The 115,343-nt window shown below is 71.3% G+C and carries 65 protein-coding genes (1 of these 65 running past the window's edge); 37 read left to right on the top strand and 28 right to left on the bottom strand.

Annotated features, from left to right (window positions below; all coding sequences use genetic code 11):
- On the bottom strand, nucleotides 1-1,998 hold the 5' portion of the coding sequence (locus tag FHS34_RS42735; RefSeq protein ID WP_225817625.1) for a 4-hydroxy-3-methylbut-2-enyl diphosphate reductase. It extends 186 nt beyond the left edge of the window; 1,998 of the gene's 2,184 nt are visible here — the first part of the coding sequence; its start codon is at nucleotides 1,996-1,998; the stop codon falls past the left edge of the window.
- Between the two features lie 480 nt (nucleotides 1,999-2,478).
- On the opposite strand from FHS34_RS42735, the gene FHS34_RS26395 reads away from it, so the two are divergent.
- The 6 genes from FHS34_RS26395 to FHS34_RS26370 all read left to right on the top strand — a co-directional run bounded on the left by FHS34_RS26395 (nucleotide 2,479) and on the right by FHS34_RS26370 (nucleotide 10,005).
- On the top strand, nucleotides 2,479-3,027 hold the full coding sequence (locus FHS34_RS26395) for a cupin domain-containing protein (protein WP_184969775.1): 549 nt from the start codon (nucleotides 2,479-2,481) through the stop codon (nucleotides 3,025-3,027).
- 46 nt (nucleotides 3,028-3,073) lie between these two features.
- Complete coding sequence (locus tag FHS34_RS26390; protein ID WP_184969773.1) at nucleotides 3,074-4,225, top strand: DegT/DnrJ/EryC1/StrS family aminotransferase; 1,152 nt, start codon at nucleotides 3,074-3,076, stop codon at nucleotides 4,223-4,225.
- Nucleotides 4,226-4,325: 100 nt separating this feature from the next.
- Complete coding sequence (locus FHS34_RS26385; protein WP_184969771.1) at nucleotides 4,326-6,320, top strand: FAD/NAD(P)-binding protein; 1,995 nt, start codon at nucleotides 4,326-4,328, stop codon at nucleotides 6,318-6,320.
- Nucleotides 6,317-7,783 (top strand): nitrosuccinate lyase, encoded by a 1,467-nt coding sequence (locus FHS34_RS26380; RefSeq protein WP_184969769.1) that lies wholly within the window; start codon nucleotides 6,317-6,319, stop codon nucleotides 7,781-7,783. Before FHS34_RS26385 ends, FHS34_RS26380 begins: the two co-directional genes overlap by 4 nt.
- Before the next feature lie 63 nt (nucleotides 7,784-7,846).
- Nucleotides 7,847-8,974, top strand: a complete 1,128-nt coding sequence (locus tag FHS34_RS26375) for a type III polyketide synthase (protein ID WP_184969766.1) — start codon at nucleotides 7,847-7,849, stop codon at nucleotides 8,972-8,974.
- Complete coding sequence (locus FHS34_RS26370; protein WP_184969765.1) at nucleotides 8,971-10,005, top strand: class I SAM-dependent methyltransferase; 1,035 nt, start codon at nucleotides 8,971-8,973, stop codon at nucleotides 10,003-10,005. The genes FHS34_RS26375 and FHS34_RS26370 overlap by 4 nt, the downstream gene beginning before the upstream one ends.
- Before the next feature lie 154 nt (nucleotides 10,006-10,159).
- Here FHS34_RS26370 and FHS34_RS26365 read toward each other — a convergent pair whose 3' ends face one another.
- From FHS34_RS26365 to FHS34_RS26335, 7 genes are all read right to left on the bottom strand, one after another.
- Nucleotides 10,160-11,254, bottom strand: coding sequence for an AfsR/SARP family transcriptional regulator (locus FHS34_RS26365; RefSeq protein WP_225817626.1), 1,095 nt, complete (start codon nucleotides 11,252-11,254; stop codon nucleotides 10,160-10,162).
- A 204-nt stretch (nucleotides 11,255-11,458) separates the two neighbouring features.
- Nucleotides 11,459-13,570 (bottom strand): MMPL family transporter, encoded by a 2,112-nt coding sequence (locus tag FHS34_RS26360; protein WP_184969763.1) that lies wholly within the window; start codon nucleotides 13,568-13,570, stop codon nucleotides 11,459-11,461.
- A gap of 94 nt (nucleotides 13,571-13,664) precedes the next feature.
- Entirely contained in the window at nucleotides 13,665-15,302 is a 1,638-nt protein-coding gene (locus FHS34_RS26355) for a prenyltransferase/squalene oxidase repeat-containing protein (protein WP_184969761.1), read from the bottom strand.
- Between the two features lie 160 nt (nucleotides 15,303-15,462).
- A complete protein-coding gene (locus FHS34_RS26350; protein ID WP_184969759.1) occupies nucleotides 15,463-16,980 on the bottom strand; it encodes an FAD-binding oxidoreductase in 1,518 nt (505 codons plus the stop codon).
- A gap of 49 nt (nucleotides 16,981-17,029) precedes the next feature.
- Nucleotides 17,030-18,811 (bottom strand): FAD-dependent monooxygenase, encoded by a 1,782-nt coding sequence (locus FHS34_RS26345; RefSeq protein ID WP_184969757.1) that lies wholly within the window; start codon nucleotides 18,809-18,811, stop codon nucleotides 17,030-17,032.
- A 97-nt stretch (nucleotides 18,812-18,908) separates the two neighbouring features.
- Nucleotides 18,909-19,841 carry an aromatic prenyltransferase gene (locus FHS34_RS26340; protein WP_184969755.1) on the bottom strand — a complete coding sequence of 311 codons (933 nt, stop codon included), beginning with the start codon at nucleotides 19,839-19,841 and terminating at the stop codon, nucleotides 18,909-18,911.
- A 93-nt stretch (nucleotides 19,842-19,934) separates the two neighbouring features.
- The gene (locus tag FHS34_RS26335; RefSeq protein ID WP_184969753.1) at nucleotides 19,935-21,776 is read right to left on the bottom strand and encodes an AfsR/SARP family transcriptional regulator; all 1,842 of its coding nucleotides are present in this window, start codon (nucleotides 21,774-21,776) and stop codon (nucleotides 19,935-19,937) included.
- Nucleotides 21,777-21,999: 223 nt separating this feature from the next.
- Here FHS34_RS26335 and FHS34_RS26330 point away from each other — a divergent pair, with 223 nt between their 5' ends.
- Nucleotides 22,000-22,176, top strand: coding sequence for a hypothetical protein (locus FHS34_RS26330; RefSeq protein WP_184969751.1), 177 nt, complete (start codon nucleotides 22,000-22,002; stop codon nucleotides 22,174-22,176).
- 68 nt (nucleotides 22,177-22,244) lie between these two features.
- Here the strand turns inward: FHS34_RS26330 and FHS34_RS26325 are convergent, their stop codons facing one another.
- A complete protein-coding gene (locus FHS34_RS26325; RefSeq protein ID WP_225817627.1) occupies nucleotides 22,245-25,280 on the bottom strand; it encodes an AfsR/SARP family transcriptional regulator in 3,036 nt (1,011 codons plus the stop codon).
- Nucleotides 25,281-25,387: 107 nt separating this feature from the next.
- Nucleotides 25,388-28,072, bottom strand: a complete 2,685-nt coding sequence (locus tag FHS34_RS26320) for an AMP-binding protein (protein ID WP_184969749.1) — start codon at nucleotides 28,070-28,072, stop codon at nucleotides 25,388-25,390.
- A 297-nt stretch (nucleotides 28,073-28,369) separates the two neighbouring features.
- Here FHS34_RS26320 and FHS34_RS26315 point away from each other — a divergent pair, with 297 nt between their 5' ends.
- The 4 genes from FHS34_RS26315 to FHS34_RS26300 all read left to right on the top strand — a co-directional run bounded on the left by FHS34_RS26315 (nucleotide 28,370) and on the right by FHS34_RS26300 (nucleotide 36,628).
- Nucleotides 28,370-28,903 (top strand): hypothetical protein, encoded by a 534-nt coding sequence (locus tag FHS34_RS26315; protein WP_184969747.1) that lies wholly within the window; start codon nucleotides 28,370-28,372, stop codon nucleotides 28,901-28,903.
- Between the two features lie 180 nt (nucleotides 28,904-29,083).
- The gene (locus FHS34_RS26310; RefSeq protein ID WP_184969745.1) at nucleotides 29,084-30,082 is read left to right on the top strand and encodes an asparaginase; all 999 of its coding nucleotides are present in this window, start codon (nucleotides 29,084-29,086) and stop codon (nucleotides 30,080-30,082) included.
- A 717-nt stretch (nucleotides 30,083-30,799) separates the two neighbouring features.
- Nucleotides 30,800-35,164, top strand: a complete 4,365-nt coding sequence (pglW, locus tag FHS34_RS26305) for a BREX system serine/threonine kinase PglW (RefSeq protein ID WP_184969743.1) — start codon at nucleotides 30,800-30,802, stop codon at nucleotides 35,162-35,164.
- Nucleotides 35,165-35,212: 48 nt separating this feature from the next.
- Nucleotides 35,213-36,628 carry a hypothetical protein gene (locus tag FHS34_RS26300; protein ID WP_184969741.1) on the top strand — a complete coding sequence of 472 codons (1,416 nt, stop codon included), beginning with the start codon at nucleotides 35,213-35,215 and terminating at the stop codon, nucleotides 36,626-36,628.
- 36 nt (nucleotides 36,629-36,664) lie between these two features.
- On the opposite strand, the gene FHS34_RS26295 is transcribed toward FHS34_RS26300, so the two are convergent.
- Genes FHS34_RS26295 through FHS34_RS26285 form a run of 3 tightly spaced genes read right to left on the bottom strand, consistent with a single transcriptional unit; the run spans nucleotide 36,665 to nucleotide 40,025 of the window.
- The gene (locus FHS34_RS26295) at nucleotides 36,665-38,110 is read right to left on the bottom strand and encodes a hypothetical protein (protein WP_184969739.1); all 1,446 of its coding nucleotides are present in this window, start codon (nucleotides 38,108-38,110) and stop codon (nucleotides 36,665-36,667) included.
- Nucleotides 38,107-39,498, bottom strand: a complete 1,392-nt coding sequence (locus tag FHS34_RS26290) for a KGGVGR-motif variant AAA ATPase (protein WP_184969737.1) — start codon at nucleotides 39,496-39,498, stop codon at nucleotides 38,107-38,109. The genes FHS34_RS26295 and FHS34_RS26290 overlap by 4 nt, the downstream gene beginning before the upstream one ends.
- Nucleotides 39,495-40,025, bottom strand: coding sequence for a hypothetical protein (locus FHS34_RS26285; protein WP_184969735.1), 531 nt, complete (start codon nucleotides 40,023-40,025; stop codon nucleotides 39,495-39,497). The genes FHS34_RS26290 and FHS34_RS26285 overlap by 4 nt, the downstream gene beginning before the upstream one ends.
- Nucleotides 40,026-40,181: 156 nt before the next feature.
- Here FHS34_RS26285 and pglX point away from each other — a divergent pair, with 156 nt between their 5' ends.
- Nucleotides 40,182-43,898: a BREX-2 system adenine-specific DNA-methyltransferase PglX gene (gene pglX / locus FHS34_RS26280; protein WP_225817628.1), complete on the top strand. Its 3,717-nt coding sequence runs from the start codon at nucleotides 40,182-40,184 to the stop codon at nucleotides 43,896-43,898.
- Between the two features lie 46 nt (nucleotides 43,899-43,944).
- Here the strand turns inward: pglX and FHS34_RS26275 are convergent, their stop codons facing one another.
- Both FHS34_RS26275 and FHS34_RS26270 read right to left on the bottom strand, forming a co-directional pair.
- Nucleotides 43,945-44,136 carry a DUF397 domain-containing protein gene (locus FHS34_RS26275; protein ID WP_184969731.1) on the bottom strand — a complete coding sequence of 64 codons (192 nt, stop codon included), beginning with the start codon at nucleotides 44,134-44,136 and terminating at the stop codon, nucleotides 43,945-43,947.
- The gene (locus FHS34_RS26270) at nucleotides 44,133-45,011 is read right to left on the bottom strand and encodes a helix-turn-helix domain-containing protein (protein WP_184969729.1); all 879 of its coding nucleotides are present in this window, start codon (nucleotides 45,009-45,011) and stop codon (nucleotides 44,133-44,135) included. Before FHS34_RS26270 ends, FHS34_RS26275 begins: the two co-directional genes overlap by 4 nt.
- A 217-nt stretch (nucleotides 45,012-45,228) precedes the next feature.
- Here FHS34_RS26270 and FHS34_RS26265 point away from each other — a divergent pair, with 217 nt between their 5' ends.
- Nucleotides 45,229-45,681, top strand: a complete 453-nt coding sequence (locus tag FHS34_RS26265) for an ATP-binding protein (protein WP_184969727.1) — start codon at nucleotides 45,229-45,231, stop codon at nucleotides 45,679-45,681.
- A gap of 81 nt (nucleotides 45,682-45,762) precedes the next feature.
- Here FHS34_RS26265 and FHS34_RS26260 read toward each other — a convergent pair whose 3' ends face one another.
- Nucleotides 45,763-46,743 carry a hypothetical protein gene (locus FHS34_RS26260; protein WP_184969725.1) on the bottom strand — a complete coding sequence of 327 codons (981 nt, stop codon included), beginning with the start codon at nucleotides 46,741-46,743 and terminating at the stop codon, nucleotides 45,763-45,765.
- A gap of 266 nt (nucleotides 46,744-47,009) precedes the next feature.
- On the bottom strand, nucleotides 47,010-50,270 hold the full coding sequence (locus FHS34_RS26255) for an AAA domain-containing protein (protein ID WP_221509482.1): 3,261 nt from the start codon (nucleotides 50,268-50,270) through the stop codon (nucleotides 47,010-47,012).
- Nucleotides 50,271-50,511: 241 nt separating this feature from the next.
- Between FHS34_RS26255 and FHS34_RS26250 the strand changes: the two genes are divergently transcribed.
- The 8 genes from FHS34_RS26250 to FHS34_RS26215 all read left to right on the top strand — a co-directional run bounded on the left by FHS34_RS26250 (nucleotide 50,512) and on the right by FHS34_RS26215 (nucleotide 69,395).
- Nucleotides 50,512-54,471: a DUF6079 family protein gene (locus FHS34_RS26250; protein ID WP_184969721.1), complete on the top strand. Its 3,960-nt coding sequence runs from the start codon at nucleotides 50,512-50,514 to the stop codon at nucleotides 54,469-54,471.
- Nucleotides 54,471-57,272: a BREX-2 system phosphatase PglZ gene (gene pglZ / locus FHS34_RS26245; protein ID WP_184969719.1), complete on the top strand. Its 2,802-nt coding sequence runs from the start codon at nucleotides 54,471-54,473 to the stop codon at nucleotides 57,270-57,272. The genes FHS34_RS26250 and pglZ overlap by 1 nt, the downstream gene beginning before the upstream one ends.
- On the top strand, nucleotides 57,269-58,603 hold the full coding sequence (gene brxD / locus FHS34_RS26240) for a BREX system ATP-binding protein BrxD (RefSeq protein WP_184969717.1): 1,335 nt from the start codon (nucleotides 57,269-57,271) through the stop codon (nucleotides 58,601-58,603). Before pglZ ends, brxD begins: the two co-directional genes overlap by 4 nt.
- Nucleotides 58,600-60,762 (top strand): DEAD/DEAH box helicase, encoded by a 2,163-nt coding sequence (locus tag FHS34_RS26235; RefSeq protein WP_184969715.1) that lies wholly within the window; start codon nucleotides 58,600-58,602, stop codon nucleotides 60,760-60,762. Before brxD ends, FHS34_RS26235 begins: the two co-directional genes overlap by 4 nt.
- A 107-nt stretch (nucleotides 60,763-60,869) precedes the next feature.
- Nucleotides 60,870-62,525, top strand: a complete 1,656-nt coding sequence (locus FHS34_RS26230; protein WP_184969713.1) for a TIGR02677 family protein — start codon at nucleotides 60,870-60,872, stop codon at nucleotides 62,523-62,525.
- On the top strand, nucleotides 62,522-63,802 hold the full coding sequence (locus tag FHS34_RS26225; protein ID WP_184969710.1) for a TIGR02678 family protein: 1,281 nt from the start codon (nucleotides 62,522-62,524) through the stop codon (nucleotides 63,800-63,802). The genes FHS34_RS26230 and FHS34_RS26225 overlap by 4 nt, the downstream gene beginning before the upstream one ends.
- A gap of 8 nt (nucleotides 63,803-63,810) precedes the next feature.
- Nucleotides 63,811-68,046: a TIGR02680 family protein gene (locus FHS34_RS26220; RefSeq protein WP_184969708.1), complete on the top strand. Its 4,236-nt coding sequence runs from the start codon at nucleotides 63,811-63,813 to the stop codon at nucleotides 68,044-68,046.
- Complete coding sequence (locus tag FHS34_RS26215; RefSeq protein ID WP_225817629.1) at nucleotides 68,043-69,395, top strand: TIGR02679 family protein; 1,353 nt, start codon at nucleotides 68,043-68,045, stop codon at nucleotides 69,393-69,395. The genes FHS34_RS26220 and FHS34_RS26215 overlap by 4 nt, the downstream gene beginning before the upstream one ends.
- Nucleotides 69,396-69,619: 224 nt before the next feature.
- Here the strand turns inward: FHS34_RS26215 and FHS34_RS26210 are convergent, their stop codons facing one another.
- Complete coding sequence (locus FHS34_RS26210; RefSeq protein WP_184969706.1) at nucleotides 69,620-71,149, bottom strand: helix-turn-helix domain-containing protein; 1,530 nt, start codon at nucleotides 71,147-71,149, stop codon at nucleotides 69,620-69,622.
- Between the two features lie 207 nt (nucleotides 71,150-71,356).
- Here FHS34_RS26210 and FHS34_RS26205 point away from each other — a divergent pair, with 207 nt between their 5' ends.
- Entirely contained in the window at nucleotides 71,357-72,094 is a 738-nt protein-coding gene (locus FHS34_RS26205; RefSeq protein WP_184969704.1) for a hypothetical protein, read from the top strand.
- 222 nt (nucleotides 72,095-72,316) lie between these two features.
- Complete coding sequence (locus FHS34_RS26200) at nucleotides 72,317-75,127, top strand: aconitate hydratase (protein ID WP_308288315.1); 2,811 nt, start codon at nucleotides 72,317-72,319, stop codon at nucleotides 75,125-75,127.
- A 266-nt stretch (nucleotides 75,128-75,393) separates the two neighbouring features.
- On the opposite strand, the gene FHS34_RS26195 is transcribed toward FHS34_RS26200, so the two are convergent.
- Nucleotides 75,394-78,087 carry a SpoIIE family protein phosphatase gene (locus tag FHS34_RS26195; protein WP_184969700.1) on the bottom strand — a complete coding sequence of 898 codons (2,694 nt, stop codon included), beginning with the start codon at nucleotides 78,085-78,087 and terminating at the stop codon, nucleotides 75,394-75,396.
- Between the two features lie 636 nt (nucleotides 78,088-78,723).
- Here FHS34_RS26195 and FHS34_RS26190 point away from each other — a divergent pair.
- Complete coding sequence (locus FHS34_RS26190) at nucleotides 78,724-81,993, top strand: GH92 family glycosyl hydrolase (protein ID WP_184969698.1); 3,270 nt, start codon at nucleotides 78,724-78,726, stop codon at nucleotides 81,991-81,993.
- Nucleotides 81,994-82,092: 99 nt separating this feature from the next.
- Here FHS34_RS26190 and FHS34_RS26185 read toward each other — a convergent pair whose 3' ends face one another.
- Nucleotides 82,093-85,893, bottom strand: a complete 3,801-nt coding sequence (locus FHS34_RS26185; protein WP_184969696.1) for a GH92 family glycosyl hydrolase — start codon at nucleotides 85,891-85,893, stop codon at nucleotides 82,093-82,095.
- A gap of 352 nt (nucleotides 85,894-86,245) precedes the next feature.
- Here FHS34_RS26185 and ngcE point away from each other — a divergent pair, with 352 nt between their 5' ends.
- From ngcE to FHS34_RS26135, 10 genes are all read left to right on the top strand, one after another.
- Nucleotides 86,246-87,688, top strand: a complete 1,443-nt coding sequence (gene ngcE, locus FHS34_RS26180; protein WP_184969694.1) for an N-acetylglucosamine/diacetylchitobiose ABC transporter substrate-binding protein — start codon at nucleotides 86,246-86,248, stop codon at nucleotides 87,686-87,688.
- Nucleotides 87,689-87,808: 120 nt separating this feature from the next.
- Nucleotides 87,809-88,744, top strand: coding sequence for a carbohydrate ABC transporter permease (locus FHS34_RS26175; protein WP_184969692.1), 936 nt, complete (start codon nucleotides 87,809-87,811; stop codon nucleotides 88,742-88,744).
- A 15-nt stretch (nucleotides 88,745-88,759) separates the two neighbouring features.
- The gene (locus FHS34_RS26170; protein WP_184969690.1) at nucleotides 88,760-89,683 is read left to right on the top strand and encodes a carbohydrate ABC transporter permease; all 924 of its coding nucleotides are present in this window, start codon (nucleotides 88,760-88,762) and stop codon (nucleotides 89,681-89,683) included.
- 187 nt (nucleotides 89,684-89,870) lie between these two features.
- Nucleotides 89,871-91,070 carry an ROK family transcriptional regulator gene (gene rok7B7 / locus FHS34_RS26165; protein WP_184969688.1) on the top strand — a complete coding sequence of 400 codons (1,200 nt, stop codon included), beginning with the start codon at nucleotides 89,871-89,873 and terminating at the stop codon, nucleotides 91,068-91,070.
- Nucleotides 91,071-91,203: 133 nt separating this feature from the next.
- On the top strand, nucleotides 91,204-92,310 hold the full coding sequence (locus tag FHS34_RS26160; protein WP_184970114.1) for a sugar ABC transporter substrate-binding protein: 1,107 nt from the start codon (nucleotides 91,204-91,206) through the stop codon (nucleotides 92,308-92,310).
- 191 nt (nucleotides 92,311-92,501) lie between these two features.
- Nucleotides 92,502-93,302: an ATP-binding cassette domain-containing protein gene (locus FHS34_RS26155; RefSeq protein WP_184969687.1), complete on the top strand. Its 801-nt coding sequence runs from the start codon at nucleotides 92,502-92,504 to the stop codon at nucleotides 93,300-93,302.
- Nucleotides 93,299-94,609, top strand: a complete 1,311-nt coding sequence (locus FHS34_RS26150; RefSeq protein ID WP_184969685.1) for a sugar ABC transporter permease — start codon at nucleotides 93,299-93,301, stop codon at nucleotides 94,607-94,609. Before FHS34_RS26155 ends, FHS34_RS26150 begins: the two co-directional genes overlap by 4 nt.
- Nucleotides 94,610-94,752: 143 nt before the next feature.
- A complete protein-coding gene (gene dxs / locus FHS34_RS26145; RefSeq protein ID WP_184969683.1) occupies nucleotides 94,753-96,681 on the top strand; it encodes a 1-deoxy-D-xylulose-5-phosphate synthase in 1,929 nt (642 codons plus the stop codon).
- A 138-nt stretch (nucleotides 96,682-96,819) separates the two neighbouring features.
- Nucleotides 96,820-98,343 (top strand): amino acid permease, encoded by a 1,524-nt coding sequence (locus FHS34_RS26140; protein WP_184970112.1) that lies wholly within the window; start codon nucleotides 96,820-96,822, stop codon nucleotides 98,341-98,343.
- 72 nt (nucleotides 98,344-98,415) lie between these two features.
- Nucleotides 98,416-99,864, top strand: a complete 1,449-nt coding sequence (locus FHS34_RS26135) for a glycosyltransferase family 39 protein (protein ID WP_184969681.1) — start codon at nucleotides 98,416-98,418, stop codon at nucleotides 99,862-99,864.
- A gap of 10 nt (nucleotides 99,865-99,874) precedes the next feature.
- On the opposite strand, the gene FHS34_RS26130 is transcribed toward FHS34_RS26135, so the two are convergent.
- A complete protein-coding gene (locus FHS34_RS26130; RefSeq protein WP_184969679.1) occupies nucleotides 99,875-100,267 on the bottom strand; it encodes a PIN domain-containing protein in 393 nt (130 codons plus the stop codon).
- A gap of 72 nt (nucleotides 100,268-100,339) precedes the next feature.
- Between FHS34_RS26130 and FHS34_RS26125 the strand changes: the two genes are divergently transcribed.
- Together FHS34_RS26125 and FHS34_RS26120 are read left to right on the top strand one after the other, a co-directional pair.
- Nucleotides 100,340-101,356, top strand: coding sequence for a PLL family lectin (locus FHS34_RS26125; RefSeq protein WP_184969676.1), 1,017 nt, complete (start codon nucleotides 100,340-100,342; stop codon nucleotides 101,354-101,356).
- 46 nt (nucleotides 101,357-101,402) lie between these two features.
- Complete coding sequence (locus FHS34_RS26120; RefSeq protein ID WP_184969674.1) at nucleotides 101,403-101,759, top strand: hypothetical protein; 357 nt, start codon at nucleotides 101,403-101,405, stop codon at nucleotides 101,757-101,759.
- Between the two features lie 85 nt (nucleotides 101,760-101,844).
- On the opposite strand, the gene FHS34_RS26115 is transcribed toward FHS34_RS26120, so the two are convergent.
- Entirely contained in the window at nucleotides 101,845-103,974 is a 2,130-nt protein-coding gene (locus FHS34_RS26115) for a 3-hydroxyacyl-CoA dehydrogenase NAD-binding domain-containing protein (protein WP_184969673.1), read from the bottom strand.
- The gene (locus tag FHS34_RS26110) at nucleotides 103,971-105,188 is read right to left on the bottom strand and encodes a thiolase family protein (protein ID WP_184969671.1); all 1,218 of its coding nucleotides are present in this window, start codon (nucleotides 105,186-105,188) and stop codon (nucleotides 103,971-103,973) included. The genes FHS34_RS26115 and FHS34_RS26110 overlap by 4 nt, the downstream gene beginning before the upstream one ends.
- A gap of 458 nt (nucleotides 105,189-105,646) precedes the next feature.
- Here FHS34_RS26110 and FHS34_RS26105 point away from each other — a divergent pair, with 458 nt between their 5' ends.
- Nucleotides 105,647-107,197, top strand: a complete 1,551-nt coding sequence (locus FHS34_RS26105) for an MFS transporter (protein WP_225817630.1) — start codon at nucleotides 105,647-105,649, stop codon at nucleotides 107,195-107,197.
- Nucleotides 107,198-107,272: 75 nt separating this feature from the next.
- Here the strand turns inward: FHS34_RS26105 and FHS34_RS26100 are convergent, their stop codons facing one another.
- From FHS34_RS26100 to FHS34_RS26080, 5 genes are all read right to left on the bottom strand, one after another.
- The gene (locus FHS34_RS26100) at nucleotides 107,273-108,808 is read right to left on the bottom strand and encodes a long-chain-fatty-acid--CoA ligase (RefSeq protein WP_184969669.1); all 1,536 of its coding nucleotides are present in this window, start codon (nucleotides 108,806-108,808) and stop codon (nucleotides 107,273-107,275) included.
- A 220-nt stretch (nucleotides 108,809-109,028) separates the two neighbouring features.
- Entirely contained in the window at nucleotides 109,029-110,258 is a 1,230-nt protein-coding gene (gene hemA, locus FHS34_RS26095; RefSeq protein WP_184969667.1) for a 5-aminolevulinate synthase, read from the bottom strand.
- A 169-nt stretch (nucleotides 110,259-110,427) separates the two neighbouring features.
- On the bottom strand, nucleotides 110,428-112,086 hold the full coding sequence (locus FHS34_RS26090) for a class I adenylate-forming enzyme family protein (protein WP_184969665.1): 1,659 nt from the start codon (nucleotides 112,084-112,086) through the stop codon (nucleotides 110,428-110,430).
- Nucleotides 112,083-112,316, bottom strand: coding sequence for an MbtH family protein (locus FHS34_RS42730; protein ID WP_184969663.1), 234 nt, complete (start codon nucleotides 112,314-112,316; stop codon nucleotides 112,083-112,085). The genes FHS34_RS26090 and FHS34_RS42730 overlap by 4 nt, the downstream gene beginning before the upstream one ends.
- 109 nt (nucleotides 112,317-112,425) lie before the next feature.
- A partial coding sequence (locus FHS34_RS26080; protein ID WP_184969660.1) for a non-ribosomal peptide synthetase occupies nucleotides 112,426-115,343 on the bottom strand: 2,918 nt, incomplete at its 5' end.

Here is a 115,343-nt window from a genome sequence, read left to right as displayed (position 1 = left end):
GTGGCGGCTGTCCTCGAGCAGCCGGGCGACCCGCGGATCCCGGGCCGCAGCCAGCGCGATCAGCAGGGTCATCTTGTGCTCGCTGAGGTCCAGGCCGGTCGGCTTGCCGGTCACCGTCGCGTCACCGAACGCGTCGAGCAGGTCGTCCCGCAACTGGAACGCCTCGCCGGCCGCGACCCCGTACGCCTCGAAGACCGCGTGCAGCCCGGGCCGTCCGGCGATGGCCGCGCCCAGGGCGAGGGGGCGGTGAATGGTGTAGCGGCCGGACTTGCAGACGGCGACCCAGCGGGCCAGGTCCGGGTCCGGTTCCACCTCGGCGGCCAGGGCGATGTCCAGCTGCTGACCGATGATCATCTCCGTGACCAGCTCGTGCCACACCTGCGCCGCCGGGCCGGTCAGCCGGTCCGCCAGCCGGTTCGCGTAGCTGAGCGCCAGGTCCCCGGCGAGGATGGCGACCCCCTCGCCGTACCGGCGGGACTCCCCGGCCCAGCCGCGCCGCGCGTGCAGGTCCGCGTACGCGGCGTGGGCGGTCGGGACGCCGCGCCGGGTGGGCGAGTTGTCCATGATGTCGTCGTGGATGAGCGCGAACGCGTGCAGCAGTTCGAGCGCCGCCGCCGCGTCGACGACCGTGTCCTCGTCCACGCCGGCGCCGGCCGCCAGATAGCCGGTGACGCAGAACAGCGGACGCAGCCGCTTGCCCCCCGCCGCGACCAGTTCCGCGACGACCGCCACCGGCACCGCCACCCGGGCGTCCACGGCGCTCCAGCGCGCCTCCTCGGCACCCAGCAACTCCTCGATCCGCCGGTCGACGCGGTCCAGCAGCTTGCCGCAGATCTCCTCGTCCACGCCGCTTCCCACGGCCGCGGCCGCACCGTCCCCCGCGTCCACCACCGGTCCCGGCCGCCCCGGCCGTTCCGACGGGACCGGCTTCCCCGGCCGTTCCGCATGTGCCAGCTGCTCCAGCACTCCCAACCCCCCTGTCTCGTCCGACGTTTCGAGTCCGGCGGGACCCCCGGTCCCCCCGGTCCGCCCCGGCCGTACCGCTTCCTCCGGCGCCGCCGCCTCCTCCAGCTCCGGCGGCAGTCTGAACGCCACGTTCTCGGTGGCCGTCACCTCCGTCTCGACGTCCTGGAAGCCCAGTTCCGCCAGCCGTCGCAGCGCCCGTTCCACCAGCACCTCGGGCACGCTCGCGCCCGCCGTGAGGCCGACCGTGCGGACGCCCTCCAGCCAGGAGGAGTCGAGCAGGTCCGGGTCGGGCAGCAGCCGGGCGCCGGCGCCGGCGGCCCGGGCGACCTCGACCAGACGCACCGAGTTGCTGGAGTTGGCCGAGCCGACGACCAGGACCAGGTCGCTGCGGCCCGCGATCGCCTTCACCGCGTTCTGCCGGTTCTGGCTGGCGTAGCAGATGTCGGCACTGGGCGGACCGGTCAGCCCCGGGAACCGCTCGCGCAGCACGGCCACGATCTCGGCCGTGTCGTCGACCGACAGCGTGGTCTGGGTGAGGTACGCGGCGGTCGTGCCCGGCGCGAGGTCGAGCCGCCTGGCCTCCTCCACGCTGCCGACGACGACGGTGCGCTCCGGGGCCTCGCCGTACGTGCCCTCGATCTCCTCGTGCCCGACGTGCCCGATCAGGATCAGCGTGTCCTTGTCACGGGCGAACCGGACGGCCTCCTGGTGGACCTTGGCCACGAGCGGGCACGTCGCGTCGATGACGGTGAGCCCGCGGAGCCGGGCGTTGTCACGGACCTGCGGGGACACCCCGTGCGCGGAGAAGACGCACACACCCCCGACCGGCACCTCCGCCTCCGAGTCGACGAACCGGGCGCCCTTGCCCTGCAGTTCCCGCACGACATGCTCGTTGTGCACGATCTGCTTGCGCACGTACACGGGCGCGCCGTGCACCTGGAGCGCGCGTTCGACCGTCTCGATGGCCCGGTGCACTCCGGCGCAGGCCCCCCGGGGTTCGGCGAGCAGAACTCGGTGCAGGGCGGACGGCATGGTTTCCCCCTCGGGGTGGTCGGAACGGGATCGACGACGTGCGGTTCGGGCCGGCCGACGCCGCGAGGAGAACGCCGGTCTCCCGGCGGATCACGCGAGGAACGCACCTGCCCGAACGTGCCGTCCCGCCGGATTCCGAATCCCGTACGGGTGAGGCCGTCCCGACGGTGATCGGCGGACCGCGAAATGCATCCTCGGCCGCGCTCCTTGCCGGGAAATACGCGCCGAATTGGCCCTGGCTTGGCGGCAAGCGGGCGCCAATCTCGGACCCAGTGGGCCCCAAGTCGCGGCTGGCATTCTCACTCGGGAGGCCGGAAGCCCCGGCCGGGGGTACGGATTTCACGGCGTGCCGGTGAACGCCCGCCGCCCTCCGCATTCCGCCGGTTCCCCGGGTTTTCCCCGGTTTCCCCTTCTCCAGAATTCCATCGCCGCGCGGGCGTCCGGTCCGCGCCCGCGGTCCATCCGAGAGAGCGACACCACATGAGCGGTCTCATCGTCCCGCCCGGCCAGGGCCGGAAACTCGTCACGAAGGCGCAGGACGTGACCTTCAAGGTCACGGCCGCGGACGGTTCCTCCTCCTCCGTGTTCGAGGTGGTCGTGCCGCCGGGCTTCGACGTCGGCGCGCACACCCACAGCCATTCCCAGGAGTTCTTCTACGTCCTGGAAGGGGAGCTGGAGCTCTTCGCGTTCGAGCCCACCGAGCGGACCCAGGACACCTGGCACGGCTGGGAGTCCCCGGGCGGCGACCGCGCCGTCCGGGCGGTCACGGGCAGCTGCATGTTCGTTCCGCCGGGCTGCCCGCACGCCTTCCGCAACCCCACGGACGAACCGGCCCGCATGCTCTTCCAGAGCTCCCCCTCGCCGGACCACGAGCGCTACTTCGAGGAGATCGTCGAGATCTTCGCCGCCGGCCGGACGGTGGACTCCGAAGCCGTGGAGCGGATGCGCCGGCGCTACGACGTCCAGCAGATCACCCCGCTCCGCTTCACCCCGCCGGCCCCGGACCCGGCCGGCCGGCCCGCGGCGTGACCGGCGACGACCCGACCAGATACCGAGAGTTGAGGGGACACCCCTGATGACCGTGACGACCACGGACAGCGTTCCGCTCGTGCACGCGAGCCTGGGCGAGCAGGAACTCGCCGCCGTCGCCGAGGTGTTCGCCTCGGGCTGGCCGGCCGGTCAGGGCCCGAGGGGCAAGGCACTCGAAGCCCTCCTGAAGCAGCGCTACGGCGTCGGCGACGCGGTCACGCTGAGCAACTGCGGCGCGGCGCTCCACCTGGCCATGCTGGCGCTCGGCGTCGAGCCCGGCGACGAGGTGATCGTCGCCGACTACACCTTCCCCGCCCCGGCCCACGCCGTGCGCTACGTCGGCGCGACCCCGGTCTTCGCCGATGTGCGCCGCGACACCGGCACCGTCGACCCGCAGGCGGTGGCGGACCTGATCGGCCCGCGCACGGTGGGCGTGATCGCGGTGGACACCGTCGGGCTGCCCGCCGACTACACCGAACTGATGGCCGTCGCCGAACGCCACGGCCTGTTCGTCGTCGAGGACGCCGCCTGCGCGGTCGGCGCCAGCTACCAGGGGCGCCCGGCCGGCGCGCTGGCCCCGGTGGCCTGCCTCTCCTTCCACGGCCGCAAAGGCGCCAGCAGCGGTGAGGGCGGGGCACTGCTCGCCGCCGACCCGGTGATCGGGGCGGACGCCCGGCTGCGGTCGTCGTTCGGCATCGGGAGCATCTACGACCAGGCGCAGGTGGTCGGCCTGCCGATCCCCACGTTCACCGACATCGGCTACAACTACAAGCTCTCCGACATCGCCGCCGCGATCCTCCAGGTACAGCTGGAACGGGTCGACGAACTCCTGGACCGCCGCAGCGCGATCGCGGCCCTCTACGGGGAACTGCTCGCCGACGAGGAACTGCTCACGGTGCCGTACGTGCCCGGGGACCGCACCCACGCCTGGCAGTCCTACCTGGTGACCCTCGACCCGCGCGTGGACCGCGCCGGCCTCGCCGCCGCACTGCGCGCCCAGGGCATCGGCTGCGGCCACGGCACCTGGGCCAGCCACCTGCAGCCGGTGTACGACACCCCGCAGCGCTGCCCGGTCTCGGCGGATCTCTTCCAGCGCAACCTGGCCATCCCCATGCACGCCGAACTCCGCCCGGACCAGGTCGAACGCGTCGTGGACGTGCTGCGGGCCGAGCTGAAGAACAACCTGCGCCCGAACTGACCGAGCCGACCGGGCCGGCCGTGCTCCCCACGCGCCCGCCGCCGCACCCGCGCCCGCCGTACCCGCCCGCCGCGTTCCCGCGTCCCATCGAGGAGAGTCCGTGCTTGTCGTCTGTCTTGTCGGAGCGGGGCCGCGCGGTCTGTCGGTCCTCGAGCGGCTGTGCGCCAACGAGCGCAAGTCCCCCGCGCACCCCGCACTGACCGTGCACATCGTGGAGCCGTACCCGCCGGGCCCGGGGAAGGTGTGGCGCACCGGTCAGTCGCGGCGGCTGCTGATGAACACCGTCGCCTCGCAGGTCACCGTGTTCACCGACCACACCGTGACGATGGACGGCCCCGTGGAGGAGGGGCCGAGCCTGCACGCGTGGGCCGCGGACCTCGCCCTGCGGTCGGCCGATCCCCGGGTCCGCGCCTCGTTCCCGCCCGAGGTACTGGCCGAGGCGGCCCGGCTCGGCCCCGACGACTACCCCACCCGCGCCTTCTACGGGGCGTACCTGGACGCCGCCTTCCGGGCCGTGCGGGACGCGGCACCCGCCCATGTCACCGTCGTCGAGCACCGCACCAGCGCGGTGGCGCTCCACGAGGAGACCCGGCCCGGCGGCTCACAGTCGCTGCTCCTGGCCGACGGCACCCGGCTGACCGGCCTGGACGCCGTCGTCCTCAGCCAGGGGCACGTCCCGGCCGTCCCGACGTCCGCCCAGCGGACCCTGGCGGCGGCCGCGGCCCGGCACGGCCTGACCTACTTCGCCCCCGCCAACCCGGCCGACCTGGACCTGTCCGTCATCGCGCCCGGCGAGACGGTCTTCGTACGCGGCCTCGGGCTGAACTTCTTCGACGTGCTCGCCCTGCTGACCCAGGACCGCGGCGGCACCTTCGTCCGCGACGCCGGCGGGCGGCTGCGCTACCGCCCCTCGGGGCGGGAGCCACGCATCGTCGCCGGATCCCGGCGCGGCGTGCCCTACACCGCGCGCGGCGAGAACCAGAAGGGCCCCTACGGCCGTCACGAGCCGCGCCTGCTGACCCTGCACGCCGTCGCCCGGCTGCACCGGCGCGCCCGGGACGGGGAGCGGCTGTCCTTCCGCGCCGACCTGTGGCCGCTGATCGCCCGGGAAGTGGAGAGCGTCTACTACGGCACGCTGCTGTCCGCGCACGGCCGGCAGCACGAACGCGAGCCCTTCGTACGGGACTTCCTGGCGGCTCCCGACCGCGCGGCCGAGGCCCGGCTGCTCGACGCCGCCGGGATCGCGCCGGACGAGCGCTGGGACTGGGAACGGCTGGCCCGCCCCTGGCACGGCCGGCCCCTGCGCGACCGGGCCGCCCACCGGACCTGGCTGCTGCGCCACCTGGCCGACGATGTGCGCGAGGCCAGGGCGGGCAATGTGCACGGACCGCTGAAGGCCGCCCTGGACGTGCTGCGCGACCTGCGCAACGAGATCCGCGCCGCGGTGAACCACGGCCGGCTGGAAGGCGGCTCGTACCGGAACGATCTCCAGGGCTGGTACACCCCGATGAACGCGTTCCTGTCCATCGGTCCGCCCGTGTCCCGGGTGGAGGAGCTGATCGCGCTCATCGAGGCCGGCGTGGCGGAGATCCTCGGCCCCGAGGTGCGGGTCACCGTCCCCGACGACGGCGCACACCGGCCGGAGCGGGCCGCGTTCGGCGTCGTCTCCGACGTCGTGCCGGGGCCGCCGGTGCGGGCCACGGCGATGATCGAGGCACGGCTGCCCGAGCCGGATCTCTCCCGCACCGCGGACCCGCTGCTGCGCGGACTTCTGGCGAGCGGTCAGGCCGCCCGGTTCCGCATCGGCGGCCCCCCCGGCACCGCGTTCACGACGCGGGGGCTGGCCGTCACCGAGCGCCCGTACCGGCTCGTCGACGCGGCCGGGCGGGCCCATCCGCGGCGGTTCGCCCTCGGGGTACCGACCGAGGGCGTGCACTGGGTGACCGCCGCCGGGATCCGCCCCGGCGTCGATTCCATGACCCTCGGCGACGCGGACGCCGTCGCCCGCGCGGTGCTCGCCCTGCCGGCGACGGCGACCGCGCCCCCGGACCCCGCGCCGGCACCGTCCGCCGAGGTCCTGGAGGCGACCGCATGACCGCCGCGACCACCCCCGCCCACCCGGACTCCGGCCAGGACCCGAGCGGGGGCGGCCCGGACAGCGGGCTGCTGTCCCCGGTCCGGGCCGGCACGCCCGCCGAGGCGGCCACCTCCGACACCGCCTGGCTGCAGGCCATGCTCGACGCCGAGGCCGCACTGGCCCGCGCGTCGGCGGCCGTCGGCGCGGTGCCGGCCGAGGCGGCGGCCGTCATCACACGGACCGCCCGCGCCGGCCGGCTCGACGTACGCGCGCTCGCCCGGGGCGCGCGAGAGACGGCCAACCCGGTCGTCGGCCTGGTCCGCGCCCTGACCCGGGCGGTCGCCGAGGAGTCCCCGGACGCCGCCGAGTACGTGCACCACGGCTCCACCAGCCAGGACATCTTCGACACCGGCGCCATGCTGGTCGCCACCCGGGTGCTCCGCCTCGTCCACGCCGACCTGGAGCGCGCTGCGGCCGCACTGGCCGTGCTCGCCGCCCGGCACCGCGACACCGCCATGGCCGGGCGCACCCTCGCCCTGCACGCCGTGCCCACCACCTTCGGCCTGAAGGCGGTCGGCTGGCGCCGCCTCCTGCTGGACGCCCGGGACCGGGTGGCCGCTCTGCTCGACGGCGGCCTGCCGATCTCGCTCGGCGGGGCGGCCGGCACCCTCGCCGGCTATCTGGAGTCGGGCCCGCGAGACCGTACCGGCCATGCCGACCGGCTGCTGGACGCGTACGCCGCCGAGACCGGGCTCGCCCGCCCGCCGCTGCCGTGGCACGCCCTGCGCACCCCGGTCGCGGACCTCGCCGCCGCGCTGGCGCTCACCGCCGGCGCCCTGGGCAAGATCGCCGTCGATGTCCAGTCGCTGGCCAGGACCGAGGTGGGCGAGGTCGCCGAACCCGCGGGGGAGGGGCGCGGGGTGTCCTCCGCGATGCCGCACAAGCGCAACCCCGTGCTGGCCACCCTGCTGCGCAGCGCGGCGCTCCAGGTGCCCGTGCTCGCCGCGGGCGTGACGCAGTGTCTGGTCTGCGAGGACGAACGGTCGGCCGGGGTGTGGCACGCCGAGTGGCAGCTGCTGCGCGAGTGCCTGCGGCTGACCGGTGGCGCCGCGCACACGGCCGTGGAGCTGACCGAGGGCCTGGTGGTCCGGCCCGAACGGATGCGCGCCAACCTCGACCTGACCGGAGACCGCATCGTCTCCGAGCGGGTCTCGGCCGCGCTGGCCCCGCTGCTCGGCAAGGCGCCCGCCCGCCGGCTGCTGACGCACGCCTCCGCCGAGGCCGACCGCACCGGCCGCACCCTGGCCGCCGTCCTGAACGGCCTGCCCGAGGTCACCCGCCATCTGACGGCCCACCACATCGACCGGCTCCTGGATCCCGAGCAGTACACCGGCGCCGCCGCGCTGCTGGTCGACCAGGAACTCGGCGGCAAGCCGGCGCCAAGGAACACGCAATCCCGACGTACGACATTGACACCCTGATAACGGAAGACAGCGGCGGAAGGCAGAGCTATGTCTTCACTTTCTGAGAGGCAGACGCCGGACATGCCCATCCTTTGCAAGCCCGCGGTGCGCGTACCGGAATACACCATCACCATGGAGGAGACCCTGGATTTCGCCAGGAAGGCCCACGCGGGAAAGCCACAGCTTCCCCTCGCGCTCCGGCTGATAGAGAACACCGGAGTGCAGAAGCGGCATCTGGTGCAGTCCATCGAGCAGACCCTGGACCACCCGGGCTTCGAGGAACGCAACCGCATCTACGAGACCGAATCGAAGAAGCGCTGCCCTGAGGCCGTCGAGGAGGCCCTGGCGAACGCGATGCTGCGGGCCGAGGACATCGACGCGATCATCTATGTGTCGTGCACCGGATTCATGATGCCCTCGCTCACCGCCTGGCTGATCAACACCATGGGATTCCGCTACGACACCCGGCAGTTGCCCATCGCCCAGCTCGGCTGCGCGGCGGGCGGAGCGGCGATCAACCGCGCGCACGACTTCTGCGCGGCCCACCCCGACAGCAACGTGCTGATCGTCTCGTGCGAGCTGTGCTCGCTGTGCTACCAGCCCGACGCCGACGACATCGGCTCGCTGCTCTCCGACGGGCTGTTCGGCGACGCCGTGGCCGCGGCCGTGGTGCGCGGCAGCGGCGGACCCGGCGTCACCGGTGTCCGACTCCGGCGCAACGCCTCGTACCTCATCCCGAACACCGAGGAGTGGATCTCGTACGCCGTGCGCGACACCGGGTTCCACTTCCAGCTCGACCGCCGGGTGCCGGGCACCATGGAGCCGCTCGCCCCGGTGCTGCGCGACCTCGCGGCGGACCACGGCTGGGACGCCGCGGACCTCGACTTCTACGTCATCCACGCGGGCGGCCCCCGGATCCTGGACGACCTCGCCAAGTACCTCGGCGTCGACCGCACGGTCTTCCGGCACAGCTGGGCGACGCTGACCGAGTACGGGAACATCGCCAGCGCGGTGGTGCTCGACGCGCTGCGCAGGAGGTTCGAGGAAGGGCCGCTGCCCACGGACGCCACCGGCGTCATCGCCGGCTTCGGCCCCGGCATCACCGCCGAGATGGCCCTGGGCACCTGGGTCGACGGCTCGGCCCGCCACCACAGGGAGCACCCGGCCGCCGAGGCCGCGCCGCGCCCGTACGCAGGGAGGATCGCATGAGCACCACCGGCATCGACACCGACGTCACCGCGCCTACGCAGGCCGGACCCACGTCCGACCGGATCCTGCGGATGATCAACGGCTACTGGGCCACCGGGGTCCTGGGGACGGCGGCGACGTACGACCTGTTCACGCACCTGGAGAACGGCGCCGGCACAGCGGAGGAGCTGGCCGGGCCGGCGGGGATCGCACCGCGCGGCGCGCAGGCCCTGCTGGACGGTCTGGTCGCCCTCGGCCTGGTCGAGGTGGCGCGGGGCCGCTACCGCAACACCCCGGAGGCGTCCGCCTTCCTCGTCGAGGGACGGCCCGCGTCACTGGCCCGGTTCGCCCGCCTGAAGATGGGTCACCTGGGATCGCTGGCGGCGCTGCCCGACGTCGTGCGCGCCGGAGGGCCGGTGACGGACGCGGTGGTGGAGATCGCCGACAACCCGCACTGGGAGAACCTCGTCCAGGCCATCGCCGCGCAGTCCGTGCCCGTGGCGCACATCGCCGCCGAGGCGCTCGGACTGGCCGGCGCCGGAAAGGTCTCGATCCTCGACATCGGCGGCGGTTCCGGGGTCTGCTCGGCCGTCTGGCTCGGGCTCAACCCCGACGCCCGCGCCACCCAGATCGACTGGGCGCCGATCAACGCGATCGCCCGCCGGCTGCTGGCCGAAAAGGGCGTGGGCGACCGGGTCGACCACGTCGACGGCGACTTCCACACCGTCGACTTCGGCGACGGCGCACACGACGTCGTCATGTACTCCAACATCGCCCACCAGGAAGGCCCCGGGGACAACCAGGCCGTCTTCGCCCGGATACGCCGCGCGCTGCGGCCCGGCGGGACGCTCGTCGTCTCCGACTACATCGCCGACGACGACCGCAGCGGCCCGCCCTTCGCCCTGACCTTCGCCGGGGAGATGCTCCTGAAGAGCCGGCACGGCTCCACCTGGCGGCGCCGCGACTACCACGCGTGGCTCACCGCCGCCGGGTTCGAGGACATCCGCTTCCTGGACACCCCGTCCCCGACCACCCTCGTGCTCGCCCGCTGAACCGCCCCGCGCAGCCCCGGCCGCACCCCCCCCGGCCGGGGCTTCGGTCTGCCACGGGGACGCCGACGGAGGGGACGCCGGCGGACGACGAAACCTCCGGCACGGCGGTCCACGAACGGACCGCCGCACCGGAGGCTTCCCGGGCGGGACAGTGCTAGGAGCGCTCGAGCTCCGGGGCCTGGCGGAGTATCTCCAGTTCCAGGTGCTGCAGCGCCGGGCTGGGCGAGATGCCCAGGTCCTCCACCATTCTCTTCTGGTGGGCCCGCAGCACCGACAGCGCGTCGGCCTGCCGCCCCGCCCGGTACAGCGCGAGGCTCAGCAGTTCGCAGCCGTACTCGCGCAGCGGATGGGCCTGGGTGAAGGCCACCAGTTCCGGCACCGCCATCTCGTGGCTGCCCACCGCGATGAGGGTGGCGCAGCGGCCCTCGATCACCGACAGGCGCAGCTCCTCCAGCCGTACGGCCTCGGGTGCCACGTGCGGGGCCGCGGCCATCTCCGCGTACGCCTCCCCGCGCCACAGGGCCAGGCCCGCCTCGAACGCGTACAGCGCCCGCTGCGGATCGCCCCGGTCCAGCGCCTGCCAGCCGGCGGTGGCGCTCTCCCAGAAGCGGTGGGCGTCGACCTCGACGGCCTGACTGTTCAGCAGATAGCCCCGCCCGCGGGTGCACAGCACCGTCGCCGGGGTGCGCGGCGCCCGGTGCGGTTCCAGGGCGCGCCGCAGATTGGCGATGTACGCGTGCAGCGAGGTGATCGCCGACTGCGGCGGCCGGCCGTCCCACAGCGCGTCCACCAGTGTGTCGACCGAGACCGGCTGGCCCACCTGGCTCACCAGCAGCACGAGCGCCGCACGCTGCTTGGGCGCCCCGAGGTCCACCCACCGGCCGCCGACCGCCGCCTCGACCGGGCCGAGTACCCGGAACTCCACGCCGGCGCCCGACGCGGACCGGGGCGGGGGACCGGCCGTGTCCGGGGCGCCGTCGACGGCGGTGTCCGGGACGCGGACGTCCCGGCGCCCGGGGGAGGAGGCGGTGTCCAGGTCCAGCGCCTTGCTGAGGTACTGCTTGAGGGTCTCGTTGGTGCGCTTCAACTCCCGGACCTCGCGCTCGAGTTCCGCTATGCGCTGCGCACCCGTGCCTTGTGTGCCCGCCGTGCTCCCCCCTGGCCGCCGCTCGGCGACGGCCTGTCGTCCGCGCTGTCCGACGCCCACCGGGACGGCGGTCATGGTGCCGTTGCGTATTCCCCTGTCCATCGTCTCTGCACTCATAGGTCCCCCGAAAGTGAAGTGTGTGTCAGGACATGCCCGGACCGCGCGTGCGGTCGCCCCGGCCACGAGGCCCGCCGCGACGTTCACGTCGCACGGCCCGGTCCGCTCACCGCGGTCCCCGGGCCGGCCTCCCGCGCACGGGCCCGGCGCCGCCGCGCGGGGCGGCGCCGGGCCCGTGGCAGGGATGGTTCACCTGCCGCTGTACGCGGGCACCTGGCCGGTCTCGTCCGCCGACGGCAGGGCGTCGTCGCGGTGCCGGAACAGCTTGCTGGGCCACCACATCCAGCGGCCCACGTCCAGGGTGAGCGCGGTGACCAGCACCGAGCGCACCACGATGGTGTCGAGCAGCACGCCGAACGCCACCGCGAAGCCCAGCTCCACCGCGAAGACCAGCGGCAGCGAGGCCATGGCCGCGAAGGTGCCGGCCAGCACCACACCCGCCGAGGTGATCACACCGCCGGTGGACGACAGCCCGGTCAGCGCGGCCCGCCGGGTGCCGTGCCGCAGCGTGTCCTCGCGGACCCGGGTGACCAGGAAGATGTTGTAGTCGATGCCCAGCGCGACCAGGAACACGAACGCCAGCAGCGGGAACGAGGCGTCGGCTCCCGCGAGCCCGAAGACGTGCTCGAACACCAGACTGCTCACGCCGAGGGCCGCGCCGAACGACAGCAGCACCGTCGCCATCAGCAGCAGCGGCGCGACCACCGCGCGTAGCAGCAGCGTCAGGATGAGCAGGACCACGAGCAGCACGATCGGGATGATCACCTTGGAGTCGCGGGACGCCGCGTTCTCCGTGTCGACCATGATCGCGGTGCTGCCGCCGACCTGTGCGTCCGCGCCCTCGATCCGGTGGACCGCGGTCCGCGCCCGGTCCACGGTGCGCATCGCCGCCTCGCTGCTGGGCTCGTCCTTCAACTGCCCGAGCAGCACCGCCTCGTCACCCCTGACCACCGGATCCGCGACGGCGCCGATCCCGGACACCCCGGCCAGCGCCGACCTGACCCGGTCGGCCGCACCGGCCTTGGCCACGACGTAGACGGGATCGCCGGACCCGGCCGGGAAGTGCGCGGCGCGGATCTCCTCACCGACCGCCATCTGCGGCTTGCCGGTGAACTGGTCCTTGTTGGACAGGCCCGAGGCGTCCAGCCCGAGCGTGCCGAGCGCCATCGCCGCGAGCACCAGCACGGTACCCGCCCACACCAGCCGCGGCCGGCCCGAGATGGCGTTGCCGACCCGGCTCCAGACGCTCTCCTTCCGCTCCGCCTCCGCGCCGTACACCGGCTTCACCGGCCAGAAGATCCACCGGCCGCAGGCGACCAGCAGCGCCGGCATCAGCGTCACCATGGCGAGCAGGCCGACCAGGACGCCGATGGCGCAGGCCGGGCCCATGCCCTTGGTGGAGTTCAGGACGGCGAGCGTCAGCAGCATCAGGCTGACCGCGACCGTCGCCGCGCTGGCCACGATCGCCGGGCCGGAGCGGTACAGGGCCTCCGCCATCGCCTCGTGCCGGTCCTCGTGACGCGCCAGTTCCTCCCGGTAGCGGGAGATCAGCAGCAGCGCGTAGTCGGTGGCGGCACCGAAGATCAGTACCACCAGGATGAAGCTGGTCTGTTTGTTGACCACGAGGCCGGCGTGTTCGGCCAGCAGATAGATCAGCGCCTCGGCCGCCATCAGGGCCACGCCGACGGTGATCAGGGGCAGCAGGGGGAGCAGCGGGCTGCGGTAGGTGATCAGCAGGATCGCGACCACGACCAGCGCGGTGATCGTGGTCAGCGCGCCGCCGCCGCCGAACGCCTTGATCGAGTCGGCGCCGTAGCCGGCCGGCCCGGCGACGTGGAAGCCGAGGCCGTTCGCGTCCTTCTCGCCGACGTCGGCCATCGCGTCGACGACCTTGCCGAGCCCTTCCCAGCCGGACTTGTCCTTGTGGACCTGGACGATGGTCTGGATGGCCTTGCCGTCCTGGGACTTGACCGGTCCCTGCGGCCGGCCCACGACGTTGTCGATGCCCTGGAACGCCTCGGCGTCCGCCTGAGCCTTGGCCAGGTCGGCGTCGGTGACCCCGCCGGCCCGGTCGTAGACCACGATCGCGGGCACGGAGTCGGCGGGCATCAGCTTCTGGGCGCGCTCGACGACCGCGGTGGACTCCGCGTTGCCCGGCAGCCAGGCCGAGTTGTCGTTCTCCTCCGCGTCACCTAGCTTCCCGGCCAGCATCAGCGCCGGGACCAGTACGACGACCCAGAGCGCGATGACGACCCACTTGCCCACCCTTCCGCTGGGCAAGGCGGCCAGTTTTCGCAGCATGTCTGTCTCTCCGTGTTCCGTGGGGGTGGATGGTGTTTCTCAGCGGGCAGTGGTGAAAGCGGGCAGGGGCGGAGGCGGGCGGGGGCTCAGGGGTTCACCGCACTCCCTGGAGCGAGCCCCGCAGATCCCGGACCCGCGCGCGGGTGTGCCCGAGGGCGAGCAGCACCGGGATGTCGGTGAGCAGCGGAAAGTGGTAGGCGAAGGGGCGCGGGCCGACCATGTCGGGCGGGCCGCCGTAGCTGCCGTCGGCCTTCTGCCGCTGGAGCAGCCAGGTCAGGGCGGCGCCGACGGGCCGTGGATCGTCGGCGTGGAGAAGCGTGATCAGGCCGTAGGCGGTGCTGATGTCGTCGCTGGGGTCGCCGGGCTGCATGCCCCAGCCGCCGTCGGTGTTCTGCGTCTCGCGCACCGTCCGCTCGATCCGCTCGGCCATGGCGGCGGAGCGGGCGTCGCCCGGGTCCGCCGTGCAGGCGGCGAGCCGCACCCGGAACAGGCTGTGCAGACGGCTGCGGCTCCAGCCCGGCTCGAAGCCGCCGTCGGCGAACTGGTGGTCGGCGAGGAACGCCAGGGCCTTCGCGCGCTGCGGCGCGGTCGCCGGGTGCGGGCCGAGCGCGCAGACCGCGGCGGCCGTCATGCACGGCTCGGAGGAGGCGCCCGCGACATAGGTCGGGAAGCCGCCGTCCGCGCCCTGCACGGCCAGCAGCGCGGCCACCCCGCCGCGCACCGCCCCGGCGTGCGCCACCGGATCGACGGCCTGGAGGAACTCCAGGGCGCAGGAGGTGTCGTCGACGTCGTTCTGCGCGACGACCGGTGACATGGACCAGCCGCCGGTCAGCGCCTCGCCGCGGGAGAGCGAGCGCAGCGGGGCACCGCCCCGCTGGGCACCGAGCGTCGCCGCCATACGGCGCAGCAGCGCCGGGTCGGCGCCCGCGGCGTGCAGGGCGAGACCGCCGGTGGACGTGCACCAGTTGTGCATCTCCAGGACGAACGGGAAGCCGCCGTCGGTGCGCTGGTGACGCAGCAGTGTGGTGAGGCCCCGGCGCACGGTCTCCTCGTGGCCGGGCACACCGGCGAGCGCGTGCAGCACCAGCAGGTGCATCAGCGCGTAGCCCTCCCACACCGTGTCGGCGGGGTCGGTGGCCAGCAGGGTGTCCAGGGCTGCCTCGGTGGCCCGGTTCCGTACGCCGAGGGCGCCGGCCAGGATCAGCGTGATGGACGCCTGCTGCACGGCGGCCCAGGAGTGCAGCGGGTCGGTGGGGACCTGTCCGCCGCCCGGGAGTTCGGCGTCGGCGGGCAGCGGGCAGCCCAGCACCGAGAGCACCGCGTACACCATCAGGCGTCGGCGGGTGGAGATGAAGCCCGGCGCGGCACCCAGGACGCCCGCCGCCAGGGTGTCGACGAGGGTGCTGTCGCCGTCGGCCCGCCGGCCCGCGGCAGCCGCGACGGCGCACGAGGCGAGCACCCGGTCGAGCTTGTCCGGGGACTCCTGGTGGCCGCGCAGATAGGTCAGGAGGCGGTCCCGGGCGGGGGAGTCCGTGCCGGTCCGCGTCATCAGGGAGAGGGCGAGCGCCGACTCCAGCACCCTGCTCTCGCACTGCTCCCGTATCGCACCGTCGTCGTCGGTTCTGCCGCTGATGTACGCGGTCAGCCGGGCCGTCGCCTGGTGCACCTCGTCCGGGGACACCTCCTCGGGCAGCGGCAGCGGGGCCGGGCGTGCTCGTTCGGCGATCTTCATGGAGTGCTCCTGTCTGGACCGGCCGGACCGGCCGGAATGGCCTGGGGCAGGGCCTTTCGTTCGGATCCGGGCGAGCCCGGCGCGATCCGGACGGCAGGCCCCGCGGGAGACGGGCCCGGCCCCGCCGGGGAGGGATCCCCGTGCGGAGCCGGGCGGCGGGTCAGCTGACGCCCTGTGCGAACCGGAAGAACCGGTAGGGGTCGTACTTGTTCTTGATCCGGGCCAGCCGCGCGTAGTTCTCGGCGTAGTAGGAGCGCCGCCAGTCCGGCAGGCGCGGGTCGATGAAGTTCTGGTAGGTCTCGCCGTTGGAGTAGGGGTCGATCACCGCGAAGCCGTCGTCGACGTACTCCCATGCGGCCGCCTTGGCCTCCTCCGAGACCGGTGCGGCGGCGTTCGAGGTGAGGTAGCTGACCGAGAAGAGGCTGTCGCGGTGGACGTAGGCGGTCGCGTCCCGGGCCACGGTGTTGGCCCGGCCGCCGAGGGCGGAGATCTGCAGTTGGCGCATCTGCCCGGCGAACCGGTTCGCGTTGAACGTCTCCAGTGCCTCGGCCCAGCCCTCGCGCGGCATCGTCCGCTCGAACAGGCGGCTGCGCCAGGCGCCGAACGCCGGGCGCTGGATCTTCCCGTCGGGGGAGGTGTCGGCGCGGTGGCACTGCTGCGCCGTGAGGTCGGAGCACTGGTACAGCGACATCAGGACGGACTTGTACGGGGCGGCGAACTTCTGCTGGTACACCGGGGGCCGGCCGACCAGCGAGATCAGCCGGGCGATCTCGCCGTCGAACGCCGCGCCGGTGTCCACCGAGCCGAGGAACACCGAGGCGGTCGGCACGGTGCCGGGGCCGGCGTCGGTGAGCGTGACGTTGACACCGCTGCCTATCGTCCAGGGGGCGTCGGGCAGCCACCGGGTCCAGCCGTCCAGCATGTCCAGGGCCCGGTCGAAGGTCCACACCAGGTTGATGGCGGCCACGTCGGTCAGCGGCGAGGGCGTGACCTCGTACGACGTGACGATCCCGAAGTTGCCGCCGCCACCGCCGCGCAGGGCCCAGAACAGGTCGCTGTGGCAGTCCGGCGAGGCGGTGACGATGCGCCCGTCGGCGAGGACCACGCGCGCCGACGTCAGTTTGTCGGAGGCGATGCCGATGCTGCGGGTGAACAGGCCCATGCCGCCGCCCTGGAAGAACCCGCCGGCCGCGACGGTGGGGCAGTACCCGCCGGAGATGCCGAGGCCGGCCGGGGCGAGGGTGTTCGCGATGTCGACGAGCTGGGCGCCGGGCCCCATCCGCACCGAACCGTCGCCGAGCGCCACGGAGTTGAGGCCGGACACGTCGATGACCAGGCCCTGGGTGGTGGAGTAGCCGCCCGCGCTGTGGCCGCCGCTGCGGGCGGCGACGGGTATGCCGTGGGCGTCGGCGAAGCGGATGCAGGCGGAGACGTCGGCGGCGGAGGCGCAGTAGGCGACCGCCCTGGGGCTGGTGGTGTCGAACTGGACCTGGTAGAGCTGCTTGGCCCGCTGGTAGTCCGCGTCGGACGGGAGCACGAGGCGTCCCTGGAGGCGGTCGGCGAGCCGGCTCCACCGGGGGCCGGGGGAACCGGACCTGGCATGTGCGGCGCCGGACAGCGCCGTCGTGGCCAGCGCGACACCGCTGGCGCCGGCGAGGAAGGACCTTCTGTTGATCACGCTGTTTCTTCCGTGTTCGTAGGGGAGTTCGGGCAGGCGGTGCGGGCGGTCACGGGGCCTGGTGGCCCAGCACGAGAGCGAGCGCCTCGGTCAGGGCTCCCGCCGGGTCCGCCTCGGCGCCCGTGGCGCGCCAGGCCACGTGCTGGTCCGGCCGGACCAGCACGGCACCCGTCGCGCCGGTCTCGCGCAGGCGCTGCCAGGCGCCGTCGGCGTCGGTGTACTGCGCGCCCTCGGCGCCGTCGCCGATCCGGACCACGGTCACGGGGACGGAGAGCTTCTCGGCGGCCCGTTCGGCGGCCTCGGTCCACGCGGCCCCGTCCGCGCCGGTGATCAGCACGAAGCCGGTGCCGGAGCCGACCAGGTCGTGGGTGGACAGGCGCCGGCCGTCCCGCTCGACCCAGGCGTGCGGCAGCAGATGCCCGGGGCGGGTGGTGGCCCGGTACTCGTCGCCCAGCGGCGAGCGGGCCGGCGGGCGGCTGCCGTCCGGGACGACCGCGCCCTGCTCGTAGGCGAAGCCGGTCTCCACGCCGAGGGCCTGGCACTCGCCGCGGTGGGTGGCGAAGATCTCCGCCGCCCGGGCGCGCTGCGCGGCACCGACCGGGGTCGGCGAGAAGTAGGAGAAGAACATCGGCGTGCGGCGCTCCGGCGGCACGTGCCGGCCGAGGCCGACGGCGGCGTCGATGACCACCTGGTGGTGCGAGGCGGCGGACATCGCCCAGCCCAGGTTGAACTGGCCGACGGGCCGGCGCTCGGCCTCGTAGGTGTCGAGCAGGCCGTCGCCGGCGCGGCCCGACAGCACCGCGGCGAGCTTCCAGGCGAGGTTGTGCGCGTCCTGGATGCCGCTGTTGAGGCCGAGGCCGACGGCGGGCGGCTGGCGGTGGGCGGCGTCGCCGACGAGGAACGCCCGGCCGTGGCGGTAGCGCTCGGCGAGCACCGCCTCCACGCTCCAGCTGGTCACGTCGTGCAGGGTCAGCTCGAGGTCGGGCAGGCCGAGCACTTCCCGGATGCGGCCGGTGACCGCCTCCTCGTCGGTGCGGTCGATGCCGGCGAGCGGCAGGTGCAGGCCCCACTCCTCGCAGTGCTTGCCCCAGGTCGGGCCCATCTCGATGAGGGCGCTGGACAATTCGGCGCGGTAGGGGTTGAGGAACCAGGTGATGACCGAGCCCTCGGTCCACCACTGCGACAGGTCCGCGGAGAAGTACGCCGTGGTGGCGTCGAACAGGGCGGGCAGGCCCTCCATGCGTATGCCGAGGGCGGGGCCCACGGTGCGGCCGGCGTCCGCCGCGATCACGTACCGCGCGACGACCGTCGTGGTCTCGCCGGTCTCGGTGGAGCGGATCTCGGCGGTGATGCTCTCGCCCCCGGCGTCCTCCGCCAGCGAGACCAGCTCGTGGCCGAACCGGACGCGTCCGGGATTGCGCTCCTCGGCGTGGCGGCGCAGCACCGGTTCGAGGCGCAGCTGCGGCAGCTTGGCCGGCAGCACGGGGCCCGCCGCCTCGTACGTCTCGCGCAGCGCGCCGCCGCCGAAGCCGTCCATCTCATGGATGACCTGCCCGTCCAGCGGGCCCTGGCCGGTGAGGGTGGTCTGCCAGCGGACCTTGCCGAACTGCTCGGGTCCGGCGGCCTGTTCGGCCACGTCGTCCGCCAGGCCGTACTGGCGGAAGATCTCCATGGTGCGCTGGTTGATGTAGTGCGCCTTCGGCAGGCGCGAGGTGTCCGCGCGGCGCTCCACCAGCAGGTGGCCGACGCCGTGACCGGACAGGAAGACGGAGGCGGCCAGGCCGGAGCCGCCGCCGCCGACGATCAGTACCGGAACCTCTACGGTGCTCATGGTTGGTCCTTCCGGAAGAAGTCGAGAAGAGGGGAAAGAGGCGCAGAAGCGAGCGGAGCGGGGAGTGAGGAAAGGGGAGCGGTGAGGCGGCGCGAAGTCACACCGGGTCCGCGAGGGCCCCGTCGGGGAGCTGCATGATCTCCGGCACGCCGGAGCCCCACCGGTAGTAGGACTGGAGCTTGTAGTACTCACCGTCGGGCTGGGAGGCGACGGCGTAGACGAACTTCGTGTCCGGGTCGGCGCGCCGCACGTGCCGCACGAACATCCCGATGCGCTCGTCGAGTTCGACCGGCAGGGACGCCGGGTCCGTCGTCGCCACGGCGAAGCAGATCCGTTCGACGGCCGGGGAGTCCCAGTTGAGGGTCACGTAGACGCCGAAGGCCTGACGGCCGAGCCGGAGCATCTGCTCGCTGGGTTCTGCCTGGTCGATCTCGCGGAGCATGGACCGCACGGACTCCGGGGCGATGCCCCCGGCCGGCGGCTCGCCGAAGTAGATGTTGACGGTGCGGTGGCGGTAGTCGATGCCGAGCAGGCCCACCGTGTCGCCGAGGCCGTGCCGGGCGATGAAGTCGAGGCTCTCACCGAGGCTGCGCGGCATCGACGGGAGCCCGGCGAGCTTCGTGACCTCCTGGAGGGCGGTGCGGGGCAGCACCACCCAGATCTTCTTGAACCCGCCCACGACGCCGAAGTCGATGCCGTAGCCGTCGACGGGGCAGTTGTCGCGCAGGTCCGCGAGCAGCCGGGAGACGGGGTGGTCCGTCTTCTCCAGCAGCCCGTTGTCCACGGCGAGCTGATACGGGTCGAGGTCGTGCGGCACCGTGAACCGGCAGTCCAGCTCGCCCGAGCGGCGCGCGCCGGTCGCCACCCGGAACGCGACCACGGCCTGGGTGAGATCGCCTCCGTACAGGTTCAGGACGCGCAGCACGTCCTCGCGGGCGTACTCCACCTCCAGCAGTCCGGCCGCCTCCTCGATGGCCGAGTAGAGGGCCTGTACCGCGTCTTGTCGAGTGATCGGGGCCGCCTCACTCATGGCAGTCACCATCCTTACGTTTCCTGGCGGCCGGCCTCGGCCGTCCGTCGTGAACAGGGCTCTCACCGCACCGGCCGCCGGCTCGGCACGGGGTCACCGCGGCAGGTCCCTGCGGGGAGTCGTGGCCGCGTGCAGCAGGACCAGCGGGTGGAAGCGGTAGCGGTCCTCGCCGAGGGCGCCGTCGGGCTCCGCGAAGAGCAGTCCGGCGTCGACGAGTTCCTCCAGGGCGCGGGCCGCCTCGGCCTCGGCCAGGCCGGTCACCTCGCCCGCCAGCCGGGCGGTGAAGGGGCCCGGCCCCACCGGGGCGAGCCAGGGCAGCACGGCCGCGGTGCCCGGGGTCAGCCGGATCAGGGCGCGGCCGAGGGTGCGGGACAGGTCGAGGCTGCCGTAGCTCAGGGCGGCGAGCCGGGTGCGCGGGTCGGCGAGCTGGGCGGCGAACCGGGCCACCGTCCGCTGCGGGCGGGCGGCGAGCCGGGCGCCCGCGATCCGCAGCGCGAGGGGCAGCCCGGCGCAGTAGCGCACCAGGTCCCGGACCGCCGCGGGTTCGGCGCGGACACGGTCGGCGCCGGCGGTCTCGGCGAGCAGCGCCACGGCGTCCTCGTCGTCCAGCGGCCCGAGGCTGACGGTGTGGGCGGCGGGCAGGGCCGCCGGCCGCGCCCGGCTGGTGACGAGCAGCGCGTTGTCCGGACCGACGGGCAGCAGCCCGGCCAGCTGCGCGTCGCCCGACGCGTCGTCGAGTACGACGAGCAGCCGGGAGTCCGCGATCCGGGCCCGGTAGCGGCGCACCAGCTCGCTCGGGCCGAGCCGGGCGGTCCGTGCGGGATCCTCGGTCTCGCCCAGTGCGGTGAGCAGCTCCGCGAGCACGGCCGAGGGCGGGCGTGCGGCCCCGTCGGCGTCCTGGAGGTCGGCGTGCACCACGCCGTCCGGGAACGCCTCGGCACAGCCGTGGGCCACCTCGGCGGCCAGGGCCGTCTTGCCGCTGCCGGGCATCCCCGTGACCAGCGCCGCCCTGAGCCGTGCGCCGGGGCCCGAGGGGCGGCGCAGCAGCAGCGACCTGAGCCGGGCCGCCTCGCCGGCGCGGCCGGTGAACGCGGCGGCCCGGGCGGGCAGCAGCATGAGCGGCCGGCGTGGCGGGACGGCGCCCTCGCCGCGCAGCATCCGCAGGTAGGCCTCGCTGAGCTGCTGCCCGGGCACGACGCCGAGCTGCTCGTCGAGGATCCGGCGGCCCTCGCCGTAGACCTGGACGGCCTCGGCCTGCCGGTCGGAGCGGTGCAGTGCGGTGATCAGGTGGGCGCGCAGGTTCTCGTCCATGGGGAAACGGGCCACCAGGGAAAGCAGCTCGGGCACCAGTGAGCGGTGCCGGCCGAGCGACAGGTCGGCCTCGATCCGGCGCTCCAGCGCCTGTGCCCGCAGGAATTCCAGGCGCGGCCGCTCGAACCGCAGAAGGTGCTCGGTCACGTTCTCCAGGGCCTGGCCGCTCCAGCAGTCGAGCGCGTCGCCGAGCAGCCTGCCCGCTTCCTCGAAACGGTTCTCCTCAAGGGCCTGGCGGCCCAGCCGGTCGAGTCGTTCGAAGGAGAAGAGATCGACCTCGGCATCGCGGGCGTCGAGAACATATCCCGGCCCCTTCCGGGTGATGCGCACGCAGTTCCCGAGTGTTTTCCTGAGCCGGGACACATAGGTGTAGATCTGCGCGTTCGACGTGGGCGGCGGTGCGTCTCCCCACAGCGCGGTGCTCAGCCGGCTGTCGGCGACCAGAGCGCCGCGGGCGAGCAGCAGCACCGCGAGCACGGTGTGGATCTTCGCTCCGGACAGCGGGACCGCCACGCCGGCCCGGGCCGCGGAGACCGGGCCGAGCAGCCGGAATTCGAGCGCCCGTGACGCGTCCGCTCCCGGACCATCCTGTCCGGCGGCCCCCTCGGCGGGCCGGAAAGCCACACCAGCAGAGTTCAGCACAGCGCAATCTCCATCCCGCGAAACCTCCGGCGAATTACACTCCAGAACCTTATCCGCGGGCGATTTCCATGCGTTATCGAAGCGATTTCGAGTGCACGAAATAGCAGCGAAATCACATCAATAGCGTGCGCCCCTAGGATGCTTCCAGAAAATCCACCGAGGCGTTTCTGCAGGCTTTTCCGGAAAACGATGAGGAGATTCCTTCATGCGTAAGCCCCGTATGGTCGCAAGTGCGCTCGCCGGTACCGCGCTGCTCTTTCTTCCGCTGCTTCTCGCCGTGGGCGCGGGACAGGGCGCGGGCGATGCGCCCAACGGCGATCTGCCGTGGACGTCGGTCAGCGCGCACGGCAGCGCCGCGGAGAACGATCTGCCCTGGACCTGAGGCGTACCCGGGACACGCGGACAGCGTCAGGGGGAGGGGGAGGGGGAGGGGCGAGGGGGGCGCGCCGGTCAGCGGTCGGCGAGCAGACAGGCCAGCATCGAACCCTCGATGGGCCGGGCCGAGTCGTGCGACTCCAGGACCTCGCGCAGCCGGCCGGCGCGCCGCTCCCACACCGGCGCGTTGAGCGTCTGGAACTCCTCCCGGGCCCAGTCCAGCGGCTCACCCGTACCGGCGCCGCCGCCGATCGCCTCGGCGCAGGCGAGGTGGGTGACGATCCGGGCCTGCAGGAACCGGTCGCCCACCTCTTCGGCGAGGCGCAGTGCCCGCCGCAGGCTGGCGCGGGCCTTGTGCGGCTCGTTCTGCCGCCACTGCGCCTCGCCGAGGGCGCACAGGCCGTGGGCCTCGCCGAGCCGGTCGCCCTGGCCGCGGGTCAGGCCCACCACGTCGTGGCAGATCCGCTCCGCCTGCGCCGACCGGCCCGCCACGAGCAGCGCCTCGGCGAGCCGGTACAGGTTCTGGGTGCGGCTGCGCAGCGAGCCCGCCTCGTAACTGACCTCGATCGCCTGGTTGCTCAGCTCCACGCCGCGCTCGGGGTTGCCCTGCTCGATCTCGATCTGGGCGAGCAGCCCCAGCGCGTGGGAGAGCCCCGAGTTGTCCCCGGCCCGCCTGAACAGCACCAGGGACTCCTCGCAGTAACGGGCCGCTCCGGCCAGGTCCCCGAAGAAGCGGGCGCACACCGCGAGGTTGCGCCGCACGATGGCCCGGCCCTGGGTGTCGTCGCCGCGCTCCAGCTGGGTCAGGGCGGTGAGCAGCAGCTCCCGCGCCTCCTCGTAGCGGCGCTGGTAGATGGCGAGCGTGCCCAGGGAGCGGAGCATGGTGCCCGCCCCGCGGGCGTCACCGGCGCGCCGGGCGCCTTCCAGGGCGCACTCGGCGGTGCGCCGCCAGTCCTCCAGGTAGTTGCGGGTCTCGTAGAACGGAACCGTCCCCACCGCGAGGAGCCAGGCGCGTTCCGCCTGGCCGTCCCGCACCGCCTGCGCCACCAGGGCGCCGAGGGCCTCCCGTTCGCCCTCGAACCACTCGATGGGGTCGGCGACGAGTTCGCTCACCGTCTCGCCCGGGACCGGCCTGGAGTGCGCCGGGCCGCCGTGCGGGGCCTCGCCCTTGCCGTACAGCTGCTCCTGCGCCGCGTACACCAGTGTGAGCACGGTGGTCAGGACCCGTTCCAGGGCCTGCTCACGCTCCTGCGCGCTGTCCTCGGCCAGGCACCGCTCCTGGGCGAACTGCCGCATCAGGTTCTGGAACCGGAAGCGGGTGGCGCCGCCCCGCGCGGGGCCGATCTCCAGGAGCTGCGCGCCGACGAGCTGGTGGAGCAGCTCCTCGGACGCGTCCGGGCCGATGTCGAGGACGGGGGCGCCGATCCAGGCCGGGAAGTCGGGCACCTCCAGCATGCTCAGCTGCCGGTAGAGCCGCGCGGCCTGTACCGACAGGGCCCGGTAGCCGAGCCAGGCGCCCGAGCGCACCCCGCTCTCGCCCGGGCTGAGCACGCTCACGCGCTCGCGGCGGTCCTCCATCTGCGCCGCCATCCGGCGCAGCGACCAGCGGTGGTCGGACAGCAGCCGGGTGGCGACGACCCGCAGGGCCAGCGGCAGCCGGTCGCACAGCTCCACCAGGCGCGTCGCCGCCGCCGGTTCGGCCGCCACCCGGTGTTCGCCGATCGTGGCGGCGAGCAGCTTGAGGGACTCGGCCGGGCTCATGGCACCCAGTTCCAGGCGGGTCACGGCGGACGTCCCGGCGAGCTCGTTCAACGGGTCCCGGCTGGTGACCAGGACCCGGGCGGAGCCGCGGCCGGGCATCAGCGGGCGGATCTGTTCCACCGAGCGGGCGTCGTCGAGGACGACGAGCAGCCGTCTGCCGTCGAGCGTGCTGCGATACAGCGCGGCCCGGTCCTCGAGGCCCGCGGGGATCGAGGTGCCGGGCACGCCGAGCGCTCGCAGCGCCCGCTCCAGAGCGGCCTCGGGTCTGCCGAGGCCGCCGTGCCCGTGCGGGTCCCGGAGGTCCAGGTAGAGCTGGCCGTCGGGGAAGCGCCCCGTGACGCGGTCGGCCCAGTGCAGCGCGAGCGCGCTCTTGCCGACTCCGGCCGGGCCACAGATCGCCGCGATGCGGGCCGAGGTGCCACCGGTGTACCCCGGCGCCGGCGGCACGAGTCGCTGCAGCAGCCCGAGTTCCTCCTCACGGCCCACGAACGGCTCGTGGGACAGGGGGAGTTGCCGGGGCACGGTGACGGGAGCCGGGTCGGGGGCGGCCTCGGGAACCACGGTGTCCGGTGCGGCGGCCGCCTTCGAGGAGGCCCGTCCGTCGCCCTCCAGCACCGTGCGGTGGATGTCCCGCAGTTCCCCGCCCGGCTCGACGCCCAGCTCGGCGACGAGGATGCGGCGCCCCTCGCGGTAGAGGTCCAGCGCCTCGGACCGGCGGCCCGAGAGATGGTAGGCCCGCATGAGGACGGCTCGGGCGTGCTCGCGCAGCGGGTGCTCGGCGACGACCGGGCCCAGGCTCTCCATCACCGACACATAGCGGCCCTGCTGGAGCTGGACGGCGGCGTACTCCTCGATCAGGTTGGTCCTCAGCTCGGAGATCCGGCCCACCGCGCCGCTCAGCGCGCTGCCGTCCATGCCGTCGAGCACCGGTCCCGACCACAGCGCGAGCGCGTCCTCGAAGTGGGCCGCCGCCTCGTTCGCCTCCCCGGCCTCGGCGGCGGCGCGGGCGGCCGCGGCCGACTCGTACAGGTCGGCCACGTCGACGTAGTGGCCCTCCCGGTGCAGCACATAGCCGGGCAGCATCGTCTCGATGAGGCCGTCCACGCCCGCCTCGTCGCGGAACGTCTTGCGCAGCGCGGAGACGCAGATGGCGATCTGGTTGCGGGCGGTGGCGGGCGGACCGCTGTGCCAGACGGCGTCCGCGAGCGCGTCCACGGAGACCGCGCGTCCGGGAGTGAGCAGCAGCACCGCCAGCACCGTGCGCTGCCGTGCGCTGCGCAGCAGCAGTGGCCGTCCGTCCACACTCACCTTGAGCGGGCCCAGCACCTGGAACGACAATCGGGGCGCCACACCGCCTCCTCCCAGGACTGCGCACGCCCCGCCCCCCGCGAAGACATTGCGCAAACATTGTGTGGAGTACTTCTGGGCCTGACAACACAGTTCCGCACCAACTCACTCTACGTATCGGTAACTTCGCCGCCTTCCTGCGGATCCCGGGGATGACGCCACGTTCCGTCACCGGCCGTCCGCTGGCTGTCCGTCATCTGGCGTAGGCTCCTCAGCCGGTCCTCGATCTCCCTGCCCACCCGGTCACCTGCCCGGCCGTTGGCCAGCACGACCAGGCCGCGGCCCGCGCGCAGCCGGAGCACCGACGCGGCGTAATGGCCGGGCGGGGCCGCCTCGTGCCGGAACTCCGTGTCGGAACCGAGGACACCGGCCGCCGTGGCCGGGCCGAGAGCACCGTCCGGACCCGCGGCCAGCAGACGGGCCGCGGTGTCCCGGCCGAGCAGAGCCAGCGGGGCGCCGAGCACGCAGCGCCGGAGCTCCAGCGCCACCTCGGCCAGGTCGGCGGCGGTGGTCCACAGCTCGGCCGGATCCGCGGCCCGGCGGGCGCCGTCGAGCGCGCGACCGCCGGCGTCATGGCCCACCCGGGCCGCCGGGGCGCCGGTCCGTCCGCCGGTACGGGACGGGGGCCCGCCGAAACAGCTGTCGTCCAGGCCGAGCGGCCCGAGCACCAGACGCCGCATCAGCGGGCCGAACGCCTCGCCCGTGGCGTCCTCCAGCAGCGCGGGCAGCAGCCCGGCATCCGCGTCGGCACGGCGGGGGCCCAGCAGATCCGCCAGGGTGACCGGCGGGCCCCCGGCGCGGCCGACCCCGGCGTCCGGCGCCAGCAGCCCCTCGTCCACCAGGCGCAGCGCGCCCAGGGCCGCGACGTGCCGGCTCAGCCTCCCCACCGGGAAGGCGGTGCGCGGGGTGATCGACCGGCCCGCGCCGTCGCTGCCCGCGGCCTCGACCGCCACTAAACCGCCGTCCTCCAGTACGGCGACACAGGCGCCCGGCACCCGGTGCGCCGCGAGCAGTTCCGCGAGATCGCGACCGCCCGGAAACGTGCGGGGCCCCGGCGCGGCCCGCGCGCCGGAGCCGTCCGGTCCGCCCCGCGCGCCGGAGCCGTCCGGTCCGCCCCGCGCGTGCGGCCCGGGCAGCGCCGCCCGCTCCACCCGTCCGTCGGCGTCACGCGGCACCTCGTCGAGGAGGGTGAGGCTCGCGGGGACCAGGTGTCCGGGCAGCCGCCGCCCGCAATGGGCCGCCAGCGCCGTCGCGTCCAGGCCCTGCGCGCCGGGGCGCGGTACCACATAGGCGGCCAGCCGGACATCGCCCGGCGCGGACTGCACGCCGATGACGACGGCCTCCCCGACGCTCGGGTGGTCGTGGAGCGCCTCCTCGGTCTCCGCCGGGTCGGCCCGGTGGCCGCGCACCCACAGCTGCCGGTCGGTACGGCCGAGCAGCCGCACCTCTCCCGACGCCGTCCGGCGCGCGAGCTGCCCGGTGCGGTGCATCCGCGTCCCCGCCGGACCGTAGGGGTCGGGCACGAACCGCTGCGCCGTCAGCGCCGCCCGGTCCACATAGCCGCGGGCGACGCCCGCACCGGCCACGTACAGCTCGCCCACCGCACCGTCCGGGACCGGCAGACAGGCGTCGTCGAGCACCCGCAGCCGCGCGTCCGCGCCGGGGGCGGGGAAGGTGCCGTACGACGTCTCGGCCGTCCCGCACACGGTGCGCAGCCGGCCGGGGCCGAGCAGTCCGGCGAGCCGCGCCGCGGCCGGCCCGGGCGCCCCGCCCGCGACCACGAACGTCCCGGCCAGCGCCGCGCTCCCCGCCTCCCCCAACTGACGTACGAGCAACTCCAGCTGGCCCGGCGTCAGGACCAGGAACGCGAACGGGCCGGCGGCCGCGAGCCGCTCTCCCAGCTCCGCCAGATCCAGGCTCCGCGGCGCGAGCAGCACCCGCTGTCCGGCCCACAGCGGCGCCCACATGCCCGCCGCCGCCAGCTCGGAGGCGACCGACGCGAACACCGCCGTACCACCACCGGCACCGGTCAACTCCCCGGCCGCCGACGACACATGGTCCGCCAGGCCACGATGCGTGACCGCCACGGCGAGCGGCCGGCCGGCCGCCGCGGGCACCTGCGTCACATACGCCACGTCCTCCGGATCCGGGGCCCCGCCGAGCGCCTCCTGCGAGTGCCGGGCGAGCGCGCCGCACACCTCGGGATCGTCCACGTACCGGACCTTCCCCGCGAACCCGTCGAGGCCATGGGCGACTTCGGTGACCAGGACCCGCGCCCCCGAGGCGGCGAGCAGCGCGCGCAGCCGGGCCGGCGGGAACTCCGGATCCAGCGGCAGACACCCGGCCCCCGCCTTCCACGCGCCGAGCGTCACCGCGTGCAGCTCGGCCCTTCGCCCGAGCAGCACCCCCACCAGCGCACCGCGCCCCACCCCCAGCGACCGCAGATACCGGGCCCAGCGGTTCGACAACGCGTCGAGCCCCGCGAAGGACAGCGCGAACCCCTCACCCTGCACGGCCGCCGCCCCCGGCACCCGGCGCGCCTGCCGCCCCACGACCCCCGCGACGCAGACACCCCCCGCGCTCACCCCCTCCGCCGTACGACGGCGCAGCCCCGCCGGACGCAGATCGGACCACACCTCCTGCACCCGGGCCAGGCACCGCTCCCGCGTCCCGCTGGTCCCCTCGGAGCGCCAGCCGGCGGGCAGTTCACGACCGGTCCACCAGATCGAGTACTGCCCCTCGCCGTTGAGCACGACGCGCCACTGAGCGCGGCCGGCGGACTGTGGTTCGGACAAGGCTGCTCCTGTCGGGTCCATGGGGCGTGCCCTGGGTCAAAAGGGTCGGGTCCACCGTGCCCGCACGTGCCATACGCGACCTATGCGCGCACTGCAGCCCCCGCCGGCGACGCTCCGCCGGGCACCGGCCGTGCCTACCTCCGCCGCTCCGCGCAGCTCATCGACGGCAGCCAAGAGATCACCAACCACCGGAAGAGGATCACGGGCTCTACTGCATTCGTGACGCCGGGCCCGGCCTTCACACGCATCCCAGTTCTGTCAGGAATACGGCACCTGCCAAGAAGAAGGAGCATCCTCATGCACGGCTTCTCGACGCGACGGTTCACCCTGACCGCGATCGCCGCCTCGGGCGCGCTCGCGGCCTCCCTGGCCCTGGCCGGCTCGGCCTCGGCCGTCTCTCCGTCGACGGCGACAGCCTCGTACGACTGTGGTTTCGCGGGCAGCGGCACCGTCACGCTCACGGCGGCCGACTCCGGCAGCGGCAAGACGGTACGGGTCGACTCCACCGACATCCGCACCCAGTTCCCGCTCGCCGCCAACTCCGTGACCACGACGCTGAAGCTGAACAAGACGTCCGGTGGTGTGACGAGCGAGGTGCAGTTCTCCGGCACCGTGCACGAGGCCGCGACCACGGGCGACCCGCTCTCGTTCGGCCCGCTCCCGCTCACCGACGGGACCCTGGCGACCGGTGACACCACCGACTCGGCCGCCCTCGCGGGCGCCCCGAGCGAGACCAACTGGTCCCTGAAGTTCACCGTGCACAACGCCGCCGGCGACTTCACCTCCTACTGCACCGCCACCGGCAACCAGTCGACCGCCCTCACCTGGTAGCACCCGGCCCCACCGCGTCCCCCGGCAGCGAACGCTGCCGGGGGACGCGGCGCACCTGCGTCCCGCCGGTCGCCGGGCGGCTGGTGATCACTCCGCGTACCCGGCCGGCGCCGACCCGCTAGCCTGCGTGAACCACGCGTGATGCCGCGCTCGACGAGATCCGGACAGGGGAACAGGGATATGGCGACGTCGGTCAGGACCGTGGCGGTCTTCTCCCTCGGCGGCACGATCGCCATGACCACGGATCCCACCACCGGAGGCGTCGTACCCGCGCTGTCGGCCCACGAACTGCTGGCCGCGGTGCCCGCCCTGGCCACGAGCGGAGTCAGCCTGAAGGTGCGGGACTTCCGGCGTCTGCCCGGTGCCTCTCTGACGTTCGACGACCTCACCGCTCTGTCGGCCGCGATCACCGCGGAGCTGGAAGCCGGTGACGTCGACGGCGTCGTCGTCATCCAGGGCACCGACAGCATCGAGGAGACGGCCTTCCTCCTCGACCTCCACCACGGTCACCGGCAGCCGGTCGTCGTCACCGGCGCGATGCGCAACCCCACCCTTCCCGGCGCCGACGGCCCGGCCAACATCCACGCCGCCGTCCTGGCCGCCGCCGATCCCGGTCTCGGGGACGCCGGCTGTCTCGTCGTACTCGGCGACGAGGTCCACTCGGCCCGGACCGTCCGCAAGTCCCACACCACCAGCCCCGCCGCCTTCACCTCACCGGCGTGCGGCCCGATCGCCAGGATCGCGGAGAAACGGGTGCGGATGGTGGGCGGCCTGCCGCGCCGCGGGCCGCTCGTCGGTGCCCCGGCCCGCGAGGCACGTGTCGGGCTCTACACCGTCGCCCTCGGCGACGACGGCGCCCTGCTCGCGCTGTGGGACGGCAACTGCGACGGACTCGTGGTCGCGGCCTTCGGCGTCGGCCACGTCCCGGAACGTCTCGTCGAAGGACTCACCGGGCTCGCGTCACGCATGCCCGTGGTCCTCGCCTCCCGCATCGGCAACGGCCCTGTCCTGTCCGACACGTACGGCTACCCCGGCTCCGAGAAGGACCTCCTCGGCCGAGGGCTCATCGGCGCCGGAGACCTCAGCCCTTACCAGGCGCGGCTGCTGCTGCGCGCCCTGCTCGCCCAGGGCGCCGACGGGGCGGCGGTCCGCGAGACCTTCACCGCCTTCGCCCGCTGATCGCGCCCGCGAGTCGGCCGTCCCGGTCCCGGAGAGGCCGCACAGGCGCCGCCGCACCCCTTCCGGACCCGCGCTCTTGCAGGTCACTCGGGGTGCGGCGGCAGCCGTTACTCAGATGTCCCGGAAGAGAACCGCGGATGCGGTGACCTGGGCGATGCCCGGTTGTGGGCCATTGACCTGTACGAATGGTCTTTCGTATGTTTCACGCTCTTATTCGTTGATGCAGTCGGAAGTCCCAGAAAAGTCCCAGAGAAATCCCACCACCTGCAGCCACTCCTTCGGCTCCATGCAGGGCGCGTGGGCGGGGTATGGGCTGGTGTTCGTGCATCGGTGGCTCGCCCTGAACCAACGATTCGCGACCGGTGAAGATCCCGCGGCTCGGGACTGGGTGATGGCGGGCGCACTGATGGAGCGGCCTCAAGCCGTGATGGTGGTGCGCAGTCCTGTGTGTATGGGGGAAGCCGCCTGGACACTTCCCGTCGAGCATTCCCAGGGGGCTGCCAGCGTCTGCAGTGTGCCGACGGAAGCAGACCCCGTGTTCGAACAGCGCCCGGTGGGACGTCACCATTGCGTGGTCAACCTCACGAGACACCGCGTTGTCAGTCCACGCCGGTAGGCTCCACCAGGGATTTGTCCGATCTTGAGGAACGAAGCGGCGAGGAGGCCGACGCAGTGGCAGCAACGGGAGGGGACCCGCGGCGGACACCTGGTCCAGCCGTGCCCAAGCCGGGGCCGGTCAAGCCCGCTCAGCAGTGGTTCCAGGAGCGTCCTTCTCCTTACTCCTGGGAGCAGGACGCACTGGACCACGTCAGGCGTCTCATGCCCGCGGCCGAGCCGTACCGTGCTTGGGCGACCTTCTCCTTCACCGCCCAGTCGGGCCGGGTCAACGAGTGTGATCTGCTGATCGCCGTTCCCGCCGGCCTTTTCCTCGTCGAGATCAAAAGTCACCCCGGTGAGCTCCGCAACACCGGTTCGACCTGGAACTTCCGGGGCAAGGACCGCACCCGCACCATCAACAACCCGCTGCACTTCAACGACCTCAAGTCAAAGGAACTGCGCAGCCAGCTCCAGTGGGCCGCCCGCAAGCTCTACCGGAGCGACCGGATGGTTCCGCGTATCGAACCGGCCGTCTTCCTGTCGGCCCCTGACCTGGTCAGCCACCTCGACGAGGTCCAGCGCATTCGCGTGTACGGACGCGACGACGGCGCGAGCGGTCTGAATCGTATCTGGCAGGACTTCCTCAATCTGCCGCCCGACCGGCCCGAGCGGCGCATCACCGAGGAGTTCTCCCGGCACCGGCTGCCTCAGCTGCTCAAGGCCATCGGCATCCGGCAGTCGACCGGTCATCTGCGTTTCGGCGACGCCTGGAAGATGGAGCCGCACCCCCTTGACGCGGGTGCGGCGTGGGAGGACCGCCTGGCCAAGCGGGACGACGGTCTCGCCCAGGAGGAGGGCCGGGTGCGCATCTACCTGGTCAGCCAGGGCGCGACGGAAGCGGACCGCAAGAAGACGGAGCGCGCGGCCCGCCGCGAGTACCAGGTTCTCCAGGGGATCACACACCGGGGCATCGCCGACGCCATGGAGTTGCGTGACCACGAGGGCGGGCCGGCGATCCTCTTCCGGCACCGTCACACCGACCTGCGTCTGGACCAGTACCTGGACACCTACGGCAGCAAGGTCACCCCCGAGATCCGCCTGGACCTCGTACGCCAGCTCGCCGAGGCCGTCCGGTACGCCCACAGCCGCTCGTTGTACCACCGCGCGCTGGCGGCCCGTTCTGTCTACGTGTCCTTCCGGGGCGAGGGCGCGCACCCCGAGCTGCGCATCACCGACTGGCAGACCGCGGCCCGCGACTTCGACAGCAACGCCACCTTCTTCCGGTCCATCGGCGGCTCCGCACTGGACGCGGCGCTGATCGAGGACGCGGCCCACGTCTACCTCGCCCCCGAGACGGACCAGCCCTTCCCTGACCCGGGTGACCTGGACATCTTCGGTCTGGGCGCCGTCTCCTATCTGATCCTCACCGGCAAGCCGCCGGCCCCGCAGCGCAGCGTCCTCAAGGAGCGGCTGCGCACCGAGTCCGGGCTGCATCTGTTCGCGGTCGCCGACGGTGTCTCCGACGCACTCGACGCCTTGGTCTTCAAAGCGACCCGCGCCGACGCCAATGACCGCCTCAGTTCCGCGGAGGAGTTCCTGGACCTCCTCGACGAGGCTGAACGGGCCGGTGCCGCGCCCGACTCCGCAGCGGCGCCGACCGTCGACCCGCTGGAGGCGCTGCCCGGTCAGGCCCTGGACGACGAATGGTCGGTGCGCAGGGTCCTCGGCACGGGGGCCACGGCTCGCGCGCTGCTCGTGGAGCGGGCCGTGGAGGACGACGACGGCACGATCCGCGTCGAGGAACGCGTCTTCAAGGTGGCTCTCGACGAGCAGAAGGCCGGCCGGCTGCGTGCGGAGGAGCGGGCTCTGAAGCTGGTCGGCGGCGGTGCCGTGGTTCAGCTGCGCGGCGACGGGCTCCGCGAGATCGGTTCGCGTACGGTCCTGCAGCTGGAGTACGCCGGTGAGCAGTCCCTCGGCGCCCGGCTGCGTGGCAAGGGACAGCTCAGTTACGACGAACTGGAGCGCTTCGGAGAGGACCTGTTCCTGGCGCTCGACCAGCTCGCCGCGAACGGCGTCCGCCACCGTGACATCAAGCCGGACAACCTCGGCATCCAGCGCCGCAAGGACTTCACCTGGCAGCTGAAGCTGTTCGACTTCTCACTGACGGACGCCTCCGACCGTGATGTGAAGGCCGGTACCCGCGGCTACCTCGACCCGTTCCTCGGGTCCGTGCGCCGTCCGCACTTCGACGACCACGCCGAACGCTATGCCGCAGCCGTCACCCTGCACGAGATGGCGAGCGGCGAACGACCGCTGTGGGGCGACGGCAGCATCGATCCACTCACCAACGAATCCGCAGAACTGTACATCGCCAGCGAGCTCTTCTACCGGCCTCTGCAGCCCGGTCTGACCGCCTTCTTCCGGCGTGCTCTGCACCGCGACATCGAGCACCGCTTCGACACGCTGCGGCAGATGAAGGACGCCTGGCAGAAGGTGTTCCGGGACGCCGACACGGACCGCCCGCCGACCACCCCCTCCACGGTGGGCACCGAGGCGGAGGACACGGAACAGGCGCGGGACCGGGCGGCACTGGCCGCCGACACCGGCACGGAACTGGAGCTAGCCGGTCTGTCGCCGCGCGCGGTCACGGTCGCCGCCGGTCTCGGCGCCACCACGGTGGGCCAGCTGCTGGACATCCAGCCGTCCGCGATCTCCAAGGCCCGTGGCGCCGGCCCGTTGGTGCGCAAGGAGCTGAACCGCCGTCGCAACCAGTGGGTGGCCGGCCTGCGCGGGAAGGCCGCCGCCCCGACCGTGCGCAAGGCCGCCTCTCCACCGAAGGAAGGAGATCCGCAGGCCGGGGTGACCGGCATTCTGTCGGTCGACGACATGGTCGACCTGCTGACGCCGCCGTCCGGCCGCAGGGGCTCGCACCGTGCCGACGTGGTACGCCTCACCCTCGGTCTGCCGCCCGAGGACGGCGGCCTGTCGCCGTTGGGCCCCTGGCCCGTGCAGGCGCGGATAGCAGACCATCTGGGGATCAAGCAGCCGCCGGTCTCCCGTCACCACCGGGCCGAGATCAAGCGGTGGGCCGAGGCCGAGTGGCTGCAGGCGGTGTGCACCGAACTGGTCGAGATCGTCGCCAACTTCGGCCGCGTGATGACCGCTTCGCAGGCCGCCCAGGAACTGCGGGCCCTGCACGGGGCCCAGGACGACACCTCCGAGCGCGTGCTGGCCCGGTCATTGGCGGTCGTCCGTGCCGCCGTGGAGGCGGAGACCCGTGAGGAGGAGGGACACGAGCCCCGTCTCGCCGTGCACCGGCGTGGCGACACGGTGCTGCTGGCGTCCGAGTCCCTGCCCGGCACCGACGACCCGAACCCTCGCGAACTGGCCGACTTTGCGGCGGAGCTGGGCGCGACCGCGGAGAAGCTCGCCGGCCGGGAACCTCTTCCGGGACGTGCCGAGGTGGTGCGGGAGCTGCGCGCGGTGCCCGTCCCGGAGGGCTTTGCGCCGCTCGCCGACACCCGTCTGGTGCCGCTGGCCGCCGCCGTGGCGTCGTCCGTGGTGCGCCACACCCCTCGCCTGGAGCTGTACCGGCGTGACCTGAGCCTGGAACGCGCGCTGCGTATCTCTCAGGCCGGAGCCGGTGTGCGGGCGGACCGGGGAATCACGGCGACCGAACTCGTAGCCCGGGTGCGAGCCCGCTTCCCCGACCTGGACGTCCTGTCGGGTGGCCGCGAGCCGACTCCCGTGGTGCTGGAGGACGCGCTCCAGGCTGCTCGTTTCGATCTGCGGCACGACGACGAGGCGGGCCGGTTCCTCCCTCCGGTGCCGAGGTCGACCGGCCCCTGGTCCTCCACCGGTTCGGTCACCAGCATGTTGCCTCCGGTACGGGCCCACGCGCTCCGCGAGCCCGACGATCCGCAAGGCACGCTGCGCGAACAGCTCTCCGAGAGCGTCCGTCGTGGCGGCTTCCTCGCGCTCACGGTCAAGGCCGCCCGCCTGCAGGGCACGGCCGAGATGATCGCGGCCCGCTTCCCGGTGACCCCCGTCGACCTCTCGGCACTGTTCCTGCGCGAGTTCAGGCAGCTCGTCGAGGAAAAAGGGCAGGAGTGGCGGACGGTCCTGCGTGCCGACGCGGCCTCCGCACCGGGCCGTGTGAAGCCGGGTCTCGCCACGTTCGTCCGTGTCGTGTGGCAGCGTGTCGCCGATGACCTCGCCGCCCGATCCGCCGAGCCGCGCACGGTGCTCTTCCTCCATGACGCGGGCCTGATCGCCCGGTACTGGGACGAGGGCGGCCGTGCGTTCCTGGTCGCTCTCCAGGCAGCCGCCCGTCGACCGTCGGAGGGGCCGCACGGCCTGTGGCTCCTGTGCCCGATGGAGTCCCGTACCCAGGATCCGCATCTGGACGGACAGACGGTCCAGGCGCTGCGCAATGACGGGGAGGTGGCCTACCTGGCCGGGGGGTTCCTCAAACAGCCTGCGTAGATGGCGAGAAGAGGCCCGCTTGTCAGAGGGACCGGCAAGAATACGGTCATGGTGGCGATCATCAAGTGCCGTGAAAACGAGGACGAGTATCTGGAGTTCCTTGAAAAACTGCATCAATCGCGACGGCACGACTGGGAGTGGTCGTTCACGCGCGGGCGTGACCTGTGGTCCAAGGGCCGTCACCTGCTCTTGATCGCATCCTTGGACGCATACGGGCGCTTCGAGGTCACCCGCGTGGGGAAGTCCGTCCGCCGACGTGGGGCCAAGGACCAGGATCAGCAGCTGCGCGTCACTCATGTGCGCCGACTGCGCAGGCCGCTCCCGCTCGCCGAGCTGCTCGACGGACTGACCGCAGCCCAGCGGCGTCATCTGGTCGAGGAGGGTCACCAGAGCAAGGGGACGGGCGAAGCGATACGCGCCCTGCTGCTGGGGCTCCGGCCAGAGCTCACGGAAGCGGTCCAGCTGATCGAGGGAGCCATTGACTCCTGGGACTTCGGCGACTCGCGGGCGGCACAGGAAGTGGCCCTGCAGCGTGACGCGACACTGGGCGTCACACGCATGGCCGGGATGCAGGCCCCACAGCTGGCGGAGTGGGACCCGCCCGCCGAGGAGCTGTACGACGACACGGTGCCCCCGCTGTTCCTCGACATGGTGGGCGCAGCCCGCAATCCTGACGAACTCCTCGACCCACCGGAGCAGCGTCCCCAGGACCCTCCGGCCAGGTCCGACTTGTTGAGTGGTCAGCCCGCCCTCGAGGACCACCTCGTCATGCACGACACCCGTACGATGCACGGGTGGCTCAGCGAGGAGACCAACCACGTGGCCTGGCGCAAGTTCCGCGAACACGGTCGCACGCTGCTGGTCGCGAACGCCAACCGCATCGCGGCCGAGCACGCCCTCGGCTGCGACATCATCTTCTACAACGTCACGCGGCACAGCCTCGTCCTCGTGCAGTACAAGAAGCTCGACGCCGAGCGGGGCGGCTTCTACTACCCGAACAGCGACCGGAAGAACCTCACCAAGGAGCTGCTGCGGATGAGGAGCCTGGACCGGTACGCGGAGATGCACGCCGGTCTGAGCGACGAGCAGCGGCTGGACCCCAGCCCGAGCTGGATCAAGCTCTGTCATCCGCGTTCCGTGCTGCCGCACACGACAGAAATGATCCATGGCATGTACTTCTCCCGCCGGCAGTTCGAATCGTTGCGCGACGACGCCCGTTTGAAGGACGGGCGGGGTGGCGCCGTCCGGTTCGGCTACAAGAACGTCCCGACCTACCTGGACAACACGCTGTTCACGCGCCTGGTCGAGACGGGCCAGATCGGTACCACCGGCACGAGTACCGACCTTGTCCGCCAGCAGGTCATCCGTAGCTTCCGCGGGCAGCGCAACCTCGTGCTCGCCACGCTGAGCGGGGAGGAGCCCCCGCAGGCAGCGCGGAACGCGCAGCGCCGACAGGCACGCTGAGTGAAGGGCGCTCCCCGGATGGGGTTACGGCTCTGCTCACACAGGCATCCGGGGTACGCCGCCCCGGCGGCTGATGTCGAAGGCGAGGCGGTAGATGTCCGGCAGGTCGATGGTGTCCGAGCCGCGCTTGGTCACGACGCCGAGGTCCTTGAGCTCTTCGAGCAGCGCGAGGGGGTTGTCGAGGTCGCGCGGTCCGCTGCCGCCCTTCTCGTTTTCCAGCAGCGCGCGCACCTTTGAAGCGAGCGATCCCACACGCCATGCGTGGTGCATCTGGGAGGCCTCCATCGGGACCTGCGTGCCCTCGAGTTGTTCGAGGGCGAGTGCGGCCCACCCTAGGTCGTCCTTCAGCTCGGCCACGCGAACGGACGAGGCGGTGCTGAGGCTCTCGAAGATGGCGTCGTAGTGCAGGGGCACGTGGTGGCCGGCGTAGCGCTCGCTCGTGAGCCGTGCCGCCTTGCCCAGCGTGGAGAGCCAGGTACGTGGGCTCACCTGGCCTTTACCGTCCTGCAGGTGGTTCGGCACCCAGGTGTAGGTGTGGCCCTTGCGGCGGTCCTTGCCCATGAAGGGGCCCGCCAGGGTGACGAAGACCTCCTCCTGCCGCTCTTGGTCGGCGAGAAGGGCCACCGGGGGCAGATACCGCCCGTCGCCCTCTGCACGCCAGTCCCCGGTCGCCTCGCGGAACTTCTTCGCTTCCGGCCCGTCGTGGTTGCCCAGTTTGTGGAAGAGTAGCCCGTAGAGGTTCTCGCGGCTCCAGCTGAGGTTGGTCGCGTTGGCGCCGAGCTTGGAGGCGTCCGCGAACATCTTGGGTGCGCTGTCGTACATGTCGGGGCGGACGAAGATCTTGGCGCGCAGGGTCCCGGTGGTGAGCCGCAACTCCAGCGCCGTCTGGAAGAGCCCTGACAGCAGGAGGTCTGCCTGCCGACGGTCCGGGTGCAGATGCTCCAGCCCGTCGAAGAGCAGGACCAGGGTCTCCTTCTTCTGGCGTGAATCCCCGTCGGCCCGTTGCAGTGCGTGGCCGTAGGCCTCGAAGTTCTCCCGGGTCCAGCGGACGCGCTCGGTCCAGTTGGGGAGTTGCCGCACCTCGGGGGTGTCGAGGACGTTCAGTACGACGGCGGGCCACAGTTCGTCGGGGCGGACGCCCGCGTCGACGAGACCGCGGAGGGTGCGCGTGTCGGGGAACGCCGGGTCGTTGCTCCGGTCCGTCCCGAATCCCGTCCGTACCTCGGTACGGCGCAGCCGCGGCATCATGTAGGCGTCGGCGGCGATCCCGCGCAGTTCCGGATCGGTGAGCGCCTTGGCCCAGTAGGTCTTGCCGGTGCCGCGGAATCCCCGCACGACGGTGACGTCCGGGTCCAGGGCGAGGCGGTGCGACGAGGGCGTGAACAGGGTGTGGAATTCCGGCGCCTCGGTGTCGGCGTCGGTCGGTGTCCCGAGCGCCTGGGTCAGCAGCGCCCGGTAGTCGTGGACGGTCGGCTCGCTCATGCCGTCTCCTCGTGGTGCGGGGGCGGCAGAAGACGCTCGACGGAGGTCACGAACGTCCGGTACGCGGCTTCCACGAACGGCAGTTCCGGCCATGCCCGGCTGCGCAGCGGGTCGAGCCCCACCAGGTCGTTGCCGAACAGGATCGGGATCGGGGCGTACGGCCTGTCGTCCTCCTGCCAGTCCGGAGCGAGGAAGGGCTCGGCGTCGTCTCCGTCGTCCGGCAGGTTGTACAGCGTCTTCGTGAACATCTCGTGCGCGTGCTTGCGCAGCGTGCTCAACCGCCCTATGTCCCCGGCGGAGTGGAACATCGCGGCCACGATCCGGATACGCTCGCGCAGTTTGCGGGCGCGGTCGGGGCGTCGCTGCCATTCGGACAGCAGCATGCGGTAGCCCTCCCAAGTGGAGGGGTTGTCCACGGCGAAGAGCAGGGCGAGCCCGCTGAGCCGGGTCAGGACGACCGCCGCGATGTCGTGAATGCCGGCGCGGCTGTCGAGCAGCACGACGTCGGGCTTGCGCGACAGTTCGGTGACCTGGTCCTCGCAGGCGGCGATGGCGTCCTCCAGCCGTACGGCGAACGGGCGCGGGGTGCCGCCCGGCGCGGGGGCGGGAAGGTCGCTGTAGATGCGGTTCAGCTTGGCGAGGTAGTCGTACGGCTCGTTCTCCAGAGGCTGTCCTCCGGCGGGAGCCAGCCACACCTCGCCGTTGCCACTGTAGGGGAGGACCGAGGTCCGGGTGACGAGCTCCAGACCCTCGGCGTTGCCGACGGCCGACTCCACGAGGTGGTCGACGATGCCGTGCCGGGGCATGCCCGCCGGGTCGGCGAGCAGGTTGGAGACGCCGGGGGACTCCAGGTCGAGGTCGACGACGAGTACGCAGCGGCCCCGGTCCGCCAGATGCCGGGCCAGCACGGTGGTGGCGGTGGACCGGCCGACGCCGCCCTTGAAGCCGTACAGCGCGACCCGGCGCTCCTGCCGGGGCTCGGCAGTCTGGTCGTCGGCGTCGCCGCCGCTCGCTCCGGTGTCCTGCAGCCAGTCCGTGCCGACGACGGTGCGTTCGAGGACGGCGACCCTGCCGACACCGTCCTTTCGCGGCGTGACCTCGGTCAGCTCCGGCACGTCGAAGAACAACTCCGGCGCGAAGAGGACACTGGCGGTCTGTACCGGGTCGAGGCCGGTGAAGGGACGGGTCGCCGCCGCGAAGTCGTCCCTCAGCGCCGTCAGTTCGTCCGCGTCTGCGGGAAGACGGTCAGCGCGATCGTCGATGAGGAGGGACGCCCGGCCCAGCAGGTCGCGTGCGACCACGACGTCCCGGCCGCCCTTGGCCGCTTCAGCCGCGTGGTCGAGGGCGGTCTGCCAGGCCTCGTCGAAGCGAGTGGGTTCAGCGGTCATGCGAGGGTGCCGGTTCCTAGCGTGCGGGCCTGCTCGTGAGCGGCGATGAGGTCGTATGCGGCTTGCAGATGACGGGCGAGGTCGGCGTCGGTGATGGACATCTCGTCGCAGTACCGTCCCTCGACGGCCCATCCATGGAACGGGTTGGAGGCGATGAGCTGGGTGAACAGGGGACCCGCTTCGCGGCCCCGTCGCCGCCCGGCGATGGCGCACAACTGGCCCCACAGCCAGGGCAGGTGGCCGTGCATGTAGTCCTGCTGCGGGAGGTTGTTGAGCCCCTCCCGCTCCATCCGTTCCCGCGCCTCTTCCTTCAGCTCCGGGTGGAAGGGCCGTCCCTTGTTGGTCAGGGCGGAGCCGAGGTAGTCGAGCAGAATGGCCTTGATGGCGCACTCGGCGGCCAGCCCCGCGAGGTGGTCGGCGGATATCCGTAACCGGTTTCCGGCGGCCAGCTGCGCGGTGTCGTAGTGGTGTCTGCTCGCCGCCCTGAACGCCGGCGGCGGCACACCCGGAGTCGTAGGAGCCGTCACGACGATCACTTTAACGCCGTGATCACGGGAAATGGCGCGGTTTCGGCATGCCGGGTGGCCTCCGTCCGTGCTCCGTCACCTGGCAGGATTGGGGCTCTGGCGCGAGGGACCATGGGGGACCGTAGCGCGCGCAGTGCATCGAGAAGGAAGCGGAACGTGACGGACGTCAAGGCTGGTGTGGACCGGGCGGCCCTGCTCAAGGACCTCAAGCGGCAGGTCACGGCCCTGGAGGACGATCTGCGGGCGCGCACGGAGTCCGTGGACGAGATCCGCGACCGCCTGGAGGCCGAGTACCGGCACGCCCGCGAGGCCCGGCGTACCGCGGCGACGTACGGCGCCTGGCGCGACGAGCGGGTCACCCAGTCCGCGGCAGCCTGGGTGCTGGCCTGCGTCTTCGTCCGCTTCTGCGAGGACAACGGCCTCATCGACGAGCCGTTCATCGCCGGTCCGGGGGAGCGACTGGCGGAGGCTGAGGCCCGGCATGAGGCGTACTTCCGGGAGAACCCGACCGAGAACAACCGCGACTGGCTGTTCGCCGCGTTCGACGCTGTGCGCAAGGCGAACGACACGGCGGCGGGTCTCTTCGACAAGGCCCACAACCCGCTGTGGGACATCGAGCCCAGCTACGAGGCGGCGACCGAGCTGCTGTCCTTCTGGCGGCGGTGGGGCGCCGAGGGCGACATCCGCTACGACTTTACCGACCCCGAGTGGGACACCCGCTTCCTCGGCGACCTGTACCAGGACCTCAGCGAGCACGCCCGCAAGACGTACGCGCTGCTCCAGACCCCGGAATTCGTCGAGGAGTTCATCCTCGACCTCACGCTCGAACCGGCGGTCTCCACGGATGCGTTCGGCCTGAACCCGGTGTGGGAGGGCCCGGACGGGGAGGAGCGGCGGGGCCTGCGCACCATCGACCCGGCCTGCGGCTCCGGCCACTTCCTGCTGGGCATCTTCCACCGCCTGTTGGACAAGTGGCGTGCGGCTGAGCCTGGGACCGATGTGTGGACGCTGGTGCGCCGCTCACTGGAGTCCGTGCACGGCTGCGACAAGAACCCGTACGCGGTGAGCATCGCGCGGTTCCGGTTGCTGGTGGCCGCGATGCGGGCGGCGGGGGCGCGGCGGCTGAAGGACGCGCCGCCGTTCCCGATCAACGTGGCGGTGGGGGACTCGCTGCTGCACGGGCGGGACGCGGCGGGTATCCAGACCGACCTGGACACGCTGTTCGCGGAGGTGCAGATCGGGCGTGAGGAGGGCGCGTTCGCGTACTCGACGGAGGATGTGTGGGAATACGCGAAGCGGGTTGATCTGCTGGGACGAGGGTCTTATCACGTGGTGGTGGGGAATCCACCTTATATTACGGTCAAGGACAAGCAGGAGAAAGAGAACTACAAGAAGGGTTACGACGCCAGCGTCGGCCAGTACGCGCTTTCGGTGCCCTTCGCGCAGCGGCTCTTCGAGTTGGCGATCAAGGGGGCCGGGGGAAGTGCGGGCGGCGGCGGCTTCGTAGGGCAGATTACCGCTAATTCCTTCATGAAGCGTGAGTTCGGCAAGAAGCTGATTGAGGTCGTCTTCTGGGAGCGCGTCGAGCTGTCGCATGTGATTGACACCTCCGGTGCCTATATTCCCGGGCATGGCACTCCGACGGTAATCCTCGTTGGGCGTAACCGAGTGCCGAGTGAGAGGAATTCCGTGCGAGCGGTTCTGGGGCTGCGAGGCGAGACGCAGCAGCCGGAAGTTGCCTCTCAGGGGGCGGTCTGGCAATCCATTGTCGAGCTAGTTCGCCGGCCGGGCGAGGGTTCGGAATGGGTGAGCGTTGACGATCTGCAGCGTGCGCAGCTTGGCGACTTCCCGTGGTCGTTGAGTGGAGGTGGAGCAGGCGCCTTGATGCAACATTTGGACAACGTGCGGAAGTGTAAGCTCGGTGACAGAGTCGAAAATATCGGATTCTGTGCTGTCACCAGGGAAGATGACGCCTATTTGGTCGGCCGTGGCTTCGGGCGGCGCAAGGGGGTGTCGGCCGATAAAGTGCGTCCGATTCTCGGTGGCGGAGATGTTCGGGACTGGGGCCTCGGCCAGGGGACGGAATCGATCTTTCCGTATTCGGATTCCTCGCGCTCGGCAGAAGCTGACATCTCGACTTTGCGGGAGCTCTGGCCAAATCGAACCCTACTGAAGCTGCGTAAAGCTCTTTCTGGCACGCAAGAAGAACAGGGGTTGACTTGGTATGAGTATTCAAGTTTCTCCCCATTGCGGTACTGGGCGAAGTGGCTGCTCAGCTTCCCCTTTGTGTCGACTCATAATCACTTTGCGCTTCGCCGAGGCGCTGAGGTGTTCATCCGGACTGCGCCTGTCATTCGGTTGCCTGGTGATATTGGTGAGGGGGAACACCTTGAGCTGTTGGGGGTGCTGAACTCGTCGACTGCCTGTTTTTGGCTTAAGCAGGTGAGTCAGGGTAAGGGGGGCAGTGGCCTCGGGCGCGGTCTACAGGATGAGGATTGGGAAGAGCGTTACGAGTTCACTGGAACCAAGCTTCAGGAGTTCCCTCTACCGGAGCGGCTGCCCTTGGAGCTCGGGAGAGAGCTAGACCTTCTCGCTCAGGAGATGGCAAAACATGAGCCCTCTGCCGTGAGTGAAGGGAGCCTTCCCGCTCCGGATGTATTGAGTGAGGCGCGTACCGGCTACGTCGCCGCACGGAACAGGATGATCGCCAAGCAGGAGGAGCTGGACTGGGAGGTCTACGGTCAGTACGGCTTGCTTGCACCGTCGGAGGTAGCCCGCACCGTTGCGCCCGATCGCTACGCCGCCCTGCCCGAAGTACGGCTTGGAGAGCGCGCTTTCGAGATCGTGCTTGCGCGAAAGGTAGCCGCAGGCGAGGCGGAGACGGCCTGGTTCACCCGACACGGTTCCACTCCCGTCACCGAGATTCCCGCCCATTGGCCCGACTGGTATCGCGAGATCGTTCAGGCGCGCATCGACATCATCAACTCCCGCAAGGACATCGCCCTCATCGAGCGCCCCGAGTGCAAGCGTCGCTGGGCCGCGGAGCCGTGGGAGAAGAAGGAGCGGGCCGCGCTGCGGAACTGGTTGCTGGACCGGTGCGAGAACCAGGAGCTCTGGTACGAGGTCCGGGACGGGCTCAAGCGGCCCCGTCCGATGACCGTCAACTACCTTGCCGACCAGCTCAGCACGGACGAGGACTTCACTGCCGTCGCCGCGCTCTACGCCTCCGACCACCTCGGCAAGCCCGACCTGCCCCTCGCGCAGATACTGACCGAGGTGATCGCCGACGAGCACGTGCCCTACCTCGCCGCGATGCGCTACAAGGACCCCGGCCTGCGGAAGCGCGCGCAGTGGGAAGAGGTCTGGCGGCAACAGCGCGAGGAGGACAGGACGGGGCAGCGGCTCGACATCCCCGTACCGCCCAAGTACACGTCCGCAGACTTCGTTCGCGCGTCCTACTGGTCGAACCGCGGCAAGCTCGACGTGCCCAAGGAGCGGTTCATCTCGTACCCCGAGGCCGGGCCAGACAGCGACTCCACGCTGATGCTCGGGTGGGCCGGCTGGGACCACAAGGACCAGGCGCAGGCACTCTTCGAGCTGCTGGCCGCCCGCACCACTCGGGACGGTTGGAGTTCCGAACGGATCGTTCCGTTGCTCGCCGGCCTCCACGAGGTCATGCCGTGGGTCAAGCAGTGGCACGGCGAGTACGACGACGAGTGGGGTGACGTACCGGCGGACGAGCTGGAGGCCGAGTACGAGAACCAGCTCCGCAAGCACCAAGTTGGCCTGGAAGAGCTGAAGGCCTGGCGTCCGGTGCGGAAAACGCGTGGCCGCAAGGCGGCGGCGAAGCAGCCCGCGCTGGACGACGAGTAGCCATGGAGGTTGGTGGGGCAGCGACGCACGCTGCCCCATCGGAAGTTCAGAGGCGCGAGCCGGCCGCCAGCGCCGTGAACGCCGACCAGGCATCGCGGGACACGGCCAGCGCCTGCCTGTGCGTGTCCTTCGAGTCCCGGACGAGCACGGCCTCAGTGCGCACGGCGACCTCGACGCAGTTGTCGCCGGAGCTGCCGCTGTAACTGCTCTTGAACCAGGCCAGTTCAGTGGTACTCATAGTGCTCCTCGCATCTGCTCCAGCAGGCTTACTGTGGCTTCACGGCCGAGGGCCTGCGAACGCAGCTTGCCATAGCGCTGGAGCATAGCGCTGACGTCTTTCAGTGCTGTGATCAGAATGCTTGACTGCTGGCCCTCGGAGTAGCCCACCCACTCGTGTTGAGGTGTCTCTGCGAGGTACATCAAGCCGTCGATCCCCGCGTGATCGTACTGACGCAGAGGCATCACCTGGATCTCGACGTTCCTTCGAGCACCTTGCTCCAGTAGATGATCCAGCAGTTGTCGCGCAACCTCCGGCCCACCCATGTGCCGCTCAAGCAGCGCTTGTTCGATGACGAAGCTGAAGGCCGTATTCGGCCTCTCGGTCAGGAGCTGTTGCCGCTCCAGTCGTGCTGTGACCTGGCGTTCGATCTGTTCCTCGGAAAGCGGTGGCAGCCGCCGCTCGAAGATCGCGCGGATGTACGGCTCAGGCTGCAACAACCCCGGAATCGCTCGGCACTCATACGCATAAAGCGAGATCGCCTCCTCCTCGATCCCCGCCCACTGCCGGAACCATGACGCCAGCCCCGCCTTCCGCGTCAGGCTCCGTGCCGCCGCCCCCAGCACCCGCCCCGCAACCGCGCCCAACACCTCCTCCGACCGCTCCAGCAGATCCCGTGGCGGGAACCGCTTGCCCTGTTCGATCTTGGCGACGTACGCGACCGAGTACCGGACCAGCGGCGCGAACTGCTCCTGTGTCAGGCGGGCTTCTTCACGTAAGGCCTTGAGGACCGCGCCGAACGTCTTCAGACAGTCCGAGAGTTCCGGCTCGCAGCTTCCGTTGCCCCCGACCTGTCCAGCACTCCCACCCGAACCAACGCCGTTGTCGGTCACCATCGCAGCCGCCTTCCCCTGTGCCCTCGCGCTGCCGGGCCGTATCCGTGCCGGACCCGAGCACCACCCCGTACCGTCTGCCGAACGCGCTGCGCCACGTCCGACACGGTCATCGTCACGTACTGCGACCGACCCAGTCCAGCGCGTGAACCAGTACAGCGTGATCTGTATCAGTGCCGGACCTGCCGACGGGCCCTCGCCTCCCGACAGGGTGGGCCGCATGCAAGCCCCCCGCATCCAAAGCCCCACGCCCGCCCGCACATTCACGCAACGCTTCTCCGCCACCCGGCGCGGTGCGCGACTCGCCCGGCTGCTCGCCGCGCACCAGCTCACCGAATGGGGCCATCCGCACGGCACCGAAACCCACGACACCGTCGTCCTCGTCGTCGCCGAACTCGTGGCGAACGCGGTCCTCCACGGCCGCGTACCGGGACGGGACCTCGCCCTGTCCCTGTCCCACGACGAGAGCCGGTGCATCGTCCGCGTCGAGGTCACCGACACCCACCCCGCTCTGCCGACACGCAAGGCCCCCGGCTCGATCGAGGACGGGGGCCGTGGCCTGGTCCTCGTCGACGCGCTCGCCGCCGACTGGGGCGTACGCGACCGCCTCGGACCGGGCAAGACGGTCTGGGCCGAGTGCGTCCTGCCTCGCCCTGCACAGCTCGGGCAGTGATGTCGAGCTGTGCCCCTTGAGGAGCGTCCAGCCGGGCAGGCTGGACGCCGACCTGGTGACAACCGGGTCCGGAAGCGGACGTCAGCTGCGGAACCCGCGGGTCTCATCACGGCGCTCGACGCCCGGGTAGGGGGTGAACCACTCGTCCCACAGGTCATCCTCGATCACGTCCGACGCCAGGAACGCGCGCGCCCTGTCGCCCACGTCGAACACCCCAACCCCATCAGCGAGGAACTCCCAGTCGTCGTCGAACCGGGAGGCGGGAAGGGCCCGGTACGACTCGTCCGCACGGACGGATTCGGTATGGAGTCCGCCGATGGTGGAGAGGGCGAAGCCGAGTGCCACGCTCTCGGCCAGGCAGCGCGGTTCCGGGACCTGGCCGCTGAGCAGATCTGCCGCGAGGTCGTCGTACGCGCGAGCGCAGTGGAGAAGGAACCAGTCCGTCTGGGTTTCCACACTGTCCGGAACGCTGTGTTCCCAGAAGTTGGACCGGACGGTGAAATACGTCCTGTCCGCGAGGTCTCTCAGTACGTGGTGAAGGACGAATGCGGCCCTGGGCGTCACCCCGACCGTCCCGCAGTTCACGCAGCCACGGCCATCGGGGGACGAGTCGCAGACGTCGCACTTCGCGCAGTCCTCGTCCGCAGCACAGCCGCAGGCCGAGCAGTCTCCGCAAACGGTGGTGCTGAAGAGGGAGAACAGGGCCACATTGGGCCGCTCCAGGGTCTCCGTGACAGCCCGCGCAGTCTTGCGAGCCGACTGGGATCGCGGAGCGTCACCGTAGATCTCTTCGATCTCCCCCACAAGGTCGGTGATCCTCTTCCTGAGGGGACCTGGCAGCGAGGCCGAGCACTGGTGAACCTTCGAAAGCGCGCCTGCTCCTCCCTGGAGGGCCCCGTTGAGAGCGGCAGCGAGCAGTTGGGGCTCGTCACGGTTGTCGAAGGTCCCGATCTTCGAGAGCTCCGGTCCGCGGGGCGCCCCTTGGACGCTGAAGAGTACAGCGCCGTTGCCCTTGGGCTGGGTGAGGAAGAAGAGATGCGACGGTGTGGAATGTGCCGGCATGGCTGAGCCTCCGAATGGTGCGCGGGCACCGAGTGCGGGCATGCGTAGGGAACGCCGCCGCAGGCTCGTGCCTACTGCGCGGAAGATGAGGTGAGAGACAAAGCCGGTGGTCCGGGTGCGTCCGCAGACTCCTTGGCTGAAGCGCAGCTGGTGGTCTGGCTACGAGCGAGACCCCGTTGCTGGCACGCAGAAGCCTGCCACAGGAGGTGCCGGGAATGCCACCGAGTCCACGAAACCCTGAGCCTGGGCGAGTATGGCCCGCCCCCTCAACTCCTCCCCCCTCCCACCCTGATGTCCTGGTTCCAGGCGTCGCTCCGGCCGTTCCGTCCCGTCTTGCAGACCGTGTCGTAGCAGCGCCAGAACCAGATGCCGTTGGTGCGGCGGCGCAGTTCGATGCTCGTGCCGCCGCAGCGGGCGCACTTCGGCGGGCGGGTGAACAGCTCGGCGTGCTCGTGCTCCAGGACCTTGCGGGCGAAGTGGCCGCCGCGGATCGTCACCATGACCTCGCGGGTCCACGACTGGGACAGGGTGTTGAGGCTGCCGATCATCACCGTCCGCTCGTCGATCACCGCGATCTTCTGGTGCATGACGTTGACGGGAACGACGGTGTGGACGACGGCCCGCAGGTCCGCGATCAGACTCTGGTTGTCCGGGCGGGCCTGGATCTGGTCCGTGTCGTCGCGGATGAACACGGTCACGCGCACGCCGCGATCGGCCGCCTCGCGCAGCAGTGGCAGGATGCCGCGCACCCGGTTCGCGACCCACGGCGCCCACAGCCAGACCGAGGCGCGGGCCTTGCGGATCTCGTCCTCGAACGTACTGAAGAAGGTCGTCTCGTCATCGATGCCCGTGACCTCGACATGCCGGGCCAGCACGTCGGCGAGGGCGGCGCCGAACTCGCCGAGGTTCGGCGCGTCCTCGTGCGGCGGAGTGATCAAGTGGCCGGCCCGCAGGCGTCGTACGCCCGGCGTACCGACCAGCGCGGCCAGGTGAGTGAAGGCCGTGCCGTTCTTCGCGGATCGTATGCGCTCCCAGCTGCCGATGACGTAGAGGCGGGTCTGGACGCGGGTGGCCGCCACGTTGAACAGGCGCACGCCGTTGCGCGCCCAGTCCGACGCGCCCGGCTCCCGGCGGGCCAGTGACATCCAGAGTTCCCGGCCGTCGGCGCCCTCGACCGTGTCGAAGACGACGACGGGGAACTCCCTGCCCTGGAAACGGTGCGCCGTGCCCACCTCCGCGAGCGGGCCGCCGTCGCTCTCCACGTCCCGCAGGGCTTCCAGGGTCGCCTCCGCCTGGACGCCGTAGGGGGTGACGATGCCCGTGTCCTCGCCCTTCGCGCGGTGGTATTCGACCAGTGCCCTGGCGATCAGTGATCCGGCCGGCCACCAGCCGCTGCGGCGTCCGGTCAGGTGCGGTCTGGCCAGTTCGTGCAGTCCGTCGGTGTCGACGACGACGATCTCCGGGTCGTCGGAGGGCCGTGGCGCCGCGGTCTGCTTGCCGCCCCGCAGCATTCCCCCGTAGGCGAGAGAGTTGGCCAGGCCCATCACCGCCGGGCCGAAGCGGCGCTGCTCGGTCAGCGTGACGCAGGCCGGGTGCCGCCGGGCGTCCTCGGGGTCCTGGATGCCGCAGTGCTGGAAGACGTCCGGGAGCAGCCAGCGTTTGACGTCCGGGCGGTCGAGTTCCTTCAGCCGTTCCTCGACGACCGGGCCGAGCTGCATGAAGTCGCCGAGCAGGACGGCCGTCCGGATCGCCTTCGCTGTCGCGAGGATTACCTCGGGCAGCGTCGCCGCGCCCGCCTCGTCGACCAGGACCACGTCGTACGGGCCCTCGAAGACCGCCTTGTTGGTGCGGAACCTGGCCAGGGTGGTGGCGACCAGTTTCGCGCTCTTGATGATCTCGCCCTGGGCGTTGCGGGCGAGACGTTCGTACTCCTCCTGGACCTGCTGGAACTCCTCCTCCAGTGTGGAGCGACGGGCGGCGTCGGCTGTCACCCGGGGCCGTAATCGCTCGGCGCGGGCGTGGCGGGCGGGCCAGTCCTGCTGTTCGGCGCGGGCGGTGAGTTCCGCGGCGTTCAGGGCGCGGACGACGGCCCGTTCCAGCAGGGTGGTCTCCTCGCGACGGGCGGCCACGAGGTCCAGGGCCGACCTGTAGGTGGACTGCGCCGAGGCCAGTGCCTGCTCCAGAGCCGCGATCCGTTCAGGGGTGTGGGTGATGCCGGCGACCAGGTCCGCCAGGTCCTTCTCCAGCGCGACGATGTGCGCTTCGGCCGTGGTGCGAGCGGCCTGCGCCGCCCGGCGTGTGCGGGCGACGTCCTCCTCTGTGACGGCCAGCTGCTCACGCAGCTCCTGCCGTTTCTCCCGGGCCCGCCACCGGGCCACCGACCGCTGGGCGTCGAGCTGCCCCAGCTCCTCTCGCAGCTCGCGAAGGTAGTCCTCGGCCATCAGGGCATCGGCCTGCTTGCGCTCCGCGGCCTTGAGGATGCGGGACTGCTCCTTGCGTAGCCGGTCGACCTCGGCCCACTTCCGGCGCGACTCCTCCGCTGCGTCCTGGCGGCGCTGGGCCGCCACCGCGGCCTGCTGTGCCGCCTCCCGGGTCGCCACGGCCTCCTCCAGCAGGGCCGCCGCCGTCTCCGCCCTCTCCCGTACGGACACCGGATCCTGGCCGGGCGTGCGCAGCAGCTTCAGTGCGTCGAAGTAGGCGGTTGGGTCGAAGCGGACGAGGGAGGCGTCCAGCGCGGCCAGTTCCGCCGCGCGGGTCCGGACGTCGACCAGCGCGGCCTCGATCCCGCGTCGCCGCTCGGCCGTCTCGGCCAGGCGCTCGCGCACCATGAGCGGTAGCGAGACCTCCGGGTTGTCGGCGACCTCCCGCAACTGAGGCGGGCCCACGCGAACGATGTCACCCGGGCTGTGCCTGTTCTCCTTCACCACACCCAACAGGGCGTTGTCCACAGCGATGTTGGTGGCGGACACCAGCAGCACCCGGTCGCCGCGGGCGACCAGGTCACCGATGGCCCGCTTCAGCACCGTCGTCTTGCCGGTGCCCGGTGGACCCCACACCAGATGCACGCCCTGGCCCAGGCACGCGCGGTAGGCGTCTCCCTGCGCCGGGTGGAACCCCGGGGGGTCCGGAGCGGGTGATGACGCGCCGCCGATCGCACCACCGGCCAGGGCGCCCGCCAGTGGGGCCTCGCCCAGCCCGGCGATGCCGTCGCGCAGGGCCTCGACGAGGAAGGTCGACGGCTGCTTGAGCAGCCACAGATACGCGTCCGTGAGGTCGGCGAACTCGGCGACCTTGAGCGTGAGCAGGGAGCCGTTCTGCACCGTCTCCGAGACAGTGAAGCCCTTCGTTTCGATGCCGTCGGGCTCCGGCCCTGCGAGTCGCAGCGCGTCCAGCTGGTCCGGTCCGATGTCGGAGCCGCGTAGGTCGACCGCGTACCAGCCCGCCTCCTTGGTGCGGACCGCGCGCCCCACTCGCTGCCAGCGCGGCTGCCTGCCGGTGCCGCCCGTGATCGCCACCAGTTCGCCCAAGGCCGCGGCGATCTCCTCACGCCACCCCACCCGTCGTCGCCCCCGCTCCCCGTCCCACCGACAGATCCCGCGCCGACCCTACCCAGCGGAAGCTGCCTGTGATCCCGTGTGCACCGTGTGATACGGAGAATCCGTACCGCACGGGCATACGTGTCAGCGCCACCTGGCAGGATGTGAACGCGCCGACCAGTGCACGAGCTGTGCAGCCGAACCGTGAGCCGAGAGAAGGAATGACCGCCTGATGCCCATGAGCGAGCTCCTGCTGAAGGACGTCATCGAGATCAAGGAAGACGTCCATGCCGGCGACTTCAAGATCGAGCTCTCCCAGGGTTTCAGCGAGACCGACGCCCGGGTGGCCGAGTACGTGGTCACCGAGCAGCTTCAGAAGGCGTTCCGGCAGGCGCTAGACATCGTCGCGGCCTGCGTCAGGTCGGGCAACTCGGAAGCCGCCTACCTGCACGGTTCCTTCGGCTCCGGCAAGAGCCACTTCCTGACCGTGCTGCACGCCGTGCTCAACAACCACCCGTCCGTCCGGACCAAGTCCCGGCTGGTCGAGGTCGTGGCGCCGCACGACGAGTGGCTGCGACGGAGCCGGTTCCTGATGGTGCCGTACCACCTCGTCGGCTCCGCCGACCTCGACTCCGCCCTGCTCGGCGGCTATGTGCACACGGTGCGGGAGCTCCACCCCGACCAGCCGCTGCCCCCCGTCTACCGGGCCGACGCGTTGCTCGCCGACGCCCGCACCCAGCGCGAGTTCCTTGCCGACGACGCCAAGTTCCTGCAGTGGCTCGGCAAGGGAGCCGCCGCCCTCACGCCGAGCGCGGCCGCGCCCGTGGAGGCCGACCCGGACGACATGCCGATGATCGACGGCGAGGCCGCGGCGCTGCCAGCCGGGACGTGGACGGGTGCCGACTTCGACCGGGCCTTCGCGGGCGCGCCCGACGACCCGTACCGCGAGCGGCTGGTCTCCGCGCTGCTCAGTGGCCCCATGGCCGCTTACGCGCAGGGCATGCGCGGCGAGGCCAGCGCGTTCCTTCCGCTGGAGAACGGCCTCAAGGTCATCTCCCGGCACGCCCAGTCCCTCGGCTACACCGGAGTCGTCCTCTTCCTCGACGAACTGGTCCTGTGGCTCCAGGCGAAGATGGGCAACCAGGACTTCGTGCGCGACCAGGTGCAGCGGCTGGTCAAACTCATCGAGTCGGGAGACAGCGGCCGACCGGTGCCGATCGTGTCGTTCATCTCCCGCCAGCGCGACCTGTCGCAGCTGATCGGCTCGGACGTCGTCGGCGCCGACGTGACCAACCTCGAGCAGCAGATCGAGTACCTGGCCGAGCGGTTCAACGTCGTCGACCTCGAGGACAGCAACCTCGTCGAGATCATCAAGCATCGCGTGCTCGCCCCGAAGCCCGGCATGGAGTCCGTGCGCGACGACGCGTTCAAACTCGTCGAATCGTCCAACGACGAGGTCCGGCAGATCCTCCTGGACGCGCAGGGCCGCACCGAGGCATCCTGGGACGACTTCCGGGAGCTGTACCCGCTCTCCCCGGCGCTCCTCAACGTCCTCGTCGACCTCTCGGGCGCCCTCCAGCGCGAGCGCACCGGCCTCAAACTCGTCCAGGAGCTGCTGCGCCGCCGCCGCGACGACCTGAAGCTCGGGGAACTCATCCCGCTCGGCGACCTGTGGGACGTCATCGCCCACCGCTCCGGAGCCGCGTTCACTCCCCGGCTGCGCAAGGACGCGGAGACCGCCGGCGACTTCCACGGGCGGGTGCGTGAGGAACTGCTGCGCAAGTACAAGACCCCCGACGACAAACGGTTCCAGGCCGACGAGCGGCTCATCAAGACGCTGCTGCTGGCCGCGCTCGCACCCAATGTGCCCGCCCTGACCCGGCTCACCGGCACCCGGCTCGCCGCCCTCAACCACGGCTCGATCCGGACCCGCGTGGGAGACGCCGGTTCCGTCGCCGCCAAGCGGCTGCGGGAACTGCAGGTCTCCTTCGACAGCGAGCTGCGCAGCGAGGGAGACAAGACCGACCCCGTCTTCCACCTGCACCTCTCCGACATCGACGTCGAACCGCTCCTCGAAGAGGTGCAGGGCGTCGCCGACCAGCTCGGCTACCGACGGCAGTGGATCAAGGACCAGCTCTGGCACGAGCTGGGTATCCAGGACACCCAGCCCTTCGTCTGTGAACGGGACGTCGTCTGGCGCGGCACCAAACGCACCGTTGAGTTCATCTTCGGCAACGTGCGCGACACCCACCTGCCCGACGACGAATTCGCACCCCAGCAGGCCGGGAACCTCCGCATCGTCTTCGACTACCCCTTCGACGACGGCGACCACGGGCCCGTCGACGACCTCCAGCGCGTCGACCGGCTCAGGCGGGCGGGCCGCACGGAGCCCACGCTCGTCTGGCTGCCCGACTTCTTCTCCGAACAGACCTCCCGGCAGCTCGGACGCCTGTTGAAGATCAACTACCTGCTGGAGCGCGACCGGCTCGACGAGCACACCGCCACCCGCCCCGCCGAGGAGCGGGCCCAGATCCGCAACCAGCTCAAGGCCTCCCGGGACAACATCAGCGGCCACCTCACCGACGCCCTGCTCCAGCTGTACGGGATCAACCGAGCCGAGCCGGAGACCGTCGGCGCGACCGTCCCCGACGGGCAGCACCTGGTGTCCCTGCTGCCGGGCTTCACCCGTACCCGGCCCGAGCCGTCGGTCGGCTTCGAGCAGAACCTGCTGCTGCTCGCCGACGGCATGTTCGCCGCCCGGTACCCCAAGCACCCCGACTTCGACCCGCGGCTGACCCGCAAGGCCATCACCCTGCGAGAACTCAAGACCACCATGGAGTGGATCGCCCGGGCGATGGAGGACGGCTCCCGGCGGGTCGTCGTGGACAGCCAGCAGCTGCCCGCCGTCAGGAAGATCGTGCACGCGCTCGGCCTCGGCGAGGTCCACGACGGACCGCTCAACGTCAGCAACGACTGGCGGCTGCGCATCAACAAGAAGGCCGCCGAGAACCCTGACGCCGGCGACGACCTCGCCGTCGAGACGATCCGCGACTGGATCACCGAGCTCGGCTACGAGGGCCTCGACCGCAACGTCGGCAACCTGATCATCGCGACCTACGCGTTGCTCGACGACCGCACCTGGATCTACCAGACCCAGGTCGTGCCGCAGGCCCCCGAACTGGACCGCATCATCCCCGGCTACGGGCTGCGGGCCGTCGCCCTCCCTGACGAGGACACCTTCACCACCGCACTGCGGCGCGCCGGGGCCATCTTCGGGCAGAGCGTGTCGCCGGTGCTCTTCGCCAGGAACGTCTCGCGGCTCGCAGCGCAGGTGCGCGCCGTCGCCGAAGAGCACCGCACCGCCGTGGGGGAGACCCGGACACTGCTCCAGGACAACGCCGTACGGCTCGGTCTCGAAGGGCCCGGTGGCGTGGACGCGCCGCGGCTGAAGTCCACGAAGGCCGCCGCCGACCTGATCGCCCGACTGCTGCGCACCACCGACGCCACCCTTCTCACGGAGGAACTCGCGGGCGCTACCTATGAAGTGACGGACCGTGAGATCGGTGCCGCTCTCAAGCAGGCCCCCGAAGTGCTGCAGGTACTGCGGGCACAGCGCGACAGCCGCTGGTCCGATCTGGACATGGTCCGCGAACTCGCGGGCCGGGACGACGGCGTAGGCGACCGGGCGCAGCGGCTGCTGGACACCGTCCGCCGGGCGGCCAACGCGCACGAGGAGGACGAGTCCCTCGTCCCGGTGCTGGACTCGCTGCAGGAGTCGGCCGTGGCCCTCATGCGGGAGGCCACCCGGCTCGCCCAGGCGGCCCGGCCGGTCGAGCCCGTTCCGTCCGCCGAGCCGACCGCGGAGGACGTACGCCTCACCGAGCACGGCACGCCCCCGGTGCCCGCGGCTCCGGCCGAGCCGGACCGGGACGCCCCGCATTCCGGACCGGCCCCGCGGGATCCGCGCGTGGGCTACGCGGCCGAGTCCGTCCGCCGTCCCGCCGCGTACGTCGTTGAACCCACCCGGTTGGAAACCACGCTCGCGGCGACCGTCGACGGGCTCAGCGCCGACATCCGTCGCTTCCTCACCGCGCACCCCGGTACCCGCGTCCAGGTCACCTGGCAGGTGATCGAGGACGCCCACGGCGAGGCCGGAGCGGCCGACCGGGACGAGAAGGGGAGCGAAGGCTGATGGCGCTCCTGCCTCAGGTGGGACGGCGCACCGTCGAGGCGCTCCTGGACCGGCACGCCAAGAAGCTGGCCGAGCACAGTCTCATGCTGGTCCACGGACAGTACGCGGCCGGCTCGGCCACCACCTTCACCGCCGAGGTCGGTGAGCAAACCCGACGGGTCACGGTGCGCGACGAGTCCTCCGTCCTCGGCATCCTGGCCGCCTGGCACAGCCACCGCGAAGACGCCGCGCCCGGTGACCTGCTGGTGGTCACCACCGGTGTCGACGACGATCAGCTCGGCTGGGACCTGCGCGGGCACGCGGTGCACCGGCGCACCCTCACCGTCGAGAAGGCCGAGATCGTGACGCAGCGGTTCGGGGCCACCGGACTCGACGTGCGCATGTACCGCGAGGACTGGCTGCTCCAGGCCCTCGTCGACGCCGAACCCGCGGGACGGGGATGGCCGCGCACCGCAGGCGTCCTCACCCGGGACGCCGCCCTGCGAGCCCTGGTCGTCGAACGCCTCGGACTCGACCACCCGGACATCTCGCCCCACGCCACGGCGGAGGCCGCCGTGGACGCGGACGTGCTGCTCGCCTGGTCGCGCACTCCGGCCGGGCCGCGCCGTTTCGCCGCACTCGGCGACACCGAACGCGCGGAGCTGAAGAAGTGGCTCGGCGAGGTCGCAGGGCCCGCCGCACCGGTCCTGCTCACCCTCGCCGAGATCGGACGGGGAAACGACGCGATGGCGCTCGGCCTGCTCGGTGCCGCGCTACGCGACCCCGCCGCCGACCCCGACGTGGCCCTCGCCGTCGGTGGACTGTTCGGCAAGGCCGGCCCGCGCCGGGGTGAGATCGGCGCCTTCACCGACGCGGTGGAAGGCACCCTCCTGCGCTGGATCGGAGAGGCCGCGGGTTCGGTCGACTCACGCCACAAGGTGTTCGCCGTGCTGCAGCGCGCCGACGACCTGGCCCGGGACGCCGGTCTCACCGCGGGCCTCAACGGCAGCCGTTTCCTCCTGTCCAGCTTCGCCGCCCAGCTCGCCGCCGTCGTGGAGGGCGCGCACACGTCCCCCGCGCAAGGCGAGAGCGCACTGGCCGAGCTGACCGGACACGCGCTGGCGGGACTCTTCCCCGACCGGGTGCGTGTCGCCGAGATGGCCGTGCGTCTCGCTCGGTGGCTGCGCCAGGGACCGCCTGCCGTGACGTCCGTGGCAGCGGGCGTGCGCGACCATGTCGCCGAGTGGGGGTGGGCCGACCGGGCGCTGTCCGTCCTCTGGGCCGGCGACCCCGGCGGCGACCCGGCCGTCGCCCGGGGCCTGCGTGACCTCTACGAGGACGGCAGGGCCCAGCGTGAACGGCTCGACGAGCAGTTCGCCCGGCACCTGGCCGGCTGGGCTCCGAACGCCACCGCCCAGCAACCGGGCGGCTGTCTGGTCGTCGAGAACGTCCTCGACACCGTCGTCCGTCCCCTGACCACAGGCGGGCCGCCTCTGGTGATCGTGCTCGACGGCATGAGCAGCGCCGTCGCCGCGCAACTGGGGGAAGAAGCCGAGCGGGAAGGCTGGCAGGAGATCGTGCCGCGGTCCGGCGAGGGTGCACGGCGCACTCGCCTCGCCGCAGTCTCCATGCTGCCCTCGATCACCCGGACGAGCCGGGCATCCCTGCTCTGCGGCACGGCCATCCAAGGGGGGCAGTCCACCGAGGCTTCCGGGTTCGCGGCCTTCTGGAAGAAGCGTCGCAAGGACGCGGTCCTCTTCCACAAGGCGTCGATAGGGGGAGACGCGGGCCACTTCCTCGCCCAGGAACTCACCTCAGCGCTCGCCTCCGACGCGGTCGTCGGCGTCGTCCTCAACACCATCGACGACGCCCTTGACTCCGGTCAGCAGGGGCAGCGCACCGTGTGGTCCCTCGGCGACATCACCTACCTGCGGGAACTGCTGGCCGCCGCCCGCAGCTACGCGCGTCCCGTCGTCCTCGTCGCCGACCACGGGCACGTCATCGACCGTGGCCGGGGCCGGGTGACCCCCGCCGCGGACGCCGGCGGATCGGCACGCTGGCGGCCGGACACCGACGCCGGCGACGGCGAGGTCGTGCTGAGCGGGCCGCGCGTCCTCGAAGGAGGCGGCACCATCACCGTTCCCTGGCACGAGGACCTCCGGTACGCCGCGCGCCGGGCCGGCTACCACGGCGGGGCCTCCCTCGCCGAGATCACCGTCCCGGTCCTCGTCCTGCTTCCCTCGAAGGAACTCGCTCCGCGCGAGTGGGAACCGCTGCCCCGCGAACAGGCCGCTCCCTCCTGGTGGAAGGCCGCCACCGCGACACCCCTCGAGGTGCGGGAACCCCAGCCGGAGAGCGCCACGCAGCCGGTGCGGAGACCGGCGAAGCCCGCGCTTCGGCAGAACGAAGAACTGTTCGATGCCGACGACGTGGTGATGCCCGAAGCGGCGCCGGAGGCGTCATCCGTCCCGGCGACCCTAGGCGGGCGTGTTGTGGCCAGCGAGGTGTACGAGGCGCAGAAGGAGTACGTACGCAAAGCTCCGGAAGGCAAGGTCGTCGCCGCCGTCATCGATGCGCTCGCCGCCGCCGGGGGCACCATGTCACCTGCCGCCCTGGCCGCCGCCATCTCGGCGACCGGCCGGGTGCGACGCAACATCGAGGGCTTCGTCGCCACCGTGCAGCGCCTGCTCAACGTCGAGGGTTACCCGGTACTCGGCTTCGTCGACGCCGGTCACGCGGTGAAGCTCGACGTCGCCCTGCTCCGCGACCAGTTCCTGGCGGGCGAGGCGAGGGGCGGGTCGCCGAGAAAGGAGACGTCATGAGCGCGGGAGCCCCGGCCAGCCCCGTACGTATGCGGGAGGTCGTGGACGCGCTCAGGCGCGGCACCGTACCGCAGGCCGGGCTGGACCTGCTCGCCGTCGGCCTGGACCGGTTCGAGACCGCGCTCGACGACGACCTTGCAGCAACAGCACGGGGCGGAGCGGCGTTCCACGCCATCCGCGGTGAGTACGGGTCCGGTAAGACGTTCTTCGCGCGGTGGCTCGCCGAGCGCGCCAAACGTGCGGGACTGGCCACGGCAGAAGTCCAGATCTCCGAGACCGAAACCCCGCTCCACCGGCTGGAGACGGTCTACCGCCGACTCACCGAGCGCCTGACGACCGCCACACACCAGCCCAGCGCACTGCGCGCGGTCGTCGACTCGTGGTTCTACACACTGGAGGAAGAAGTCCTCGACGCCGGAGAGACGGACGAAGAGGATGAGGCGGCACTCGCCGCGGCCGTCGACGTGCTCATGGAACGCAGACTCGCCGACGTCGCCAGGACCACCCCCGCCTTCGCAGCCGCACTGCGCGGCTACCGGCGAGCCGTTGCCGCCGGAGACGGGGCGACGGCAGAGGCACTCATCGCCTGGCTCGGAGGTCAGAAGTCGGTCGCGTCCTCCGCCCGCCGCAGTGCCGGCGTCCGAGGGGACCTCGACCACTTCGCGGCCCTCGGCTTCCTGCAGGGGCTGCTCACCGTGCTGCGCGACTGCGGCCACCCGGGGCTCCTTCTCGTCCTCGATGAGATCGAGACCCTGCAACGCGTACGTGGTGACGTCCGCGAGAAGGGCCTCAACGCGCTGAGGCAATTGCTTGACGAGATCGACGCGGGTCGGTTCCCGGGGCTCTTCCTCGTCATCACGGGCACCCCGGCGTTCTACGACGGACAACAGGGTGCGCAGCGGCTGCCTCCGCTCGCGCAACGGCTGGCCACCGACTTCACGACCGAGCCGCGCTTCGACTCCCCGCGCGCCGTCCAGCTCCGGCTCCCGGGATTCGACCTGTCTCAGCTCGGCGAACTCGGCCGTACCGTGCGCGATGTGTACGCCCGGATCGCACGCAATCCCGATCGGGTGACCGAGCGGGTCGACGACGCGTATCTGACGGAGCTGGCCAGCGCCGTCACCGGCGGGCTCGGCGGCAAGGTCGGCGTCGCGCCCCGCGTGTTCCTGCGCAAGCTGGTGGCCGACGTCCTCGACCGCGTCGACGAGTTCGAGGACTTCGACCCCCGCACGCACTACGCCCTCACCATCACCTCGTCCGAACTCACCGAAACCGAACGCAACGCCGCCGCATCAGGGGATGCCGACGCCGTCGAACTGGAGCTGCCGTGAGTGCCGGGGACCTGGACCCGGCGCTCATCCACCACATCGTCAACACCCTGGGGTGGCGGAGCCTGCGACCTCTTCAGGAAGCAGCCGTCACCCCCCTCGTCTGTGGGGACGACGCCGTCCTGCTCGCTCCCACCGCGGGCGGCAAGACCGAGGCAGCTGCCTTCCCCCTGCTGACCCGGATGACGGGGGAGCGGTGGAGCGGCACGTCCGTCCTCTACGTCTGCCCGCTGAAGGCCCTGCTCAACAACCTGCTGCCACGGTGGGAGACCTACACCTCCTGGCTGGGCCGCACCGCGGCCCTGTGGCACGGAGACACCACGGCCGGTGCCCGCAAACGGATCCTCGCCGCACGTCCCGACGTCCTGCTCACCACACCGGAATCACTCGAAGCGATGCTGGTGAGCGCCAACGTCGACCACACGTCGTTCTTCTCGGGGCTGCAGGCCGTCGTTGTGGACGAGGTGCACGCCTTCGCCGGTGACGACCGGGGATGGCACCTTCTCGCCGTACTGGAACGACTGCAACGGGTCACGGGTCGACCCGTGCAGCGTGTCGGCCTCTCGGCGACCGTCGGCAATCCGGAAGCGCTGCTTACCTGGTTGCAGGGTTCTGGGGCGAGTAAGCGGCCGGGTCAGGTCATCGCTCCCCACCTCATCGAGTCTCCGCTCACAGAGGGTGTAGCCGAAGTCGTGCGCGCGGCATCCGGGGGGTCGACCGCCGTGCCGCCGGGAGACGTCCAGCTCGACCACGTCGGTTCCCTGGACAACGCGGCCACCGTCATCGCCGCATTGCACCGTGGCGAGAAGCGCCTCGTCTTCTGCGAGTCACGGCGCTACGTGGAGGAGCTGGGGGAAAAGCTCCGTGCCAAGGGCGTCACCACATTCCTGTCGCATGCTTCGCTCTCCCTCGACGAGCGCCGGCGTGCCGAGGCGGCTTTCGCCGAGGCTCGCGACTGCGTGATCATCTCCACCAGCACTCTGGAACTCGGCATCGATGTCGGTGACTTGGACCGCGTCATCCAGATCGACGCTCCGGCCTCGGTCGCCTCCTTCCTTCAGCGTCTCGGCCGCTCCGGACGCCGTGAAGGGGCCGCACGCAACTGCCTGTTCCTCGCCCTGGACGAGGACGGTCTGCTGGCCGCGGCCGGACTGCTGCTCAAGTGGTCGCAGGGCTGGGTGGAACCGGTCGTCGCGCCACCGGAACCCCGGCACATCGTCGCCCAGCAACTCCTGGCGCTGTGCTTGCAGGAGAACCGCGTCGGTGAGCACTTGTGGCAGGAGTGGTGGAACGGTCTCGGTCCTTTCGGCACATCCGCCGCCGAGCCCATTGTCCGGCACCTTGTCGACCAGGGGTACCTGGACCGGGACGGCGGCATGCTGTTCATCGGGCCGGAGGCCGAGCGGCGCTTCGGACACCGCCACTTCATGAACCTCACCGCCGTGTTCACCGCACCTCCACAGTTCACCGTTCTCCAAGGACGCACAGAGATCGGCCGAACCGACCCAAGCCTCCTCACCGAGCGGATCGACGGTCCGCGTCGGCTTCTGCTCGCCGGCCGGAACTGGCAGGTCACCTACATCGACTGGCGGCGCAGACGCTGCTTCGTCGAACCCGTTGACGGGGGAGGCAAGGCGAAGTGGAGCAGCGCCGGGTTCGGCTCGGCGGGTTCCCATGTGCTCACGCGCGCCGAGCGCCAGGTACTGCTGGGCCAGGACCCGCCCGTGAAGATGACGCAACGGGCGACCAGCGCCCTGCACCGGACGCGCGAGGAGTATCTGGATCGGGTGCATCCCGGAGGCACCTTGATCATTCAGGACACGCGGGGTCACGTGCGCTGGTGGACATGGGCGGGCCACCGCGCCAACGCCACGCTCGCTGCGACTCTCGACACACTGGTCGTGCCGGGGCAGCACATCAACGACCGCTGGATTCGACTGCGGGAGGACGTCACCGCGCGCAGTTGGAACGACGCCACCAAGGGCATGACGGCCCGGTTGTGTCTGCCAGACGTCGACGAACGCGCTCTACGCGGCCTGAAGTTCGGCGAGGCCCTGCCACCACGCCTCGCCGAGGGCACCTTGTCGGCACGGCTGGCCGACGTGGAGTCCGCTGCCGCCGTGCTCACGGAACCGGTGCGTTTTCTCCGGCGCGAAGGGTGACATCGGCGGGCTGCAACGGAACAGGAAAGAAGGCGGTGAGCAGGACGGCAAATGAGAATCGGACATCCTGCACAAGCGGGTGAGTATTCCGGGACAATGGATCAACGATGACCTCCGACACCCCCCAGACGCCCGAGCCCTCGCAGCCCTCCGCCTATGTCCACTACGCTCCCTTCGCCCACCTCACCGCCCCCAACGCCCCCCTCTACCGCCAGGTGATGCGGGCGTTTCTCGCCGCCAAGGAGCGGTTCGCGGTGCATCTGCGGCCGGAGGACGTGTACGCCGCCCTGGACGCGGGGGACCGGCCCGCCGACCTCGACGCGGTGACGCAGGCGCTGGACAAGCTCGTGGAGTGGGGCAACCTGCGGGCCGATCCGGACCACGCGCGGGTGACGGCGGTCGAGGACTTCTACCGCAGGCGGTTCATCTACCAGCTCACCCGGGCCGGTGAGGCCGCCGAGGCGGCGCTGGGGACGTATGACGAAGTGCTGGGGCGGCGCGGCGAACTCCAGGCGGTCGCGCTGCACGACATCGTGACGCAGCTGCGGGCGCTGCTGGTGATCGCCGCGGAGGACGAGCCCGACCCGGCCAAGGCGTACGTCGCCCTGTCCGTGCTGACGGCGCGGTTCACCGACCTCGCCGACAACGCCCGTGCCTTCATGGGCTCGCTCCAGCGCACCATCGACCTGCACGACATCGAGGTGGAGGCCTTCCTCGCCTACAAGGACCGGCTGATCCAGTACCTGGAGCGCTTCATCCAGGACCTCATCACCCTCGGCGGGCGGATCGCCCTGCTGATCGGGGAGCTGGAGGAGCAGGAGCGGGTCGGACCGCTGCTGCGGCTGGCCGCCGCCCGCGAGGCCGCCGACGCCGCTCCCGAGGACGCCGAACGGGCGGAGGCGGTGGCGTACGAACGGTGGGCCGCGCGGTGGTCCGGGCTCGCCGAGTGGTTCGTGTCCGGAGAGGGGCGGGAGTCGCAGGCCAGACTGCTGCGCGGGCGGGCGCTCGGTTCGATCCCGCAGCTCCTGGCCGTCGTACGGCAGCTCAACGAGCGGCGGGCCGGACGCTCGGACCGGTCGGCCGACTTCCGCACCCTCGCGCGCTGGTTCGCCCAGGCGCCGGACGACGAGGCGCGGCACCGGCTGTGGCGCGTGGCGTTCGGGCTGCACTCCTCCCGGCACCTCACCGTCGACGCCGACACCCTCACCGAACGGGCGGCCGCCCCGGAGCCAGCCTCCACCCCGTGGAGCGAGGCGCGACCGCTCAGGATCAGCCCCCAGCTGCGCCGCACCGGCAGCTACGAACGGCGCGGCAGGCCGCGCCGGGTGGCTGACCGGGGCGAGGCCAAGCGCCGGCTCGCCGAGATCGCCGCCCGGCAGACGGAGGAGACCAGGCGGGCCCAGGACCGCCTCGTGACGGACGGACCGGTACGGCTGTCCCGGCTCGGTGGACTCGACCCGCACGCCTTCCAGCTGTTCCTGCGGCTGCTCGGCGACGCGCTCGCCACCTGGCGGCCGGGCACCATCACCACCGTCGCCACCAGCGGGGACGGTTCGATGGAGATCCGGCTGACCGCCCTCGACGACGGATCGACAGCCGAAGTACGCACACCCGACGGTGTGTTCAGCGGTCCCGACCACCTGATCGACATCGTCGACCTCACGGCGGGGCAGCGCGACCGCGCCGCCGCACCGGCATCGGCACCCGTTCCCCTCCCCGCCCCGCGACGGGACACCGCTCCCCAGCTCACGGAGGACCGATGAGCGGCCCCCTCGCCGAGGTCCTCGACGGCCAGCGGCAGGCCGACCTTCAGCAGGCCGCACGCGCCCTGCTGAAGGAACCGCTGCTCACCGCCGACGGACCGTACGCCGACGAGTTCCGGCTGGTGCGCCGGCACACCGCCGAGCTGCGGGATTGGTTCGAACGCAACGTCGGCTGGACGCTGCGCACGGACGCCGACGCCGCACGGCTGCGCAAGACGCCGGGCACTCTCACCGACGTCACGCACCCGGCGCGCGAGGCCACCCGGAGCGCCCTGCCCTTCACCCGCCGCCGCTACGTCCTGCTCTGCCTGGCCCTGGCCGCGCTGGAACGGGGTGAGTCGCAGGTGGCGCTCGGCCGCCTCGCCGAGCAGGTCGTCCTGGCCGCCACCGATCCCGAACTCGTCGCCGCCGGGATCACGTTCACTCTGGAGCGGCGCGACGAGCGCCTCGACCTCGCGGCCGTCGTCCGCCTGCTGCTGCGGCTCGGAGTGCTGCGGCGGGTCGCCGGCGACGAGGACGCCTACGTCAGCGGATCGGGCGACGTGCTGTACGACGTGCGGCGACGCGTGCTGGCCGGGATGCCCGCGTCCCTGCGGGGTCCCTCCATGGTCGAGGCCGAGGGCTTCGAGGAGCGCCTGGTGGAGATGACCGCGTGGACCGTGCTCGACAGCGAAGAGCTCAGATTCCGGGCGGTCCGCTGGAAACTGACCCGCATCCTCCTGGACGACCCGGTGCTGTACTACGACGACCTGACCGACGACGAACTGGCCTACCTCACCCGGCAGCGCGGCTTCATCACCGCCCGCATCAACGAGCTGACGGGACTCGTCCCGGAGGTCCGGGCCGAGGGCATCGCCATGGTCGACCCGATGGAGGACCTCACGGACGCACGCATGCCGGAACAGGGCACCCACGGTCACATCACGCTCTTGCTGGCGGGACACCTGGCCCAAGCGGGCGGGCCCGTGGAACCGGCGGAACTGGCGGCCCGCGTACGGGAACTGGCCGTGGAGCACGGCGGGTTCTGGTCCAAGTCGGCGAGGGAACCGGGCGCGGAGCCCGAACTCGTCGAGCAGGCGCTGAGCAAGCTGGTGGCGCTGGGACTCGCCGAGCGCACCGACGGGGGCGTCGTACCGCGGCCGGCCCTCGCGCGGTACGCGGTCGGCGAACCCGTGGTCAGAGAACCCGGACGGGCCCGCCGGGCCGCCACGACCGAGCAACCCCTGCAACCCGCGCAGCCCATGCAACCCGTGCAGCCCGTGCAGGACGAAAGGTGAACCGCCCCGTGACCGCGCTTCACGGCCCCGAGTCGCCCGGCCCCGCGCTGCCCGCTCCCACGCCCGGCCGGTGGCGGCCCCTGCGCATCGGACTCGTCGATCTCTTCCACTACGACGTCGAGGAGTTCTGGTTCCGCGACGGCCGGCTGCTGCTGCGCGGCAACAACGGCACCGGCAAGTCGAAGGTGCTCGCCCTCACCCTGCCGTTCCTCCTGGACGGCGACCTCTCCGCCCGCCGCGTCGAACCCGACGGCGACCCGGGCAAGCGCATGGAGTGGAACCTCCTCCTGGGCGGCGCGCACCCGCACCCCGAACGGCTCGGCTACACCTGGATCGAGTTCGGACGACTCGACGCCGGCATGGGCGAGGCGCACTTCCGCACGCTGCTGTGCGGACTCAAGGCGGTCGCCGGCCGCGGCATCGCCCGCCACTGGTTCGCGGTCACCGACCAGCGGATCGGTGCCGATCTCGACCTGCTGGACGCGACCGGTACGGCACTGTCTCGGGACCGGCTCGCCGAGGCCGTCGGCGGCCACGGCATGGTCTACGACACGGCGAAGGCCTACCGCAGGGCCGTCGACGAAGCCCTCTTCGGGCTCGGGGAGCGGCGCTACGGCGCTCTCGTCGACCTCCTGATCCAGCTGCGCCAACCCCAGCTGTCCAAACGCCCCAGCGAGGCCGCCCTGTCCCGGGCACTGACCGAGGCGCTGCCGCCGATGGACCAGGCGGTCGTCGCCGATGCGGCGGAGGCGTTCCGGTCGCTGGACGAGGAGAAGGAGGAACTGCGGGCGGCCCGCGAGGCCGAACAGGCGTCCTCGGCGTTCCTCGACCACTACCGCCGCTACGCCCGCCTCGCCTCCCGGCGCCGCGCCCGCCTGCCCCGCCGCGAACACGCCCGGTACGAGAACCTGCAACGGGAACTCGCCAGGGCACAGGCGGAGAGGGAGCGGGCGGTGGCGGACCGCGAGGAGGCCAGGGGGAGGGGCGCCGCCCTCGACGAGCGGGCCGCGCGGCTGACCGCCCAGGACGCCACGCTGCGGTCCCGGCCCGAGATGCGTGACGCCCGTGCGCTCGACCGGGCGGCGGAGGACGCCTCCCGCACGGCCGGAGAGCTGAAGCGGGCCGAGGCGGACCGGCGTACGGCGGCCGACGCGCACACCCGGGCCCTGGGCCGGCTCGCCACCGCGGACAACCGGCGCACAGCGGCCCGGGAGGCGCTGGACGGGATCCGGGACCGGGTGGCTGAGAGCGCCGCGGCCGCCCGGCTCGACATCCCCAGGACGGAGGGAGCCCCCGACGCGGTGCTGCGCCGGGAGGCGGACGAGGCGACCGCGAGCAGGCGGCGCGCCGTCGACCACGTGGCGGAGCTCGTCACGCGGGCCGAGCAGGCCGAGGAGCGGCACCGTGCCGCCCGGCTGCGCGCCGACGAGGCCGACGAGGAGGTCGTGTACGGGGAGGAGCGGCTGGCCGAGGCGGAGGAGGCCGTCACCCGGGCGGGGCGGGCCCTGGTCACAGCCGTGCGGGAGCGTCTTTCCGGGTGGGTCGAGTTGCGGGTGCCCGGGCTGCCTGCGGTCCTGGACGCCGTACAGGACTGGGCGAGTTCTTTGGACGGCCCGCTGCCGGCCCGCACGGCGGCGGGCGAGGCGCATCGCGCCGCCGCCTCCCGCCTGGCCGACCGGGCGGCCGGACTGGCCCACCGCGAGGCGGCGACGGCGGAGCGGCTGCGGCAGGCGATGGAGGAAACGACCGCCCTCGAAACGGGCTGGGAGCGCGGGCCCGTGGCTCCCTCGACGCGCACACCCGGCGTGCGGGACCGGGGCCCCGGCGCTCCGCTGTGGCGGCTCGTCGACTTCCGCCCGCACGTCACCGGCGCCGACCGCGCGGGACTGGAAGCCGCGCTGGAGGCGTCGGGGCTTCTCGACGCGTGGGTGCGGCCGGACGGCTCCGCGGCCGCGGCGGACGGACATGACGTACTGCTCGATCCGGTCGGACTGCTCGGCGGGACCGGCCTCGACCGCGCGCTGTGCCCAGCGGTCGACCCCGCGGAGGCGGGGGCCGCAGCCGTGGGGGAGGAGACGGTCGCGCGTCTGCTCGCCTCGATCGGGTTGGTCGCGAGCGACGGCGACAAGCCCGGCGAAGCCTCCTTCGAGGCCGGTGGCCACGACACCTGGGTCTGCGCGGACGGGCGCTTCCGCGTCGGGGCGCTCACCGGGAGCTGGGCCAAGGACAGCGCCCAGTACGTGGGGGAAGGAGCGCGGGAACAGGCACGCCGCGTCCGCATCGCGGAACTGCGCGCCGAGATCGACGGCCTGACGGCGGAGCAGGAACGACTGGCCGAGGAGTCCCGCGCCGTGGCCGGGAGCCGTGCCACGCTGGACGCCGAACTCGCCGCACTGCCTGGCGACGACGACCTGCGGCACGCCCACGCACGCGTCACCGCCGCCGCCGAGGCGGTCCGTCGCGCCCGCGCCCGGCGGGACGAACGGGCCGCGGAACTGGCTCCGGCGGCGGAGCGCGCCGAGCGTGCGACGGCCGAACTCGCCGACACCGCGGCGGCCCTGAACCTTCCCGCCGACCCCACGGCACTGGGCGCCGTTCGCCAGGCGCTCGCCGACCACACCGCCCTCCTGGCGGCCCTGTGGCCCGCACTGCGCGAACGCGCGGAGGCCGAGCGCGCGGTAACCGCTGAGCGGGAGGAGACCAGCCGGGCCGACGTCCTCGTGTCCGAACTCGCGGAGCGCGCTGCGGAGGCGGCTCGGGTGGCCGCGGCGGCGGACGAACACCTCGCGACGCTCCGCTCCACCGTCGGGGCGGCCGTCGCCGAGCTGCAGAGGCAACTGGAGGAGACGGCCGAGGCGGCCCGGGTCTGCGAGCACGAGCAGCGGCAGGCGCGGGAGGAGTACGGTGACGCCGACCGGCGGGCCAGCCGCGCCGAGGGACGCATCGAGCAGCTCGCCGAGGACGTCACCGAGGCGACCGCCGCGCGGGAGGAAGCCGTCGCGGCGCTCCAGCGGTTCGCCGCGACGGGACTGCTCGCCGTCGCGCTGCCGGACATCGATGTACCGGACGACGGCGCGGGGACATGGGCGGCGACCCCCGCCATCGCCCTCGCGCGGGCCGTGGAGTCACGGCTCTCCTCGATCGACGACACCGACGCGGCCTGGGAGCGCGTGCAGAAGCGGCTGAGCGAGGAGTTCGGCAGGCTCCAGGACGCGCTGTCGCGGCACGGCCACACCGCTACCGCCCGCCCGAGTGAGGACGGCATGAGGGTCGGCGTCGTCTACCAGGGCCGGGAACGGGCCGTGCCCGAACTCGCCGAGGCACTGGCCGTGGAAGTCGCGGAACTGACCCGCATCCTGTCCGCACACGAGCGCGAGATCCTCCAGACCCATCTGATCACCGAGGTCGCCGGGACGCTCCAGGAACTCATCGGGGCGGCCGAACGACAGGTGGCCGCCATGAACAGAGAGCTGGAGGAGCGCCCGACCTCCACGGGAATGAAACTGCGGCTGGTGTGGAGAGCATCCCGCCGGGCCCCGCAGGGACTGGCCCAGGCCCGCGAACGGCTGCGTCAGTCCGCCGACGCATGGTCGCCCGAGGACCGGGCAGCGGTCGGCGCGTTCCTCCAGGAGCAGATCGCCCACCGGCAGGCCGACGACAGCGCTGGCAGCTGGCTGGAGGACCTCACCGCCGCCCTCGACTACCGGTCCTGGCACGAGTTCGGCGTCGAACGCCACCAGCACGGCAAGTGGGTTCCGGCCACCGGACCCGCCTCGGGCGGGGAGCGGGTACTGGCCGCGTCCGTACCCCTGTTCGCCGCAGCGTCCTCCCACTACGCGAGCGCGGGCGGCGCGCACGCCCCGCGCCTGGTCACCCTGGACGAGGCGTTCGCCGGCGTCGACGACGACTCGCGCGCCAAGTGCCTTGGTCTGCTGCGCGCCTTCGACCTCGATGTCGTCATGACCAGCGAACGCGAATGGGCCTGCTACCCCCAGGTGCCGGGCATCGCCATCGCCCAGCTGTCCCGCGTCGACGACATCGACGCCGTACTGGTGACGCGGTGGGAATGGGACGGCCGCGAACGGCGGCGCGGCACGGAGCCTGGTGCCCGGGCGGACGCGTTCACGGCGGCCGCCGGTGCCGGCGACTCCGGCGAGGCGGCCGATGGACCGGTGAGTCCTTCCGGTGAGCCAGGGCGGGCCGTCGTCGACAGCTCCGGCGGCCAGGGGGCCCTGTGGACGTGACGCCTTCGGAGACCCCGCACGACCGCGACGGCGGCCGGACGGCGGCCGGACGCGCGACGCCGCCGACCGCCACCGTGGACGCGGTGCCGGCCGTGCCGCCACCGGCAAGAGCCCTGACCGACGTCGATACCGAGCGCCTCGGACGCCTGCTCGGCGATCCCGGGCTTGCCTGGTTCGTGGACCGCGTGCGGCAGCGCTTGGCACGTGGCCGGCCGCTGACCGGCTCCGTCACCTTGTCCGACCCCGATGAACCCCAACGCCGCGCCGCCGAACGCCTGCTGGGACGGGCACCACGATCCAGCGGCTCCCTCAGCATTCGCCTCGTCACCGTCGATGAGATCCTGCGTCGCTCCGGCGTCAGCCCCGACGGACTGGCGGCGGCCGTCGTCGCCCTCACCGGCCCGGTCGTACTCCACGCCGAGACACGGAACAGGGAGGAACGGGCCTGGGAGGAGGCGTACGCCCCGCTCGGCATCCTCGACGGGGAGCTGGCCCGCTGGGCCGAGCGGATCCGTGGTGACGGTCTCGTACGGCGCCTCGCCCGAACACCGGAGGCCGCGGGGCCCCTGGTGGCGGCCGCCGTGCGCGCGTTGCGTGCGCTGCCCGCGTCACCCCCGACCTCGCGGGCGACGTTCGCGGCACGGAACCTCTCGGGCGCCCATGCCCTGGACGAGGGGACGCCGCTCGCCACGCTCGTCCTGTCCGGCATCCGTTGCCTCACCGGCTTCCCCGACGGCTCCGGTGCGCAGTGGCGGCGGGAGGCGTGGGCCTCGGCGGGCCTGCTCAAGGACGACCTGTCATCGACCGTCCTCACCCTCAACCTGCGCGGTACGCCGGCCCTCGACTGGATGGCCGACACGGGGGAGCCAGCGGTGCTGACGCTCCGCTCCCTCACCGGTCGCGCACCGGTTGCCTCCGTTCCGACGCCGTGCAACGTCTATATCTGCGAAAACCCGGCGGTACTGTCCGGCGCCGCCAGTACTCTCGGCCCGGCGTGCCCTACCATGGTGTGCCTTCAGGGGCAGCCGTCGGCCGCCGCGCTCACCTTGCTGCGCGACCTGTCGATGCGGGGAGCTCACCTTCTCTACCACGGCGATTTCGACTGGGGCGGTGTGCGCATCGCCGCAGCACTGGCACGAAGCGTCCCTTGGCGGGCGTGGCGTTACACGGCCGCCGATTACCGAGCAGCAGTGACCGCCGTGGCCGAAGCCCCGGAACTGACGGGCCAGCCTGCCGCAACTCCCTGGGACCCGGCCCTGGCCATCGCTCTCACCGAGTGTGGTGTCCGGGTCGAGGAGGAAACGGTGTTGGACGACCTGCTCACAGACCTTGAACCGGGGTCCCGCTGATGCGTATGTGAAAGCGCAGCGGGCGCAGAATCGGACGAGTACCGAGTCAGAGCTCTGTCACCTCGGGAAAGTTCCGGGGACGTACGATATTGATTCGCGAGATGACCGGAGGCCTTTGGCCCGGCCGAAATCCCAGAGAAGTCCCACAGGCGCCGCCACCTCCCGTCTCGCCGCACGTTCATGCAGGTCAGTAGGGACGTGACGGCGCCTTTTTCTGAGAACTTTCAGATGTCCCGGAAGATCTCGATCTGCGCCCCGATCGAGTTCAGGCGCTCGGCGAGGTCCTCGTAACCGCGGTTGATGACATAGACGTTGCGCAGCACCGACGTGCCCTCGGCCGCCATCATCGCCAGCAGGACGACCACCGCGGGGCGCAGGGCCGGCGGGCACATCATCTCGGCCGCGCGCCAGCGGGTCGGGCCCTCGACCAGCACCCGGTGCGGGTCCAGGAGCTGGAGCCGGCCGCCGAGGCGGTTGAGGTCGGTGAGATAGATCGCGCGGTTGTCGTAGACCCAGTCGTGGATGAGGGTCTGGCCCGAGGCGACCGCCGCGATGGCCGCGAAGAACGGGACGTTGTCGATGTTCAGGCCGGGGAACGGCATGGGGTGGATCTTGTCGATCGGTGCCTCCAGCTTGGAGGGCCGGACCGTCAGGTCCACCAGACGCGTACGGCCGTTGTCCGCGCAGTACTCGGGGCTGCGGTCGTGGTCGAGGCCCATCTCCTCCAGGACCGCCAGCTCGATCTCCAGGAACTCGATCGGCACCCGGCGCACCGTCAGCTCCGACTCGGTCACCACGGCGGCGGCCAGCAGGCTCATCGCCTCGACCGGGTCCTCGGAGGGGGAGTAGTCCACGTCGGCGTCGATGTCCGGGACGCCGTGCACGGTGAGCGTGGTGGTGCCGATGCCCTCCACCTTGACGCCCAGCGCCTCCAGGAAGAAACACAGGTCCTGGACCATGTAGTTGGAGGAGGCGTTGCGGATGACGGTCACGCCGTCGTGCCGGGCGGCGGCCAGCAGCGCGTTCTCCGTCACCGTGTCGCCGCGCTCGGTCAGGACGATCGGGCGGTCCGGGCGGACCGAGCGGTCCACCTGGGCGTGGTACTGGCCCTCGGTGGCCGCGACGTCCAGACCGAACCGGCGCAGCGCGATCATGTGCGGCTCGATGGTCCGCGTGCCCAGGTCGCAACCGCCGGCGTACGGCAGCTTGAAGTGGTCCATGCGGTGCAGCAGCGGGCCGAGGAACATGATGATCGAGCGGGTGCGTACGGCGGCCTCCGCGTCGATCGCCGCCATCTCCAGCTCGGCGGGCGGCACCAGTTCCAGGTCCACGCCGTCGTTGATCCAGCGGGTGCGCACGCCGATGGAGTTGAGCACCTCCAGCAGGCGGTACACCTCCTCGATGCGCGCCACCCGGCGCAGCACCGTACGCCCCTTGTTCAGCAGCGAGGCGCACAGCAGCGCCACGCACGCGTTCTTGCTGGTCTTCACGTCGATGGCGCCGGACAGCCGGCGACCGCCGACCACGCGCAGATGCATCGGTCCCGCGTAGCCCAGCGACACGATCTCGCTGTCCAGGGCTTCACCGATCCGGGCGATCATCTCAAGGCTGATGTTCTGGTTGCCGCGCTCGATGCGGTTGACCGCGCTCTGGCTGGTGCCGAGCGCCTCCGCGAGCTGCGCCTGTGTCCAGCCCCGGTGTTGCCGGGCGTCACGGATGAGCTTGCCGATGCGTACGAGGTAGTCGTCTGACATGAGGTTGAGGCTATCTCAGATATGAGATCGCGCCCGTCAGGGGGTCCATTGGGGTGACGGCCGTGACGGGCCGTCAGTGTCGCCTGGCGCTACGGCATGACGATACCCGGAGGGACTCGGGCAAATACCACGATGCCGTACGGCGCACGACCGTCCAGGCAACCCCGGTCCGCGTGTCTCCCTCTCAGTTCCAGAAGGGGGATACACATGAAGACCAGGATGCGTCGGTATGCCGTGGCCGCGCTGCTCGTCGGCTGCTGCTCGCTCGTCTCGTGCGGGACGCAGGGCGCGGACGCCGCGCGGAGCGCCCCGTCGGCACCGCGCACGGCGTCCGCGGCCGACGGGGAGTGCTTCGTCGAGGACGCGCCGCAGGCCACGGAGGACGATCAGGGGTCGTCGGACACCACGTCCGACGACCAGGGCCTCCCCGACACGACGTCCGACGACCAGGGGCTTCCCGATACGACGTCCGACGATCAGGGGCTTCCCGACACCACGAGCGACGACCAGGCGCTGCCGGACACCACCAGCGACGACGATCAGGAGCTCCCGGACACCACCACGGACGACCAGGAGCTCCCGGACACCACCAGTGACGATCAGGGGCCGCCCGAGGGTGACACCACGGAGGACGGCGTCGGCGTGCCGGACGCCGGCCCGCACCGCTGGTTCTCGATGACCCGGGACTTCCGCGGGTACCTGAAGTCGGGCGCGCCGAAGGCGGACGCCGCCATCGCCGCCCACGTCGAACGGGTCTGCGTCCGCATGCCCGAGGCCGGCGGCCGCACCAAGGCCTACGTGTGGGCCGACTACGGCGTCTGGGACGACGCCCAGCTCGACCGCGTCGTCCGGGTCTTCGCCCGCTGGCGCCTGTCCGGGTACGGCGATCACGGCCATGTGACCGTCCTGGCCCCGGCCAAGATAACGGCCGAGGGGAGCTGGTAGCCGCCGTCCGGGCCGCCTCGGGATGCGCGCCGGGACGGGTTGGGCATGACCAGGGCGCGCCCATGTACTAGTGTTATCTCGACATCGAGATATCTGCCGAGGCGCACCGTAGCCGCCACTCCAGTAAGGCATGCCTAACTTAGCCTGACCTTACTGGTTCGGCCAAGCCGGCGTGGCGGCACGATTGACGGTGGTACGCGCACATCAATGAAGGAGACTGTCGTGTCGGCGAACAGCTTCGACGCCCGCAGCACGCTGCAGGTGGGCGACGAGTCGTACGAGATCTTCCGGCTGGACAAGGTGGAAGGCTCGGCTCGCCTTCCGTACAGCCTGAAGGTGCTGCTGGAGAACCTGCTCCGCACGGAGGACGGCGCGAACATCACCGCCGACCACATCCGTGCCCTCGGCAGCTGGGACTCCCAGGCCCAGCCCAGCCAGGAGATCCAGTTCACGCCGGCCCGCGTGATCATGCAGGACTTCACCGGCGTGCCCTGTGTCGTGGACCTCGCGACCATGCGTGAGGCCGTGAAGGAGCTGGGCGGCGACCCGGCGAAGATCAACCCGCTGGCGCCGGCCGAGCTGGTCATCGACCACTCCGTCATCGCCGACAAGTTCGGCACCAACGACGCCTTCAAGCAGAACGTCGAGCTGGAGTACGGCCGCAACAAGGAGCGCTACCAGTTCCTGCGCTGGGGCCAGACCGCCTTCGACGAGTTCAAGGTCGTCCCGCCCGGCACCGGCATCGTCCACCAGGTGAACATCGAGCACCTGGCGCGGACCGTCATGGTCCGGGGTGGCCAGGCCTACCCCGACACCCTCGTCGGCACCGACTCGCACACCACCATGGTCAACGGCCTCGGCGTCCTCGGCTGGGGCGTCGGCGGCATCGAGGCCGAGGCCGCCATGCTCGGCCAGCCGGTCTCCATGCTGATCCCGCGCGTCGTCGGCTTCAAGCTGACCGGCGAGCTGCCCGCCGGCACCACCGCGACCGACCTGGTCCTCACGATCACCGAGATGCTGCGCAAGCACGGCGTCGTCGGCAAGTTCGTCGAGTTCTACGGCGAGGGTGTGGCCGCCACGAGCCTCGCCAACCGCGCCACCATCGGCAACATGTCGCCGGAGTTCGGCTCCACCGCCGCGATCTTCCCGATCGACGACGAGACCCTGAACTACCTCAAGCTCACCGGCCGCTCCGAGCAGCAGGTCGCGCTCGTCGAGGCGTACGCCAAGGAGCAGGGCCTCTGGCTGGACCCGAAGGCCGAGCCGGACTTCTCCGAGAAGCTCGAGCTGGACCTCTCCACGGTCGTCCCCTCCATCGCCGGCCCGAAGCGCCCGCAGGACCGCATCGTCCTCGCCGAGGCCGCCCAGCAGTTCGCCAAGGACGTCCTCAACTACGTCGAGGCCCCCGTCGCCCAGACGCCGGCCGCCGCCGCCTCCGTGGTCGACGAGGCGAGCGCCGAGTCCTTCCCGGCCTCCGACGCCCCGGCCTACGGCCACGAGGAGAACGGCGCCGGCGCCCCGCAGCACGGCCAGGGCACCGGGTCCGTCCCGTCGAACCCGGTCCAGGTCACCGCCCCCGACGGCACGACCTACGAGCTGGACCACGGTGCGGTGACGGTCGCGGCCATCACCTCCTGCACCAACACCTCCAACCCGTACGTCATGGTCGCCGCCGCCCTGGTGGCCAAGAAGGCGGTCGAGAAGGGCCTGACCCGCAAGCCGTGGGTCAAGACCACCCTCGCCCCGGGTTCGAAGGTCGTCACCGACTACTTCGAGAAGGCGGGCCTGACCCCCTACCTCGACAAGGTCGGCTTCAACCTCGTCGGCTACGGCTGCACCACCTGCATCGGCAACTCCGGCCCGCTGCCGGAGGAGGTCTCCAAGGCCGTCAACGACCACGACCTCGCGGTCACCTCGGTCCTCTCCGGCAACCGGAACTTCGAGGGCCGTATCAACCCCGACGTCAAGATGAACTACCTGGCGTCCCCGCCGCTGGTCGTCGCCTACGCCCTCGCGGGCTCCATGAAGGTGGACATCACCCGTGACGCCCTGGGCACCGACCAGGACGGCAACCCGGTCTACCTGAAGGACATCTGGCCCTCCGAGGCCGAGGTCAACGACGTCGTCGCCAACGCCATCGGCGAGGACATGTTCAACAAGTCCTACCAGGACGTCTTCGCGGGCGACGCCCAGTGGCAGTCGCTCCCGGTCCCGACCGGCAACACCTTCGAGTGGGACTCCGAGTCGACCTACGTCCGCAAGCCCCCGTACTTCGAGGGCATGGAGATGGAGCCGGCCCCGGTCAGCGACATCGCCGGTGCCCGCGTGCTCGCCAAGCTGGGCGACTCGGTCACCACCGACCACATCTCCCCGGCCGGTGCGATCAAGGCCGACACCCCGGCCGGCAAGTACCTCACCGAGCACGGTGTGGAGCGTCGTGACTTCAACAGCTACGGCTCGCGCCGCGGCAACCACGAGGTCATGATCCGCGGCACGTTCGCCAACATCCGCCTGCGCAACCAGATCGCGCCGGGCACCGAGGGCGGCTACACCCGCGACTTCACCCGGTCCGCCGAAGGTGAAGGAGGGGCGCCGGTGTCGTTCATCTACGACGCCTCCCGCAACTACATCGAGCAGGGCATCCCGCTGGTCGTCCTGGCCGGCAAGGAGTACGGCTCCGGCTCGTCCCGCGACTGGGCGGCCAAGGGCACCGCGCTGCTCGGCGTGAAGGCCGTCATCGCCGAGTCGTACGAGCGCATCCACCGCTCGAACCTCATCGGCATGGGCGTCCTGCCGCTGCAGTTCCCGGAGGGCGCGACCGCCGAGTCCCTCGGCCTGACCGGCGAGGAGACCTTCTCCTTCACCGGCGTCGAGGAGCTCAACAACGGCACCACGCCGCGCACGGTCAAGGTCACCACCGACACCGGTGTCGAGTTCGACGCGGTCGTCCGCATCGACACCCCCGGTGAGGCCGACTACTACCGCAACGGCGGCATCATGCAGTACGTGCTGCGCAGCCTGATCCGCAAGTAAGCGGTCGAGGCAGGCGTCCCAGGGCCGCACCCCCGTCACCGGGGGTGCGGCCCTCCGCCGTGTCCGCCCCTCGCCCCGCGCCATCACCGGCACCCGCCGGGGCACCTCTCTCGTCCCGGGTCGTCACCGGCGCCCGCTGGGGGACCCCTCGCCCTGCGCCATCACCGGCACCCGCCGGGGCATCACCCTCGACAGAGGCCGGCGGCCGGGGCCTCGGTGGCCTGGTCCGGGCGTGGCGCCCGCCGCCCCCGGCTCGGCCCGGTCCCTCAGTCGGCGAGCAGCGCGTCGAGGTCCGGCACGGTCAGCTCGGCCCAGATCACCTTGCCGTGCGGGTTGTACCGGGTGCCCCAGCGCTCGGCCAGCTGGGAGACCAGGAACAGGCCCCGGCCTCCCTCGTCGGTCGTCGCGGCGTACCGCAGATGCGGCGAGGTACTGCTGCCGTCGGCCACCTCGCACACCAGCGTGCGGTCGTGGATCAGCCGCACGTGCACCGGATCGGAGCCGTAGCGGATGGCGTTGGTGATCAGCTCGCTCAGTACCAGTTCCATCCCGAAGCCCAGCTCGGACAGGCCCCACTCCTCCAGCTTGGCCGAGACGGCGGCACGCATCCCCGACACGGCGGCCGGATCGCGCGGCACGTCCCAGTCGGCGACCCGGTCGGCGGGCAGCGCCCGGGTGCGCGCGACGAGCAGGGCGACGTCGTCCCGGGGACGCTCCGGCAGCAGCTGGTCCAGCACGGCCTGGCAGCTCTCCTCCGGTGCCCGGCCGGGATGCCCCGCCAGCGCCCCGCGCAGCAGCTCCAGACCCTCGTCGAGGTCCCGTGCGCGGTCCTCGACCAGACCGTCGGTGTACAGCACGAGCTGGCTGCCCTCGGCCAGCTCCAGCTCGGCCGTCTGGAACGGCATGCCGCCCAGGCCCAGCGGAGGCCCGGCCGGCAGGTCGGCGAAGGTGACACTGCCGTCGGGGTGGACCAGCGCGGGCGCCAGGTGCCCGGCCCGCGCCATGACGCAGCGGCGCGTCGCCGGGTCGTAGATCGCGTACAGGCAGGTGGCACCCACGATCTCCCCGGCCCGCTCCGGACAGGCCTCGTTCTGGTCGATGCGGCCGACCAGGTCGTCCACGTGCTGGAGCAGCTCGTCCGGCGGCAGGTCCAGGGTGGAGAAGTTGTGCACCGCGGTCCGCAGCCGGCCCATCGTCGCGGCGGCGTGCAGGCCGTGGCCGACCACGTCACCGACGACCAGGGCCACCCGGCTGCCCGGCAGCGGGATGACGTCGAACCAGTCCCCGCTCACCCCCGACTGCGCCGGCAGATAGCGGTAGGCGACGTCGAGGGCGGTCTGCTCCGGCAGGGCCCGTGGCAGCAGGCTGCGCTGCAGGGTGACCGCGAGGGCGTGCTCGCGGGTGTACCGGCGGGCGTTGTCGATGCTGACCGCGGCCCGGGCCACCAGCTCCTCCGCCAGGGACAGCTCCTCCGCGTCGAAGGGCTCCTGCTTGGCGCGCCAGAAGTGGGCCATGCCCAGCAGGACACCGCGCGCCTGGATCGGGGCCGTGATCAGCGAGTGGATCCCGTAGTCCACGATCCGCCGGGTCCGCATCGGGTCCTGCGCGTGCCAGCCCTCGGCCGACGCCAGGTCGGTCACGAGCTCGGCGTGTCCCGTGTCGTAGCCGCGCGCCTGCGGGGTGGACGGCAGGAAGTCGATCAGCCGGCCCTGCTCGTAGAGGGGATGGTCGTCCCGGATGCCGCTCACGGCGACCCGCCGCATGTCCGTCGCCGTCGGAGCCGGTTCCTCCCCGTGCAGTACGTCGTCGGCCAGGTCGACGGTGACGAAGTCGGCGAACCGGGGGACGGCCACCCGGGCCAGCTCGTCGGCCGTGCGGACCACGTCCAGGGTGCTGCCGATGCACAGGCCCGCGTCGTAGAGGAGCTCCAGCCGCTCCCGGGCCGCCTCGGCCCGGCCGGACACGGCCTGGAGCTCGGTGGAGTCGCGGAGCGTGACGACGGTTCCCCCGGGGCCTCCCGCACCGTCCGTGGGCCGCTGGTTGACCGCCAGCAGCCGGCCCATGGCGAAGTGCACCTCGTCGCTGGCCTCGCGCCCGGAGCCGAGCAGCTCCACCGTCGCGGGGTCGAGGCCCGGCAGCTCCCCCACCGGGCATCCCTCGGCGTCGGAGGGCAGCTCCAGCAGGCGCCTGGCCTCGTCGTTGGCGAGCAGGAGCCGGCCGTCCGCACCGATGATGAGCACGCCCTCCCGCACCGAGTGCAAAACCGTGTCGTGGTGCTCGTACATCCGGGACATCTCGTCCGGAGCGAGGCTGTGGGTCTGGCGCCGCAGCCTCCTGCCCACGAGGGCCGTACCGCCGGTCGCCACCACGAGCGCGCCGCCCCCGGCGGCCAGGATGATCGGCAGCTGCCGGTCCAGCGCGCTGGTGACGCGCTGCACCTTCAGCCCGGCGGAGACCAGGGCGATCACCTTGCCGCGGTAGTCGTCGACGGGCACGGTGGCCTGCACCTCGTGGCCCAGCGGCCCGTGGACGCTCTCCGTGTAGACCTTCCCGGCCAGCGAGGGCCCGATGGTGCCCACGAACCGCTTGCCGATCCGGCTGGGCAGCGGGTGGGTGTAGCGGATGCCGTGGGTGTCCATGACCACGATGAAGTCGACGCCGGCGGATTTGCGGGTCGCCTCGGTCATCGGCTGGAGGACCGTGGAGGGGTTCGGGAGCCGCAGCGCCTGCTCCACGCCCGGGGAGTGGGCGAAGGTCTGGGCGACGGCGATGGACCGGCGCTTGGCCTCGGTGGTGGTGTCCCGCTTCGACTGAAGGTAGAGAGCGAGGACGGCGCAGAGCACGAGCAGCCCCACCACGGCCACCTGCAGCAGGAAAACCTGCCCGGCGACGCTCCGGGGACTCTTGCCGACCACAGTGCGCCATGCGAGGCGCCTGAATCGGGCAGATGCGTCCGACATGCGGTATTTGTAGCACCGGTGATTTCCGGGTGGCTATGGTGCGTCCACGAGGTGGACACGGTGTGCTCGCCCCTCGACCCCGTCCGGGCCGTCGCCCGCGCAGGGGCGCTCAGGGCTGCCCGGCTTGACGCGGGCCTTATGGAAACGGTGTGCGGAGGCTGTCCCATTGCTCCGGTCGGCCCCGTCCCGCACCGCCTCGCTCCCTGCCGCTCCCGGCGCCTCCTCGCGCGCCGGCGCTCTGGCGGACCCGGTGGCCCGGGGCCTCTCCTCGGACCGTGCCGGGATGCGCTGATCCGGCCCGGTCCGGACGAAAGACCGTGGCGCACCGGGTCCGTGAGCCGGGCAGGTGGGGGGATGGGAGATACCTGCCCGGAGGGGATGGCCCGGAACTGCGACTGCGTGGCTTGTGCGGCGACCCGCGCCGCGCGACATCGTTGTCATATGGTCCTGAGCACGACTCTACCCCCTCAACGGACAACGATGTCAACCCATTTGGCCCACCCGGCCGGGTGATCCCCCGGACGCGCCTGCCGGGGCGTACGCGGTCTTCCGTGGTACCGGTGACGCACGCTACTGTCCCTGCGGCTTGTGCGACCTGTGGTGCGCGACCCGTCCGTTTGGAGGAAGGGCCGCGTCATGCGTTTCCGACCCACGTCCCTGCTGCTGGCCGCGCTGCTCGCGACCGGCGGCACCGCAACCCCCGCCCTCGCGGCGGCCGGCGCTCCCCCCGGCCTCGTCGAGGATCCCACCGGATACGTCGATCCGCTGATCGGCACCGGCAACGGCGGCGACGTCTTCCCGGGCGCCGTCGTGCCGTTCGGCATGCTCTCCTGGAGCCCCGAGAACACCCGCGGCGACGCCACGAGAACCGCCGCCCCGGGCGGCTACCAGTACGACGCCACCCGCATCCGCGGCTTCAGCCTCACCCACATGTCCGGCACCGGCTGCGCGGGCGGCAGCGGGGACATCCCGTTCTTCCCGTACGCCGGCGAGGTCACGTCCTCCCCGGCGAGCGACACCAGGGACGCCGTCTACGCGTCCGGCTTCGGCCACGCCGACGAGACCGCCGAACCCGGCCACTACAAGGTCGGCCTGGCCTCCGGCGTCACCGCCGACCTCACCGCCACCGCCCGCACCGGCTCGGCCCGCTTCACCTACCCGGCGGACAAACCCGCGTCCCTGCTCGTGCGCACCGCCAACTCCGAGGTCGGCTCGCAGGACTCGGCCGTCACCATCGACCCGGACACCCGGACGATCTCCGGTTCGGTCACCTCCGGGAACTTCTGCGGCTACCTCGACCCCGAGGGACAACGCGCCTACTACACCCTCTATTTCACCGCCCACTTCGACCGCGCCTTCACCTCCGCCGGCACCTGGCACGACGACACGCTGGAGCCCGGCTCCCGGCAGGCGTCCGGCGGCACCGGCGGCTTCTCGCACGGCGGCCGCCCGGTCGCCGGGAAGGGGGCGGGCGGCTACGTGGAGTTCGCGCCCGGCGAAGGACCGGTGAACGTCAAGGTCGGCATCTCCTACGTCAGCCGGGAGGCCGCCGAGGCCAACCTGGCCGCCGAGAACCCGCCGGGGCGGTCCTTCGACGCGGTCCGGGACGCGGCCCGCCGGGCCTGGCGCGAGCGTCTGGGAGCCGTCCGGGTCGGCGGCGGCACCGACGCCGAGCGCACCACCTTCTACACCGCGCTCTACCACGCGCTGCTCCATCCGAACGTCATCAGCGACGCCGACCGCAGGTACCGCGGCGCCGACGGCGAGGTGCACACCGTCGGCCCGGGCCACCGCGCCCAGTACGGCACCTTCTCCGGCTGGGACGTCTACCGGGACCAGGTGCAGCTGCTGACGCTGCTCGACCCGCGCACCGGCTCCGACATCGCGCAGTCCCTGTACGAACTCGCCCGGCAGAACGGGGGAGTCTGGGACCGCTGGCTGCACGGGGCGAGCGGCACCCACGTCATGAACGGCGACCCCGCGCCGACCGCCCTGGCCGGCATCCACGCCTTCGGCGGCACGGACTTCGACCTCGACGGCGCCCTGCGGTCCCTCGTGCGGGCGGCGACCGTGCCCACCCCGCAGGACCTGTCCCCGGCGGGCAAGCCGGTGCTGTCGGCCGGCCAGCGGCCCTCCCTCGACAAGTACCTCCAGCTGCACTACATGCCGTCCGTCTCCAACGCCTGGGGCGGCGCCGCCGAGACCCTGGAGATGTCCACCGCCGACTTCTCCCTCGCCCAGCTGGCCCGCGCGGCAGGGAGGAAGGGCACGGCGGCCGCGTTCGCCCGCCGCGCCCAGTGGTGGCAGAACAACTTCGACATCGCGGCCGACCCCGGCGGCGGATACGCCGCCAACCGCAAGGCCGACGGCAGCTGGGTCACCGGCTTCACCCCGGGCACCGGCAACGGCTTCGTCGAGGGCACGGCCGCCCAGTACACCTGGATGGTGCCGCACGACCCCGCCGGTCTCTTCGCGGCGATGGGCGGCCGGGACAAGGCGCTCGCCCGGATGGACGACTTCTTCCACGACGCCGACGGCGGCTGGGCCTTCACCGGCAGCGGCGGCACCAAGTCCGAGCTGGACAACGAGCCGTCGATCAACGTCCCCTACCTGTACGACTACGCGGGTGCCCCCTACAAGACGCAGGAGACCGTCCGCGCGGCGATGCGGCGGCTGTGGTCCACCGAGCCCGGCGGCATCCCGGGCAACGACGACCTCGGCGCGATGTCCGCCTGGTACGTCTTCTCCGCCCTCGGCATGTACCCGCAGGTGCCGTCCCGGTCCGAACTGGTCCTGGCCTCACCGCTGTTCGAACGCATCGAGATCGACCGGCCGCACGGCAACGACATCTCCGTCCGGGCCACCGGCGCGGCGGCCGACGCCCCGTACGTCCGGTCCCTGAAGGTGAACGGCCGCGGCAGTGACCGCCCCTGGCTGCCCGCGTCCTTCGTCCGGGACGGCGGACGCCTCGACTACACCCTCGCCACCACCCCGGACCGGGACTGGGGCGCGGACAGCCCGCCCCCGTCCTTCCGGGAGGGCGAACAGCCTTACCAGATCGGCGTCGGCCCCACCACGGCCACCCTCGCCCCCGGTGACAGCACGACGATCGGTGTCCGCGCGCTGTCGCTGACCGGCGGTTCGGGCCCCGAGGTGCGCTTCCGGGTGGAGACCCCGGCCGGTGTGACGGCCACACCCGCCGAGGGCACCGTCGCCGACGGCGCCCGGGAGATCACCCTCACGGCGGCGCGGGACGCCGGGCAGGGCTTCGCCGACGTCGAGGTCACGGTGGTCTCGGGCGACTCCTCCTACCGGCAGCCGGTGTCGCTCACCGTGGCCGCACCGGGCACCCTGCTCGCCGCCTACGACAGCACGGGTGTCTCCGACGACGACGGGGACCACGACGAGGCCGACTACGACGGCGGCGGCTGGAGCTACTCCCGGCAGGCCCTCGCGGCGGCCGGCCTCACCCCGGGCGAACGGACCACGGCCGACGGCCTCGCCTTCACCTGGCCCGGCTCACCCGCCGGCCGCCCCGACAACGCCACCGCGGCCGGTCAGACGATTCGACTGGCCGATGCCCCGGCGGTGTTGTCCTTCATCGGCAGCGCGGTCAACGGCAACCAGCGGACCGAGGCGACCGTCACCTACACCGACGGCACCACCGGCACCGCCGACCTGTCCTTCACCGACTGGACCGTCGGCGGAGGCGGCGGCACCGTCCAGTACGGCAACGAGGTCGTCGCCAGGACCGCGTACCGCAATGTCGCCGGCGCGGACAAGGATCCGGTGGCGACGTATGTCTTCGCCACCCGGCCGCACCGGGCCCCGGCCGGCAAGCGGATCAGCGGCGTCACGCTCCCGCACAACGCCGACCTGCACGTCTTCACCCTCGCCACAGGCTGACCCCGACCGGCCCGCACACCGCGGCGGCCCGCACCCGGAACCCGGGTGCGGGCCGCCTCTCATCGCCCGACGGACCGGCCGTCAGGGGCGTCGTGTCCCTCAGGCCAGCAGTTCCACCTCCGCCAGGGTCGACTCGCCGTCCAGGACCAGCCGGTACCTCGTGTACGTCCCCGGCGCGGCGATGGTGAAGGCACGGGTCTGGCGGTCCCAGGTGAACGACTCGCCCGAGCGGTGGTCCAGGGTGTGCCAGGCCGTACCGTCCGTGGAGCCCTGGAGGGTCCAGCCGGCCGGTGCCGCGGTGTGGTCGGTCCCCGAGGTCAGGGTGTACTGGACGGGCTTCACGGCGCCCTGGGCCGGAAGGTCGGCCGAGGTGACGGTCGCGCTCGTCGCGGAGGTGTCGTCGAAGAGCGCGCCCGCGCCCTTCAGGACGTCCGCGCGGGGCGCCGGCACCTGGTCGTCCTCGGTGACGGAGACCGGCGCCGCGTTCCTGCCCGTGCCCCAGGCCGACGGCTGGGAGCCCATGAAGAAGTCCAGCAACCCGCCCTTGGACAGCAGCGAGTGCGGCAGCGAAGTCGACGTCCACGGACGCCCGTTGACCATCACGCCCTGGACATAGACGTTCTTCGCGCTGTTCCTCGGCGCCCGCACCACCAGATCCCGGCCGTTCTCCAGGTGCACGGTCACCTTCTTGAACAGCGGGGAGCCGATGGAGTACTCGCCGCTGCCCATGACCAGCGGGTAGAAGCCGAGCGAGGAGAAGAGGTACCAGGCCGACTGTTCGCCGTTGTCCTCGTCGCCGTGGTAGCCCTGCCCGATCTCGCTGCCGGTGTAGAGCCGGCCGAGCGCCTCGCGCACGTACGCCTGTGCCTTCCAGGGCTGGCCGGCCGCGTCGTACATGTAGATGACGTGGTGCGCGACCTGGTTGGAGTGGCCGTACATGCCCATCCGGACGTCCCTGGCCTCGGTCATCTCGTGGATGACACCGCCGTAGGAGCCCACGTAGTCGGGGGAGGCCGTCTCGGGGGTGGCGAAGTACTCGTCGAGCTTGTCGGCGAGGCCCTGCCGGCCGCCGTACAGGTTGGCCAGGCCCCGGCTGTCCTGCGGGGCGGTGAAGGCGTAGCCCCAGCCGTTGGTCTCCGTGTAGTCGTAACCCCACACGCGCGGGTCGTACTTGGCGGAGTCCACGCGCCAGCCGCCCTTGGCGTCACGGCCCTGGAAGAAGCCGGCCTTGGCGTCGAACAGGTTCACGTAGTCCCGCGCCCGGTTGAGGAAGTACTCCGACTCCTCCTGGTAGTGCTTCTCGCCCGTCTTCCTGTAGAGCGCCTCGCCCATCCTCGCGATGCCGTAGTCGTTGACGTAGCCCTCCATCGCCCACGACAGGCCCTCGTGGGTGTCGGTGGGGGTGTAGCCGAGGAAGGGCGAGGTGCTCATGCCCTTGCGGCCCACGCCCGACGCCGGCGGGACGACGGTCGCGTTCTTCACGGCCGCGTCGTACGCCGCCTTCGCGTCGAACCTCACGCCCTTGACGTAGGCGTCCGCGAACGCCACGTCCGAGGAGGTGCCGGTCATCAGGTCCGCGTAGCCGGGGGAGGACCAGCGGGAGGTCCAGCCGCCGTCCTTGTACTGCTGCACGAACCCGTCGACCATCTCGCCCGCCTGGGACGGGGTCAGGAAGGAGTACGCCGGCCACGTGGTCCGGTAGGTGTCCCAGAAGCCGTTGTTGACGTACACCTTGCCGTCGACGATCTTCGCGCCGGTGTGCGTCGGGGTGTCCGGGCCCGGCATGGCGGAGAACGGCGAGGCGTACCGGTCCTTGCCGTCCACCTTCTCGAAGCCCGAGTTGGGGTACAGGTAGAGCCGGTACAGACCGGAGTACAGCGTGGTCAGCTGGTCCGGCGTCGCGCCCTCCACCTCGACCTTGCCGAGCAGCTTGTCCCAGGTGCGCAGGGCACGCGCCTTGACGGTGTCGAAAGAGGCGCCGCCGACCTCCTGGCGCAGGTTGTCCTTCGCCTGGTCGACGCTGATGAGCGAGGTCGCGAGGCGCAGGCCGACGGTGTGGTCGGCGCCCGCGTCGAAGCGCAGGTAGCCCTTCACCCCGCTCGATCCGCCGTCGGTGACCGGCTTGTCGAACTCGCCGTACACGAACAGCCGGGTCGCGCCCGTGGACAGGCCCGACTTCACGTCCGAGTAGCCGGTGACGGTCCCGTGCTCCTTGTCGAGCGTCAGGCCGGCCTGCTCGGTGACGTTGTCGAACAGCACGCTCGCGTCGTCGCCGGGGTAGGTGAAGCGCAGCACGGCCGCGTGGTCGGTCGGGGTCATCTCGGTCTTGAGACCGTTCTCGAACCGCACCCCGTAGTAGTAGGGCCGCGCGGTCTCGTTCTCGTGCCGGAACGGCAGCTCCCGCGCCTCACGGGCGGTGTCCGGGGTGCCGGACGCGGCCGACGGCATCACCTGGAAGGTCTGCCGGTCGCCCATCCACGGGCTCGGCTCGTGGCTCGCGCTGAACGCCTGGATCGTGGGCAGGTTGTCCGCGTTGTTCGCACGTGCGTATTCGTACAGCCAGCTCAGCGAGGACGCGTTGGTCACCGGCGTCCAGAAGTTGAAGCCGTGCGGCAGAGCCGTCGCGGGGAAGTTGTTGCCGCGCGAGAAGCTGCCGCTGGAGTTGGTGCCGCGGGTGGTCAGCGCGTAGTCCGACAGATGCGCCTGGGGCTTCTCGGGCGCCATCGGCTTCAGGGAGACGTCGTCGAGCCAGCCGCGGAACTTCGCCGGGCCGTCCGGGGAGTCGTACGCCACCAGGATCCGGTCGACCGTCCTCCCGGCGGCCACCGAGCCGATCCGCGCGGCCACGTTGTTCCACTGGTTCACGTACAGCGCCTTCGACGCGCCCTGCCCGCGCGGGGTGAGCGGGAAGCCGTGCTGGTCCAGGGCGCCGAGGCCGCTCAGGTAGGTGCCGTCGGTGAACGCCAGGTCGACGGAGACGTAGGAGGCGTCGTAGTCGCGGTCGCCGTCGGCCATCGACGGGAAGACGCGGTACGACAGCCCGGTGTCGCGGCCGACCTTCACGTTCACGTCGAAGACCTTGTTGTACGAGTACGCGCGGCCGTCCGCGGTGTGCCGGCCGGCGTAGCGCAGTGCACGCTTCCCGGTGAACCCGGCGCGTGCCTTGGCGGTCGGGGAGCCGCTCGGGCCCTTGTCGACGAGGGTCAGCATGTCCTGCGGCACCGGCCCGCCGCCGCCTCCGGTGGAGAACTGCACATCGGCGAGCTGCAGGATGTCCGGGGCGCCGTTGTTCTTCGTGACCTCCAGCCGGAAGTGCTGGTATTCGGCCGGTTCGGTGAGGTCGTACGACTTGGTCTGGAAGCGCTCGGAGAAGTTCTCGCCCGAGCGGGTGTCGACCGTCTTCCAGTCCTTGCCGTCGACGGAGCCCTGGAGGGTCCAGTCCCTGGGGTCGCGCTCGTCGTAGTCGTTCGCCGAGGTGAGCGCGTACGTCGCTATCTTGATGGGTCTGTCCAGGTCGAACTCCGCCCAGCCGGTGGGTTCGAAGGTCAGCCACTTGCTGCCGGGCTCGCCGTCGACGAGGTTCTCCTTGACCTCCCCGGCGCCCGCGTTCTCGGCGCTCGCCCGGACTTCGGTGACGTGATCGGTCACATTGCCCGGAATGCCGGTGCTGTAGCCGCCGTCGACGCCCGAGGCGCGCTTGCCGCCTTCGGGGCCGGTGTCGACGGTGTTCAGCCAGTCCGGCGCCGGTTCGCCCGCCTCGAACGAGGACGCGAACTCCCGGTCCGCCGCCGGAGCCCTGGCCGGCAGGGCGACCGCCGCGCCCTGTGCGCCGACGGCCATGACAAAGGCGGCCGTGAGGACGGCCGCCGGACCCCATCTGTGCCGAGTTCTCCGCTGCATCTACGGATTTCCCCTCCTGCGCCCCCTCCGGACAACGTTGTCAACTGCAGGGCGCAAGAACCAGTAGGTGGTCAAGTGGCCCGTGATGTCAAGGGTGTTGGCTGTGGCATTCGGGGAGTTATGTCGCGCCTTTTTCCGGGAGGCCGCTCTTTGGGGCTCCATATTTCCGCGAGGTCTCAACTCGGAAAAGACCCAGGTCGAACCTTGCGTTCGATCTTGCTCCGCCGCCCGGAAGTGGACTATACCTGTCGGCGTTTCCAGCACGACCCAGCACGACCCAGCACTACCCGACAGCGGTGCCGGGGAGGATCCGGTTCACCGCCTGAGTCCTGGAGAAGGCGAGGACTTGAGCATGGGATCCACTGAGCACCCCGGTGCCGAAGGTGTCGGACGTCGTGATCTGATCAAGCGCTCGGCGGCGCTCGGTCTGGTCGCCGTTCCGGCGATGGGGCTGATGTCCGCCTGTGCCAGCGGCGGCGACAGCGGCAGCTCGGACGAGGGCGACACCAAGGGGAAGACCTCCAAGGACAACCCCTTCGGTGCCAAGAAGGGCAGCAAGCTCGACGTCGTCGTCTTCAAGGGCGGATACGGCGACGACTACGCCAAGGCGTGGGAGGCCGACTTCGACAAGAAGCTCGGCATCACCTCCACCCACACCGGCACCCAGGAGATCACCGGCAAGCTCCAGCCGCGCTTCAACGCGGGCAACCCGCCGGACGTCGTGGACGACTCCGGCGCGCAGCAGATCAAGGTCGACGTCCTGTACAAGAACGGCCAGCTGCTGGACCTCGCCGAGGTGCTCGACGCGCCCTCCGTCGACGACCCGGCGAAGAAGGTCCGCGACACCCTGATCCCCGGCACGCTCGACCCGGGCATGCAGGAGGGCAAGGTCGTCGCGCTGAACTACATCTACACCGTCTGGGGGCTGTGGTACTCCGGCAAGCTCTTCAAGGAGAAGGGCTGGCAGGAGCCGAAGACCTGGGACGACTTCCTCGCCGTCTGCAAGGACGCCAAGTCGCAGGGCATCGGCGGCCTGGCCCACCAGGGCAAGTACCCGTACTACATCAACGTCGCCATCATGGACCTGATCGCCAAGAAGGGCGGTCTGGAGGCGATGAAGGCCATCGACAACCTCGACCCCAAGGCGTTCGTCGGCTCGGACGCGGCGCAGGCCGCCGTCGAGGCCGTCTACGAGGTGGTCGAGAAGGGCTATCTGATGCCCGGCACGAACGGCCTGACCCACACCGAGTCGCAGACCCGCTGGAACCAGTACAAGGCCGCGTTCATCACCTCCGGCTCCTGGCTGGAGAACGAGCAGCTCAAGCAGACGCCGACGGACTTCGACATGAAGTTCCTGCCCATGCCGCTGCTGTCCGGCAGCAAGCTGCCGTTCGAGGCGATCCGGGCCGGCTCGGGCGAGCCCTTCATCATCCCGGCGAAGGCGGGCAACCTGCCCGCGGCCAAGGAGTTCATGCGGCGCATGCTCTCCAAGGAGTGGTCGACGCTCTTCGCCAAGCAGGCCAACTCGCTCACCATCCTCAAGGACGGCGTCGACCCGGGCGTGCGCTTGCGTCCCGGCACCCAGTCCACGGTCGAGGCGTCCAAGGCGGCCGGCGACAACACCTTCCGCTACCTGTACACCGAGTGGTACAGCGAGATGGGGACCGCCATCGAGGCCGCCTCCAACGAGCTGATGGCCAAGCGCATCCAGCCCAAGGAGTGGCTGAAGAGGTGTCAGGCCGCCGTGGACAAGCAGGCGAAGGACCCTGCGTCGAAGAAGAACCACCGGGATTAGGTCCGCCGGGGCGTCGTGGGGGCGCGGGTGTGACTGCGGGTGCCGGTCCGTCATGGCTCGTCGCGCAGTACCCCGCGCCCCTTTCGGGGCGCCCGCACGACCGGAATATCAGGGGCAGGTATGCGCAAAGGGCAGTACCGGTTCGTCGCGGGGTTTCTCTTCGTTCCCGTGGCGCTTTATGTGATCTTCGTGATCTGGCCGTACATCCAGACGTTCGGCTATTCACTGACCAACTGGAAGGGGCAGTCGCAGACCTTCGACTTCGTTGGTCTGGACAATTACAAGACGCTGTTCCAGGACGACGTCTTCCTGAAGGCCATCTGGCACAACATCCTGTTCCTGATCTTCATCCCGGTGATCACGATCCTGCTCGCCCTGTTCTTCGCCTTCATGCTGAACGCGGGCGGACACGGCCGGGCCGGCGGGGTGCAGGGCGTCGCCGGGTCGAAGCTCTACAAGATCGTCTACTTCTTCCCGCAGGTGCTGTCGCTGGCGATCCTCGCGGTGCTGTTCAACGCGGTGTACCGCAGTGACGGCGGCGGTCTGCTCAACGGCTTCCTGATCAAGCTCGGGCTGGTCGACGCCGACACCCCCGTGGAGTGGCTCAACGAGCCCGGCATGGTGCTGTGGGCGCTGATGCTGGTCGTGGTCTGGCACGGTGTCGGCTTCTATCTGGTGCTGTTCTCGGCGGCCATGCAGTCCATCCCGCGGGACATCTACGAGGCCGCCCTGATCGACGGGGCCGGCCGCAACCAGTCCTTCCTCCGCATCACCCTGCCGCTGCTGTGGGACAGCGTGCAGACCGCCTGGGTCTACCTCGGCATCGTCGCCATGGACATGTTCGTACTGGTCTCCTCGATGACCCAGAACATGGGCGCCTACGGCGGCGGCCCCGACCACCACAGCGACGTGATGTCGACGGTGATGATGCGGAACTTCCTCTACTACGGCAAGAGCGGTTACGCCTGCGCCATGGGCGTGGTCATGCTGCTGCTCACGCTGATCCTGTCCGTGGTCACGCTCCGCGCCACCCGCCGTGAGCGCATCGAGTACTGAGCGGGAGTGACGACGATGAGCGCACCCATCAAGGAGACCGCCCCCCTTCCGGCCGGCCGGCCGGCTGCCAAGGTGCCCGTCCGCCCGGACGGCCGCCGCGGCGAGGGCACGGTCCTGAACGTCTTCTCCCACGGCTTCCTCGCCGTGTGGGCCCTGCTGATCGTGCTGCCGCTGCTGTGGCTGGTGCTCAGCGCCTTCAAGACCGACGCCCAGATCGGCGGCTCGGCCTTCGGCTGGCCGGAGCACTGGTCACTCGACGTCTTCTCCCGCGCCTGGGACAAGGGCATCGGCGACTACTTCCTGAACACTGTGATCGTCCTGGTGTTCTCCGTGCCGCTGACCATGCTGTTCGGGTCGATGGCCGCCTACGTGCTGGCTCGGTACCGGTTCTGGGGCAACCGGCTGCTGTACTACTTCTTCGTGGCCGGCGCGATGTTCCCGGTGTTCCTGGCCCTGGTCCCGCTGTTCTTCATGGTCAAACGGCTGGACATGCTGAACACCTACCAGGGGCTGATCCTGGTCTACATCGCCTACTCGATGCCGTTCACGGTGTTCTTCATGCACGCCTTCTTCCGGACCCTGCCCACGGCGGTCTTCGAGGCGGCCATCCTGGACGGCGCCTCGCACACCCGGACCTTCTTCCAGGTGATGCTGCCGATGGCGAAGCCCGGACTGATCAGTGTGGGGATCTTCAACACGCTGGGCCAGTGGAACCAGTTCATCCTGCCCACGGTCCTCATGCAGCCGCAGAGCGGCTCCGACCCCGAGCGGTACGTCCTCACCCAGGGCCTGATCCAGCTGCAACAGCAGCAGGGATACGCCTCTGACCTGCCCGTTCTCTTCGCGGGTGTGACCATCGCGATGATTCCGATGCTGGTCGTGTACCTGTCCTTCCAGCGCCAGGTGCAGGCGGGCCTGACCTCCGCGACGCTGAAGTAACCGCACTCCGCGACCGCCCGCGCGCACGCCGCCCCCGACTCCGGGAGGCGGCGTGCGCGTGTGTGTCCCACACCCCGGAAACAGTTCAACCTCTTGACGGGAGTCACCCCGAACGGCTCAGCTTAGAGTTCACTAGTTGGACATACACGGGGCCTCACCGAAGCGGCCCCGCGCTCAGGAGGTCGTCGTGGAGACTCCAGGGTCGCAGTCATCACTGCACCGAGCCAACCTGGAGCGGGTCGTCCGGGCCGTACGCCTGGCCGGTTCCCTCACGCAGGCGGAGATCGCGCGGACGACCGGTCTGTCCGCGGCGACCGTCTCCAACATCGTGCGGGAGCTGAAGGACGGGGGAACCGTCGAGGTCACGCCCACGTCGGCGGGCGGGCGACGGGCCCGCAGCGTCAGCCTGAGCGGGGACGCCGGCATCGTGATCGGCGTGGACTTCGGGCACACCCATCTGCGCGTCGCGATCGGGAACCTCGCCCATCAGGTGCTGGCCGAGGAGGCCGAGCCGCTGGACGTCGACGCCTCCGCCGACCAGGGCTTCGACCGGGCCGAACAGCTGGTCGAACGCCTGATCGCGGCCACCGGCGTGGACCGGACCAAGGTGGCCGGCGTGGGGCTCGGCGTGCCGGGCCCGATCGACGTCGAGTCCGGGACCCTCGGGTCCACCGCGATCCTGCCCGGCTGGGGCGGCACCAAGCCCGCCGAGGAGCTGCGCGGGCGGCTCGGCGTGCCCGTGCACGTGGACAACGACGCCAACCTCGGCGCCCTCGGCGAACTGGTCTGGGGCAGCGGCAAGGGCGTGCGCGACCTGGCGTACATCAAGGTCGCGAGCGGTGTCGGCGCCGGTCTGGTGATCGACGGGAAGATCTATCGCGGCCCGGGCGGCACAGCTGGAGAAATCGGGCATATTACACTCGATGAATCCGGCCCGGTCTGCCGTTGCGGGAACCGTGGCTGCCTGGAGACCTTCGCGGCGGCGCGCTACGTGCTCCCGCTGCTCCAGCCCGGCCACGGCGCCGACCTGACGATGGAAGGCGTCGTACGGCTGGCCAGGGACGGTGACCCGGGCTGTCGTCGGGTGATCGCCGACGTCGGCCGCCACATCGGCAGTGGAGTGGCCAATCTCTGCAATCTGCTGAACCCGAGCCGGGTGGTCCTCGGCGGTGATCTCGCCGAGGCCGGTGAGCTGGTGCTCGGGCCGATCAGGGAGTCCGTCGGCCGCTACGCGATCCCCAGCGCGGCGCGCCAACTGTCCGTTCTTCCGGGGGCGCTTGGCGGCCGTGCGGAGGTGCTCGGAGCGCTCGCCCTCGCCCTCAGCGAGATGGGCGATTCGACCCTTTTGGAGGGGTCCCTTCCCGTGGCGACCCCTGCCTTCACTTAGAGAACGGATGGCACCGTTGCCATCTCGTTAAGGATTTACTTCTTGACGTCGCACGTGTGGCCGAGTTGACTTCCAGCCACCTCGGCCGCAACGACGCGGCCTCGTCAGGGAGGTTTCTGAAGTGAACGCACGTATGCGTCGTGCCGCCGTTGTCGTTGCCGCCGGAGCGATGGCCGTCTCGCTGGCCGCCTGTGGCAGCGCCAAGGAGTCGAAGGGCAGCGACGACTCTTCCTCCGCGTCGGCCAAGAAGGGCGACGACATCACCGTCGGTCTGCTGCTTCCGGAGAACAAGACCGCGCGGTACGAGAAGTTCGACCGGCCGCTGATCGAGAAGAAGATCAGCGAGCTGACGAACGGCAAGGCCAAGGTCGAGTACAACAACGCCCGCCAGGACGCGAACCTGCAGGCCCAGCAGGTCGACACCATGATCACCAACAAGGTGGACGTCCTGATCGTGGACGCGGTGGACGCCAAGGCCATCCAGAACTCGGTCAAGAAGGCCGTGGACGCGGGCATCAAGGTCGTCGCCTACGACCGCCTCGCCGAGGGCCCGATCAGCGCCTACACCTCGTTCGACAACACCCAGGTCGGCAAGACCCAGGGCGAGGCCCTGCTGAAGGCGCTGGGCGCCAAGGCCACCAAGTCCTCCAAGATCGTCATGATCAACGGCTCGGTCACCGACCCGAACGCCAAGCAGTTCAAGGACGGCGCGCACTCCGTCCTCGACAGCAAGGTCACGATCGCCAAGGAGTACGACACCAAGGAGTGGTCGCCGGACAACGCCAACTCCGAGATGGAGGCGGCGATCTCCGCGGTCGGCAAGAAGAACATCGCGGGTGTCTACTCCGCCAACGACGGCATGGCCGGCGGCATCATCACCGCCCTGAAGGCCGCGGGCCTGAGCGTCCCGGTCACCGGCCAGGACGCCGAGCTCGCCGGTGTGCAGCGCATCGTCTCCGGTGACCAGTACATGAGCGTCTACAAGCCGTACGCCCCCGAGGCCGAGGCCGCCGCCGAGATGGCCGTCGCGCTCGCCCAGGGCAAGTCGCTGGACTCGGTCGCCAAGGACAAGGTCTCCAGCGGCTCGCAGAAGGACGTCCCCTCGGTCCTGGTCCCGGTCACCTCGCTGACCAAGGACAACATCAAGGACACCGTGATCAAGGACGGCGTCTACACCGCGGACGAGATCTGCGCCGGCAAGTACAAGGCCGCCTGCGACAAGCTCGGCCTCAACAAGTAAGCGGTCCCCGGTCCCTTCCCGCCGGCGGGTGTTCCCCCCCCGTGAACACCCGCGGTGAAGGCGGCCGGCCGCCCCCAAGGTCCTCCGGCGCCCCGGCGCAACAGACAGCCCCGCAAGCTCGGCGCGGGGCGCCGGACGGTACTCCCCCCAAGTTTCTGCACAACCTCCCGCCGGGTCAGGCGGCGAAGGAGATGGTTCACGTGTCCGCTACGCCCGTGCTGGCGTTGCGCGGGGTCTCCAAGCGATTCGGTGCCGTCCAGGCGCTCACCGACGTAGAGCTCGAGATCCACGCCGGTGAGGTGGTCGCCCTGGTCGGCGACAACGGCGCCGGAAAGTCCACGCTGGTCAAGACGATCGCCGGCGTGCACCCCATCGACGAGGGCGCCATCGAGTGGGATGGCAAGCCCGTGTCGATCAGCAGGCCGCACGACGCCCAGGCACTGGGCATCGCGACCGTCTACCAGGACCTCGCGCTGTGCGACAACATCGACGTCGTCGGCAACCTCTTCCTCGGCCGTGAGCTGAGGAAGTGGGGCGTCCTGGACGAGGTCGAGATGGAGCGCCGCGCCCGCGAGCTGCTCACCACGCTGTCGATCCGCATCCCGAGCGTCCGCATCCCGATCGCCTCGCTCTCCGGCGGTCAGCGCCAGACCGTGGCCATCGCCCGTTCCATGCTCGGCGACCCCAAGCTGGTGATCCTCGACGAGCCCACCGCCGCCCTCGGCGTCGAGCAGACCGCCCAGGTGCTCGACCTCGTGGAGCGCCTGCGCGAGCGCGGCCACGCCGTCATCCTCATCAGCCACAACATGGCGGACGTGAAGGCGGTGGCCGACAAGGTCGCCGTCCTGCGCCTCGGCCGCAACAACGGCATCTTCGAGGTCAAGACGACCTCGCAGGAGGAGATCATCTCCGCCATCACCGGCGCCACCGACAACGCCGTCACCCGCCGTGCGGCCCGTACCTCCGGCATCAACGGGGAGGTTTCCAAGTGAGCATCGACAAGACCTCCGCGAACCTCGACAAGTCGTCCTCGCAGGACGAGCACGCGGTCGAGAACCCCGAGGCCGCGGCCGCCGCGGTGACCGCCGTCGACCCGCGCCTGCTGGTGCAGGAAGAGGGCCTGCTCGGCTACTGGCACGAGTTCAAGCGCAAGATGAAGGCCGGTGAGCTGGGCTCCCTGCCGGTCATCCTCGGCCTGGCGATCATCTGCATCATCTTCCAGGTGCTGAACTCCGAGTTCCTCTCGGCGCAGAACATCAGCAACATCACGGTCACGATGGTCGGCACGGGCATGATCTCCGTGGGCATCGTCTTCGTGCTGCTGCTCGGCGAGATCGACCTGTCGGTCGGCTCGGTCAGCGGCGCGGCCAGCGCCCTCGCCGCCGTCCTCACGGTCAACCAGGGCTGGCCCGAGTGGGTCGCCGTGCTCGTCGCCATCGCCGCCGGTGCCGCCATCGGCGCCCTGCACGGCTTCTTCTTCGCCGTGCTCGGTGCCCCGGCCTTCGCCGTCACCCTGGCCGGCCTGCTCTTCTGGCTCGGCTTCATGCTCAAGGTGCTGGGCGAGGACGGCACGATCAACCTCGACAGCGACGGTCTGATCGGCAAGCTGACCACGTACACGTTCACCGATGTGGCCGCCGCCTACGGCCTGGCCGTCGTCGTGGTCGTCCTGTTCTTCGTCAGCTCCTTCCTCGGCAACCGGCGCCGGGAGGCCGCGGGCGTCCCGTCGCGGCCGGTCAGCGACACGATCCTGCGCACGGTGCTGCTGGCCGTGGTCTCCTTCGCCGCCGCCTACATGTACAACCAGTTCAAGGGTCTGCCGCTGGCCACGGTGATCTTCCTGGCCTTCCTGGTCGGCACGGACTTCGTGCTGCGGCGCACCACCTACGGCCGCAAGGTCTTCGCGCTCGGTGGCAGCGTGGAGGCGTCCCGGCGCGCGGGTATCAACGTCACGGCGGTGCGGATCTCCGTCTTCGCCATCTCCGGTGGCTTCGCCGCCATCGGCGGTCTGTTCCTGGCCTCCAAGATCGCCTCGGCCAACCAGAGCGCCGGTACCGGTGACCTGCTGATGAACGCGATCGCGGCGGCCGTGATCGGTGGCACGTCGTTGTTCGGAGGGCGTGGCCGTACCTGGAACGCCCTGCTGGGTGTGCTGGTGATCGTGTCCATCCAGTACGGTCTCCAGCTGGAGTCCATCGCGGAGCCGGTGAAGTACATGATCACCGCCGCGGTCCTGCTGACCACCGTGGTCATCGACTCCGTCACGCGCAAGACGCAGAAGACGGCCGGGCGCGCGTAGCGCTCGGACACGTCATCGCGCCCGGTGCCGCTCAGGTGCCGGGCGCTGTCGTGTCCCGCACCCGTACACCGGGCGCCAAGCGGGGAACATTAGACTCGACTGGCTCGCGAAAGCTCGATCAGCTCTACTGCAAGGAGGCACTGGTGCCGCTGCTGACCCGCATCAGGGGACCGCGCGATCTGGACCGGCTCAGCCCGGAGGAGCTGGACCAGCTGGCGGAGGAGATCCGGACCTTCCTCGTCCAGGAGGTCTCCAAGACCGGCGGGCACCTGGGTCCCAACCTCGGTGTGGTGGAGCTGACCATCGCCCTGCACCGGATCTTCGAGTCCCCGAAGGACAAGGTCCTGTGGGACACCGGCCACCAGTCGTACGTGCACAAACTGCTCACGGGCCGGCAGGACTTCTCCAGGCTGAAGATGAAGGGCGGCCTGTCGGGCTACCCCGCGCAGAACGAGTCCGAGCACGACGTCATCGAGAACAGCCACGCCTCGACCGTGCTCGGCTGGGCCGACGGCATCGCCAAGGCCAACGAGCTGAAGAAGCGGGACAGCCACGTCGTCGCCGTCATCGGTGACGGCGCCCTGACCGGCGGCATGGCCTGGGAGGCGCTGAACAACATCGCCGAGGCCAAGGACCGCCCGCTCGTCATCGTCGTCAACGACAACGAGCGCTCCTACGCCCCGACCATCGGCGGCCTCGCCAACCACCTGGCGACCCTGCGCACGACCGACGGCTACGAGCGCTTCCTCGCCCGGACGAAGGACATCCTCGACCGCACCCCGGTCGTCGGCAGGCCGCTGTACGAGACCCTGCACGGCGCCAAGAAGGGGCTGAAGGACTTCATCACCCCGCAGGGCATGTTCGAGGACCTCGGCCTGAAGTACGTCGGCCCGATCGACGGCCACGACATCGAGGCGCTGGAGTCGGCGCTGGCCCGGGCCAAGCGGTTCGGCGGCCCGGTCATCGTGCACTGCCTGACCGAGAAGGGCCGCGGCTACCAGCCCGCCCTGCAGGACGAGGCCGACCGCTTCCACGCCGTCGGCAAGATCCACCCGGACACGGGCCTGCCGATCGCCTCCTCCGGCGCCGACTGGACCTCCGTCTTCGGTGAGGAGATGGTCAGGCTCGGCGAGGAGCGCGAGGACGTCGTCGCGATCACCGCGGCCATGCTCCAGCCGGTCGGCCTGGACAAGTTCGCCAAGCGCTTCCCCGACCGCGTGTACGACGTCGGCATCGCCGAGCAGCACGCCGCCGTCTCCGCGGCGGGCCTCTCGTACGGCGGTCTGCACCCGGTCTTCGCGGTGTACGCCACCTTCCTCAACCGCGCCTTCGACCAGGTCCTCATGGACGTGGCCCTGCACAAGCGCGGCGTGACCTTCGTGCTGGACCGGGCCGGTGTCACCGGCACCGACGGCGCCTCGCACAACGGCATGTGGGACATGTCGATCCTGCAGGTCGTACCGGGGCTCCGGCTCGCCGCGCCGCGCGACGCCGACCAGGTGCGGGCGCAGCTGCGCGAGGCCGTCGCCGTCGAGGACGCGCCGACCGTGGTGCGCTTCTCCAAGGGTGCCGTCGGCCCCGCCGTACCCGCCGTCAGCCGCGTCGGCGGGATGGACGTACTGCGCGAGCCCGGCACCGACCGCCCGGACGTGCTGCTGGTCTCCGTGGGCGCCCTCGCCCCGATGTGCCTGGAGATCGCCGAGCTGCTCGACCGGCAGGGCATCTCCACCACCGTCGTCGACCCGCGCTGGGTCAAGCCCGTCGACGAGGCCATGGCCCCGCTGGCCGAACGGCACCGGGTCGTCGTCACCGTCGAGGACAACAGCCGCGCCGGCGGCGTCGGCTCCGCGATCGCCCAGGCCCTGCGGGACGCGGGCGTGGACGTGCCGCTGCGCGACTTCGGCATCCCGCCGCGCTTCCTCGACCACGCCTCCCGCGCCGAGGTCCTCGCCGAGATCGGGCTGACCGCGCCCGACATCGCCCGCCAGGTCACCGGCCTGGTCGCCAGGATCGACGGCCGGTACGACGGCACGGCGGGCGCGGTGGACGCCGTGCAGCCCGCGCGCGACTAGAAACCGCCCCCACGGGCCGGTTCCGCCGCCTCTCCAGGTGGCGGAACCGGCCCGTTTGCGTTTACCTGCCTGTGCCGGGGAATACGGTCCCCGACCCTCTCGATCATGTCGAGGACGACAAGCGTGGGAGGCAGGTACGTGAGCAACGCGCTGTTCCGGACGAAAAACGTCGAGCAGTCCATCCAGGACACCGAGGAACCAGAGCACGCGCTCAAGAAGTCGCTGACCGCCCTGGACCTGACCGTCTTCGGCGTCGGTGTCATCATCGGCACGGGCATCTTCGTCCTCACCGGCACGGCGGCCAAGAACACCGCCGGCCCCGCCGTTTCACTGTCCTTCGTCGTGGCCGGTGTCGTCTGCGCGCTCGCCGCCCTCTGCTACGCCGAGTTCGCCTCCACGGTCCCCGTGGCGGGCTCCGCGTACACCTTCTCCTACGCCTCGCTCGGCGAACTCCCCGCCTGGATCATCGGCTGGGACCTGGTCCTCGAACTGGCGCTCGGTACGGCGGTGGTCGCGGTCGGCTGGTCCGGCTACATCCACTCGCTGCTCGACAACGCGGGCTGGAATCTGCCCGAGGCCCTCTCCGGCAGGGACGGCGCCACGGGCTTCGGCTTCGACATCCTCGCCTCGGCCCTCGTCCTGGTGCTCACCGCCATCCTCGTCATCGGCATGAAGCTGTCCGCGCGGGTCACCTCCGTGGTCGTCGCGATCAAGGTGGCCGTGGTCCTCGTCGTCATCATCGCGGGCGCCTTCTTCGTCCACGGGAGCAACTACGAGCCGTTCGTCCCGAAGGCCCAGTCCGCGGAGGCGGCCGGCAACCTCAAGGCGCCCCTGATCCAGCTGATGTTCGGCTGGGCGCCCTCCAACTTCGGCGTCATGGGCATCTTCACGGCGGCCTCCGTGGTGTTCTTCGCCTTCATCGGCTTCGACGTCGTCGCCACCGCCGCCGAGGAGACCCGCAACCCGCAGCGGGACGTCCCGCGCGGCATCCTGGGCTCCCTGATCATCTGCACCACGCTGTACGTCGCCGTGTCCATCGTCGTGACCGGCATGCAGAAGTACAGCGCGCTGTCCATCGAGGCGCCGCTCGCCGACGCGTTCAAGGCCACGGGGCATCCCTGGTACGCGGGCCTGATCAGCTTCGGCGCCGCCGTCGGACTGACCACGGTGTGCATGATCCTGCTGCTCGGCCAGTCCCGCGTCTTCTTCGCCATGAGCCGCGACGGACTGCTGCCCCGCTTCTTCTCGCACACCCACCCGCGGTTCCGCACCCCGTACCGCTCGACCATCCTGCTCGGCGTGGTCATCGCGATCGTGGCCGGCTTCACCAGCCTGAGTGAACTGGCCGAACTGGTGAACATCGGCACCCTGTTCGCGTTCATCGTCGTCGCCCTCAGCGTCATCATCCTGCGCCGGACCCGCCCCGACCTGCACCGCGCCTTCCGCACCCCCTGGGTCCCGGTCGTCCCGATCGTGTCCGTGTGCGCCTCGCTCTGGCTGATGCTCAACCTGCCCGCGGAGACCTGGATCCGGTTCGCCCTCTGGATGGTCGTCGGCTTCGTCGTGTACTTCCTCTACGGCCGCTCGCACAGCCGCCTGGGCCTGCGCCAGGCGGCCGAGGCGGACGAGGACGCCCGCCCGCCGCACGGAACCGTCCCGTAGCGCACAGACTCCCGCCCCGGCCCCGTATGTCCCGCTTCGGCTGGGAGTGCGGGGCCGGATAGCGTGCTGCCCATGCTCGCCGTCCCGCTCGCTCCCGTACGGACCACGGTCACCCGGACGGCGTACTGGGCGCGGCTCGTGCCCCTGCTGGCGGCCCTGGCCTGCGTCACCCGCGTCCCCTCCTTCGTCCAGCCGCTGTGGAACCCGGACGAGGGCTTCCTCGCCGTACAGGCGCGGCTGCTCGCCCAGGGCGGAGAGCTGTACGACACGGTGGTGGACCGCAAGCCACCGCTGCTGCCCTGGCTTTACCAGGCCGCGTTCGCGCTCTGCGGCTCCGGCTCGCTGACCCCGCTGCGGGTCCTCGCCGTCCTCGCCCAGCTGCTCACCGCCGCCCTGCTGGCCTCCGTGGCCCGCCGCCGCTGGGGCGACCGGGCCGGCCGTACCGCCGGGATGCTGTACCTGCTGATCTCGATCGGGCTCAACCCCGAGGACGCCCAGGCCGCCACCTTCGAGGTGTTCATGCTGCCCGGCACGGCCGCCGCCCTGTGGTGCGCCGACCGCGGGCGCTGGGGCGCCGCCGGGGCCGCCGTCGCCGCCGCCTTCCTGACCAAGCAGACCGGGGGAGCGGTGCTGCTGCCGGTGGTCTGGCTGCTGCACCGGCAGGGCGGCCCGCGCGCCGGCCTGCCGCGCCTGGCGGCCGGGTTCGCCGTCCCGGTGCTCGGCGTGGCCCTGGCGACGGATCCGGGCGGCTTCCTGTTCTGGACGGTGACCGGCTCCGCCACGTACGCCTCCGTCACCGGTTCCGAACTCCACGTCCTGGTCCGCGCGCTGACCAACACCGCGATCCTGGCGGCGGCTTCGGCGGGACTGCTCCCGCCGGTCGCACGGGCCCTGCGCGGCGCCCGCACCGGTGCCCCCGAGCTGTGGCTGTGGCTGGCCTCCTCCGCCGCCGCCGTGGTCCTCGGCTGCCACTTCTTCGGCCACTACTACCTGCAACTCACCCCGCCGCTCGCCCTGCTGGCCACCGCCGCGCTGCGCGGCCTGCCCCGGGAGCGGCACCTGACGGCCGTCCTCACCTCGGTCTGCTCCTGCGCCGTCTTCGTCGGCTGGGGCCTGCTCGCCCCGCGCCCCGAACTGGCGCACGCCGAGCGGCTGGCGGCGGCCCTCGCACACCGCACGGCACCCGCCGACCGGGTCCTCGTGTGGGGCATACACCCGGAGACGTACTGGCTGGCGGGCCGTACCCCGGCCACCCGCTATCTCACCGCGGGCCTGCTCACCAACTACAGCGGAGGCCGGGACGGACCCCAGGTCGGCGAGAAGTACGCCGTCGCGGGCACCTGGCCGGTCTTCCGCCGGGAGATGACCGCGCACGCCCCCGTCCTGGTCGTCGACGACTCCCGGGGCGAGCCGTACGCCCCCGGCCGCCTGCCCACGCTGCGCCGGCTGCTCACGGCCGGCTACGAGGAGGTGGGCCGGGTGGACGGCGCGGTGCTGTACGCCCGGGTGCCGGGCCCCTGACACCGGCGGCTCAGCCCCAGACGGCGCGCGGCCCGGTCACCTCCGCGCCCAGCTCCGTGACCCGCCGCCGCAGCTCGCGGTCGGCGGTCACCACCAGGCGGGCCCGGCCGGGGCTCCCGGCGACCAGCTCCACGATCCGGTCGTCCCCGCTGCCCGGCGCCGACTCCACCCGCACGCCCGGCACCGACGTCACGCCCCGGGCCGCGCCCTCGACCACGAGCACGATCTCCACCGGTTCCGGATGCCCGGGCAGGCCCTCGCCCGCCAGCCGGTCCCGCAGCCGCTCGGCCGCCCCCCTGCGGTCCCGCCACCAGCCGTCCGGGCGCGAGCCGACGACGTTCGCGCCGTCCACGATGACGAGCGGCGGGGCGGGGGAGGGCACGGCGGGCAACGGGTCGCTCATGCCGCAAGGGTGCCATGCCCCAGGCCGGGGGCCGGGCCCCGCGGCCGGGGGCGAGCGGCTTAGAGTGAACCGGTGAACGGCGACTGGCTCCTTCGCGGCCGAGACGGCCGGCTGAGTGTCTACCAACTGTCGGGCGACGCCGTCCTGTGCCGGGCGGAGCTCGGAGCCGGCGGCCCGTGGTCCGCCCCCCGCAAGGTGGGCGGCGAGCAGAGACTGCACCCCGTCCTGGCCGTCGGCCAGGGCGCCGACGGCTATGCCCACCTGGCCTCCTGGCGGCCCACCGTCAAGGGCGAGGCCGGGCTGGTGCACTCCACCCACTTCCGCCCGCACCTGGCGGCCCTGGACTGGCACCCGATCGGCCACCCGAACAGGACGGGCGACCGCACCGGCACGCCCGCCGTCGCGGTCGACGCACAGGGCCGCGCCCATGTCTTCGTCCCGAACCGCGGTGGCGGGGTGAGCATGGTCATGCAGAAGGAGAAAGGCGGCTGGGATCCCTGGCGGGACCTGAAGGGCCGCGAGGTACGGGACGGACTGGCCGCGGTCGCGGGGGAGTCGGGGCGGGTCGAGCTGTACGCGGCCGTCTCGCAGGGCCTGCTGTACTGGCGTCAGGAGAAACCGGGCGCCCAGCCCGTGCTCCAGGAGGCCCTGGAGGCCCCGGTCCGCCAGGGTACCCTGCGCGCCCTGGCCACCTCCCCGGAGAGCACGACCGTCTTCTACACCGACACCTCGGGCGGCCTGTGCGCCTGGCGCCCGGGCGGCGAGCCCGTCACCGTGCTGCCCGCCGCGGGCCCCGGCCCGGTGTCGGCGGTCCGCTGCGACCTGGACGGCCACGACTGCACCCTGCTGGTCCAGCGGTCGGAGAACCGCCGGGTCGCCTTCGCCGCGTATCCGACCGAGCGGGAGTCGGCGGGCGCCTGGTGGACCGAGTCGGGACCCGAGCTGCCGCTGGACGCGCTGGTGTCCCTGACGACGGACGAGACGGGGCGGGTGGTGGCGGCGACGGCATCCCCGTCGACCGGGAACCTCCTGCTGACCCGGCGCAAGGACGAGCCGGGGCTGGCACTGGAGGCGTGGCGGCAGATCTGAGCCGGCGGCCGACGGATGAAGAAGACGGATAGGGAAGGCTGATGCGGTGACAACGCGTGACCTGAGGTTCGGTCTCTACGCGGACGAGGAGGGGCTGGCCCTGGTCGAAGGGATCGTCCGCCGGGCGGTGGAACCGCGCAGTGCCCGGATCCTGCGCTGGAGTGTCGCCCGCACCGTCGTCGACGGCGGGCTGACGACCGCCTACCTGTACGACCATCTGGCGGAACAGTGGGCCGTCGAGAACCCCGGCCGCGCCGGCGGCGCGCGCCGGCCCGTCGAGCTCCACGTCCGGCTGGCGTGTTCCCTGCGGACCTGGCGCGCGATCCGCAAGACGGTCATCAGGGACCTGTGTCCCGAGGGCACGGCCCCGCACACCTGCCGTGTCCCCTGGAGCGCGTGGTGACGTGAGGGCCCTGCCCGGCGGCCGGCCGGGACGCCGATGCCCGGCACACCCCAGGGTGTGCCGGGCATCGTCCGTACGCGGTGCCTTACGCGGGCACGCTCGCCACGCCCGGGTCGAGGAACTTCTTGCCGTTCACCCGCTCCGAGACGCCCTCACGGTCCAGGTACGGCGTGATGCCGCCCAGGTGGAAGGGCCAGCCGGCGCCGGTGATCAGGCACAGGTCGATGTCCTGGGCCTCGGCGACGACGCCCTCGTCGAGCATGAGCCCGATCTCCTGCGCGACCGCGTCGAGCACGCGGTCGCGCACCTGCTCCTCGGTGAGCACGGAGTCGCCCTGCTTCAGCAGCGCGGCGACCTCGGGGTCCAGCTCCGGCTTGCCGCTGTCGTAGACGTAGAAGCCGCGCTTGCCCGCCTTGACGACGGCTGCGAGGTTCGGGGAGACCGTGAAGCGGTCCGGGAAGGCCCGGTTGAGGGTCTCCGAGACGTGCAGACCGATCGCCGGGCCCACCAGCTCCAGGAGGACCAGCGGGGACATCGGAAGACCGAGCGGCTCGATCGCCTTCTCGGCGACCTCGACCGGGGTGCCCTCGTCGATGACGTTCTGGATCTCGCCCATGAAGCGGGTCAGGATGCGGTTCACGACGAACGCCGGGGCGTCCTTGGTGAGGACCGCGGTCTTCTTCAGCTTCTTGGCGACGGCGAACGCGGTCGCGAGCGACGCGTCGTCGGTCTTCTCGCCGCGGACGATCTCCAGCAGCGGCAGGATCGCGACCGGGTTGAAGAAGTGGAAGCCGACGACCCGCTCGGGGTGCCGCAGCTTCGACGCCATCTCCGTCACGGACAGCGAGGAGGTGTTGGTGGCGAGGATCGCGTGCGCCGGGGCGACCGCCTCGACCTCCGCGAACACCTGCTGCTTGACACCGATCTCCTCGAACACGGCCTCGATGATGAAGTCCGCGTCCGAGAAGCCCTCCGCCTTGTCCAGGACACCGGTCACCAGCGCCTTGAGGCGGTTGGCCTTGTCCTGGTTGATGCGGCCCTTGCCGAGCAGCTTGTCGATCTCGGCGTGGACGTAGCCCACACCCTTGTCGACGCGCTCCTGGTCGATGTCCGTCAGGACGACGGGCACCTCCAGGCGGCGCAGGAAGAGCAGGGCGAGCTGGCTGGCCATCAGACCGGCGCCGACGACACCGACCTTGGTGACCGGGCGCGCCAGGTTCTTGTCCGGGGCACCGGCGGGACGCTTGCCGCGCTTCTGCACCAGGTTGAAGGCGTAGATGCCGGAGCGCAGTTCGCCACCCATGATCAGGTCGGCGAGGGCCTGGTCCTCGGCGTCGAAGCCCGCCTGGAGGTCGCCGTCCTTGGCGGCCGCGATGATGTCGAGGGCGCGGTAGGCGGCCGGAGCGGCCCCGTGCACCTTGCCGTCGGCGATGAAGCGGCCCTTGGCGACGGCCTGGTCCCAGGCCTCACCGCGGTCGATCACCGGGCGCTCGACCTTGACGTCGCCCTTGAGGACGTTCGCGGTCCAGATCAGCGACTGCTCCAGGAAGTCGGCGCCCTCGAAGATCGCGTCCGCGATGCCGAGGTCGAAGACCTGCTTGCCCTTGAGCTGCTTGTTCTGGTTCAGCGAGTTCTCGATGATGACCGAGACGGCCTTCTCCGCGCCGATCAGGTTCGGCAGCAGCGCGCAGCCGCCCCAGCCCGGGACCAGGCCCAGGAAGACCTCGGGGAGGGAGAACGCCGGGATCGCCTGGGAGACGGTCCGGTAGGAGCAGTGCAGGCCGACCTCGACGCCGCCGCCCATCGCCGCACCGTTGTAGTACGCGAAGGTCGGGACCGCGAGGCCCGCGAGGCGCTTGAAGACCTCGTGGCCGCCCTTGCCGATGGCCAGCGCGTCCTCGTGCCGCTTCAGCAGCTCGACGCCCTTGAGGTCGGCGCCGACGGCGAAGATAAAGGGCTTGCCGGTGATGCCGGCACCGACGATCTCGCCGTCGGCCGCCTCCTTCTCGACCTGGTCGATGGCGGTGTTGAGGTTCGCCAGCGAGGCCGGACCGAAGGTGGTCGGCTTGGTGTGGTCGAAGCCGTTGTCGAGGGTGATGAGCGCAAAGCGCCCCGCACCGAACGGCAGGTCGAGGTGGCGTACGTGCGCGGACGTCACGACCTCGTCGGGGAACAGCTCGGCCGCACCCTTCAAAAGCTCAGCGGTGGTGCTCACTTGTCCCCCTCGAAGTGCGGGTTCTCCCAGATGACCGTCGCGCCCATGCCGAAGCCGACGCACATGGTGTTCAGGCCGTAGCGGACGTGCGGCTGCTCCTCGAACTGGCGGGCCAGCTGCGTCATCAGACGGACGCCGGAGGAGGCCAGCGGGTGGCCGTAGGCGATGGCGCCGCCGTACTGGTTGACGCGCGCGTCGTCGTCGGCGATGCCGTAGTGCTCCAGGAAGGCGAGGACCTGGACGGCGAAGGCCTCGTTGATCTCGAAGAGACCGATGTCGGAGATGGACAGGCCCGCCTGGGCGAGGGCCTTCTCCGTGGCCGGGATCGGGCCGTAGCCCATGACCTCGGGCTCCACGCCCGCGAAGGCGTAGGAGACCAGGCGCATCTTGACCGGCAGGTTGTTCTCGCGGGCGAAGTCCTCGCTCGCGATGATCGAGGCGGTGGCGCCGTCGTTCAGGCCGGCCGCGTTACCGGCGGTGACCCGGCCGTGGACGCGGAACGGGGTCTTGAGGCCCTGCAGGTTCTCCAGGGTCGTACCCGGGCGCATCGGCTCGTCGGCGGTGACCAGGCCCCAGCCGGTCTCGCCGGCCTCGGCGTTGGTGCGGCGCACCGAGATCGGCACCAGGTCCTGCTGGATCTTGCCGTCGGCGTACGCCTTGGCGGCCTTCTCCTGCGAGCGCACGGCGTACTCGTCGGCGCGCTGCTTGGTGATGGTCGGGTAGCGGTCGTGCAGGTTCTCGGCGGTCATGCCCATGAACAGGGCGGACTCGTCGACGAGCTTCTCCGACACGAAGCGCGGGTTCGGGTCGACGCCCTCGCCCATCGGGTGGCGGCCCATGTGCTCGACACCACCGGCGATGACGGCGTCGTAGGCGCCGAACGCGATCGAACCGGCGGTGGTCGTCACGGCGGTCAGGGCGCCGGCGCACATGCGGTCGATCGAGTAGCCCGGGACGGACTGCGGAAGGCCCGCGAGGATGCCGGCCGTGCGGCCGAGGGTCAGGCCCTGGTCGCCGATCTGCGTGGTCGCGGCGATGGCGACCTCGTCGATCTTCTTCGGGTCCAGACCGGGGTTGCGGCGCAGCAGCTCCCGGATCGCCTTCACGACGAGGTCGTCGGCCCGGGTCTCGTGGTAGATGCCCTTCGGGCCCGCCTTGCCGAACGGGGTGCGGACGCCGTCGACGAAGACGACGTCCCTGACGGTACGAGGCACGATGGCTCTCCTCCAGGGTGCGGGATGGCACTACTGCTGCGCGGCACGCTGAGCGCGCGCTCAGGTCCATGCTACTTATGAGTAACGTAGCTGCCCAGCCCCCTCCGCCACAGCGGTGAACGTCACACCTCCGGCGTCGGCCGGGCCACCCCGTAGATCCGGCCGCGGTGCACCCCCTCTGGCTGACGCTCCGGCACTCGCGGTCCTCGCCGCCGCCCCTTCCGTCTCGCCCGCACCGCACTCCCGTCACTCCCGCCACTCCCGTCCGTGCGGCCCACGGGCCGGGGTTTTCGCCGTTCAAGGCTGGAAGTTGTGAAGGACCGGTGCCGAAAAGTGTGCGCGACCGGGGCTCCGTACCGACGACCGGGAACTCTTTTCGGCCCCCCGGACGGTGCTGATTGCGAGGCGCGTGAGGCCGATGCTAATGTGCCGCGATATACAGTGTAGAGGAGGTTGGTGTGACTGACCCGGAATCCCATCGGCGACGCTGGTGGATCCTCGGTGTCTTATCCCTTTCCCTGCTGACCGTCGTGCTCGACAACACGGTTCTCAACGTCGCCCTGCCCTCGCTGGTGAGGGACTTGGGCGCGAGCACCGCGGAAACCCAATGGATAGTCAATTCGTACTCGCTCTCCCAGGCGGGCCTGCTGCTCACCGCCGGCAACGCGGCGGACCGGTACGGCCGCAAGCGAGCGCTGCTCTTCGGCCTCGCCGTCTTCGGGCTGGGGTCCGCCGGCGCCGCCTTCTCCGCCACCCCGGTCCAGCTCATCCTCACCCGCGCCTTCATGGGGATCGGCGGATCCTTCCTCATGACCACCACGTTGGCGCTGGTCATGCAGATCTTTCCGGATGCCGAGCGCCCCAGGGCCATCGGGGTCTGGGCCGGAGTCAGCGCCCTCGGGTTCACCGCCGGGCCCGTGGTCGGCGGATTCATGCTCGACCACGCGTGGTGGGGGTCGATCTTCCTCATCAACCTCCCCGTGGCGGCCGTCAGTATCGTCGCGGTGATCCTCCTGGTGCCCGAGTCACGCAATCCCACGGGCGGCCGCCCCGATCTCCTGGGAGCTTTCCTGTCCGTCGCCGCAATGGTCGGCATCGTTTACGCGGTCGTCGTCAGCCCGGAAAAAGGTTGGGGGTCGGGTGAAACCCTGGTTCCCGGCCTGGCGGGACTTCTCCTCATGGGCGTGTTCATTCAGTGGGAGCGACATATAAGTCACCCGATGCTCAGCATGTCGCTATTCCGGGATCGTATGTTCGGCTTCGCCGCAGCTGGCGGTATTCTCGTCGCCTTCGGAATGAGCGGCGCCCTGTTCCTCCTCACCCAGTATTTGCAGTTCCTGGAGGGATTCAGCCCGATCAAGGCGGGATTCGCGACCGCCCCGATGGCGGCGACCGTCGTGGTGTTCAACCTGACGGGGTTCGGTGCCCGGGTGCTGCGCCGGACGGGCCCCGGCCGTGCCGTCATGGTGGGCGTCCCGCTGATCGCCGTGGGAACGGCGACGGCCGGGTTCTTCGTCGGACACGGCTACTGGGGAATCCTCGTGGGGCTGGTCCTGATCGGTTCCGGCGTCGGACTCGCCATGCCCGCCGTGGCGAACTCCATCATGACCGCCATCTCCCGCACCCGCGCGGGCACCGGCGCCGGGGTCAACGGAACGCTCCAGGAACTCGGCGCCAGCCTGGGGGTGGCCGTTCTGGGCGCCCTGGTCTCCGCGCGCTTCGCGTCCTCACTGCCGGACGCCCTGCAGGCGGAGGGACACCAGTCCCTGCCGGCCACCCTGGCGAAGGCGGCGGCCCTGCCGGGCTCCGCGGGCCTCGTCGAGGACGCGCGGCACGCCTTCGTCTCCGGCCTGTCCACCAGCCAGCTCATCGGTGCGGCCCTGCTCCTCGTCGGCGGTCTCGTCGTGGGCCGCAACCTCCGCCGTGCCGAGCGTACCGGCGGGAGCCCGACCGGGCAGAACGGTCCACAGAGCCCGAGATCTCCGTCCCCGGCGAACGCCCACGAGTGACGGGCAGTGGGTGCGCGCGGGCGGTGACGGCCCGTCGGCGCACCCCGCGGGCCGCCTGGGTCCGCGCCCCGGGACTCACGCGCCCAGCCAGGCCACCAGGTCCCGCTTGAGGACCTTCCCGCTCGCGCCGACGGGCAGCGCGTCGACGAACTCCACGCGCCGCGGATACTTGTACGCCGCCATCCGCTGCCTGCTCCAGGCCACCAACTCGGCGGCGAGCCCAGGACCGGGCGCCGCCCCGGCCGCCGCGATCACCACCGCGCAGACCTCCTCGCCGTGCGTGGTGTCCGGAACACCGACGACGGCGACCTGAGCGACGGCCGGGTGCCGCATCAGGACCTCCTCGATCTCGCGGGGATACACGTTGTAGCCGTTGCGCAGGACCATGTCCTTCTTGCGGTCCACGAGGGTGAGACAGCCCTCCTCGTCCTTCAGGCCGAGGTCGCCGGAGCGGAACCAGCCGTCCACCATCACCTCGGCCGTCGCCTCCGGCCGGTTGAGGTAGCCGGCCATCACGTTGTGGCCGCGGATGACCACCTCGCCGATCTCGTTCGGCGGGACCAGCTCGATCCGGCCCTCCACATCGGGCCGGGCGATCCCGACGTCGACCCCCCAGACCGGCCGGCCCACCGTACCCGGGCGGCGCGGCCACGCCGGCTGGTTGTAGGCGACCACCGGCGAGGTCTCGGTCAGGCCGTACCCCTCGTAGATCGGGCAGCCGAACACCTCCTCGAACTCTTCCAGGACCGTCACCGGCAGCGCCGATCCCCCGGAGAACGCCCGGTCGAGACGCGGCCGCCGGCCGCTCCGGCCGACGGCGTCGAGCAGGGCGATGTACATCGTCGGCACGCCCATGAACACTGTGCACCGGTGGGTCACCATGAGCTCCAGCGCGCGCGGGGCGTCGAAGCCCGGCATCAGCACCATCGTCCCGCCGGCCCGGAAACACACGCCCATGCCGCAGAGCTGGCCGAAGGTGTGGAACAGCGGCAGTACCCCGAGCAGCACGTCATCGGCCCGGAAGCCGAAGGGGGAGAGCATCGACACGGTGATGTTCATCGTGACGTTGAGGTGGGTGAGCATCGCCCCCTTGGGCCGGCCGGTGGTGCCGGAGGTGTAGAGGACCAGCGCGACGTCGTCGGGCTCACAGGGGTGGTAGGTGCCGACGGGGACGGCCCCCTCGGCGAGCGCGTCCAGCCGGGGGCCCGCGCAGTCGTCGTCCGCCAGCACCGTGAGCACCGGAACACCGGCCGTCTCGGCGGCCGGACGGCCCTCGCCGAGCAACGGCGCGGCACAGACCAGCGCGACGGCCCCGGAGTCCCGCAGCGCGTAGGCGATCTCGTCCGCCTTGAGGAGCGCGTGCAACGGCACCACGGTCGCGCCGAGCGCCAGGGCCCCGAAGTACACCCGGGGGAAGTGCGGCGTGTTGGACATCAGCAGCGCGACCCGGTCACCCGGGCCGATCCCACGGCTCCTCAGCACGGACGCGTACTGTCTCGCCTGTTCCCACAGACTCCGGTAGGTGACCTCCTCCGACTCGCAGACGACGGCCGGGTGGTCCGGGCGACAGGCCGCCGACTCGGCGAGTACGGCTGCCAGGGAGAGGGACATAGGGGCTCCACACGTCGATCGGGTTGCATGCGAAAGCGGCCGGTGGCGGGCACCGGCGGTGCCGTACGGGACGAAGGGCGGGCGGCGGCCCGCCGGACGGCTGCCGGACGCGCTCGGCGACCGCACGGGGCGCCGGCGGCCGGAGGGTTCACCCACCGTCCGCCGGCGCCCCGGACCTCTCGGCGGTGCGGCCCGTGCATGAGGGCCGGGCCGGCGAGGGTCAGGCCTCCCGGACCCCGCCGCCACGGGGCAGTTCCAGCTCCTGCCAGACATCATCGAGGGCGTCGGCGAACTTCTCGACATCGGCGGTCGTATGGGTCGCGGAGGGCGTGGCCCGCAGGATCTCCTGACCGGCCCGGACGCTCGGCGCGTTGATGGACTGCACGTAGACCCCGTACCGGTCCAGGAGCAGGGCGCACGCCGCACGGCAGCGCTCGTCGTCGCCGACGAGCACGGACACGATGTGGCTCTCGGACGACAGGAACGGGATACCCCGCTCGGTGAGCAGCCGGTGGAGCAGCCGCGCGTTCTCCGCGAGCCGCCGGCGCTCCTCCTCGGACGACCGCAGATGCCGCACCGCGGCGAGGGCGCCGGCGACGGTGGCCGGCGGGAGCGAGGTGGTGAAGATGAACGGCCGCGAGAAGCCGCGCACGGACTCGACCAGGGCCGCGGGACCGGCGATGTAGCCGCCGGACGTGCCGAAGCCCTTGGCCAGCGTGCCCATGATGACCGTGAAGTCGTCCGCGATCCCCTCGCGCGCCGCGATTCCCGCGCCCTCGGGACCGTACATGCCGACCGCGTGCACCTCGTCGAGGAAGGTGGTGGCACCGAACCGCTCGGCGAGTTCGGCCATCTCGGCGAGCGGCGCGACATCACCGGACATGGAGTACACCGACTCCAGGACGATCAGCTTCGGGCGGTCCGGGTCGGCCGCGGCCAGCAGCTCTTCGAGGTGGGCGACGTCGTTGTGGCGGAAGATGCGCTTGTCCGCGCCGCTGTGGCGCAGGCCGTCGATGATGGACGCGTGGTTCAGCTCGTCGGAGAAGACCAGCGTGTCCGGGGCGCGTCCGGCGATGACGGACAGCGAGCCGTCGTTGGCCGTGTAGCCGGAGGGGAAGATGACGGCGGCTTCCTTGCCGTGCAGCGCCGCGAGTTCCTTCTCCAGCAGCACGTGGAGGTGATTGGTGCCGCTGATGTTGCGCGAACCGCCCGCGCCGGCACCGAACGCGTCGACGGCCTCCTTCACGGCTTCCATGACGGCGGGGTTCTGTCCCATGCCGAGGTAGTCGTTGCTGCACCACACGTTGATGTCACGGTCGGTGTCCTCGAGCGACCGGCGCGCGACGGCGCTGGGAAACTTCCCCGCACGCCGGCCGACCTCCAGGAACTCCCGCCACTGGGCGCCGAATTCCGTCATCTCGCGGGAGAAGAACTCCAGGTGCTGGTTCATTGCGCTGACTCGCTCTCCATGTGCTAGCGGTTCGAAGATAAGAGGTGTGTGACGCGTCGGGGGCCCATGGCGGAGCGCGTCCGGTTCCGCGGCCCGGTGCTACGGCGGCCAGAGGCCGTTCAGCGTCTGCCGGTCCGCCCGGAGACTCTTGGGGAGCCGGAAAGCCGGGCTAGCCGGCGGACGCCGCTCCCGCCTCGGCACGCAGGAGTTGCTTGTCGGGCTTGCCCGAAGCGGTGAGCGGCAGACGCTCCCGCAGCGTGATGACGGCCGGGGCGTGGAACGGCGACAGGACGGCGGCGACGTGCGCGCGCAGCTCGGCCGCCCACTCCTCCGGCCCCGAAGGCTCCGAAGGCCGCGACGGCTCAGAGCCGGTGCCCGAGGAGACGTCCCCGCCCCGGTGCGGAACCACCGCGGCGTGCACGTGCTCGACCTCGTCACCGTCCCGGACCCCGAAGACCGCCGCCTGGGCGACCCGCGGGTGGAACAGCAACGCGCTCTCCACGGCGGTGGGATGGACCTTCTCGCCCTTGCTCTTGATCACATCGCCGAGCCGTCCGACGAGCCGCAGGTGGCCCTCGTCGTCCAGGTGGCCGAGGTCACCGGTGTGGAGCCAGCCGTCGCGCAGCACGGTCCGGGACCGCTCGTCGTCGCCCCAGTACCCGTCCATCATGACCGGCGAGCGCACACACACCTCGCCGGTCGTCGCCGTCGGCAGCTCCCGTCCGGTCTCCGGGTCCCGGACGACGACCTCCACGCCCGGAATCGGGCGTCCGGCGCCGTCGAGGAGCTCCGGCCGGAAGTGGTCGGGGGGCGTCAGCACGCTGATGCCCCAGCTCTCCGTCGTCCCGTAGGTCTGGATCAGGATGGGGCCCAACGCCCGCACGGCCTGCTCCAGACGGGCCGGGGACGCCGGGCAGCCACCGTAGATGAGCTGCTGGAGGCTGCCCAGGTCGGCCGAGGCGAAATCCGGGTGGTCGATGAGCGCGTAGATGTGCGGCACGGCCAGGAAGGAGCGGGTCACACGGTGCGCGTACACCGCGTCCAGGAACCGTCCCGCGTCGAACTCCTCGTGCAGTACGACCGTACCGCCCGAGGTGATGGTCGCGTCCACCATGGGACCGATCGTGTGACTGAGCGGGGTGGTGACGAGCATCCGCGGCCGGCTGCCGGAATCCACGGTGGTGGCCACCATGTGGTTCCACGCGGCCAGCGAGCGTCGCACGCCCTTGGGCCGGCCGGTGGAACCACTGGTGTACGTGGTGACGGCGGGGACCCGGGGCATGAGCGACGCCAGCGCGGCGGGGTCGGTGCGGATCCCCCCTTCGCCGGCCTCCGCGGTGAGGTCGAGGAACCCGTCGGCGGGACCCTCCAGGCACGCCAGGGCGAGCGGCCCCGGCACATGGGCGCGGACCGCCCGCGCCTGCACCGCCCCGGCCGCGTCGGCGACCAGCAGCGTGGCCCCGGTCTCCGTCAGGGCGGTGGCCTGAGCGGCCGCGGGCAGGACGGCCCCGGAGGTCGCCGCGTTGGTGGAACCGACGTGCACCACGCCCGCACCGAGCAGATGCGCCGCGTACCGCGCCACCAGCATGTCCGGGCTGTTCGGCGCCGTGAGGACGCCCAGCACGGTCCCCGGCCCCACCCCGTGGGCCGCGAGGCCGGCCGCCGCCGTGACGACCGTCCCGGAAAGCTCCCCTGCGGTATGGACGCGGTCGCGCCACCGTACGACGACGCGCTCCGGCTCCTCGCCCAGTGCCGCGAGGAGGCTGCCCACGTAGTGGGGGTGCTCCCGCGCCGGACGCGCGGGAGCGGACTGCGGTTGCGAGGTCATGCCGTGGAGGCCTCCGCCGCGACCTGCTCGGCCGCGCGGACGACGCTGCGGGGCCGCATGTCGGTCCACTGGGCCTCGATGTGGTCCAGGCACTCCTGCCGGCCGGCCTTCCCGAGTGCGATGCTCCAGCCCGCCGGGACGTCCAGGTAAGCGGGCCAGAGCGAGTACTGCCCCTCGTCGTTCACCAGCGCCAGGTATGCGTCGTCGTTGTTCTCGAAGGGATTGGACACGGTCGTGTACCTCTCTGTTGTTTCTTGTTGCGCTCGTGGGCGGCGCGGTTCGCGCCGCCCACGTCGGTGTTCTCCGCGCGGGGGCCGGAAAGCGGATGGTCCGCGGTGCTCAGCCGGTCGTGCCAAGCTTGTCCGCGACCACCTTCGCGATCTCGGCGAGCGGACCCGGCTGCACCATGTTCCGGTGCTCGCAGGCGATCGGGTGGTCCTCGATGCGGCCCTCGACGTGCGGCCGCCAACTCCGCGCCGTGGGGGCCTTGTCGTCCCGCCCCAGCGTGGCGGTGAAGTGCAGGAGATCGCCCCGGAAGCGGACCGGATCGAACCCGGCGATCAGCTTGTTGTTGTTGATGAAGACGTCCATGAGCGCCGTGGTGCTCCGCTCGTCGAGACTGGCGAGCGCGCTGCCCTCCTGCCGCAGGACGTCCAGCGCGCCCGCCCGGTCGAGCCCCTGCTCCCCGGCCGGACCGGGGTCGACGCCGACGAAGTGCAGGAGGTCGGCGAGGAGTTCCCGCTCCAGGCCCCCCGCCGCGTCGTGGTCCTGTTCCGGAACGACCGGATAGGCGTCGAGCATGCCCAGCAGGGCCACCGTCTCGCCCTTCTCCTGGAGCCGGGTGGCGATCACGTGCGCCACCATGCCGCCGAAGGACCAGCCCAGCAGGTGGTACGGGCCCTCGGGCTGCACCGTCCTGATCTGCTCCAGGTAGTCGTCGGCCATCTCCTCGACGGTCGCCGGCAGCCGGGTCGCCTCGGCGAGCCCCCGGGCCTGGAGCCCGTAGATCGGCCTGTCCGGTTCCAGGTGCTGGAGCAGCCCGGCGTAGCACCAGCTCAGGCCGCCGCCGGGGTGGATGCAGAAGAGCGGGGGAAGGGTGCCGTTGGCCCGCAGCGGCAGGAGGACGTCCAGAGCGCTGTCGCTGGTGTCCACGCCCAGCCGTTCGGCCAGGCCGGCCACGGTCGGGGCCTCGAACACACTGCGGATCGACAGCTCCACACCGAGCAGGTCGTGGACCCGGTTGATCAGCCGCGTCGCCAGCAGGGAATGGCCGCCGAGGTCGAAGAAGCTGCTGTCGATGTCGACCCGGTGCATGCCCAGGACTTCGGCGAAGACGCCGCACAGGATCTCCTCCTGGGGCGTGCGCGGACCGCGCCCGGAGGACGCCGTGTCGAGCACCGGCGCGGGCAGCGCCCGGCGGTCCACCTTGCCGCTGGGGGTCAGCGGCAGCGCGTCCAGCACGACCACCGCGGACGGCACCATGTGCTCCGGCAGCGCACCGGCCAGGTAGGTGATGCCCGCCAGGTAGGTGCGCAGGGCCGGGACGTCCACCTCGCGTCCGGGGACGGGCACGACATAGCCGACCAGGCGCCCCTCGCCCGGACCGTCGGTCCGCAGCGCCACCGCCGCCTGGGACACGTCCGGATGCCCGGCCAGCACCGTCTCGATCTCGCCGAGTTCCACGCGCATACCGCGGACCTTGACCTGGGAGTCGGCCCGGCCGATGTACTCCAGCTCTCCCGCGGTGTTCCAGCGGACCAGGTCACCGGTGCGGTACATGCGCTCGCCCGGGCCGCCGTACGGGTCGGCGACGAAGCGTTCCGCGGTCAGTCCCGGGCGGTCCCAGTAGCCGCGGGCCAGGGCGGTGCCCGCGAGGTACAGCTCGCCGGTCACTCCGGCCGGCACCGGTGCGAGCGCGTCGTCCAGGACATACGCCCGCGTGTTCCAGATGGGAGCGCCGATCGGTGCCGTCGCCCCCCACCGGGTCACGTCCTCCGGAACGGTGTGGGCGGTGACCAGGTGGGTCTCCGAAGGACCGTAGTGGTTGTGCAGCCGTCGGCCGGACCGAGCCGCGACGAAGTCCCGCACGGCCGGAGTCAGCCGCAGGGCCTCGCCCCCCTGACCGATGTGACGGAGGTGGGGGAGGGTACGGCCCTGCTCCAGAGCCGCCTCGCACACCGCCTGGACCATCACATCCGGTGCGTACAGCTCCTCGATGCGGTGCTCGTCCAGCCACTGCACGAACCGTGTGGGGTCGCGTCGTACGTCCGTGTCGGGGACGACGAGTCGTTTGCCGGTGCCGAGGGTTTCGAGGATCTCCTGGGCGGAGACGTCGAAGCTGATCGCGGTGAACTGTGCCACGGAGGTGCCCGGTGTCGAGCCGATCGTGGCGGTGTGCCAGGCGATGAGGTTGGCGAGTGCGCCCACTGTCATCACCACGCCCTTGGGGGTGCCGGTGGAGCCGGAGGTGTAGATGACGTAGGCGGGGGACTGCGGGGACACGACTCCGTGGCGTTCGCCGGGGTCGATGTCGGTGGCCGGGAGTCCGGCGAGCGCCGTGGTCACCGCCGGGTCGTCCAGCAGTACCTGTGTCACGCCCTGGGGGAGGTTCGTGGCCGCCTGGTGGGTGCTGACCATCAGTACCGGGCCGGCGTCCTCGGTCATGAACGCCAGGCGTTCGGTGGGGTAGTCCAGATCGAGGGGCAGGTAGGCGGCGCCGGTCTTGAGGACGGCGAGGACGGCGACGATGAGATCGGCCGAGCGTGGCACGGCGAGTGCGACGAGTTGCTCGGGTCCGGCGCCGTGGGTGATGAGCAGGCGTGCGAGGCGGTTGGCCCGCTCGTTCACCTCGGCGTAGGACAGCTCGGTCGCTTCGAAGACGACGGCCGGCGCGTCGGGTGTGGCCCGTACCTGTGCTTCGAAGGCCTCGGAGAGAACTTCCGGTGTGGTCACGTCGTGCTGTGTGGCGTTGTGCTGCACGAGCAGTTGGTGGCGTTCGTCGGTGGAGAGGAGTTCGGTGCGTGTGATGGGTGTGTCGGGTTGGGTGACGGCTTGTTCGAGGACGCGGGTGAGGCGTTCGATGAGGGTGGTGATGGTGGTGTGGTCGAAGAGGTCGGTGCTGTATTCGACAAAGCCTTCGAGGCCGGTGGGTGTGCCGGTGGCGGTGGTGCGTTCGTCGATGCTGAAGAGCAGGTCGAAGCGGGAGGTGCCGGTGGCGACGGGGGTGCTGTGGGCCGTGATGCCGGGCAGGGTGAGTT

It is taken from the genome of Streptomyces echinatus, assembly GCF_014203595.1.
Lineage (GTDB): Bacteria > Actinomycetota > Actinomycetes > Streptomycetales > Streptomycetaceae > Streptomyces > Streptomyces echinatus.
The sequence above is the reverse complement of the archived record's forward strand: the minus strand, read 5'-3'. Positions and strand labels throughout refer to the sequence as shown.

Excerpts from the sequence above, each read along its gene's own strand:
- FHS34_RS26395 (WP_184969775.1), top strand. The coding sequence starts at position 2,479 with ATGAGCGGTCTCATCGTCCCGCCCGGCCAGGGCCGGAAACTCGTCACG.
- FHS34_RS26390 (WP_184969773.1), top strand. The coding sequence starts at position 3,074 with ATGACCGTGACGACCACGGACAGCGTTCCGCTCGTGCACGCGAGCCTG.
- FHS34_RS26380 (WP_184969769.1), top strand. The coding sequence starts at position 6,317 with ATGACCGCCGCGACCACCCCCGCCCACCCGGACTCCGGCCAGGACCCG.
- FHS34_RS26375 (WP_184969766.1), top strand. The coding sequence starts at position 7,847 with ATGCCCATCCTTTGCAAGCCCGCGGTGCGCGTACCGGAATACACCATC.
- FHS34_RS26370 (WP_184969765.1), top strand. The coding sequence starts at position 8,971 with ATGAGCACCACCGGCATCGACACCGACGTCACCGCGCCTACGCAGGCC.
- FHS34_RS26365 (WP_225817626.1), bottom strand. The coding sequence starts at position 11,254 with ATGGACAGGGGAATACGCAACGGCACCATGACCGCCGTCCCGGTGGGC.
- FHS34_RS26360 (WP_184969763.1), bottom strand. The coding sequence starts at position 13,570 with ATGCTGCGAAAACTGGCCGCCTTGCCCAGCGGAAGGGTGGGCAAGTGG.
- FHS34_RS26355 (WP_184969761.1), bottom strand. The coding sequence starts at position 15,302 with ATGAAGATCGCCGAACGAGCACGCCCGGCCCCGCTGCCGCTGCCCGAG.
- FHS34_RS26345 (WP_184969757.1), bottom strand. The coding sequence starts at position 18,811 with ATGAGCACCGTAGAGGTTCCGGTACTGATCGTCGGCGGCGGCGGCTCC.
- FHS34_RS26340 (WP_184969755.1), bottom strand. The coding sequence starts at position 19,841 with ATGAGTGAGGCGGCCCCGATCACTCGACAAGACGCGGTACAGGCCCTC.
- FHS34_RS26330 (WP_184969751.1), top strand. The coding sequence starts at position 22,000 with ATGCGTAAGCCCCGTATGGTCGCAAGTGCGCTCGCCGGTACCGCGCTG.
- FHS34_RS26315 (WP_184969747.1), top strand. The coding sequence starts at position 28,370 with ATGCACGGCTTCTCGACGCGACGGTTCACCCTGACCGCGATCGCCGCC.
- FHS34_RS26310 (WP_184969745.1), top strand. The coding sequence starts at position 29,084 with ATGGCGACGTCGGTCAGGACCGTGGCGGTCTTCTCCCTCGGCGGCACG.
- FHS34_RS26300 (WP_184969741.1), top strand. The coding sequence starts at position 35,213 with ATGGTGGCGATCATCAAGTGCCGTGAAAACGAGGACGAGTATCTGGAG.
- FHS34_RS26295 (WP_184969739.1), bottom strand. The coding sequence starts at position 38,110 with ATGAGCGAGCCGACCGTCCACGACTACCGGGCGCTGCTGACCCAGGCG.
- FHS34_RS26290 (WP_184969737.1), bottom strand. The coding sequence starts at position 39,498 with ATGACCGCTGAACCCACTCGCTTCGACGAGGCCTGGCAGACCGCCCTC.
- FHS34_RS26275 (WP_184969731.1), bottom strand. The coding sequence starts at position 44,136 with ATGAGTACCACTGAACTGGCCTGGTTCAAGAGCAGTTACAGCGGCAGC.
- FHS34_RS26270 (WP_184969729.1), bottom strand. The coding sequence starts at position 45,011 with ATGGTGACCGACAACGGCGTTGGTTCGGGTGGGAGTGCTGGACAGGTC.
- FHS34_RS26265 (WP_184969727.1), top strand. The coding sequence starts at position 45,229 with ATGCAAGCCCCCCGCATCCAAAGCCCCACGCCCGCCCGCACATTCACG.
- FHS34_RS26260 (WP_184969725.1), bottom strand. The coding sequence starts at position 46,743 with ATGCCGGCACATTCCACACCGTCGCATCTCTTCTTCCTCACCCAGCCC.
- FHS34_RS26250 (WP_184969721.1), top strand. The coding sequence starts at position 50,512 with ATGCCCATGAGCGAGCTCCTGCTGAAGGACGTCATCGAGATCAAGGAA.
- pglZ (WP_184969719.1), top strand. The coding sequence starts at position 54,471 with ATGGCGCTCCTGCCTCAGGTGGGACGGCGCACCGTCGAGGCGCTCCTG.
- brxD (WP_184969717.1), top strand. The coding sequence starts at position 57,269 with ATGAGCGCGGGAGCCCCGGCCAGCCCCGTACGTATGCGGGAGGTCGTG.
- FHS34_RS26230 (WP_184969713.1), top strand. The coding sequence starts at position 60,870 with ATGACCTCCGACACCCCCCAGACGCCCGAGCCCTCGCAGCCCTCCGCC.
- FHS34_RS26225 (WP_184969710.1), top strand. The coding sequence starts at position 62,522 with ATGAGCGGCCCCCTCGCCGAGGTCCTCGACGGCCAGCGGCAGGCCGAC.
- FHS34_RS26210 (WP_184969706.1), bottom strand. The coding sequence starts at position 71,149 with ATGTCAGACGACTACCTCGTACGCATCGGCAAGCTCATCCGTGACGCC.
- FHS34_RS26205 (WP_184969704.1), top strand. The coding sequence starts at position 71,357 with ATGAAGACCAGGATGCGTCGGTATGCCGTGGCCGCGCTGCTCGTCGGC.
- FHS34_RS26195 (WP_184969700.1), bottom strand. The coding sequence starts at position 78,087 with ATGTCGGACGCATCTGCCCGATTCAGGCGCCTCGCATGGCGCACTGTG.
- FHS34_RS26190 (WP_184969698.1), top strand. The coding sequence starts at position 78,724 with ATGCGTTTCCGACCCACGTCCCTGCTGCTGGCCGCGCTGCTCGCGACC.
- FHS34_RS26185 (WP_184969696.1), bottom strand. The coding sequence starts at position 85,893 with ATGCAGCGGAGAACTCGGCACAGATGGGGTCCGGCGGCCGTCCTCACG.
- ngcE (WP_184969694.1), top strand. The coding sequence starts at position 86,246 with ATGGGATCCACTGAGCACCCCGGTGCCGAAGGTGTCGGACGTCGTGAT.
- FHS34_RS26175 (WP_184969692.1), top strand. The coding sequence starts at position 87,809 with ATGCGCAAAGGGCAGTACCGGTTCGTCGCGGGGTTTCTCTTCGTTCCC.
- FHS34_RS26170 (WP_184969690.1), top strand. The coding sequence starts at position 88,760 with ATGAGCGCACCCATCAAGGAGACCGCCCCCCTTCCGGCCGGCCGGCCG.
- FHS34_RS26160 (WP_184970114.1), top strand. The coding sequence starts at position 91,204 with ATGCGTCGTGCCGCCGTTGTCGTTGCCGCCGGAGCGATGGCCGTCTCG.
- FHS34_RS26155 (WP_184969687.1), top strand. The coding sequence starts at position 92,502 with ATGGTTCACGTGTCCGCTACGCCCGTGCTGGCGTTGCGCGGGGTCTCC.
- FHS34_RS26135 (WP_184969681.1), top strand. The coding sequence starts at position 98,416 with ATGCTCGCCGTCCCGCTCGCTCCCGTACGGACCACGGTCACCCGGACG.
- FHS34_RS26130 (WP_184969679.1), bottom strand. The coding sequence starts at position 100,267 with ATGAGCGACCCGTTGCCCGCCGTGCCCTCCCCCGCCCCGCCGCTCGTC.
- FHS34_RS26100 (WP_184969669.1), bottom strand. The coding sequence starts at position 108,808 with ATGTCCCTCTCCCTGGCAGCCGTACTCGCCGAGTCGGCGGCCTGTCGC.
- hemA (WP_184969667.1), bottom strand. The coding sequence starts at position 110,258 with ATGAACCAGCACCTGGAGTTCTTCTCCCGCGAGATGACGGAATTCGGC.
- FHS34_RS26090 (WP_184969665.1), bottom strand. The coding sequence starts at position 112,086 with ATGACCTCGCAACCGCAGTCCGCTCCCGCGCGTCCGGCGCGGGAGCAC.